This is a genomic window from Streptomyces ovatisporus (assembly GCF_042653885.1).
Classification (GTDB): domain Bacteria; phylum Actinomycetota; class Actinomycetes; order Streptomycetales; family Streptomycetaceae; genus Streptomyces; species Streptomyces ovatisporus.
Genome location: NZ_JBHSFH010000010.1, coordinates 123,839 through 237,931 on the forward strand (window position 1 = coordinate 123,839; position 114,093 = coordinate 237,931).

The following is a 114,093-nucleotide window of genomic DNA, read 5'->3' on the forward strand; positions in this document are numbered from 1 at the left end:
CCGCGGACGAACGGGTCGGGGTGGGCCAGCCGGGCCGAGAGGTGGGCATGGTCCCGGCCGGCGCAGGCGGCGATCACCGCCAGCCGTCGGCCGTACATCCCGTGCTGCTCCAACCCGTCGAGGAGACCCGCCAGTTCGTCGCTCTCGGCGGCTTCGCGGGCGCGGGCGGAGAGCAGGCGTATGCGCTCCCGGTGAGCGAGCGGTTCGAGAGCGTCGAGGAGTTCGGTGGCGGCGGCACGGGACATGGCGGGGATTCTGCCCGCTGACCCGCTCGCGCGGGAGGGTTCTCCCCAGGGCTTAGCACTACGTGCGCGTATTTGGTACGCGCAGTGGCCGGCGGCAGGCGGTCAGGGGCCGGAAAGGGGAGCCTCGGCTCCGGGCTCCGGACGGCGCCGGGTGACTCCTCGTGAGGCGGCCGGCCACGTTGTCGCCCCCGGGTTCCGCCGTGGACGACGCACACCGGTCGGCCTGGCCCGGGTCGGGCCCGGCCGCCGTCTTGATCATTCCCCCGGGGGTTCTTAACGTCGCTGCATGGACGACGTGATCGTGGTGGGCGCAGGCGTCATCGGACTCACGACGGCGGTGATGCTGGCCGAGCGGGACGTGAACGTACGGGTCTGGAGCCGCGGGGGGCCGGCGCCGACGGCTTCGGAGGTCTCCGGCGGCCTGTGCTGGCCGTACCGCATCGAGCCGCAGGAGCGGGCCGTCGAATGGGCGGTGCGCTCCTTCCGCAACTTCGCCTGGCTGGCCGAGCAGCCAGCCCGCACGGGGGTGCGCCTGGTGCGCGGCACTCTGGAGGACGACGCCGGCGGCTCCGTTCCGGGTGAGTGGCTCTCGCTCATCGGGTCGCCGCCGCGAACTCCCCTTGTCGACATGCAGACCTATCTCCCGTATCTGCAGGGGAGGTTGGCCGCGGCGGGTGGCCGCCGGGAGCAGCGCGAGATCTCCTCGGTCGCCGAAGCGGCCGCCGAGGCACCCGTGGTCATCAACTGCAGCGGCCTGGGCGCCCGGGAGCTGGCCGGGGACGCACGGATGCAGCCCGTACGGGGCCAGATCGTCGTCGTGGAGAACCCCGGGATCGACGAGTGGTTCCTCGCCTCACGCTCCGACTCCGGGGAGACGCAGACCACTTACCTCCTCCCGCAGCCGTACGGCCTGCTGCTGGGCGGCACGGCCGAGGAGGACAACGAGGATCTGACGCCCGACCCGGCCACCACCGAAGCGATCGTGCGGCGCTGCGCCCGCTTCCGTCCGGCGGTGGCGGACGCCCGGATCATCGAGGAACGGGTGGGGCTGCGTCCGTACCGGCCGCGGGTCCGGCTGGAGACGCAGGAGCTGCCCGGCGGGACGCTGTGCGTCCACAACTACGGGCACGGCGGAGCCGGCGTCACGGTCTCCTGGGGATGCGCCCTCGACGTGCTGCGGCTGCTCGACGCCGTCTGAGACGCGGCGGCCCCTTGCGGGCGGCCCGCTCCCGGGCGGTACGCGCCCGAACGGCCTGGCCGGGACGCCGTCCCCTCCGTCGTGCGGCTGTGCGTTCCGAGGCCGGATCTCTCGCGTACGGCATTCATGTGGCGATGGGCAGGAAAAGGCCTGCCGGGCGCCGCCGCAGTACATACCCTTCACCTCAGCTCGGTTCAGCCCGGTCAAGGTGCCTTTCGCCCGTTGCGGCAAGGGAGTTGGAGGACTTGTGCGTCACAGACTCATAGTTCCGGGTGCGGTGTTCGCCGCCCTCATGATGACGGTTCCGGCCTCGGCGGCCGAACCCTCACCGGGGGCGCCCGGAGCCGGGGACGCGTACTACCCCGCGTACGGCAACGGCGGCTACGACGTCTCCCACTACGACCTGCGGCTGAAGTACCAGCCGAAGAGCGACCAACTGGCGGGCACAGCAACGCTCCTGGCCGAGTCCACCCAGGAACTGAGCCGCTTCAACCTGGACTTCGCCCTCGATGTGAGCGCGGTGCACGTCGACGGACGCAAGGCGTCCTTCGAGGTCTCCGGGGACCACGAGCTGGAGGTCACTCCCGCCCGACCGGTCGCCGAGGGCGAGGACTTCACCGTCGTCGTGCGCTACTCGGGTGTCCCCTCCGAGGTCGAGGTGAGCGGGTTCACCTCCTGGCACCGCACCCCCGACGGCGCGGTCGCCGCCAACGAGCCCGAGTCTGCCTGGTGGTGGTACCCCAGCAACGACCACCCCAGCGACAAGGCCACCTTCGACGTCAGCGTCGCCGTCCCCGAGGGCTACCAGAGCCTGAGCAACGGCAGGCTCGTGTCGGAGAAGGAGTCGGCCGGCTGGGTCCGCACCGACTGGCGCTCCAACAAGCCGCAGGCCACGTACCTCGCGACGCTCGCCGTGGGCAAGTTCGACCTGACGAGGAGCAGCACGGAGAGCGGCATCCCGGTCGTCAACGCCTACAGCAAGAGCCTCGGCGACGAGGACGGCTCCGCCCGTGCGAGCGTCGAGCGCACCGCCGAGATCACCGACTGGCTCGAGGGCGTGTTCGGGACCTACCCCTTCGACACCGTCGGCGGCTACGTGCCCGACACGGGCAAGAGCTTCGCTCTCGAGACCCAGACCATGGCGTTCTACGGCAACGAACGCTTCAAGGACGGCACCGATGTCTCCGTGGTGGTCCACGAGTTGGCGCACCAGTGGTACGGGGACAGCGTGTCCCTGCGGGAGTGGAAGGACATCTGGCTGAACGAGGGCTTCGCGAGCTACGCCTCCTGGCTGTGGTCGGAGGAGCAGGGCGAGGGCACCGCGCAGGAGCTGGCCGAGTACGCCTACTCGTCGTACCCCGCCGACGACGAGTTCTGGAAGGTGAAGCCCGGCGACCCCGGCCCCGAGAACCAGTTCCACGGCGCGGTCTACGAGCGCGGCGCGATGGCGCTCCAGGCGCTGCGCAACGAGATCGGGGACAAGGACTTCTTCGCCGTCCTCAAGGGCTGGCCGTCGGAGCGTTCGTACGGCAACGCCCGCCTGAAGGACTTCGTGAAGTACGCGGAGAAGGTCTCCGGCGAACCGCTCGGTGACCTCTTCGACACCTGGCTCCACACCGCGTCCAAGCCCGCGAAGTCGGCGCTGGGGGGCGAGAGGGGCGAACGCGGCGGGAAGCCCGCGCGGCCGGAGTCGTGGAAGGAGATCAAGGCGGTCGACGGCGCACACCGCCACTGACCGCCGACCACTGACCACTGATCGCTGACGGGCGCCGCAGACCGCGCGCCGACGAAAGGCCCCCGGAGCCGAGTTGGGCTCCGGGGGCCGGTGCGTGCCGGTCGTCCCGGCCGGGCCCCGGGACCGGACGTGAGGCGTGTGGCGCGTCCGTCCGTCACTCCGTCAGGCCGTCCGCCGTCCGCCGTCCGTCAGGCGTTGCCCGGCGGCACGGGCCTGATGAGGGCGAACGTGGCGCCCTGCGGGTCCTGCACGACCGCCATCCGGCCCGCCATCATGTCGAAAGGCGGCACGAGCACGGAGCCGTCCGCCCGGATGAGCGCGTCGACGGTGCTGTCGGGGTCGTCGATCGCGAAGTACGTCATCCAGTGCGGGGGCGTACCCGGAGGCGAGTTCTCCAGCCCCTGCATGCCGCCGACGGCGCGGCCGGCCACGTTGAGCGCGTAGTAGCCGGGGGCGCCCTCCATCGTCGAGGTGTGGATGCCCAGGTGCCGGTAGAAGGAACCGGCGCCTTCGAGGTCGGACGTGTTGAGTTCGCTCCAGACCACGGCGCCGTGCTCGTTGACGATCTGCGAGCCGGTGAATTCCTTGGCCTGCCACAGCCCGAACACCGCGCCGGCCGGATCGGCGGCGACGGCCATCCGGCCCAGGTCCATCACGTCCATGCCGGGCACCATCACGGTGCCGCCGTTGTCCATGACGGCCTGCGTGCCGGCCTCCACGTCCTCGGAAGCCAGGTACATGGTCCACGCGGGCGGGGGCGTGGGCCCGCCCTCGGGGGACATCGCGGCCATGATGCCCGCGACGGGTCTGCCGTGCAGGGTGCAGACCGAGTAGCCGCCGGTCTCCGGAGGGCCGATCTCGCCCTGCCATCCGAAGAGATCGCGGTAGAAGTCGAGGGCCGCCTGCTGATCGGGGACCATCAGGTCGACCCAGCAAGGGACACCGGGCTCGTAACGGGTAGTTACCTCGGGCATCGCAGCTCCTTCCGGGCAACGGTTCCCGGTCACTGTGCCGAGGGAGCAGTCCGCGCCCGCCCCCGCCACGCCGCCCCGGGACGGGGCGGCGGTGAATTCACCCGCATCCCTCCGGCCGTCCCCGGTCGGCCGGGAGGCGTCCGTCGTCCGGCATCCGTCCGCCATCCGTCCGCCGCCTCCGCGAGCGGCTGCGCTGCCGGTCGCGGTACTCCTTCCGCGCCGCGTGGGCGAGCGGAAGGTACCGCAGGCGCTCCGGCAGCAGCGGCACCACCGCGCGCACCACGCGCCCCAGCCGCCGCAGCCGCCGCTCCTGCCGCTGCGTCCAGGGCAGACCGATGGCGGCGCGGGCGTCCGGCGGCATCATGCCGATGGTGAGGAAGCGCCGGAAGCGGGCGAACCCGGGCCCGAGAACCGGCCACGCCAGGCCCAGGAAGGCACGGACGGCGCGGGGACCACGGTCGGGCGCCGGGAGGGGCGGGTCCGTGGCGATCAGTTCCTCGACGACGGCCGTCCTCTCCAGTTCCTCGGAGAGGACCCGCCTGTAGTACGGCCAGAACTCCTCGACCGTCTGCGGCATGTCACGGTCCTTGATGCCCAGGACCCGTCCGACCTGGAGCCACTCCGCGTACAGCCGGCGCTCCTCGTCCTCGGTGTACGGGCGGCCGCCGAGGTAGCGCCGGGTGTGCCGGTAGACGGGGAAGCCGGTGGCGTGCACCCACGCGTAGTAGGCGGGGGTGAGGGCGTGGTACTCACGGCCGTGGGCGTCGACCCCCTGGATCCCCTGGTGCAGCCTGCGCAGCCGGCGGCCCTCCTCGGCGGCCTTCGGCCCGCCGTAGACCCACAGTTGGACGCTCGTCAGGGAACGCTCGCCGCGCCCCCAGGGGTCGGTGCGGAAGACCGAGTGCTCGTCGACGCCGGCGCCGACGACCGGGTGCGCGACCTGCATCGTCAACGCGGCGGGCAGGGTCAGCAGCATTCTGACCTCGCCCGCTAGGTCCCACAGCATGCCGCCCGGCGGGGGCGGCACGGGCTCCTCGGCGGCCCGGCGACCGCTCCCGCCGTCCTCGCCGGCCCGGCTGCTCGTCTCGCTGCTCACCCTTTTCATGATGCCCCCGGCGGGCTCCGGGTGCCCGGCCGGTGGTCGCGGCCGGGTGGGCACCGGGGCGGTGCACGGGCCGTACCGGCGGAGTGCCCCGCGGAGCGGTTCCGGCTTCCGCCGCTCCGGCGGGGCTCGCAGCCGCCCCGGTCCACCGCTGCGGAACGCTGCCCTCCGCAGCCGTGGCGGTACGCGCGAGATGCCCGGCTTCTGGCATACGGCACTGCGCAGCGGGCCATAAGGACCCTCACAAGCTCTTCCCTAGAGGCGCTTCCATGGCCAGACTGAGTTTCGAAGGAACTGGCCGAGCACGCCCCCGGTAAGGCATGCACATGATGGGCGGATACGGCTATGCGACGACCGAACAGGACATGGAACGGCATTTGCGTACGGCAGTGGTCTGCGGGGTTCACGGCGGTACGAGTGCGATCCAACGGGACATCATCGGCGGGGGTTTCGCTCTTTGACGCCGTCACGGGGAACGCAGCCGATCCCAACAGGTGGATACAGGTGATCGATTGATCAATTGTTTTCGGCCTGCGGCTTTAAATGATCGCCCGCTCCCCTATATTGGTGCGGCGCTGACCGGCCTGTGCGGCTCACCCCCCTCCCTGCCCGGACCTGTCCACAAGGACCCTGATTGATGACCCCCGAGACCTCCCCACCGTCAAAACAGTCCCGCCACGGGGCCACGGCCCGTGGCGCCGGACGTTCGCCGAAAACGGGGACGGGTACAGCTCTCGCCTTTCTGATAGCCGTGCTCGTCACGGGTCCCGCGTGCCTGTACGCCGTTTACGCGTCGCCGCTTTCCATACGCCCGATCGTCGCCTGGTCCAGCGGAACCGCCGCCGTCGTCCTCAGCTTCGCGGTCGCGCTCGCCACTCGCGGCGTGCTGGTCGGCCGCCATCTGCGGTCGGTCGTCAAGCAGAAGGACGACGAAGCCGACGCCGAGCGGGCCGTGGCCGCCCACTTCGCGGACGTCGTCGTACCGATCCTGGTCGAGCGGCTGCGCTCGGGGGCCTCCGCCCAGACGGCGCTCGCGACGGTGCCGACCGTCGCCAACAACGCCTACCAGCGCGTGCTGCACCTCCTGGCGAACGAGGTGCACCGCGGGGAGGGCATGCGCGCCGCCGCGATGGCGGCCTGCGCCAACGCCGCCGGCCGCGTCCAGGCCCTCGCGACGAGCATGGCGGCGGACCTGCGGGAGCTGGAGCACAAGTACTCGGACGAGGAGGTCCTGGGCGACCTGCTGCACCTGGACCACCGCACTGCCCAGACCGGCCGCCTGGCCGACTCCATCGCCGTGCTGACAGGCGCCCGTACCGGACGGCGCTGGGCCAAGCCCATCGTCATGGAGAGCATCCTGCGCGGTGCGATGGGCCGAATCAGCGGGTACCAGCGGGTGCGGCTGCACTCCTCGTGCGAACTCGCCGTCGCAGGGCACGCGGCGGAGGGCGTGATGCACGCGCTCGCCGAACTCATGGACAACGCGGCCAACTTCTCCCCGCCCACCTCCGAAGTGCACGTGTACGTGGAGGAGGCGTCGGCCGGAGTCATCGTCACCGTCGAGGACGGCGGCCTCGTCATGGGCGACGTCGCGCTGCAGCGCGCGCAGCAGGCCGTGTCCGCGGAGTCCCTGGACCTGACCAACCTCTCCGGGACCAGGCTCGGTCTCGCCGTGGTCGGACGCCTGGCCCACAAGCACAATCTGTCCGTGTCCTTCCGTCCCTCGGCGCACGGCGGGACCGGGGTGCTGCTGATGATTCCGCAGACGCTCATCACCCAGCCCAAGAGAGAAAGCCAGGCCATGACGCGAGAGTCCGGCGCCCAGCCTCGCTTCCAGGGCGGGATCGGCCGTACGGAGCGCACGGAACTCCCCCCGCGTGCCGAGCCGCCGCGCCCCGCCGCTGTCGGCGAACGCAGCGCGGACATCCCGCTGCCGCGCACGGCGAGGAACGAGCCGCTGAGCGGGCTGCCGAAACGGCAGCGGCCGACGGGCGAACCGGCGGTGTCCGCCGCGGCCTCGCACCTGGCGCGCGAGCCTGAGCCCTCCCCCGAGCACGCATCCGCCGACCACGTCCCCGCAGAGCACGCTTCCGTCGAGGAGACCGGCGGCGGGCTGCCCAAGCGGCGCCGCGGACAGACGCTGGCAGCCGCTCAGCAGCGCACCGCATCATCCGACGCCGACCGGGTAGCGGAGCCCGTGAGATCGGCGGAGCAGTCAGGCTCCCGGTTCGGCGCCTTCCGCCGTGCCGTACAGGGCGGTTCGTCGTCCCCCGACCTGAAACCCGACGACGCAGCCTCACCCTCACCCTCACCCTCCTCGTCCCGCCCGGAGGACCACACCGAATGATCACCGACGGCAAGCTCGACTGGCTGCTGGAGAGTCTGTTGCGACGGACGCCGGGCACGCGGCACGCCCTCGTCCTCTCACGGGACGGACTCAAGCTGTGCAGTTCCTCCGATCTCAGTGCCGACCAGGCAGACCAACTGGCCGCCATCTCCGCAGGTATCCAGAGCCTCTCCCACGGCGCGTCCGTGGAGTTCGGCAACGGCAGTGGCGGCGTACGTCAGGCGATGGCCGAGTTCTACGGCGGCATCCTCTTCGTCGTGGAAGCCGGCTCGGGGGCCCACCTCGCTGTCGTGGCGACCGAGGACTCCGACGTGGGCCTCATCGGCCACAACATGAACGAACTCGTCGAGCAGCTCAGCGAGTACCTCACCACGCCTCCGCGGCAGCAGGACGAGAGCAGAGACCCGGCATGAAACGGCCGGGCCGGGACGAGGACCCGGACCGGCTGTACACCGTGACGGGTGGGCGCAGTCGGTCCGACTCCGACGCGTTCGACCTCGTGACGCTGGTGGTCAGCGAGAGTCAGCCCACCCCCGGAATGCAGTCGGAGCACGCCTCCATCCTGCGGATCTGCAATGCGCCGACGGCCGTCGTGGAGATCGCGTCGGACCTCGGGCTGCCGGTGAGCATCGTGCGGATCCTGCTGGGCGATCTGCATGCCACAGGCCGGATCACCGCACGACATCCGCGCACGACAGCCACCGCCGCGGATCGACTTCCCGATCCCGAAATCCTGAAGCAGGTGCTCGTTGGACTCCGCAACCTCTGATCTCACCGGAACCCGCCCGCCGTTGCGCAGTACCGCCGACAACGGGCTGAAGATCGTCATCGTCGGCGGGTTCGGTGTCGGCAAGACCACGATGGTGCGTTCCGTCAGCGACATCCGCCCGCTCAACACCGAGGAGACGATGACGAGGGCGGGGGAGGGCGTCGACGACATCACGAATGTCGAGAGCAAGACGACGACCACCATCGCGTTCGACTTCGGACGGATCAGCCTCAACGACACGACAGTGCTGTACCTCTTCGGGGCGCCGGGCCAGGAGCGGTTCTGGTTCCTCTGGGACCGCCTCTTCACGGGCACGCTCGGCGCCGTCGTCCTCGTGGACACCCGCAGACTCGTCGACTCCTGGTACGCCATCGACCGTCTCGAACAGCACGGCATGCCCTTCATCGTGGCCCGCAACGACTTCGGCGGACCGCACTACTCGGCCGAGGAAGTACGCGAAGCCCTCGACCTGTCCGAGGACGTGCCGCTCGTCGAATGCGACGCCCGCTCGCGCGAATCCAGCAAGGAGGTGCTGATCACTCTTGTGAACCACCTCTACCGACTCTCCTCCTCCGCCCGGGAGAACGCACCATGACAACTCCCCCGTCGCAGCCCACCGCCGGCGACCCCGTCGGATGGCGGGCCGCAGCAGCCACGGGCTGTCCGGCCGAGCCCGGCGCCGTAGCGATGTTCGGTCCCCGCTTCATCAACGAGGACCGGAGCCGGCTCTACCGCGACATGCGCAGACAGCACGGGGCCATCGCACCGGTGACGCTGCCGGGGGACATACCGGCGTGGCTCGTCCTGGGCTACAAGGAACTCCACCAGATCGCGGAGAACCCGGCGCTGTTCACCCGTGATTCGTCGGTGTGGAACATGTGGGACAGCATTCCGCCGGACTGGCCGCTGATGCCGATGGTGGGCCGTCAGCCGTCGATCCTCTACGAGGACGGGGAACGGCACGCCCGCCGCTCCGCGCTGGTCAGCGATGCGCTCAGTGAGGTCGACCCCTTCGAGCTGCGCAATCACGCGGAGCAGAACGCCGACGCGCTGATCGACTCCTTCTGCAGACTGGCCGAGGCCGATCTGATCGCCCAGTACGCCAAGAAGCTGCCCGCCCTCGTCCTCGCCAAGCTCTACGGCTTCACCGACGAGGAGGGCGCGGCCCTGGTCCCGAGCATCAACGCGGTGGTGAACGGCGCGGCCGACGCGCTGGAGGGCAGGCAGCACCTCCAGAGCTCGATGGGGGCGCTGCTGCGCTCCCGTGCGATCTCGCCCGCGGCCGACGTCTCCACGCGCATGCAGACGCACTTCAACGCGGGTGAGTTCTCCTCCGAGGAGATCCTCGAGGACATGATGGTCAACATCGTCGCGGGCCATGAGCCCACTGCCGACTGGATCGGCAACTCCATGCGGCTGATGCTGACGGACGACCGCTTCTCCGCCTCGCTGAGCGGAGGGCGCAACAGTGTCGCCGAGGCGATGAACGAGGTGCTGTGGGAGGAGACCCCTTCCCAGAACATCGCCGGCCGGTGGACGACGCGCGACACGCACCTGGCGGGCAAGCGCATCAGAAGCGGGGACCTGCTCATTCTCAGCTTCGCCGGCGCCAACGCCGACCCGCAGATCCGCCCGGACCGGAGCACGTTCACGGGCGGCAACAGCGCCTTCCTCTCCTTCGGGCACGGCGCGCACCGGTGCCCCTATCCGGCCCAGGAGATCGCCGAGGGCATCGCGCGTACGGGCATCGAGGTGCTGCTGGACAGGCTTCCCGACGTCGATCTCGCCGTGCTGCCCGAGTCGTTGGTGTGGCGGCCGTCGCCGTTCCTGCGGGGTCTCGAATCCCTGCCGGTCACCTTCACGCCGACCACGGCGCTGGGGGCCGGCCGATGACCTCGTGCCCGGTGACGGGAGGTGCGGGGGCCGGAGAGTCGTCGAAGACGCCCGGCGACGCGGCCGGCGAGGCGGGGCCGTGCCCCGCCGGCGGCCGGATCGTCCTCGATCCGCTGGTGCGGGATCTGGCCGGGGAAGGTGCGCGGCTGCGTGCCGCCGGCCCGCTCGCCGAGGTGGAGCTGCCGGGGGGTGTGCCGGTGTGGGCGGTGACCCACCACGCCGAGGCGCGCAGACTGCTCACCGATGCGCGTCTGGTGAAGGACATCGGCCGGTGGGGCGCGTGGCAGCGGGGGGAGATCCCGGAGACCTGGTCGATGATCGGGCTGGCCGATCCCGGTCCGAGCATGCTCACCTTCGACGGAGCCGAGCACCGCAGGCTGCGCACACTCGCCGCGCAGGCGCTCACCCCGCGCCGCGTGGAGGAGATGCGTCCGCGCATCGAGGCCGTCGCGGCGGAGCTGCTGGACGAGCTGGAGGCGGCCGCGGACGCCCGCGGACGGGTCGACCTCAAGGCTCACTTCGCCTACCGGCTGCCCATGAACGTCGTCAGTGAACTCATGGGCATCGACGCCGCCGAGCATCCGCGGCTGCGCAGCCTCTACGACGCCTTCTTCTCCAGCGTGACGCCTCCGGAGCAGGTGCAGGCCGTCATCGAGGAACTGAACGGGCTCTTCAGCGGCGTCGTCGAGGAGAAGAAACGATCCCCCGGTGACGACCTCACCAGTGCCCTCCTCCAGGCCGGCGACGGCGGCGACCGCCTGAGCGACGAGGAGGTCCTCGCCACGCTCCAGCTGATGATCGCGGCGGGGCACGAGACGACCATCAGCCTCATCGTCAACGCCGTCGCCGCACTGCTCACCCACCCGGACCAGTTCGCGAAGCTGCGGGCGGGCGAGGCGAGTTGGGAGGGCGTCATCGAGGAGACGCTGCGCTGGAACGCGCCGACCACGCACGTCCTCATCCGCTTCGCGACCGAGGACGTGCCGGTGGGCGACCGTGTCATCGGCGAGGGCGAGGCGCTCGTCGTCGCCTACGGCGCCATCGGCCGCGACGAGGCCCAGCACGGCCCGACGGCCGGCGACTTCGATGTGACGCGCTCCCCCAACCGGCACCTGTCCTTCGGCCACGGGCCGCACGTGTGCCCCGGTGCTCCGCTCTCCCGGCTGGAGGCGAAGATCGCGCTGCCCGCGCTCTTCGAGCGCTTCCCCGCCCTGTCCCTGGCCGTCCCCGCGGAGGAGTTGCGCAACAAGCCGGCGGTCACGCAGAACGAGCTGTACGAACTCCCGGTGCTTCTGGGCGGTTGACCCGGCCGCTGAACTGGGCCGTCGGCCTGGGCAGTTGAACTCGGCCGCTGAACTGGGCGGTTGGCCCGGCCGTCGAACTGGGACGTCCGTCCCGGGCAGTCGGCGACCGGAGCCCGGGGATCGCTCGTCCCGGCTCCGCGGCGCCCGGGCGGTTACGGTCCACGGCGCCCGGGCGGTTGGGGCGCCGCTGCCGGTCCCTCGCGGGTCAGGTGACGGACGTCCGTCCCCCGGGCGCGTACAACTCCTCGATGAGGGTCCCGTACTTCTCCCGCAGGACGCTTCGGCGCATCTTCAGCGAGGGCGTCAACTCGCCGCTCTGCGGGCCCCATTCGTCGCTGAGCAGGTGGTGGCGCCTGACCTGCTCCGCCCGGTTGAGGCGGGCGTTGGCCGCCGCGACGGCGGCGTCCGCCTCGGCGAGCACCGACGGGTGGGCTGCCAGATCCGCCAGGGACGCCTCGATGCCGTTGGCCGCCGCCCACACCGGTGCCGTCCCGCCGTCCAGCACCAGGAGCGCGACCAGGTAGGACTTCCCGTCCCCGTGCACGAACGCCTGGCCGATCAGGGGGTGGGCCTTGAGCGCGTTCTCGACCCGCGCGGGTGAGAAGTTCCGGCCCGTGGAGGTCACGATCATCTCCTTCTTGCGGTCCGTGAGCCAGAGAAAGCCGTCCTCGTCGATGCGCCCGATGTCGCCGGTCGCGAACCAGCCTTCGGCGTCCGTGGCCGGCTCCACTGAACCGTCGTGACGCAGATAGCCCTCGAAGACCGTGGGGCCGCGGACCTCGATCTCGCCGTCCCCCGCCGTACGCACCTCCACGCCCGCGAGCGGCTTGCCGACCGACCCGAGCCGGAACGAGGCGGGACCGTTGGTGGTGGCCACTCCCGTCGTCTCCGTCAGGCCCCACGCGTCCATGATCACAATGCCGAACCCGGCCCAGAACCGGACCACTTCCTGCGGCATGGGCGCCGCCGCGCTCGCCGTCCAGACCAGCCTCTCGAAGCCCGCCCGCGCCAGGATCGGACCGAGCACGTCACGCTTGGCACGTTCGTAGGCGGCGGTGAGCTCAGCGGATGGCTGCTCTCCCCGCTCACGGCAGGCGACGTGCTCGCGCGCCACCTCGGCGGCCTTCTCCACCGACTGACGCTGCGCGTCGGGGAGTTGCGTGAGCGTGGCTCGTACGGCGGCCGTCAGCTTCTCCCACACCCGCGGTACGCCGAAGAACTGCGCCGGGTGCAACTCCCGTGCCATCTCCGCTACTTGCGCGGGGTCGGCGCACAGGTGGACGTGTGAGGCGCGGAAGACGGGCAGATAGATGCCGAGCATGCGCTCTGCGATGTGCGCGAAGGGCAGGTAGCAGATCTGCTCGGCGTGGGCAGGCAGGTCGACGACCCCTTCCACCGCCAGGCAGTTGAGGACGACGTTCCGGTGGGAGATCACGACGCCTTTCGGGTCGCCGGTCGTGCCGGAGGTGTAGACGACGGTCAACGGGTCGGTCGCCCGTACCGCCCGCCAGGTCTCCTCGAATGCCTCCCGGTCGTAGGCCCGGCCCAGCTCTGCGTACGGCACGTGGCCGTCGGCGGCCTCGGCCTCCACGACCACGAGACGCTCCAGCAGCGGTGCGCAGAGGGCGACTTGGCCGGCTCCCTCGACGACCGCCAGACGGGCGCGGCTGTTGCGGGCGACGTGGGCGACGTACTCGGGGGCCGCGGTGCCGTACACGGAGACCGGCACGGCGCCGAGGTGGACGAGCGCGAGGTCGGTCAGCCAGTGCTCGGGACGGTTGCCCATCATCATCAGGACGTGGTCGCCGCGCTGGACGCCGTGGGCCGTCAGGCCCGCGGCGAGCCGGGCGACACGGTCGCGCACCTGCGACCACGTCAGGGTGGAACGGCGGGTCTCCCCGTCCTCGCGCTCCCGCCAGGAGAGCGCCGGCAGGTCTCCGTGGTCCTCCGCGTTGCGCAACAGCAGGCCGGGCACGGTGAGTTCGGCCGGTTCGGCTCCGGGGAGACGCAGGACGGCGCTGATGACGGCCTCCACGGCGTAGTGCGGCTGTGCCGGGAACACGCCCCGTGGGCGGGCTCACGGGTGCGGGGGATTCCCCTGGGGGCATTGCAGTACAAGACTGGTGAGACAGCAATACTGTTGAAGAGAGTGATCCGATGGACGTTGGCAGGGAGAGGCGCGGATGGTGCAGCAGCAGCGAGCCGGTCAGGGCGACGCGGACAGCCTGACCGTCGACCAGCTCGCCGCACGGGCCGGCGTCACCGTCCGCACGATCCGCTTCTACAGCACCCGCGGTCTGCTGCCCCCTCCCGCGATCGGCCCGCGCAGGGTGGGCCGCTACGGCCTGGATCACCTCTCGCGGCTGGCACTGATCGAGGAGCTGCAGAACCAGGGCATGACGCTCTCCGCGATCGAACGCTATCTTCAGCGCCTCCCGGAGGACATGGACCCGCACGACCTCGCGATCCACCGCGCCATGGTCGCCTCCTGGATGCCCGACACCGTCGACGAGGCGACGCGTGAAGAGCTGGAGCGCCGGGTGGGCCGGGAGCTGACCGACGACGACCTGGAACGGCTGAGGGCGATGAGCGTCCTGGAGAGCACGGACGACCCCGCCCTCTTCCACGTCGACCCCGCGCTGCTGCACCTGGGCGTACGGCTGCTGGACATGCCCATGTCGCAGGAGACGATCCTCGCTGCGCGCGAGGCGATGCTGGAACACGCCCGGCTCGCGGCCCGGGAGCTCAGCCGCCTCTTCAAGGACGAGGTCTGGGAGCCCTACAGGGCGCGTGAGGCCGACCCGGAGCAGGTGGAGCGGATGAAGTCGCTCTCCGCCCACATGCAGCCGATGGTGGTGCAGGCGCTGATGACGGCGTTCCAGCGGTCGCTGAAGGAGGAACTGCGGGCGGCCTTCCCGAAGGACGGCCCCCCGCAGTAACCGTACGGCGGCGTCAGTCCTTGAAGATCTCGCCCTTGGACGCCTTCTCCGCGAGCAGGTCCGGTACGGCGAAGCGGTCTCCGTAGCGCTCCCGCAGCTGGCCGGCCCGTGCCACGAATCCGGCCGGGCCGCCCTCGTAGCCGTTGATGTACTGGATGACGCCGCCCGTCCACGGCGGGAACCCGATGCCCATGATCGAGCCGATGTTGGCGTCGGCGACAGAGGTGAGGACGCCCTCCTCGAAGAGCCGGACGGTGTCCAGCGCCTCGGAGAAGAGCATCCGCTCCTGCATGTCCTTCAGGGGGATGCCGGGGTCGGCGTCCTTTCCGAAGTGCTCGCGCAGTCCCGGCCAGAGCTTGCCGCGCTTGCCGTTCTCGTCGTAGTCGTAGAAGCCCGCTCCGCCGCTGCGGCCCGTGCGTCCGAACTCGTCGACCATCCTGTCGATGACGGCGTCGGCCGGGTGGGCCCTCCACTCGACGCCCTCGGCCTCCAGGCCGCGCCTGGTCTCCTCGCGGATCTTGCGCGGCAGGGTGAGGGTCAGCTCGTCCATCAGGGAGAGCACCTTGGCCGGGTAACCGGCCTGGGCCGCGGCCTGCTCGACGGTGGCGGGCTCCACACCCTCACCGACCAGGGCGACGCCCTCGTTGATGAAGTGGCCGATGACGCGAGAGGTGAAGAAGCCGCGGGAGTCGTTGACGACGATCGGCGTCTTCTTGATCTGCTGCACCAGGTCGAAGGCGCGGGCCAGCGCCTCCTCCCCCGTGCTGCCGCCCTTGATGATCTCCACCAGCGGCATCTTGTCCACGGGCGAGAAGAAGTGCAGTCCGATGAAGTCGCTCCGCCGCTCGACGCCCTCGGCGAGAGTGGTGATCGGCAGGGTGGAGGTGTTGGAGCACAGCAGGGCGTCGGGCTCGACGATGTCCTGGATCTCCTGGAAGACCTTGTGCTTGAGCGCCGGGTCCTCGAAGACCGCCTCGATGACGGCGTCGCAGCCCGCCACGTCCCGCGGGTCGGCGGCGGGGGTGATGCGGGCCAGCAGTTCGTCCCGCTTCGCCTCGGTCGTACGCCCGCGCTCGAGCGCCTTCTCCAGCAGGCCCGCGGAGTAGCTCTTGCCCTTCTCCGCGGCCTCCAGGGACACGTCCTTGAGGACGACCTCGATCCCGGCCTTCGCACACGAGTAGGCGATGCCGGCGCCCATCATGCCCGCACCGAGGACGGCGACCTTGCGCACCTTGCGCGGCTCGACGCCCTGGGGGCGGCTGCGTCCGGCGTTGACGGCCTGCATGTCGAAGAAGAACGCCTGGATCATGTTCTTCGAGATTCGGCCGGTGACGAGTTCGACGAAGTAGCGGGCCTCGATGACCTGCGCCTGCTCGAAGCCGACCTGGGAGCCCTCGACGGCCGCGGCCAGGATGTTGCGCTGCGCCGGATAGGGGGCGCCGTTGGTCTGCTTCTTCAGGTTCGCCGGGAAAGCGGGCAGGTTGGCGGCGAACTTCGGGTGGGACGGGGTGCCGCCGGGGATCTTGTAGCCCGGGAGGTCCCAGGGCTGGTGCGACTCCGGGTTCGCGTCGATGAAGGCGCGCGCCGCGGCCAGCATGGCTTCCTCGCTGTCCACGACCTCGTGCACCAGGCCCTTCTCCTTGGCCTTGGCGGGGAAGTACTGCTGCCCCTGGAGCAGCACGTTGAGCAGTGCGTCGGTGACACCCATGAGCCGCACGGTGCGGGTGACGCCGCCGCCCGCCGGCAGCAGCCCGAGCGTGGACTCGGGGCAGCCGATCTTGGAGCCCTTGGCGTCGAGGGCGACGCGGTGGTGGCAGGCCAGTGCGATCTCGAAACCGCCGCCGAGCGCCGCTCCGTTGATGGCCGCCACGACGGGCTTGCCCAGGGTCTCGATGCGGCGCAGGTCCCGCTTGATCTGCATGCTCGCCTCGAAGACCTCCTCGGCGTCCTCGGGGCGGGCCCGGACGAGGTCGTTGAGGTCTCCGCCCGCGAAGAACGTCTTCTTGGCGGAGGTGACGACGACGCCGCGGACGTTGCCCGCCGCGTTCTCGCTCTCCAGGCGGTCGGCGACGGCGCTCAGTGACGCCTTGAAGGCCGCGTTCATGGTGTTGGCGGACTGGTCGGGGTCGTCCAGTACGAGGGTGACGACGCCGGTCTCGTCCTGTTGCCAGCGGATGGTCGTGGACGTCGTGGGCTCAGACATGGTGAGTGCTTCTCCGTACGTGAGGGCGGGCCGTGTCGGGACGGTGGCGGGACCGGGGGTCAGAGCCGTTCGATGACGGTTGCGCTGCCCATGCCGCCGCCGACGCAGAGCGTCGCCAGGCCGTAGCGCTGGTCGCGGCGCTCCAGTTCGTCGAGGAGGGTCCCCAGCAGCATCGCGCCGGTGGCGCCCAGCGGGTGGCCCATGGCGATCGCTCCGCCGTTGACGTTGACCTTCTCCAGCGGCAGTTCCATGTCCCTGGCGAAGCGCAGCACGACGGCGGCGAACGCCTCGTTCATCTCGACCAGGTCCATGTCGGCCGCCGTGAGGCCCGCCTTGGCGAGCGCCTTGCGGGAGGCGGGCGCCGGGCCCGTGAGCATGATCGTCGGGTCGGCTCCGGAGACGGCGGCCGAGAGGATGCGGGCGCGCGGCCGCAGGCCGTAGCGCTCGCCGACCTCGGCGCTGCCGATGACGGTCAGCGCGCTCCCGTCCACGATGCCGGAGGAGTTGCCCGCGTGGTGGACGTGGTCGATCTCCTCCACCCAGTGGTACTTCTGCAGCGCGACGGCGTCGAACCCGCCCAGCTCGCCGATGTCGGCGAAGGAGGGCTTCAGCCCGGCGAGGGAGTCGGCGGTGGTCCCGGGACGGATGTGCTCGTCACGGTCGAGGACCGTCAGGCCGTTGCGGTCGGTGACGGGGACGACCGAGTTGTCGAAGCGGCCGTCCTTCCACGCCTGGGCGGCCAGCTCCTGCGAGCGGGCCGCGTACTCGTCGACGTCGCGCCGGGAGTAGCCCTCGATGGTCGCGATGAGGTCGGCGCCGATGCCCTGCGGCACGAAGCCCGTCTCGAAGCTGGTCATGGGGTCCATCGCCCAGGCTCCTCCGTCGGAGCCCATCGCCACCCGGGACATCGACTCGACGCCGCCCGCGAGGACGAGGTCCTCCCAGCCGGAACGCACCTTCGCCGCAGCGAGGTTGACCGCCTCGAGGCCCGAGGCACAGAACCGGTTCTCCTGTACGCCCGCGACCGTGTCGGGCAGTCCGGCGGCGATCGCCGCCGTCTTGGCGATGTCGGAACCCTGGTCGCCCAGGGGACTGACGACTCCGAGCACGACGTCGTCGATCGCGGAGGGGTCGAGGTCCGGGTGTCGGCGGCGCAGTTCACGGATGAGCCCGACGACGAGGTCGATCGGCTTCGTGCCGTGCAGTGCGCCGTTGGCCTTCCCGCGACCGCGCGGGGTGCGGATGGCGTCGTAGATGTACGCTTCGGTGCTCAAGATCAGCAGCCTTTCGGGGCGGGTCGGTCAGTCGAGGAGGGAACGGCCGACGATCTCTTTCATGATCTCGGTCGTACCGCCGTAGATGGTCTGGATACGTCCGTCGGTGAAGGCGCGGGCCACGGGGAACTCGTTCATGTAGCCGTATCCGCCGTGCAGTTGGAGGCAGCGGTCGGTGACGCGCTTCTGCAGTTCCGTCGCCCACCACTTGGCCATCGAGGCGTGCGCGGCGTCCAGTTCGCCCTTCGCGTGGTCCTCGATGCAGCGGTCGAGGAAGGCCCGGGTCACCGCGCACTCCGTGGCCATCTCGGCGATCTCGAAGCGGACGTGCTGGAGCTTGGCGAGCGGCTTGTTGAACGCCTTGCGCTCCTTCACGTACGTGGTGGTCTGCGCCAGAACCTCCTCGGCTCCGGCGATGGCGCCCACGGCGATCGTCAGCCGTTCCTGCGCGAGGTTGTTCATCAGGTGGATGAAGGCGCCGTCCAGCCGGCCGAGCAGGTTCTCCTTCGGCACCCGCACGTCGTTGAAGAAGAGTTCGGCGGTGTCCTGCGACTTCTGGCCGATCTTGTCCAGGTTGCGGCCGCGCTCGAAGCCTTCCATGCCCCTCTCGACGACGAGCAGGCTGAGGCCCTTCGCGCCGCCTTCGGGTTTCGTGCGGGCCACGACGATCACCAGGTCGGCGAGGATGCCGTTGGAGATGAACGTCTTGGAACCGTTCAGCAGCCAGTGGTCGCCCTCGTCCGCCGCGGTGGTGACGATGCCCTGCAGGTCGGAGCCGGCGCCCGGCTCCGTCATCGCGATGGCGGTGACGATCTCACCCGAGCAGAAGCCGGGCAGCCAGCGGCGCTTCTGCCCGTCGGTGGCGAGAGAGGTCAGATAGGGCCCGATGACGTCGTTGTGCAGGCCGACGGCGAGTCCCGCGGCCCCCTTCCGGGTGAACTCCTCGGCGAGCACCGCCGCGTAGCGGAAGTCCTCGACGCCTCCCCCGCCGTACTGCTCGGGGACGGCGAGCCCCAGCAGGCCCTGCCGGCCGGCGGCGAGCCACGCGTCACGGGAGACGATCCCGTCCTTCTCCCACTGCTCGTAGTGCGGCTCGACCTCCTTGGCGAGGAAGGTCCGCACGGTCTGCCGGAACGCTTCGTGGTCCTCGTTGAAGATCTGGCGCTTCATCGGTGCTGCTCCCCTTCGAGCCTCTGCGTCTCGCCTGATTCGCGTCTGCGCTTCCCGGCCGTGCGCTGCGGTCCGTGGCTCACAGCCAGTTCTTGACCTGTTCGATCAGCCTGGCCGGGTCGGGGCCGACGGGGACGACGTTGAGCATGGTCACACCGGCCTCGCGGAATGCCTCGATACGTTCGCGGACGTAGCCCTCGGGGCCGCAGAGGGAGACCAGCTCGCAGAACTCGGCCGGAACAGCCGCTTCCGCCTCCCTCTTCTTCCCCGCGAGGTAGAGGTCCTGGACCTTCTCGGCGGCCTCCTCATAACCGTACGCTCGCGCCACGTCGTTGTAGAAGTTGCGGCCCTTGGCCCCCATTCCTCCGATGTAGAGGGCGATCAGGGGTCGTACCGACTCGCGTACCTGCGCCGCCTCCTCGCCCACCGCCAGCAGCGTCCCCGCCGAGATCTCCAGCGGACCGCGCTCCGGCGCACGCAGCGCCGCGCCCTCCGCGAGCGCCGTGCCCCACACCTGCTGCGCCTTCTCGGGGACGAACAGGTGCGGCAGCCAGCCGTCCGCGATCTCGGCGGTCATCTTCACGTTGGCCGGTCCGAGGGCCGCCACGTAGAGCGGGATGTCCGCCCGCTCGGGACGGTTGAGGAACTTCAGCGGCTTGCCGAGCTTCCCGCCCTTCTCCGCGGGCAGCGGCATGTCGGTGATGCCGTGGTGGTCGATGATCTCGCGCCGCCAGATGCGCCGGCACAGTTCGACGGTCTCGCGGGTGCGGCCGAGCGGCTTGTCGTACGGCTTGCCGTGCCAGCCCTCGACGACCTGCGGGCCCGAGGCTCCGAGCCCCAGGATGGCGCGGCCCTCGGACAGGACGTCGAGGCCCGCGCCGGTCTGGGCGATCAGCGCCGGGGTGCGGGAGTAGACGTTGATGATGCCCGCGCCGATCTGCAGGCGTTCGGTGCGGGCCGCGAGGTATCCCATGACGGTGGGCGAGTCGAAGCCGTACGCCTCCGCGACCCAGACCGCGTCGAGGCCCGCGGCCTCCAGCTTCACGATCTCCTCGGCGGCGGTGCGGGGGTTCTCGGCGTACTGGAGGGGAGTGGCGATCTTCATGCGTCGGCGTCCTCGGCGGGGTCGGTGTCGTCGGTGGTGTGGTCTGCGGGGTGGTCTGCGGTGCGGGCGCTGGTGTGGTCTGCGGTACTGGTCCGGGCAGCGGCGTCGCCGATCCGGGCGGTGTCCGGAGCGGAGCCCGCGGACCGGGGGTGGTCCGGGTCGAGGACGGGAAGCCGCCAGTCGCGCGCCACCTCGGCCGCGTCCGCGCCGGGCACGGCGGGCGGGCGGCTGACGCCCGTGGGCGTCGCAGAGAAGCGGGGTGCCGGAGCCGGCTGGGTGATCCCGCCGTACTCGACGAAGGTGCCGCGAGCGGCGAGGTGCGGATGGGCAGGGGCCTCGCGGAGGGAGAGCACCGGCGCCACGCACGCGTCGGAGCCCTCGAAGACGGCGGTCCACTCCTGCCTCGTACGTTCCTTGAAGCGGGTGGCGACCGCGGCGCGCAACTCGCCCCAGGCGCCGGGGTCCGCGCGGTCCGGCACGTCGTCCTCGATGCCGAGCAGCCGCACGAACTCGCCGTAGAACTGCGGTTCCAGCGCGCCGACGGCCATGAAGCCGCCGTCGGCGGTCTCGTAGGTGCCGTAGAACGGAGCACCGCCGTCCAGCAGGTTCGACCCCCGGCGGTCCTGCCAGGCGCCGGCGGCCATCATTCCGTGGATCATGGCGGACAGGTGGCTCGTACCGTCGACGATCGCCGCGTCCACGACCTGTCCCTCGCCGCCTTCCGCGCGGGCGTGCTGGAGAGCGGCGAGAACGCCGATGACGAGATAGAGCGAACCTCCCGCGTAGTCGCCGAGCAGGTTCGCCGCCGCGTAAGGAGGACCTCCGGCCGGGCCTGTCATGCCGAGGACGCCTGTGAGGGCGATGTAGCCGATGTCGTGCCCCGCGCGCTGCGCCAGCGGGCCGTCCTGTCCCCAGCCCGTCATCCGCCCGTAGACGAGCCGGGGGTTGCGGGCGAGGCACGCCTCGGGGCCGACGCCGAGACGTTCGGCGACGCCCGGGCGGTTGCCCTCGATGAGCACGTCGGCCCGCGAGACGAGGTCGAGCACCGCGGCGACGCCGTCCTCGCTCTTCAGATCGACGGTGACGCTGCGCTTGTTGCGGTTGGTGACGTCACTCCGGGGGTCGATGCCCAGCACCGCTCCGCCGGGTCTCTCCACCCGTACGACATCGGCGCCGAGGTCGGCGAGCACCATCGCGGCGAAGGGACCGGGACCGATTCCGGCCAGCTCCACGACACGCACACCGCGAAGCGGACCGTCCCCGCACTCCGCTGCTGTCGTCATCGAGTCCCCAATGTGACACAACTGATGTAACACCAACGATGCTATGAATGCGCCGCGCTTTCCACAACCCCGGACGTCCGGGCGGCGAGCCACGGAGGAGTGGCGTGCACCACACGCCGCCCGTCGCTGCGAGCCCGTCGCCCGCGCATCCCGTCTGGCCACCCTTCCGAGTGATGACACGGGGGGCACGCTGCGCAATACTGAGCGGAACAGCGCCTTATCGAGCACTTTCATGCAGTCGTTTTCGTGCAGCTGTCCGCCGTTGAAGGGGGCGGCGCTACGGCGGGACGGCGTCGGCTCGGGGCGATCGAAGCCGATGGGAAGCCGTACGAAGAGGGGTGGGGCTGTGAGCGGAACCGCGCACATGGAGCGGGAGTTGACGAGCCAGCCGGAGACCTGGCGGAGCGCCGCGGAGCTGGCGGCCGCCGGGGTTCCGTTGCCGGGTGCGGGCCGGCGGGTCGCCGTCGTGGGGTGCGGCACCTCGTGGTTCATGGCCCAGTCCTACGCCGCTCTGCGGGAGAAGGCCGGGCTCGGGGTGACGGACGCCTTCGCCGCGTCGGAGGCGCTGCTCGGAGCGGACCGGGAGTACGACGCGGTGGTGGCCATCACCCGCTCCGGCACCACCACGGAGGTGCTGCGGCTGCTCCGAGCCGTCCGGGGCCGCGTCCCCACGGTGACGGTGCTCGGTGCCCCCGGCACCCCTGCCGCGGAGATCTCGGACGACACGGTGCAGCTGCCTTTCGCCGACGAACTCTCCGTCGTCCAGACCCGGTTCGCCACGAGTGCGCTCGCGCTGCTGCGTGCACACCTGGGCGAGGACCTCTCGGCGGCGGTGCGGGACGCCGAGGAGGCGCTGACGGCTCCGGTGCGCCAGGAGTGGGTGGATGCCGAGCAGTTCACCTTCCTGGGGACGGGCTGGACGGTCGGGCTCGCCCACGAAGCCGCGCTGAAGATGCGCGAGGCGTCGCAGTCGTGGACGGAGTCCTATCCGGCGATGGAGTACAGGCACGGGCCGATAGCCATCGCCGCCCCCGGCCGCGTGACCTGGCTTCTCGGCGCCTCGCCCGACGGCCTGGAGGCCGAAGTGATGCGCACGGGCGCCCGGTTCGTACACCACGGACAGCGCGATCCGCTGGCCGAACTGGTGCTGGTGCAGCGCGTGGCACTGGAACGTGCCCGTGCCCGCGGGCTCGATCCCGACGCCCCGCGCAGCCTGACCCGTTCGGTGATGCTGGACGACGCCTCCTGACCGTCACCCGGGGCGCAGTCCGCCGCGCGACGGCGGGGGTCCGGCTGCCTCCTCGGCCGGTTCGTGACCGGCCGCCAGCGGGCCGTCTCCTCCCCGGTCGCCTCCTGTCCGTCTCCTCCCCGGTCGCCTCCTGTCCGCCCCTGTCCACCCCTCCCCCAGCCAAGGAAGCCGGAGCATGCCCCTCGTCAGCACCGCGTCCATCGTCGACGCAGCCCGCGCGTCGGGGGTCGGCGCGCCGGCCTTCAACGTCCTTCATCTGGAGACCGCGGAAGCCCTCGTCGCCGCGTCCGAGCGCGCCGGTGTGCCCCTCATCCTCCAGATCAGTGAGAACTGCGTGCGGTATCACGGCGGTCTGCTGCCGCTGCTGCGCGCCACTCAGGCACTCGCCGAGCAGTCCCGGACGGGCATCTCCGTCCACCTGGACCACATCACCGGCGGCGGCCTGGTGCGGGAGGGAGTCGAGGCGGGCGTGCGCTCCGTGATGATCGACGCCTCGGCTCTGCCGTACGAGGAGAACGTGGCGGCCACCGCCGAACTCACCGCCTGGTGTCACAGCCGGCAGGTCTACGTGGAGGCCGAGCTGGGAGAGGTGGGCGGCAAGGACGGCGTGCACGCTCCCGGCGCCCGTACGGACCCGGAGGAGGCGTGCGCGTTCGTCGGTGCGACGGAAGTGGACGCCCTCGCCGTCGCGGTCGGCTCCTCGCACGCGATGCGCGAGCGTACAGCCGTGCTGGACAAGGAGTTGATCCGGGAACTGCGGGAGCGGCTCCCCGTCCCGCTGGTGCTGCACGGCTCGTCCGGGGTACCCGACGAGGAGCTGCGCGCGGCGGTCGCCGCCGGCATGACGAAGATCAATATCTCGACGCATCTCGTGTCGGTCTTCACCGGCGAGGTGCGGCGGATACTCGGGGAACGGCCGGAACTCGTCGACTCGCGGAAGTACGCCGGTCCCGCGCGGGAGGCCGTGTCGAGGGAAGCGGAGCGGCTGCTGGGTGTGCTGGGGACGGCGTCCCCGTGAAGCGTCCCGAGCGGATGAACGCCCTGCTGGAGCTGCTGGGCGAGCGTGGCCGGCTCGACGTGGACGAGGCCGCGACAGCCCTCGAGGTGTCGGCGGCGACCATGCGCCGCGACATGGACGCCCTCGCGGAACAGCAGTTGCTGAAACGCACCCGCGGCGGCGCGGTCCTCAGCTCCGTGGCCTACGACCTTCCGATCCGCTACAAGGGCGGCCACCACGCTGTGCAGAAGCAGGCCGTCGCGGAAGCCGCGGCGCGCATGGTGGGGCGAGGTGACGTCGTCGGGCTCAGCGGCGGCACGACGACCACCGAGGTCGCCCGCGTGCTGGCCACCCGCCCGGACTTCGCGGAGCCCGGGCCCCACGCCCACCTGACGATCGTCACCAACTCCCTCAACATCGCGAACGAGTTGGCGGTCCGGCCGCAGATCAAGATCGTGCTGACGGGTGGAGTGGCCCACTCCCGGTCCTTCGAACTCTCCGGGCCGTTCAGCGAGCTCGTGCTGAGGCAGCTGACGCTGGACGTCGCCTTCATCGGGGTGAACGGCATCGACCCGCGGTGGGGTGCCACCGTCCACGACGAGGCGGAGGCGACGACGAACCGGCTGATGGCACAGCGGTCGGCCAGGGCCGTCGCGGTCGCGGACTCCTCGAAGCTGGGCAGGCGCTGCTTCGCCCATGTCGGGGGCCCCGACGTCTTCGGCATGTTCATCACCGACGACGGCATGGACGAGGCGTCGCGGGCGGATTTCACGGACAGCGGCTGGAAGGTGCTGAGAGCCTCCCCCCGCGAGGACGACTGACCCCCCGCCGCAGCCCCGCCCCCGCCCCCGCTTCGCCGGACATTCCCCAGGCGTGCCGCCGGCCCTACGCACGCGCCAAGTGGCCGCTGCCGCTTCCCTGTTGGGGTGCAGCCGACCGAGACGACGTGCCCTACGTCAGTGCGGCTGCCGCTGCCGGGGGGTCTCAGCCAGGTGATCCTCCTGGTGGTCGCGGTCGACGAGCCTGTTGAGACGGTTGGGGACGTTGCAGCCGACGAGGACGATCACGACCGCAGTCAGCCCGAAGGTGAGGACCGCGAGTGACTGGGCGAGCGTCATGCCCTCCGCGAGACGCGCGCCCAGGACCGGCGCGACAGCACCACCGAGGGCGCCGACGTTGTAGACGAAGCCGAGCGACGCCGCCCGCGTCTCCACGGGGAAGTGCCCCGCGATGTACTTCGGCAGGATGCCGGAGATGCCCTGGCTGAGCGCCAGCAGAGCGAAGAGCAGCATGCCGAGTCCCACGAGACTGTCCTGTACGGCGAAGACGGGGAAGACGAAGGCGAGGGAGGCCGTGAGGGAGAGGGCGTACGCGCGCCGCGTTCCGAACCGGTCCCCCACGAAGCCCGCCAGCCAGCAGCCGCACATGGTGCCGAAGCCCGCGTAGTACATGACGTCGGTGACCTGGCCCGCCCCGTAGCCGAGTTCCGTCTTGAGGTAGGTCGGCAGCAGCGACTGGATGGGCCACGAGTAGAGGAACGCGCAGAAGACCGTCACCATCAGCGACAGGTACAGCAGCCAATTGCGGCGCCCGCCCATCTGGACGGCGAAGGCAGCCAGAGCCCCCGTCGCGGCCAGAGCGAGAGGCAAGGTCAGTCCGCCTCCGAGCGGAGTGAAGACGAGAAAGAGCGCCACGGTCGCGACCGCCGCGAGGAGGCAGTTGACCGCCGAGCGGACGGCACCCGTGAAGAGAGGCCGGAACGGGTTCGGCCGCGCTTCCCGCCCCCTCCCGGTCACACCGTCCCGTCCGCTGCCGGCGCCGCTTCCCCCGCCGGTCCGGGGCTCCCCCACCTCGGCCTGCCAGTCCCCGGCCTCGGGCAGTGCCTTGCGTACCCACAGTGCGACGAGTACGGGCAGCACCCCTAACCAGAACATCCATCGCCAGCCCAGCGACGGCACCACCCATCCGTAGACCTCGGCGGCGAGCACCGATCCGGCGGCGTATCCCGAGATGAGGAAGCCCGACGCCCGGTTGCGTACGCGCACGGGCCAGCTCTCCAGCACATACGTCGCACTGGCGCTGTACTCGCCCGCCATGCCCATGCCCACTGCGAGCCGGGCGGCGAAGAGGCTGTGGTAGTTCCAGGCGAACCCGCACGCGAAGGTTCCCAGCGAGTAGAGCAGGATGCTCGCGATCATGGCGGGCTTCCTGCCGTAGCGGTCCCCCATCGCCCCCAGCAGCGCACCGCCCAGCCACCGCGTGATGAACGCACCCGAGACCAGGCCGGCCGCCTGGACGGTGCTGAGCCCGAACTCGTCGGCTATCTCCGTCAGTACGAGCGTGATGAGGACGAAGTCGAATCCGTCGAGGAGATAGCCGAGCCAGGCGGCCGCCAGCGACTTCCACTGCGTGCCCGAGACTTCGCGGTACCACGGACGGCTGTCCGGACCACCCGGACCGCCGGGACCACCCCGACCACCCGGACCGCCGGGACCACCCCGACCGCCGGGACCACCGGGAGCGCCCGCTGCTCCGCCCGGTGCCCTCACTTCAGCCCCGCCCGCTCCAGCAGCGCCCGGACACGCTGCACGGCAGCCGCGTCCAGCGGTGTCTGCGGTGCCGCCGTGGCAGGGCAGTCGATGACGCCGAGGAGGTGCAGGGCGGCCTTGAAGGCCCCGATGGCCGAGGAGTTGCGCCCCATCGTCTCCTCCGGCCCGGCGTCGGTGATCGAGAAGAGCGCGGCCAGACGGTCCTGCTCCGCCGCGGCCTCCGTCCAGCGTCCTGCCCGGGCGTGCTCGTACAGCCGCAGATAGCCCTCCGGATCGACGTTGCCCAGCCCCGGTACGACGCCGTGGACACCGGCCAGCAGAGCGCCGTCGACGGTCAGTTCGGAACCGGTGAGCACGGAGAACCGGTCCAGCAGTCCCCGGCCGCGCAGTTCCGCGAGCAGCCGTCGCAGGGACGCCTCGTCACCGCTGCTGTCCTTCAGCCCCGCCAGCGTGCCGTCCTCCGCCAGCTCGAGCACCGTCGCGGCGGCCAGCTTGGTGTGCACGGCCACGGGAATGTCGTACGCGAACACCGGAAGCGGCACACCCTCCCGCACCCGGCGGAAGTGACGGGCGATCTCGGCCGGATGGGTCCGGGTGTAGAAGGGCGCGGTGACGACGAGAGCGTCCACCCCCGCTTCGGCCGCGGCACGGGCGTGGTCCAGGACGCGGGCCGTGGTCATGTCGATGGCCCCGGCCAGTACCGGCACCCTGCCGTCGACGTCCTCGGTGACGACCCGCACGACCGTCCGGCGCTGCGCGTCGCTGAGGTAGGCGGCCTCGCCCGACGAACCCAGCACGAACAGCGCGTGCACTCCCGCGTTCAGCAGGCGCCGGACGAGGGCCCGCAGTGCAGCGGAGTCGACTCCCCCCTCCGGGGTCAGCGGCGTGCACAGCGGCGGTACGACACCTGTGAGGGGCACGGGAAGGGTGCCGTCAGGGGCCTTGCGAGCCGTACGCGGATCGGGACGCGGCATGGCGGCTCCAGGGCGGGGAGAGCACGTGTGCCGTGGGGTTCCATGGCACACGCACGAGTCTCCCGGGCAGCATGAACGCTCTCAAGACTGCTTTCCGCCGTACGCCGCGTCTCCCCGCACCTCCCCCTGCACCGCCTCCCGCAGCGCCGCCCTGCACAGCGCGTCCGCGCACCGCGTCGTCTCCGGCAGCCGGTAGCGCCGGGCGAGGCTCAGCGTGTGCGCGCGGGCGGCCTGGAGGCTCACGCGGTGGCCGGACGAGACGTAGACGGGTTTCACGCCGTCCTGGGTGCGCAGAGCGCTGCCGACCTCTTCCGTACCGTCCAGGAGGGGAGCCGAATCGCCGCGGCGCGGCCCCGGCTCCGCGCTCGTGAAGACGAACGGGTTCTTGGCGACGCCGATCGACGGAACCCCGGTGAGCACCCCCAGATGGCTGGCCAGCCCGAACCGGCGCGGATGCGCCCGCCCGTACCCGTCGCAGACCAGCAGGCCCGGTTCGCGGCCCGACTTCTCCCGCAGGGAGTCGAGCGCCTCCAGCAGTGCCGGGATCTCGCGGAAGGCGAGGAGCCCGGGAACGTAGGGGAAGGCGACACGGCCGAACGCGGTCGCCCGGGCGAGGACGTCGAGGGAGTGCGCGTCCAGTGCGACGGCTGCCGCGGCGACCATGTCGCGTTCGTCGTCGTAGGCGACGTCGAGGCCGACGACCACTGTGCCGGACGCGCCCGGCTCGGGGCTGTGGTCCGTCCCGTCCACGCGGAGGCGCAATTCGTCCTGCACGGCGAGCGCCTCGGCCTCGGTACGCGGCCATCCTGCGGGGCGCGAAGGGGTGTTCATGGGGGCGTCACGCTACAGCAGCGCCGTCCCGCGGCTGCCGGCTGTCCGCCGCCGTCGCCGTCTCCGCCGGGGCGACGCGACGAGTGGTTCTTCCCCTTCCGCTAACGCCCTACTTCACACGTGGAGTGCCAGAATGCGCGTCATGGAGCGATCTTCACCAGCAGCGACGGGCGGCGCGGCATGCCAGGCGGACCCGGGCGGCACGGGCGGTCCGGCCGGGGACGCGCGTACGGCCGGGACGGGCGGCGCCACCGGCACCGGGGCCGGGGCCGGGGCCGTCCAGGCGGTCTGTTCCGCGTCCGAGCTGCCCGGCATGGAGCATGCGTGGACCGCGCTGGGCGGTGACACCGGCCTCCTCGAACGGGTCTCCTGCCACCTGCGCCCCCAGCTGCTGCCCGCCCGGCTGCCCGTCCTGGAACTGGCCCGGGCGACGGTGGCGGTTTGCTCCCTCTCCGCTGCCGAACTCTCGGCCCTTCGCGCGGGAACCGCCTCCTCCGGAGCTGCCGCCGTTTCCCGCGTCCCGTCCGTACAGGTGGACGACGGCGCTGTGGCGACCGCCTTCACCAGCGAACGCCACCTGCGGACGGACGGCCGCTCCTCCGTGAACTTCGCGCCGCTCTCCCGCTTCTGGCGCACCGCGGACGGCTGGCTGCGCACCCATGCCAACTATCCCCATCACCGTGCCCGGCTGCTCTCCGCCCTCGGCGTCCACGAAGGGCACCGCGACGAGAACGCGCTCGCCGAAGCGGTCGCCGCCGAACTGGCGCAGCGCTCCGCCGCCGAGACCGAGGAGCACGTGCACGCTGCCGGCGGCCTGGCCGTCGCAGCCCGTTCGGCCAAGGAATGGGCGGAGCATCCGCAGGGTGCGGAGGCAGCCCGGCGTCCGCTGGTGAGCACGGCGCGCGTGGACCAGGCTCCGCCGCTCCCCCTGCCGGGGGCGTTCGGGCACAGGCCGCTGCACTCGGTGCGCGTACTCGACCTCACCCGCGTCATCGCCGGGCCGGTCGCCACCCGGACGCTGGCCCTGCTCGGCGCCGACGTGCTCCGCATCGACGCACCGCAGCTGCCCGAGCACCCGGACACCCACGCCGACACCGGCATGGGCAAGCGCTCCGCGCTCCTGGACCTGTCCACCCGCGCGGGACAGGCCGACTTCGAGGAGCTGCTGAAGAAGGCCCACGTAGTCGTCACGGGCTACCGTCCGGGCGTCCTGGACCGCTTCGGTCTCGCACCCGAGTCACTCGCCGACAGGCGGCCGGGCATCGTCGTCGGGCAGCTGAGTGCCTGGGGCGCGTACGGGCCGTGGCGCAGGCGGCGGGGCTTCGACAGCCTCGTGCAGACGGCGAGCGGCATCGCGTTCGAAGAGCGGCTGCCCGGCCCCGATGACGGAACGGCCCCCGGCGTGCTGCCCGCTCAGGCGCTGGACCACGGCACCGGCTATCTGCTGGCCGCGGCCGTGCTGCGGTCGCTCACGGAGCAGCGGCGCGGCCGCTGCGGTTCGGGGGTCGTACGGGTGGCGCTCGCGCAGACCGCGGACTGGCTGCTCAACGGGCTGAGCCCGCAGCAGGGCCCCCCACGGCTCGCCCCGAAGTCCGCCGACGCCTTCGACGGAACGCCTCACGACCCGGCGCCCTGGCTGAACGAGACCCGCAGTCCGCTGGGGCGGCTGCGGTACGCGCTGCCGCCCGTCGCCTACGACGGCGGCCCGGCCGACTGGTCCCGTCCGCCGGGGGCTCCCGGCACCGATCCCGTCGCCTGGTGGTGAGCGGGAGCGAGCGGAGCGGCGGACGGCGGGTGACGGGCGCGCCGGCCCGGTCGGCCGCCGGCCACAGGGACTCGCCCCGGCTGACAGGGACCCGCCCCGGCCTACAGGGACTTGCCCCCGTCGCCGTGGTGCCGCTCGCCGTGGGAGCCGTGGGTACCGGTGCCGCCGTGCAGCCCGCCGTGGCCCCCGCCGCGCGGCTCGTCGTACGACCCGTCGATCTCGCGCCGTCGTCCGCGCTCCTCGTCGCGGAGGCGGCGCTCCAGCTCGCGCTGCTCACGCCGCTCCTCGCGGAGCTGCTGCTTCTCCTCGCGCTGGAGCTTGCGGACGACGCCGACACCGCCCATGACGGTGAAGCCCGTGATCACCACGCGAGGAGCGTCGGGGTCGCCCGCCACCGATCCGGACGTGTCGAAGCCGCCCATGATGCCGATGCCGCGCACCTCGACGCCGAGTCCCGGCGGGACGGTGACGCTCATCCCGCCCATCAGCGCGAAGCAGCGGATGACCACCTCGCGCTCCTCGAAGCGGGCGTCGCGCAGGTCGAGTTCGCCGCCGCCCATGATGCCGAGACCGGTGAAGACGCGCGGCACCGTCCACTGTCCCTTGCGGCCGAAGCCGCCCATGATGCCCACGCCCCAGCGGGACGTGGCCGTGCCGCCGATCCGCTCCGCCCAGCGGCGCCGCCTGCCCGGCGACGGGGCCGGCCCGGAGTCCCCGTCCGCGAGCCCGCTGTCGGCGCCGCCGTCGGGCGAGGGCTGCGGCAGGTCCCGTACGAGCGGGACCAACTCGCCCCGTGTACGGGCCGCGTAGGCGCCGTCGAGCCGCTCCTGGAACTCCTCGAGCCCGAGCCGTCCCTCGGCCAGCGCATCGCGCAGCACCTCGGCGATGCGCTCTCTCTCCGCATCCGAGGCGCGCATCTCCGGCAGGTCGTCGGTCATGCGGTCACCCTAGTACGCGGCCCGGTCACTGGACGGAGGCGAGCAGCCACTCGGCCAGTGCCACGGCGCCGAAACCCAGCACGAGCACTCCGCCGGCGACCCGGGTCCTGCCGCGACGGCTGAGCCCGATGGCCGTGCCGGAGAGGATCAGCGCGATTCCGTAGAAGCCCACGGTCAGCACGGAGGGAGCGCTGACCAGCCGCACGAAGAGCGCCACCGCCACGGCGACCATGACGACGCCGGAGACGACGACGCGGACCCTGCGGGCCTGCCGGGGTGTCAGTCCCGGACGGGGCCGGCCGTCCTCCGAGTCCACGGTGTCCTCGGTGGCCTCACCGGCCGCCCCGGCCGCCGGATCGTCACCCAGCGCCACCTCCGCGGTACCCGGCTCCTCCGCGGGGGCCGCCTCCTCCTGCGGTGCGGCCTCCGGGGCCGCGCCGTCCGGTTCGGTCCTCCCGCCGTCGGCGGCACCGCCGGCGGGTTCCGGGGCGGGCGGCTTCTCGTCGGTCGTCGGGCTTATGTTGGCTTCCGGCATGTCGGGAGGTTACCGGCACGGGGTACCGGCTGTCGCCGCAGGTCCCCAACCGTACGGCGTACAGGGGCGGTTGCCGTACGGGCGGAGGCGGTACCGGCGTGGGAGGGCTACTTGCGCGTCCAGTCGCGCAGCTCCGAGCGGCTGTCGAATTTGGCGAGGTTGGTGTCGATGGGGTCGTCGGTGTACTGGTGGAACCGCCAGGGGTGCTCGATACCCGGCTTGCCCGGCTTGCCGTTGTAGTGGGCTATCCACAGGCCGTCCCCCGCGAACGACGTGGTGTCGTGGTTGAGCCAGAAGTTGGTGTTGCAGTACAGCAGCACCCGGGTGTTGGGGCGTTCCTTCTGGACGTACTCGATCCAGGAGTCCTTCTCGGAGTTGCTGACGGCCGAGTCCTCCCAGTCCAGGACGAGCATGTCGCCGCGTACCAGGTTGATCTTCGACATGAAGTAGTCGGCCTGCGCCTTCATGCTGCCGGAGCGGGCGAAGTGGTAGAAGCCCGTGACGAGGTCGGCGTCGCGCGCGGTCTGCCGCTGGTCCACCCACTTCGGATTGGTGTACGACGTGCCCTCCGTGATCTTGATGAAGACGAAATCGAGGCCTTTCGTGCTGTAGTCGGAAGGTTGGTACGACGAGACATCGACACCCTTGATCACTGTGGACTCCTTCTGCCGCCATGAGGCGTTCGATTACTCCCTGTGCCTCCCGTACCCGTAGCACGCCGTCCCGTATCCCGAACAGACCGTAATGCGCCGGGGATGCGCGGCCGGAACGGGATGCGCGGGACACTGGGAATGCGCCCGCACGCCCCGGGATGCGCCGCGCGTGGAAAACGGTTCGCCCGCAGGGGCACCGGCGCGTCGTCGCGGGCTCCTCACCGGGCGGGGGCGGAGGATCTGCGCGGAAGGGGTACGCGGCAGCGGACGCCCCGGCCCAACGGGAACCCACCGGACGACAGGAGACAGCATCATGGCGACGACACGTACCGCGAACACCGTGTGGAACGGAGACCTCAAGAGGGGCTCGGGCGAGATCACCTTCGACTCGTCCGGCATCGGCAAGCAGGCCGTCTCGTGGGCGGCCCGCGCGGAGGAGCCCGACGGGAGGACGAGCCCGGAGGAGCTGATCGCGGCCGCACACTCCAGCTGCTTCTCGATGGCGCTCTCCAACGGGCTTGCCTCCGCAGGCACCCCGCCCACCCGGCTGACGACGAAGGCCGACGTGACCTTCCAGCCGGGCACCGGCATCACCGGCATCCACCTGACCGTACGGGGCGAGGTCGCCGGGATCGACGAGGCCGCCTTCACCGCCGCCGCCGAGGAGGCCAAGGCCAACTGCCCGGTCTCCCAAGCCCTTTCGGGCACCACGATCACTCTGACCGCCAACCTGGCCTGAGCGGAGGAGACATGCCGGAACTGCCCGAGGTCGAAGCCCTGCGCGACTTCCTGCACGAGCGCCTGACGGGACGCGGCGTGCGGCGCGTCATGCCGCTTGCGGTGAGCGTGCTGAAGACGTACGACCCCGGGCCGGACGCGCTGGAGGGCCGTACCTTCACGGAGGTCGGACGGCACGGCAAGTTCCTCGACCTGGACGCCGGCGGGCTGCATCTGGTCGTCCACCTCGCACGGGCGGGCTGGCTGCGCTGGCGGGACGCTCTGCCGCCGCAGCCGCCCCGCCCCGGCAAGGGTCCCCTGGCCCTGAGGCTCTGGCTGACGGCGGACCCCGGAGCCGACCGTGACGAGAGCGAGGGATCGGAGGGCTTCGACCTCACGGAGGCGGGCACGCGCAAGCGGCTCGCCGTGTACTGCGTGCACGATCCCGCCGACGTCCCGGGCATCGCACGGCTCGGGCCCGACCCGCTCGCCGACGAGTTCACCCCCGAGGTCTTCGCGGATCTCCTGCGCGGCGGGCGCCACCGCGTCAAAGGGCTGCTGCGCGACCAGAGCGTCGTCGCCGGGATCGGCAACGCATATTCGGACGAGATCCTGCACGCCGCCCGGATGTCGCCGTTCAAGATCGCCGCGGAGATGTCCGAGGAGGAGGTCGCCGCGCTCTACGAGGCACTGCGCGTGACTCTCGGTGACGCGGTGGAACGGTCCCGTGGCCTGGCCGCGGGCGAGCTGAAGTCGGAGAAGAAGACCGGCCTGCGGGTGCACGGCCGCAAGGGCGAGCCGTGCCCGGTGTGCGGTGACACGATCCGCGAGGTCTCCTTCAGCGACAGCGCACTGCAGTACTGCCCCAGCTGCCAGACGGGCGGCAAACCCCTCGCCGACCGGCGGATGTCCCGGCTGCTGAAGTAACGCACAGGCCGGGCGCCGACCGTTCCGAGGTGCGTATAGCGTGTCGGGGACATTGCAGGAGGACCGGCACCGAGGGGCAGGAATGACCGGCGAGGAAGTCGAGGAGTACGCCAAGAACCTGGCGCACATGGCTCGTGATCTGCTCGCGCAGGACTCCGTTCAGAAGACCCTGGACCGGATCGTCGAGCACGCCGTGTCCCTGGTGGACGGCTGCGAGGCCGCGGGGATCATGGCCGTCCAGGAGAACCGGGTCCAGACGCTGGCCACCACCAGCGACGTGGTCCGCGCCTCGGACCGCATGCAGGAGGAAGTGGGTGAAGGCCCCTGCTTCGACGCGGCGCGCGTGCCCCACGAGGTCTACCGGATCGCGGACATGACCGAGACGGTGACCCGGTGGCCCCGATACGCAGCAGAGGCACGGCAGTTGGGAATCGGCAGCATGATGGGGTTCCTGCTGTACACCGAGGACGACAACCTCGGCGCCCTCGACATCTACTCCTCCCGGCCCAACGCCTTCACCTTGGCCTCGGAGAACATCGGCTGGATGCTCGCCTCCCACGCCGCCGTCGCGTTCTCCAGCGCCCGTACGCACGCGCAGCTGCATGCGGCCATGGAGTCGCGCCACAACATCGGCGAAGCGATAGGCATCGTCATGGAGCGCTACAAGCTGGACGAGGACCAGGCGTTCGCCGTGCTGAGGAAGAGCTCGCAGGACAAGAACGTCAAGCTGCGCGAGATCGTACGGACGATCACCGAGACCGGCGAGATCCCCGGGGCACGCTGAGCCCGGGGCCTCCCCGGCGCGTCAGTCCCTCCTGGTGCGGGAGCGGTTGCGGCTGCGCTTGGACGAGGTGGTCCGGTATCCGAAGGGGCCCGGGAGGTCCATCGACGTCGTGCGGCGTCCTGTCGAACTGACCGTGTGGCGGGGGCCCTTGCTGCCGCCGGTCGTGACGGACCACGACTTGCGGTTGATGTTCAGACGTACGCCGGGCAGGATCCGGAAGCTCTTCCGGAATGTCAGCCCCATCTCGGCTCCTCAAGTCGCTGCGGAAACAACCTCGTCGACCCACGGGTACCCGCGCGGCTCGGCGGAACTCATCCGGCGTCCGGGTTCCGGTCCGGGGCCGGAGCTGGCCCCCGCGCACCGTGCCTCCGCCCGCGGCCGCGCCGGCGTCCCTACCAGGCCCCGCCGCCCTCCGGCTCGTCCTCCGTGCGGAAGACCAGCCGGTCGTCCTCGACATCGACCAACAGCTCGGTGTGCGGCTTGAGTTCACCGCTGAGCAGCATGCGCGAGAGCTGGTTGTCCACCTCGCGCTGAATGGTGCGGCGCAGCGGACGCGCTCCGTACTCGGGCTGGTAGCCGCGCCTGACGAGCCAGTCGACGGACGCGGGCGAGAACTCGACAGCCAGGTCCTGCGCGTGGACGCGGTGCCGGGTCTCGTCGAGCATCATGTCAGTGATCTTGCGCAGCTCCTCGTCGGAGAGCTTCCGGAAGATGACGATCTCGTCGATGCGGTTGAGGAACTCCGGACGGAAGTGCTCCCGCAGCGGGCGCAGCACCCGCTCCCTGCCGGCCTCCTCCTCTTCCTCCTCGTCGCCGGTGCCGAAGCCCAGCACCGTGCCGCGGCCCGACAAGGCCTCCGAACCGAGGTTGCTGGTCATCACGATGACGGTGTTGGTGAAGTCGACCGTGCGTCCCTGCGAGTCCGTCAGCCGGCCGTCGTCGAGCACCTGGAGCAGGATGTTGAAGACGTCCGGATGCGCCTTCTCGATCTCGTCCAGGAGCAGCAGGGAGTACGGGTTGCGGCGCACGGTCTCCGTCAGCTGCCCGGCGTCCTCGTGCCCGACGTAGCCGGGCGGGGCTCCGACGAGGCGGCTCACGGTGTGCCGCTCCTGGTACTCGCTCATGTCGAGCCGCACCATCCGGTCGTCGGTGCCGAACAGCGACTCGGCCAGTGCGCGGGCGAGTTCGGTCTTGCCCACCCCGGTCGGGCCGAGGAAGAGGAAGCTGCCGATGGGACGTGCCGGACTCGCCAGGCCCGCCCGGGACCGCAGCACCGCGTCGGCGACGGCGGCGACCGCCTCGTCCTGGCCGATGACGCGCTCACGCAGCCGCTCCTCCATGCCCAGCAGCCGCTCCCGCTCCTCCTGGGTGAGGTTGCTGACGGGGATGCCGGTCTGCCGGGAGACGATGTCGGCGATGTCCTCGACTGTGACCTCGGCGATGCGGCCGTTGGGCTGGTGCTTGCGCTCGTCCTGGTCGATCCGGGCCTTGAGTTCGGTGAGCCGGTCGCGCAGCTCCTGGGCACGCTCGTAGTCCTCCGCGGCGACGGCCTGGTCCTTGTCGCGGGCGACCTGCTCGGCCTCCCGTTCGAGCGCACGGACGTCTGTCCCGCGGGTCGCCGTGCGCAGCCGCACCCTCGCACCGGCCTGGTCGAGGAGGTCGATGGCCTTGTCCGGCAGAAAGCGGCCGGTCAGGTAGCGGTCCGACAGCTCGACGGCGGCGATCAGCGCCTCCCCGGTGTAGCGGACCTGGTGGTGCGCCTCGTAGCGGTCGCGGAGGCCGCGCAGGATCTCCACCGCGTCGCTCTCGCCGGGTTCCGGGACGAGGACGGGCTGGAAGCGGCGGGCGAGCGCCGCGTCCTTCTCGATGTGACGCCGGTGCTCCTCCAGCGTCGTGGCACCGATGACGTGCAGCTCCCCGCGGGCCAGCGGCGGTTTCAGCATCTGGCCGGCGTCCATGGAGCCGCCCTCCGTACCGCCGCCGCCGGCTCCGACGACGGTGTGCAGCTCGTCGATGAAGACGAGCAACTCCCCGGAACGGGAGCGGATTTCGTCGATGATGCCGGTGAGCCGCTCCTCGAAGTCGCCCCGGTAACGGGTGCCGGCGACGAGGCCGGAGATGTCGAGCTGGACCACGCGCCGCCCCAGCAGGTTGTCCGGCACGTCGCCGTCGACGATGCGCTGGGCGAGCCCTTCGACGATCGCGGTCTTGCCGACGCCCGCCTCGCCGATGAGGACGGGGTTGTTCTTGCCGCGCCGGGCGAGGATCTCGATCGTCTGCTCGATCTCGTCGTCCCTGCCGATGACGGGGTCTATCCGCCCGTCGCGGGCCGTCTCCGTCAGGTCGGTGCCGTACTTGTCGAGGTTGGGGGTGTCGCTGCGCCCCTGGCCCGGCATGCCGCGGGCGGGCTGACCCTCCGGACCGGCGCCCGGAGCGCCGGGGTAACCGCCGGGGCCCTGGGACCCGGAGCCGGGGAACGTACCGCCCGAGGAGGCCGAACGGGGGTCGAAGTGCGCGGCGTTGAGGATCTGCCCGGCCGTCGAGTCCCGGTTGGCGGCCAGCGCGATGAGGACGTGCTCGCTGCCGATGTAGGAGGCGCCGCGCGCGCGGGCGATGTCGTGGGCGTCCAGCAGCGCGCGCTTGACGGCCGGACTCACGGAGATCGACTTGCGCGGGGACCCTTCACCGACGTTCCTGTCGATCTCCTCGGTGAGCGCTTCCGCGTCCGCGCCGGCCCGGGAGATCATCGTGCGGGTCGGCTCGGTGGTGAGGGCCGCACGCAGCAGATGTTCGGTGTCCAGGTCGCTGCTGCCGTGCTGTGCCGCGTACGAAGCCGCTTCGGAGACGAGCTGCCGGGCCGGTTCGCTCATCAGCCGCAGGAAGTCGTAGTAGCGGGGGTCCCGCCTCCCGCCGCCGCCCGCGGAGGCGGCGCTGCCCAGGAAGCGCGCGATGAACTCTCCGAACGGGTCCCTGCCGAAGTCCTCGGGACCCATGTACCCGCCGGTCATAGGTATCCGTCCCGCTGACCCGGGCTTCACCGGGCCACGCTTTGTCGGCTGCATGACGCTTCCGGGCCGGAGTTCCCCGGTACGGCGCTGCGACACGTACCTGCGGGAGCGGGAGCCCGCCGTAACGCGCCGGCGAGCTGGGCCCGCGGCCGCCGGCGGGGAAAATCACTCGCAGCCGACGCCGCGGTCGTGCTGAATGTTAGATGGGGGTACTCGAGGTTCTACAGCGCTGACCGCCAGGAGGAAGGCACACGCTCATGCGAGGCTCTCCGTTACCCGCCCGGCGAGATGACCTGCGCCGGGACCGGGCAGGAAGACAGCGTGACCCTCCCTCGGCCCGCGGCCCGCCGGCACCGAGACGCAGTGAGAGTCCGGAACGAAGCAAGCACGCCGATGTGTTCGAGTCAGGGAGTACGACATGGCGGACAGCAAGGACGAGCAGACCTCCGACATGAAGCAGAAGTTCCGCGAGGCGCTCGAGCGCAAGAACCAGCGCGCCAAGAAGGGCGTACCGCACGAGGACTTCACGATGAACGTGCACGATTCGCGGCCTGACGGCCGCAAGCGCCAGTTCCGCCGCAAGACCGGCTGACCCCGGCGATATCAGGTCGCCGCCGCTTCCCTCGTCTCGTCGGAAGCGGCGGCTTCGTCCTGCCTGCGCGGGCGCGCTATCCGCGGGTGCCCCGCGTCCCCGTCAGCGCGGCGGCGTGGCTGCGGATCTTCGCCACGACGGCCTGCGGCTGACCGCCGAGGTAGAAGTGGCCACCCGGGAAGACCTCCAACTCGAAGGCGGCGCTGGTGTGTTCGGCCCAGGCGCGGACGTCCTCCAGGGGCGCCTTGCGGTCGCTGTCCCCCACCATGGCGACGACGGGGCACTTCAGGGGCGCCCCGGGAACGTAGCGGTAGGTCTCGGCCGCCTTGTAGTCCTTGCGGAGCGCGGGGAGCACCATGCGGCGTATCTCGGGGTCGTCGAGGAGAGAAGCGTCCGTCCCGTCGAGCGCCCGGATCTCGGCCAGGAAATCCTCGTCGTCCTTGAGGTGGATCTGCTCGTCCCGGTGCCGCGAGGGGGCCCGCCGCCCCGAGACGAACAGCGCGGCCGGGACGAGCCCCTTGTCCTCCATGCGCCGTGCCACTTCGAAGGCGACGGAGGCGCCCATGCTGTGGCCGAAGAGCACCATGGGGAGGTCGGTGAGCGGCCACAGCGAGGAGAAGACCCGGTCGGCCATCTCGCGGATGTCCTCGAGGCACTTCTCCCGCAGCCTGTCCTGCCGTCCCGGATACTGCACCGCGACGACGTCGGCGTCCGGTGACAGTGCCTGCGAGACGGGGTGGAAGTAGCTCGCCGAGCCGCCCGCGTGCGGCAGGCAGACCAGCCGGAACGGAGCGGCCGGCGCCGGGTGGTAGCGCCGTATCCAGGGGTCTGCCGGACCTGCGGCAGTGGTCATGGCCGGTTCCTCTCTGACTGCGGGTGGTGCGGGTGCTGCGGGTGCTGGCCCTGGGTGTACGGCTCGGCGGCGTCCGCTGCGGCAGCCGGGCCGTGGGCGGGGCGCTCACGTCCGTGTGCGCCGGGCCGGTGGGTGCACTCCGCTGCACGCCGGGGGCTTCATCGCGGGAAGACCGGCGCGGCGTGTGGCCGCCGGCGGGCCCGCACGTCCGGTCCGCGTCCCGGTACGGGTGAGCTGCCGGCCCGACACTGGTGGATGCCGGGGACGAAAGCAAGACGGCCGCGGCGGCTCGGCGGCCCCCTCCCGGCGTGGCCGGCGGGCGGCGCGGGCCCTGTCGCCGCTCGGCCACGCGCCGCCCCCGTCCTGTGACGCTCAGTCCCGGCGAGGCTGCCGGCGCGACGAGCGCGACGGCACCACCGTCCGTCCGCCGGACAGGGCGACATACCGGGAGCAATGAAACAATGGAGGTGTTATGGACGTACTGCGCAGGAACAACGTGGTGGTCGAGGGCCGCGCGGGCGGCCCGGTGATCATGCTGGCCAACGGCTTCGGCTGCGATCAGCACATGTGGCGGCTGACGGCCCCCGCACTCGCCGAGGACTTCAAGGTCGTGCGGTTCGACCATGTGGGCACGGGGGGTTCCGAGAAGTCCGCATGGAGTGAGGAGCGCTACTCCTCGCTGGACGGCTACGCCAGGGACGTGCTGGAGATCTGCCACGAACTCGGCCTGGGTCCGGTGGTGTTCGTCGGCCACTCCGTCAGCTCCGTCTTCGGCGTCCTGGCCGCCGGCTGGGAGCCCGAGGCGTTCGAGAAGCTGGTGCTGCTGACGCCCTCCCCGCGCTACATCGACGACTCCGGCTACCGTGGCGGCTTCAGCGCCGAGGACATCGACGAGCTGCTGGAGTCGCTGGACAGCAACTACCTCGGCTGGTCGGCCTCGTTGGCCCCCGTCGTCATGGGAAATCCCGAACGGCCGGACCTGACGGAGGAGTTGACGAACAGCTTCTGCCAGGTCGACCCGGTCGTCGCGCGTGTCTTCGCCCGTGCCACGTTCCTCTCCGACAACCGGGCCGACCTCGCCCGCGTGACGGTGCCGACGAGGGTGATCGAGTGTGCACAGGACGTGATCGCCCCCAGGGAGGTCGGTGCCTTCGTGCACGACGCGATTCCCGGCAGCGAACTCGTCACCCTCGACGCGGTCGGCCACTGCCCGCAGCTGAGCGCCCCTGAACAGACGGCTGAGGCCATCGCCTCTTTCGCAGCCCGTGCCGATGATGAGCGGTGAAGGACAGGGACACGGCGACGACGCCCGCTCCCGAACGGCGCATCTGGCATTCGCCTCGCTGCTGGAGAACAACGCCGAGGATCTTTTCGAGAGGGCGCCCTGCGGATACCTCTTCACGCTGATGGACGGCCAGATCGTGAAGGCCAACCGCACACTGCTGGAGTGGCTGGCCCGTTCACGCGAAGAGGTGGTGGGCCGCATGCGGTTCGCCGACCTGCTCACCGTGGGCGGCAAGCTCTACCACGAGACGCACTACGCGCCTCTGCTCCGCCTGCAGGGTGAAGTGAACGGCATCGCACTGGAGTTGAAAGCAGCGGACGGGACGCGGCTGCCCGTCCTGGTCACCTCGACCGTCATGACCGACAACGAGGAGCACCCCCTGATGGTGCGCACCACGGTCACCGACGCCCGCGACCGCCGCGCCTACGAGACCGAACTGCTGCGTGCCCGCGAAGAGGCCGAGCACGAACGGGAACGCATCCAGCGGCTCGCCACCACGCTGCAGCGCACCCTCGTCCCGCCGCACCTCTCGGCCCCGCCCGGCCTCGACGTCGCCGCGCATTACCACATCGCCTCCCACGACGAAGTCAGCGGCGACTTCTACGACTTGTTCCCGCTCACCGTCGGCGGAACGTGGGGCCTCTTCCTCGGCGACGTGTGCGGCAAGGGCGCCGGCGCCGCAGCCCTGACCTCGCTCGCGCGCTACACCCTGCGTGCCGCGTCGGTCTACGACCCGGACCCCGTCGCGGTCCTGAAGAACCTCAACACCGTGCTGAACACGGAGGATTACGAGAAGGACCCCAGGTTCGCCACCGTCCTCTTCGGCACGCTCACCCCGCAACCGGGCGGATACAGCGCGACGCTGGCCAGTGGAGGCCACCCCAACGCCCTGCTGCTGCGTGCCGACGGGACGGCGGAGTTCGTACCCACGCCCGGGGGCCAGCTCATCGGAGTGCTCGCCGAGCCCGAGATCGCCACGACCACCGTGCAACTGAGCGCCGGAGACACCCTGTTGCTGTACACGGACGGCCTCACCGAGGCGCACACCTCCGCCGGCAGCCGGGACCGCTACGGCGACGAGGCCCTTCTGGACTTCGCCAACGTGCTGGCCCCGTCCACCGCCGAGGACACCGTCACCGCCCTCGCCGAGCTGCTGGACGTCTTCGGGGAGGGCCTCGACGACGACACCGCCCTCATGACCCTGGGCGTGCCTCCGGGGAAGGGCGGAGCGCCGGCCTGAACGTGCCGCCCGACGCTGCGGTCCCGCACAGGACTTCACTCAGCCGGAGGACCGGCCCGCTCGATCCTGCCGAGGTCACGGCCCGCCTGATCGAGCAGCCGGCGCACGGCGCTCTCCGCCGCACCGCTGTCCCCCGCCCGAACCGCCTCAAGAACGGCCTCGTGCGTGGGTACCGGGTCCTGGGGGTCGTGGCCGGAGGCGTGGACGAGTCTGTCGCGGTACGCAAGCCCTGTGGCGATGACCATCTCCATGCGTTCCAGCATCTCGTTGTGCGACGCCCGCAGCAGCGCACGGTGGAAGGCGAGGTCGGCCTCGACTGCCTCCGCGCCGCCTCCCGTCGCCCGTCTCATCGCCTCCAGCGCCGCGTCGAGGGCTGCGAGGTCCTCGTCGTCGCGGCGCTCCGCGGCGAGCCGTGCCGCGGCGGGCTCGACGATGTCCCGGACCTCCCCGAGGTCCCTCAGCAAAGGGTTCCCGGAGCCTGACGCCGGGCCCTCGGCCGCCTCGAACTGCCAGCGCAGCACGTCCGCGTCGAGCAGGTGCCAGTCGGTCCGCGGACGCACGAACGTGCCGCGTTTCTGCCGGGCGTCGACCATGCCCTTGGCAGCGAGCACCTTCAGGGATTCCCGCAACGCCGTGAGGCTGACGCCGAGTTCGGCCTGAAGGGCCCCGAGGTCGAGGGTGTCTCCCTCGCCGACGCGGCCGCTGAGCACCCGGTGTGCGATGGCCTCCACGGTCTGCCCGTGGACCCCGCGCCCCGCGTAACCGGACATGCCTGACCGCCTTCCTCCCGTTGCGGAACGCCCCGTCGCTCCCCGGACCGCGTTCACGCCGAGTACCTCACGACGCGGGCTTCATGAGCGGCCGGCTGCGGCGCTGGGCGGGACGGTCATCGGGATCGTTCCTTCACCGAGGGGCGGCCGATGTGCTCGGCCGCGGTGTCGCGCCGGGGTGGGTGACCGGAGGGTTGACCCCCGCCCGAGCTGCTTCTACGTTAATTCATAATTAATGGATTGAACACGGCTCGGCGTGCGGCAGGAACCGACGACACGAAGGTGCACGGCCACATGAGCGCTGACAGGAAGATCCACTACGGCGGCGACTACAACCCCGAGCAGTGGCCCGAAGAGGTATGGGCCGAGGACACCCGGCTGATGAAGGAAGCCGGCGTCACCATGGTCACGGCGGGGATCTTCTCCTGGGCACGCGTCGAACCCCGCCCGGGTGACTACGACTTCGGCTGGTTCGACCGCGTCATGGACCGCCTCGGCGAGTCCGGGATCCGTGTCTGCCTCGCCACCATGACCGCCTCCCCGCCCCCATGGCTCTCCGCGCTGCATCCCGAGGTGCTGCCGGAGACCGGGGACGGCCGCCGCAGATGGCCCGGCGGCCGCCAGCACTACTGCCCCTCCAGCCCGGTCTACCGCACGTACGCGACCCGCCTCGTGGAGCGCCTCGCGACCCGCTACGCACAGCACCCGGCGCTGGAGATGTGGCACATCGGCAACGAGTTCGGCTGCCACACCCGCCAGTGCCACTGCGACGTCTCCGCCGCCGATTTCCGCCGCTGGCTGCGCACTCGCTACGGCGTCGTCGAGGCCCTCAACGACGCCTGGTCCACGGCGTTCTGGTCACAGCGCTACGACACCTTCGACGAAGTGCTGCCACCCCGGCTCGCTCCGACCTTCGCCAACCCGGCCCAGCAGCTGGACTACTGGCGTTTCAGCGACGACGCGCTGCTCCAGTGCTGCCTGGCCGAGCGTGAGGTGCTGCGCCGCGTCACTCCGGACGTCCCCCTCACGACGAACCTGATGCCGCACCACAAGCCGGTGAACGCCTTCGAGTGGGCGCGGCACCAGGACGTGATGTCGCTGGACTTCTACCAGGACCCCTACGACCCCGGGACGCACCTCACCGCCGCCTTCAACTTCGACCTGATGCGCTCGGCACGGGAGGGGCAGCCCTGGATGCTGCTGGAGCAGGCGCCCGGCGCCGTCAACTGGCGGGCACGCAACAGCCCCAAGCCACCCGGCGCGATGCGGCTCTGGAGCTGGCAGGCCGTCGCCCAGGGCGCCGACGCGGTGCTGTTCTTCCAGTGGCGGCAGTCCCGCGGCGGTGCGGAGAAGTTTCACTCGGCGATGGTGCCGCACGGCGGGACCGACACCCGCATCCACCGCGAAGTCTCGGCACTGGGGCGGGAGTTGGCGTCCGTCCCGGAGATCGCCGGTACGCGCTCCCGTGCGGATGCGGCGCTGCTGACCGACTGGAACAGCTGGTGGGCCCTCGAACTGGACTCCCATCCCTCCGACGCGCTCGACCAGACCCTGATCAACCGCGCGCACCACCGGCCTCTCCTCGAGGCGGGCGTCGCCTGCGACATCATCCCGCCCGGCCGGGCGTTCGGCGGCTACAAGCTCCTGGTCGTACCCAACCTCTACCTGCTGAGCGAGGAGAACGCGGAGCGTCTCGCGGCCTACGTGCACGGCGGCGGACAGCTCCTCGTGTCCTTCTTCTCCGGCATCGTCGACGACTGCGACCGCGTGCACCTCGGCGGGTATCCGGCGCCGCTCAGAGAACTGCTGGGCCTGCGCGTGGAGGAGTTCTGGCCGCTGGACGAGGGCGTGCGCGTGCCGGTGGACGGCCTGCCGGCGGCGGAGCGGTCCGGGACGACGCCGTCTGCCGCGTACGGCGGCGCCGCGGAGGCCGACCTGTGGTCCGAGGCCGTCGAGTTGGAGGGCGCGGAGGCCGTCGCGGTGTTCAGGGGCGGCGAGTTGGCCGGTCGTCCCGCCGTCACCCGGCACAGCTACGGGGCCGGCACCGCCTGGTACGTCGCCACGCGGCTCGAACCCGCCGCTCTGCGCGGCCTGATGGACCACGTGCGGGACGCGGCGGGCGTGTGCCCCGTGCTCGCCGGGCTGCCCGCACGCGTGCAGGCCACAGTCCGCGAGGACGAGGAGCACCGCTTCCTCTTCCTGCTCAACCACGGTGCGGAGGCGGCCGTCGTCGAGCTGCCCGAGCCGATGCGCGACCGGCTGCGGGGGGACGACGCCGGACCCGTCAGCGCGGTGACCCTGCAACCGCGCGGTGTCGCCGTCATGGAGCGCTGACCGCGCGCACCGCCGTCGCGGAGCGCGAGCAGCTGTCCGACAGGCCTGACAAGGAGGTCAGATGCCCGTCCGTAGAAAGGTCCTCACCTGGGGCGCCGCCGCTGCCGCGGCTCCCGCGCTCGCCGCGTGCGGCGAGTCGGCCGGCGCGGCCCGGCTCACCCGGCAGACCAGGCGCAAACCCGGTGAGAAGGCCAGGCTGGTCTTCTGGACGTGGGTGCCGTTGCAGAAGGCCGTCGCCCTGTGGAACAGCAAGCACCCCGACATCCACGTCCAGGTGCAGATCGTGCCCGCCAACACCCAGGGCGGGTACCAGAAGATGCACTCCTCGCTGAAGGCCGGTTCTCCCCCGGACCTCGCTCAGGTCGAGTACTACGCGCTGCCGGAGTTCATGCTCGTCAACGGCCTGACGAATCTCAGCAAGTACGGCGCGGACAGGCTCAAGGGCGGCTACGTCGACTGGCAGTGGAATCAGGGGGTCTTCGACGGCGAGCTGTACGCGATGCCGCAGGGGTCCGGTCCGATGGGCTACTACTACCGCAAGGACCTCTTCGAGCGCTGGGACGTCGAAGCCCCGCGCACCTGGGACGAGTTCCGGCAGGCAGCCGTCAGGATCAAGAAGCGCAGCGGCGGCTCCCGCATCACCTCCTTCCCGCCGAGGAACGCCATGTGGTACGCGGCATTCCCCTGGCAGCGCGGTGCTCGGTGGATCCGGACCGAGGGCGACACCTGGCTCGTCGACATCAACAGCAAGGTCTCGCTCGAAGTGGCCGACTACTGGGACGGCTTGATACGGGACGGCCTGGTCGAGGTCATGCCCGACACCCAGAGCGGCTGGTACCGGGCCATGCAGACCGGCCGGCTGGCGAGCTGGCCGGGCGCCCAGTGGGGCGACGCGCTGCTGCGCGGCAACGCGCCCGGCACGAAGGGGAAATGGCGTGTGACGACGCTCCCCCAGTGGGAGGCGGGCGAGACCGCCTCCGCGAACTGGGGCGGGTCCTCCACCGCCGTCCTCCAGGGCACCCGGTACCCCGCCGAGGCCATCGAGTTCGCGCACTGGCTCAACACCGACCCCGAGAGCATCGATCTGCTCGTCGCCGCCGGGTACGGCTGGCCGGCGGCCCGCATCGACCTGGAGGAGTCCGCGCTGGGCAAGCGCGACCCCTTCTTCGGCGGCCAGCGCTACAACGAGGTCTTCCAGGAGTCGGACAGCCACGTCGACACCTCCTGGAAGTGGGCGCCGACGACCATCCAGTCCTTCGAGCACATCAAGGACGCCTTCGGCCGCGTCACCGCCGGTCACGGCACGCTCGTGGACGCCCTCAACGACGTACAGGGCCGCGTCCTGGACGACTTGCAGGCCAAGGGACTCAAGGCGAGGAGCGCATGATGGCGACACCCTCCGGCCCTGCCGCGGCAGCCGCCTCCACGCCGGGCGCCGGTACCGCGGGCCCGAAGGCGAGTCCGGCCGCGGGCACCGCCCCGCCGCGCACCCGCCCCTCCCCCCGGCCCGACCGCGCCGCGTGGTTCTTCCTCGGCCCCTTCCTCGCCCTCTTCGTCTTCGCCGTCGTGCTGCCGATCGGGTACGCGGTCTATCAGAGCCTGCTGACGGTCGAGCGGCACGGACCACTGGGCCTCGGCGAACCCACGGTCGGCTTCGCGGGCCTGGAGAACTACTCCCTCGCCCTCCAGCAGGCCGACTTCGTGGAGAGCTTCGGCCGCGTGCTGCTCTTCGGCGTCGTCCAAGTGCCGGTGATGCTGCTGCTGGCGCTGGTGCTCGCGCTGCTGCTGGACCGGCTCTCCGACCGCTGGGCAGGTCTGCTGCGCGCCTCGTACTTCCTGCCGTACGGAATCCCGGGCGTCATCGCCACCATCCTGTGGGGGTTCCTCTACGTGCCGGGGATCAGCCCGATCACCGAGGCGCTCGGCACGGCGTCGCCGGACTTCCTCGGCTACGACAACGTGCTGTGGTCGATCGCGAACATCGTCGTCTGGGAGTTCGCCGGCTACAACATGCTGATCATCGTCGCCCAGTTGAAGTCGATCCCGCAGGAGCTGTACGAGGCGGCGAAGATCGACGGTGCCGGGCCCTGGCAGACCGCGCTGAGGATCAAGATTCCCCTGGTCCGCCCGGCGCTGGTCCTCACCTGTGTCTTCTCCATCATCGGCACGATGCAGCTGTTCGCGGAGCCGCTCGTCATCCAGGTGCTCTCCCCCGCGGTGTCCAGCAGCTTCACCCCGAATCTCAGTGCGTACAACGACGCCTTCGCCAACGCCAACGTCCATCTGGCCGCCGCGAAGGCCGTCCTTCTGGCGCTGGTGGCGTGCGCCTTGTCGTTCGGGTTCCTCAGCCTGGTCACCCGCAGGGAAAGGAGCGAGCGGTGAGCCTCACCACGAGCACGACCGGCCCCGAGGAGGCCCGCGCCCCCTCCGCCGCGAAGACCGCCGTGCCGGCCGGGCCCCGCCGGATGCCGGGCCCGGGCCGCATCCTGCTCATCGCCGCGCTGGCCGTCGCCACCGGCTACTTCCTGCTGCCCGTCTACTGGCTGGTCGTCGCCGCCACCAAGTCCACGGGGAAGCTGTACGGCAGCAACGGGCTGTGGTTCGACAGTCCTCAACTGCTGGACAACCTCGGCAAGATCCTCACCTACGACGACCACGTCTATCCGCAGTGGGTGCTCAACTCGCTGCTGTACGCGGGCGTCGGCGCCCTGCTGGCCACGGTGCTGGCGGCAGCGGCGGGCTTCGCGCTCGCCAAGTACCGCTTCCGCGGGCGGGAGGCCGCGTTCAAAGCCGTGCTCGCCGGCGTGCTGCTCCCGCACACCGCCCTGGCTCTTCCGCTCTACCTGCTGTTCAACGAGATCGGCCTGACGAACACCTACTGGTCCGTGCTGATCCCCGGCGTCGTCAGCCCGTTCGGCGTCTATCTGTGCCGCATCTACGCGGAGTCGGCCGTCGAGGACACGCTGCTGGAGGCGGCGCGGGTGGACGGCGCCAACGAGGGGCGGATCTTCTTCGGGCTCGTGCTGCGCATCATGTCGCCGGCCCTGGTGACCGTCTTCCTCTTCCAGTTCGTAGGCATCTGGAACAACTACTTCCTGCCCCTGGTCATGCTCTCCGACGACCGCAAGTACCCCGTCACCCTGGGCCTGACCACCTGGCAGACCGCCGCGGACCGGCTGCCCGAGCTGGTGCAGTACACCATCGGCGGCGCCTTCCTGTCCGTGATCCCCCTGGCGGTCGCCATGCTCGTCCTCCAGCGTTACTGGAGGACGGGTCTGACCGAAGGCAGCATCAAGGGGTGAGGGGAGCCTTCCGCAGTCCCGCCGCCCCCGCACCGTCTGGAGCACCACGTGAAGATCACCCGAGTCGAGACGTTCGCCGTGCCGCCGCGCTGGCTCTTCTGCCGCATCGAGACGGACGACGGTCCGGTCGGCTGGGGCGAACCCGTCGTGGAGGGACGTGCGGAGACCGTACGGGCCGCCGTGCACGAGCTCGCCGAGCAGTTCCTCGTCGGCGCCGACCCCTCACGCATCGAGGACCTGTGGCAGCTGATGAGCAAGGGCTCCTTCTACCGCGGCGGGCCCGTGCTCTCCAGCGCGGTCGCCGGCATCGACCAGGCACTGTGGGACATCGCCGGCAAGTCGCTCGGCGCACCCGTGCACCAGCTGCTCGGCGGCCCCGTACGGGAGCGGGCACGCGCCTACTGCTGGGTGGGCGGTGACGAACCGGCCCAGGTGCGCGACCAGGTCGCAGCGCAGGTGGACGCCGGATTCACCGCGGTGAAGATGAACGCCTCCGGCCGCATGAACCCGCTGCCGAATCTCGCAGAGCTGGACGAGGTCGCGGCGAGGGCGGAGGCCGCACGTGAAGTCCTCGGCCCCGAGGGGGACTTCGCGGTCGATTTCCACGGACGGTTCTCGACCGCCGGTGCCGTCAGGGCAGCAGGCGTGCTGGAGCCGTACGCCCCGATGTTCGTCGAGGAGCCCGTGCTGCCCGAGTACACGCATCTCATCCGGCGGGTGACGGACTCGACGCGGCTGCCGGTGGCCACCGGCGAGCGGCTCTTCTCCCGCACCGAGGCCCTTCCGGCGCTGCAGGCCGGGATCGCCGTGCTGCAGCCCGACCTGTCCCACGCGGGAGGCATCTCGGAGTGCCGGCGCATCGCCTCGCTGGCCGAGACCTTCGACGTGACCGTCGCGCCGCACTGCCCGCTGGGTCCCCTCGCCCTGGCAGCGTCCCTCCAACTCGCTTTCTGCACACCGAACTTCCTCATCCAGGAGCAGTCGATCGGCATCCACTACAACAAGGGCGCCGAGCTTCTCGACTACGTCGCCGACCGCTCCGTCTTCCGCTTCCACGACGGCCATCTGCCGCGGCCCACAGGGCACGGGCTGGGTGTCGAGATCGACGAGAAGGCAGTACGGAAGGCGGACGGCTCGGCGAAGAGCTGGCACAACCCGGTCTGGCGCCACCGCGACGGCTCGTTCGCGGAGTGGTGAGCCGTCGCCCCACCCTGGGCGCGGCACTCCGGCGCGTCACCGGTGAGCCGCCTCCAGGGTGAGCACGGCGTCCTCGTCCGCCGTGACCCGGACGCCGAAGTCACGGCTGATGTCCCCGAGTACGGCACGCAGCCATTCGACGTCCGCCGCGGGAGCGTGGTGCAGCCGCAGCCGGCTCGCCCGGAAGGGCGCCGCGCGCAGCCGTGCCAGCCGGCCCGTCTCCGCCTCGACCGTGGCGAGGTACAGCAGCCGCAGGTCGTCCCGGTACTGCTCGAAGCCCGAGATGCCCTCGTAGTCGTCGATGAAGTCGCCGCAGCCGTAGAGCACGAGCTTGCCCCGGTAGACCTCGACGGGACGGGGGTGGTGCGAGGAGTGGCCGTGCACGACGTCCACACCGCCGCCGTCGATGAGCGCGTGCGCGAACCGGGTCTGCTCGTGGGGCACTTCGTAACCCCAGTTGGAGCCCCAGTGCACAGAGACGACCACGACGTCGCCGGGACGCCTCAACCTCCGTACGCGGCGCGACACTTCGGCGGCCGAGCTGTCCGACAGGACGGCCACGAGGTCGACGCCCGGCCGGTCCTCCGTCGCCGCCCAGGAGCCGGGGACTCCGCTCGACGGGGTGCCCATCGCGAAGGTCAGCACCCGGCGCCGCCGTCCGCCGCCTGCGAGCGGCACCACGGCGGGACTCCGCGCCTGCTCCAGGTCCCGTCCCGCCCCCGCCGTTCGCAGCCCGGCACCGGCGAGGACGTCGAGCGTCTCCTCCAGACCGGGTACGCCGAAGTCCATCACGTGGTTGTTGGCCAGCACGCACACGTCCGGACGGGCGGCCGCGAGGCAGGGCACGTTGGCAGGGGCCATCCGGTAGTGGATGCCCTTGCCGGGGGCGAACGCCTCGCTGGACGTCACGCTGGTCTCCAGGTTCACCACCCGGACGTCGGGACAGAACGCGTCCAGCGTCTGCAAGGCGTCCCCCCAGGGCCAGAGGAAGCCGGCCGGAGCGGGGACCGGGCCGCTGCGCGCCTCCGCGAGGCGGACGTAGTCGCCCGCGTGCCGGGTGTGGCCCTCCCGCAGCTCGGGACGCCCGGGGTGGGGCAGGATCTGGTCGACGCCGCGGCCGAGCATCACGTCACCGCACAGGGACAAAGTCACCGATTCACCACTCATCGCCGCAATATATGCGGCCGGTGGTCACCTTCGGGGTTCCAGGCGGCCGGTGCCCGAACAGGATTTCCCGGCAGTTCCACGGCCCGGCGCAGGCCCGTGGGGGTGTCCCGTGCACGGATGCCGGAGGCGAAGGCGGACGCGGACCCGTGCCCCGCCGCGTCAGGAGGCAGCGGCCTGCGCCGGGCCGTCCTCCGAGCGGCGCAGCTCGTCGTTGACGCGGTGGGCCTCCTCGAGCTGGTCCTCCAGGGCGATGATGCGGCAGGCCGCCTCGATCGGGGTGCCGTTGTCGACGAGTTCCCGGGCACGGGCGGCGAGCCGCAGCTGATGGCGGGAGTACCGGCGGTGGCCGCCCTCGGAACGCAGGGGGACGACCAGACGGGCGTCGCCGAGGGCGCGGAGGAAGGCGGGGGTGGCCCCGATCATCTCCGCGGCACGGCCCATGGTGTAGGCGGGATAGTCGTCGTCATCGAGACGGTCGGTGAACTGCGAGGGATTCTCTGCGGGCACTTGCACCTCTTCCTGGACGCGTCGAGGGGCCCCGGTGCCGAACGGCACCGGGGCCCCGAGGGGTTTCAACACCATCTGCCGGCTGTGCGAGCCGGCTCTTGAGTTACCGCATACAGGCCGGACGGCCGGAATGCGGGGATCGCGGTTGCTGGACCGAGGACCACCTTCCAATCCGGGGTCTGCGGTACCCGGGCGCTCAGCGAACTTTCCCGGGCGATCCCGATGGCGTCTGACTCCTCTCTCCTTTGTTGATCTTCTTCGAACGGGTACTGCTCGGACAACAGGGATGCACGGCAGCCTCTCCAGGCCGCCCAGTGCGGCAACCAACGGCGGAGCCCCGGGGGATCTCGTGCCGGCTCCGTCGTTCCACTGCCGCACCGTTCACTGCTCGTGGCAGTTCGTCCTCTGCCACGCTCTCTGACTCCTTCGACGACAGCAGGAACTCTACCCCTGCGGTGCGGCAATGTCTATCTTCGCCGCTGTAGATTTCCGCCTCCGTGCGGGGGAGGTAAGTCCGTGGCCGCTGACCTGGCGCGGCGCCGCACCGCGGCCGCCCCTTTCGGCGGCCGGGGACGCGGGTGCGGGAGGGGCGGAGCCGTCACGGGATTGCTCAGCCGCTGCTAAAACCCCACCGCCGCCGGCCGCGGCAACCTAGCGTGAGGACCCCGACTCACCCACCGAGGGACCAGATGATGCGTGCCGCTCGAACTCGTGCCGTCCTCACCGCCCTGCTCCTCACGGGCACCCTCGCCGTGACCGGCTGCGGCTCGGGGGACGACGGCCCCGCCCCGGCGGACAAGGCGAAGCCGGAGAAGCCGGCCGAGGAGACCGACGCCGGAGCGCCGGAGAAGGACGCGCCGGAGGGCGTCGCACCGGGAGAGAAGGCGCCCGACGGCGCCCCGGCCACTCTCCAGTTCGCCGGATCGACCGTCGACGGGAAGTCCTTCAAGGGCAAGACGCTCGCCGGCAAGCCGGCCGTGCTGTGGTTCTGGGCGCCCTGGTGCGGTACGTGCAAGGGCCAGGCCGCGCAGACGGCGAAGCTCGCCGACAAGTACAAGGGCAAGGTGAACTTCGTCGGCATCGCCGGGCTGGACAAGACCGAGCCCATCCGCGGCTTCGTCAGCTCCCAGAAGGTCGGCAACTTCCCGCACCTGAACGACCAGAAGGGCAGCGTCTGGAAGAAGTTCGGAATCGCGCAGCAGAGTTCGTACGTCATGCTCGACGAGAAGGGCAAGAAGGTGCACGCCGGCGCCCCCACGGGACCCAGTGAACTGGACAAGCTCGTCTCCGGCCTCGCCGGCTGACGCCGCCGGCCGCCGATGACCGATCTCCCCCTCGCCCTCGCGCTGACCGCGGGCATGCTCGCGGCGGTGAATCCCTGCGGCTTCGCGCTCCTGCCGGCGTACCTCTCACTCCTCGTACTGGGTGAGGACTCCCCCACCAGGGGGGCGGCCCTCGGCAGGGCGGTGGCGGCGACCGTCGCCATGACCCTGGGGTTCGCCGGTGTCTTCGGCGTCTTCGGACTCGTGGTGGCACCTGTGGCGAGCCAGGTGCAGCAGCATCTGCCGTGGTTCACCGTCTTCTTCGGGCTCGTCCTCGCGGGCGCCGGGGCCTGGCTCCTCGCGGGGCGTGAACTGCCGTCGCTCGCACCCAAGTTGCGCCGCGCCCCCGGTGTGAGCCGCTCACTTCCGTCCATGGCGCTGTTCGGCGGGGCATACGCCGTCGCCTCGCTCGGCTGCACCATCGCACCGTTCCTCGCGATCGTGGTCTCCGCGTTCCGCAGCGGGTCCACCGGTCAAGGGCTGCTGCTCTTCGGTGCGTACGCGGCCGGGATGGGCGCGATCGTCGGCGCCGCGGCAGTGGCCGTGGCGCTGACGCGCACCGCCACGGTGGGCCGGCTGCGCGGGCTGGGGGCGGTCGCCTCCCGGCTCGGCGGCGGCCTGCTGCTCCTCGTCGGCGCGTACACCGCCTACTACGGCTGGTACGAGATCCGCGTGTTCGGCGGAGGAGACACCGCCGACCCGGTGGTCGACACCGCCGGGACCCTCCAGAGGTCGCTCGCGAACGGCCTGGAACAGCTCGGAATGCCGGTGATCGGGGTGGTGTTCGTCGTTCTGCTGGGCGCGGCCGTGCTCGTGCTGAGGTACCGGCCGCGGCGCTCGGGCCGGTGACACCCGCATCCGGTGGGCCTCAGCGCTCCCCGCGCTTCGCCGCGCCACGCCGGAGCCGGGCCCGTACGGCGCGCTGGGCGACCGGGCCCAGCTCCTCCAGGACCTCGGCCAGGCCGGCCAGTTGCTCCAGCGCGTCCAGAGCCCCGGCCGCGCCCCGCGGGTCCACGCCTTCGTAGAGCTCCAGCCCGACGAAGGCCGACGCGAGCGCGCGGGCGAGCCCGGCGGCGTCCGTGAACTCGGCGACGGGTGACCCCGCGAGTACGCGTGTGAGCACCCGCTCGATCTCTTCGATCCACAGGGCGAGTCCGGCGGCCGTCGCCGGAGCGAGCCGTGGATGGGTCTGGGCGCCGGCCAGCAGCTGGGCGAGGACGGCCACGTGACCGCCGGCGCGCTCCTGCGCGTGCAACTCCCGGCCGAGTTCCAGGAGTTCGGCCAGACTGCCCACCGCGGCGAATCGCTTGCGGTAGAGCGCGACCCGCTGCTCCGCGCCGAACCGGCAAGCTGCGGCGAGGAGTTCGTCGACACTGCCGAAGTGGTAGAAGACCAGGGCCTGGTTCACCCCGGCCGCGGCCGCGATGGTGCGTGCGGAGGTCTTGGCGATCCCCTGCTCGACGACCGTGCGCAGCGCCCCCGCGAGCAGTTTCCCGCGCGTCTCCTCGCTCACGCCCGCGCCTCCTCGCGCAGGGGCCGCAGCCCGGCGCGGACGCCCCGCTCAGTGACGTCCGCGTACTCGGCCGCGAACGAGCCCTCGTAGCCGAAGAGCGGGCCGAACCGGCGGTTGCCGACGTGCACTTGGATACGGAACCGGCCGGCCTTCTCGTCGTAGGACTCGCGCACCACGGCATCGCCCGCGAGGAGTTCCGGTACGCGGACGTCCACGGGCCCCTCCCGGAAGCGGTGTTCGCCGGAGCGGATGACGAGGGCGCCGGCACCGTCCACTTCGAGGTGCAGGTCCGTGGCCAGGTGCTGGTGGGTGCCGAGGTAGTCGACGATGCAGCCGCGCTCCGCGCTGTGGACCATGGTGGCGTCGAAACGGCGTGCGCGGCGCGGGAATTCGAAGGTCCGCACGAAGGTGACGGTCTCGCGCCCGTAGGAGTCCCGGTAGGGGAAGTTCTCGATGGTGAAGGGGATGTCCCGGCCGGCCTCCGGCACCAGGATGTTGCGGCTGCCGCCCAGCGCCAGGAACGGGCGGACGAAGCCACGTCCGTGCCAGATGCGGTCCATCCTGCCCCGGCCGATGCACGCCCTGCCGCTGCCGAGACCGACGGAGAAGCGCCGCCGGATCTCGGGGTGGAGACGCGCGAAGTCGGCGGCGCCGAGAGCCTGTTGGAAGATGCTGGTCATGGCTTCTCCAGTGCCGTGAGGAGGGCGGTGGGGGCGGCTGTGCTCGCTCGGTCCGCCGTGCCCGCGGAGCGCGCCGGCGGGCGGCGCAGGCAGCGGCGAGCGGCAGGAGTGCGGCGCGACGGCGGCAGCAGCGACGCGAGCGCGACGGCGGCGAGCACGGCCGGAACGGCGTGTGCCGCCGCCGGTCCGGGCAGGGTGCCGGTGAAGGCGAGGGACGTCGTGCCGAGGACGGCGGCGAGGCGTACGGACACCTCCGCGAGGGCGTACCGCATCGACCGCTCGGGCGTGATTCCGTGTTCGCACCACAGGCGCAGCCGGTCGAAGGACCAGGCCGTCGCCCAGCCCATGAGCGGCCGGAGGACGAGCCGGTCGGCGACCCGGCCGAAGCGCCCCCAGCGTGGCCGGTAGTCGTAGCCGGTCAGGAAACGGAGCGCGTCGCCGTCGGGGACGTACCGCCAGTAGCCACGGCCCTCCTCGATGAACGAGAGCGGGTGGGCGGACGCGAAGCGGAGGGCGGAGGTGCGGGTGCCGCCCGGCCGGTTCTGCTCCCCGGCCGAGATGCCGGTGCCGGAGACGGTGAGTCCCGGCAGGACGCGTGTGGCGTAGCGGAAGCGCCGCGGCGCACCCGGCTCGCCCGGAAGCAGCTCGATCTCCCCGAACCGCAGGTCCCAGCGCTGGTGCAGTTCCGGGGACTGGCTGCGGTCCCACACCGTTCCGGTACCGGCCCGGATGCGCGCCTCGACGTACAGCCGCATCGGAGCCCCCTTCCCATCGATTTGAGCGTCTGCTCAAACTACACGGGAATTGAGCACTCGCTCAAGACCGGGCGCACGGCGGGCGTCAGTCGCAGAGCGTGAGAGAAAAGGGGAGGGGCCGCCGACGGCCCGTCCCCCCACGGGGTTCCGGTGCGGCCGGCGGCTCCTGCCGCGGTGCGGCGCCGGGCGGTGCGGTGCGGCGCGGTGCGGAATTCGCCCGGCCCGGCCGTCAGTTCTCGGGGCGGTTCCCCTTCGCCGGTGCGGCGAGGACGGAGTGGCGCCGCCCGTAGAAGAAGTAGATCGCCAGGCCCAGGGCCAGCCACACCGCGAAGCGCAGCCAGGTGAAGACGTCGAGGTTCGACATCAGGTAGAGGCAGGCGAGGGCGGTGACGACCGGCAGCCACGGCGACAGCGGAACCCGGAAGGGCCGCTCCAGCTCGGGCCTCCTGCGGCGCAGCAGCGGCACGGCCAGAGCGACGATCAGGAAGCCCGAGAGGGCACCGATGCTGACCATGTCGGCGAGTTCGGAGATCGGCACGAACCCGGCAAACACCATGATCAGGACAGCGATCGCGATCGTCATGCGGTGCGGAGTGCCCCAGCGGGGGTGGACCTCGGAGAACCGGCGCGGCAGCAGACCGTCGCGGCTCATCGCGAAGCCGATACGGCCGAGAGTGACGAGTTCGACCATCATCACGGACGTCAGTCCGCTGATGGCGCCCAGTCCGACGAGCACACCCACCCAGGGGGCGCCTGCCGACTGGAACGCCGCCGAGATGGGCGCGCCCTCGTCGATCTCCCGGTAGTCGACCATCGCGTTGAGCACGAAGGAGACGGCGACGTACAGGACGGTGCAGACGGCGAGGCTGCCGATCAGACCGCGCGGCAGGTCGCGCTTCGGGTTCTTCGTCTCCTCGCCGAGGTTGGCCAGCGCCTCGAATCCGGTGTAGGCGAAGAAGACGACGGCTGCCGCGGTGAGTACACCGCCGATGCCGAAGACCGACTGCTCCAGTCCCGCGACGGCCTGGATCAGGGGCTGGTCGACGATGCTCGCACTGGACTCCGCGGGCCTGGCAGGCGGGACGAAGGGGTCGAGGTTGGCGCCGCGTACGAAGAAGAGCCCCGCGACGACGATCAGCACGCACACCGAGACCTTGACGACGACGAGCGCGTTGGTGACGCGCGAGGACCCGCGGATGCCCGTGACCGCGACCACGGTGAGCACGGCGATGATGACGACCGCCCCGATGTTGACCGTGGCCTGCTCACCGAACCATTCCGCGGGCAGGTTGAGGAGGTTGGCGACGTAGCCGGACCAGCTGCGGGAGACGACCGCGGCCCCGAGCGCGAATTCCAGCAGCAGGTCCCAGCCGATGATCCAGGCGAAGAGTTCCCCGAGTGTGGCGAACGCGTAGGTGTAGGCGCTGCCCGCCGTGGGGACGGCGGAGGCGAGTTCGGCGTAGCACAGCGCCGCCAGGGCTGCGACGGCACCGGCGATGACGAAGGAGACGACGACCGCCGGACCGGCGTGCTGCTTCGCCTCCACGCCGACCAGAGTGAAGATTCCGGTTCCGATGATCACTCCGACGCCGAAACCTGCCAGCGCCGTCGCCGACAGGGTGCGTTTCAGAGTGTTCTGTCGGCTCCGGTCGAGTACGTCGTCGACCGGCATCCTGCGCAGTACGTCCATCGGCCTTTCTCGTTCTGCCCGGGGTCCCGGCGCTGTCGGAGTCACGCTGAGCGTGCCGGCGCGGACGCCGCCGGGACGCCCGTCACGCCGCTCGGTTCCCGTTCAGCTCCCGCTCAGTTCCACGGAACGGCTGCGTTGCGGCCGCACGGGCGTCGATCACGCTGCCGCACGCCCGTCTGCCCGGGAGCAGCGGGATGATGCCCGTGACTTCGGTCGCACCATGCGGCGATCCCCCGTCAGGGTGTGTGCGCCCGGGGCCGTGCCCGGTGCCTCACTCCCGTACGAGGCGGGCCCGCTGGAGCGTCGCGACCGCGACTCCGGCCCGGCGGGCCCGCTGCACCGCGAACAGCGCGGCGCCGCCCGCGAAGACGGCCAGCAGGGGCTCCACCAGCAGCAGGCCCGTACCGACCAGGAGGCAGGCCCCGGCGAGCACCTTCCACTGCCCTCTCGAGGTGCGGTAGCCGTCCAGGGAGCGGTCGGCCTCCGCTGCTTCGACACCGAGGGCGGCGGACTGCGGGGCTGCCGCGTCCGGCGGGCCGGCCGACGCGGCTCGCCCGGCGGCGGTCCTCGCCTCGTGCACGGCCAGCCATGCGTTGACGGCGGCGGCGGCGAGGAAGACCACCCCCCAGACGGTCGCGCCCTGCGCCGTCCGTACGGCGGCGAGCCCGAGGAAGCCCGCGCCGAGGACGGCGTAACGCCAGTGCACCTGCCCGGTCACGAGATGACCTCCGCGTAGGAGAGCATCGCGATCACTCCGCACACGGTGAGGAAGACCGAGCCGGCGGCGACCAAGGCGCGCAGCAGCGTCGACATCCGGTACTCCTGCGGCATGTTGACCTTGTCGACGTAGAGGAGTCCCGCGCCGTAGATGCCGCAGGCGAAGACGCCGCCGACGATGGAGGCGGGGGTGATCAGGTCGACGAAGCTGGCACCGGAGGCGATCATCAGCAGCGCGCCGATGCCGGTCCACGCGTAGACGAAGGGCCGGATGCCCCGCTGGCCGCGGGTGCGGACCTTCTTCGACACGGCCGCCAGGCTCTCGTACGTGGTCCACGAGTACGCCTCCCACACCGCGTAGATGGTGCCGAAGAGGACCATCACGATGGCGACGGCGTAGAAGTACTCGAACATCGGGGCGACCGAGGCGAGGAACTGCGACTGGTGGGTCAGCACGTCGTTGCCCTCGGGCACCTGCTGCTTCTCACCGAGTATCGCCGCGCCGTTGATCATGAATGCCGCGGCGATGATGCCGAGGGCGAGGAAGGCGGCCAGCATGTCGAACAGCGGGGCGCGGCTCCAGGCTCGGGCCTTCGCCACTTCCCCGGGTTCCGTGGAGAGCGGTATGCGGTCGCGGGCCTCCATCGCGGCGAGCCGGTCGCCTATCGCGTCGATCTCGCGGTGGCCGAGCATGCCCCACTTCTTCTCGCGCAGCATGCCGGTGTAGCCGATGTAGTCGTACATGCCGCCGCCGAGGCCGCCCATGAAGACGACCAGTTCGACCCAGACCGAAGTCGAGACGATGTCGGGGTACTTGTCGGCCACGAACGGGGCGTAGTCGAAGTCGCCCGGCACCAGGCCGCCGAGTACGCCGAGCCAGTCGGGCTGTGCGACGAAGACGGCGATCAGCACGAGCACCACCATCAGACCGGCGATGGCGACCTGCACCTTCTCCAGCACGGTGTACCCGCCGACCCACGACAGGAGCGCACCGAAGAGCAGCAGACCGGCCGCGAAGAAGGTCCCGTCGCCCGCTCCCATCGACTCCAGGAAGTCGCCGAGCGCGACGGCGACGCCGCTCGCCCAGCCCGGGAACGACATCAGGCAGATCAGCGCGAGCAGCACGGGGAACCAGCCCCGTGGGCCCGGCAGCACCTTGGCGAATCTCGCCATGGGGTGCTCGCCGGTCAGGGTGATGTGCCGGTTGGACGCGTAGACGAGGGCGCCCTTGGCGACCGAACCGACCAACACGGCCCACAGCACGGCGTAGCCGAAGACGGCGCCCTCGCGGGAGGCGAGGATCGATTCGCCGCTGCCGATGGTCAGGGAGGCGATGATCGCGCCGGGGCCGAAGAACTTCAGCGCCGTGACGAGAGTGACTCGCCGTTGTCGCAGCCCTGTCGGCGGCTCCGGCAGCCGCAGAGCGGCGTCCTCGATACGGCCGGATTCTTCAGTGCTCATGTCATTCCCGCATATCCTATAGGATACTTCCGGTAGGCCGTACGCATAGTCGAGCGCATGAGCTCGCACGTCAAGAGGCTGGACAGTCCTCGTTTTCGGCATCAGGAGTTGCAGGGGGAGCCATGGACCGGCCGCAGACGGACGCCGCGAACGTCACCGCATCGCCAACTCCCTTGCCACGGCGCCCGATGCTGGCCGACGACGTCCACGAGGCGATCAAGACGCTGATCATGGACCACGCCATCGAGCCCGGCGCCCGCGTCTCCATCGACGGCCTCGCCCGCCAGCTGGGCGTCTCCCCCACGCCCGTACGCGAAGCGCTCGCCCGGCTGGAGTCGGCGGCGCTGGTGGTGAAGGAACCCCTGCGCGGCTACCGCACGACGCCGCTGCTCGACCGTGAACAGCTCGCCGACCTCTACCAGTTCCGGCTGCTCATCGAACCGTGGGCGGCGGCGCGTGCGGCCGAGCGCGCGGACGAGGCGGGCCGGGCGCTGCTGCGGGCGGAGATGGAGTCCTGTGCCACGCCCCGCGACGCGACGTACGACGCCTACAAGGCACTGACCGCGCACGACACCCGATTCCACGTGCTGGTCGCCGAGTTGGCGGGCAGCGCACAGGTGCGCCTCGCGTTCGAGCGCACGCACTGCCACCTGCACATCTTCCGGCTCTACTACGACCGCGGCATCGGGCAGCAGACGCTGGAGGAGCACCGGGCGATCACGGACGCCGTCCTCAGATCCGACTCCGGGGCGGCGGAGGCGGCGATGCGCCACCATCTGGAGACGGCCTACTACGGCCGGCTGCGGGGAGTCTCGGAGGAGCCCCGCAGCTGAGCCGGCTTGTCCCGGGCCACTCCGAGCCGGACGGCTCGGGGCGGCCCGGGGCCCCGGCGAGCGGCTGGCTGCCCGCAGCGACGCATCCGCGGGCGCGCACTCGCGCTCGGGTTCGAGCCCGCGCTCGTACGTCCGAACGTCGTCATCCGGGCTGGCTGTTGTCCTTCAGGGAGCCCCAGCCGTGCCACCGGTCGATCTCGATCCAGGCGCTGAAGCGACGGCGGTCGCGCTGCGGATACTGCTTCCCGAGGTACTGGCGCGCCAGCCGGTCGATGTCGGCCAGGTTCTCGTCGTCCCGGATCTCGGTCACACGGCCGACGATGCTGATGTGCGTGTACCAGTTCGCCTCGTCGAGGACCGTGAGCGTCACGCGGGGGTCGTCCCGCATGTGCCGCAGCCGCTTGCGGCCCTCGTCCATGTTGACCAGGATCCGTCCGTCCTCCCACAGGTACCAGGTGGCCGTCGACACCGGACGGCCGTCGGAACGCAGTGTGGTGACGACCGCCGGGTTGGCCTTCTTCAGCATGGCGACTGCGTCGTCGGGAAGCGGTGGTTTCGACATCCGGCGCTCCTCTGCCTGTTGCTCTGTGCCTGTCTCTCCGGGCCCGCTCTCCGGACCCGTCTCTCCGGGCCCGCTCTCCGGGCCTGCCGGGCGTTTCCGGCAGGTCCTGGCGGACCACGCGCCACGCGTACCCTGCGGCGGCCCGTTCAGGCGGGAGGGCACGGGCACGGACCGTGACTACCCCCTTTGGAGTCACGGTCCGTGGGCTTCCGGTGAGCTGTCCCGTCCGGCTATTCGCGAACGGGCACGCTCTCCGCGCTCTCCGCGATTCCGTCCTTCAGCCGCTGTGGAGCCGCCCCGCCGGTGTTCCTCACCTTGATCCAGCCGCCGAGCAGGAAGACGGCCCAGACGGCCCCGACGTAGAGGGAGATCCGCGCCTCCGAGTCGTATGCGATCAGGCCCGTCACCATGAACAGGAAGAGCAGGGCGACTGCGCTCGCCACGGCACCGCCCGGCGCCGGGAACGGGGAGCGCGGCAGGCGGCCCGCGTTCAGCGCGATGCGATACCGGATGTGGCTGCAGAGAATCATCATCCAGGTCCAGATACCTGCCGCTGTCGCCACGGAAGTGACATAGCCGAACGCCTTCTCCGGCACCAGGTAGTTGAGGACGACGCCGATGCCCATCAGGGCGGCCGAAGCCGTGATGCCGACGGCGGGCGACTTGCGGGAGTTGAGCCGTCCGAAGACCTTCGGCGCCTGCTTGTTCGACGCCAGGTCACGCAGCATGCGGCCCGTCGAGTACATGCCGGAGTTGCAGGACGACAGGGCCGCCGTCAGCACGACGAAGTTGACGATGCCCGCGGCGAGCGGAATGCCCATCTCGGAGAAAGCCCGCACGAAAGGGCTCTCGCCCTCGGAGAATTCCGTCCACTTCACCACCGCGAGGATCACGGTCAGCGCACCCACGTAGAAGAAGATGATCCGCCAGGGAAGGGTGTTGATGGCCTTGGGGAGGGTCTTCTCCGGATTCTCGGACTCCCCCGCCGTCACGCCGACGAGTTCGACGGCGAGATAGGCGAACATCACGCCCTGAAGCGTCATCAGACTGGAGCCGATTCCGTTCGGGAAGAAGCCGTCGTGGGCGTAGAGATTCGTTGCCGACGCACTGTCGCCGACCTCCGAGAAACCAAGAGTGAGAACTCCCAGCCCGATCACGATCATACCGATGATGGCCGTCACCTTGACCATCGAGAACCAGAACTCGACCTCGCCGAATATCTTCACCGAGATGAGGTTGACCCCGAAAAGCACCACCAGGAACGCCAGGGCGCTGATCCACTGCGGTATCGCGGGGAACCAGAAATGGATGTAGATGGCCGCCGCGGTCAGCTCGGCCATCCCCGTGACGACCCAGAGGAGCCAGTACGTCCAGCCGGTCGCGAACCCGAAGAACGGGCCGAGGAATTCGCGGGCGTACTCCGCGAAGCTGCCGGTCACGGGCCGGTAGAGGAGGAGTTCGCCGAGGGCGCGCATGATGAGGAAGACGACGACGCCCGCCGTCGCGTACATGAGGATGATGCTGGGGCCCGCCTTGGCGATGTTCGCCCCCGCCCCCATGAACAGACCGACCCCGATGGCGCCGCCGATCGCGATCATCTGGACCTGACGCGGGCCGAGCCCGCGCTCGTATTCCTCGTCGGGTCCGTTTCCTGCGGGACCGCCGACGTCGTCGGGCTGCCTGGTTTCCACCGAGACCATTTACGTCCGTGCCTTTCTCCACGTCCGGCCGTGCCTTTACGGTCGGGCCGGATCCGGTACTCCCGGGAATGAATGGAGGTACTGGTTGGCAATCCGCCAGCACTGGGACTCCTGCACGGCAGGAGGGGAGCCGTGCAGGAGATCGTGAAGATTTATCACGACGCCGGGAGGCGGATACACCGGGGGGATGTGACCGGCTTCACGTATAGAGCGGCCCAAACTCGGCACAGAGGTTCAATATCCCCTCCGCCCATGAGCCGCCCATTACCGCGATTTGAGGGTGGATTAAGGAAGCCGTTGAGAACTTGAGCCGCTGTTGAGGTTCGAGTTGAGGAACATTTGAGGGACCGCCGGACGGCACCGCGCCATGCTTCACGAGGATTCGGGCGACGCCTGAGGGAAAGCATTACGCACGGTATTTCCGCAAACACCGTCGGTCCACGGCGCCCCCGGGGCCGGGGAAGGCAGGCGGCCCGGGCCCGTCCCGCTGCGGACGGATTCCTGCCGGTGAGGTGATCTCCTGATTCCCCCGCATCACGATGCTCACGCAGGCTTTCCTTCCCGTTCACAGACGCCGGGCTGCCGCTGCTGCTGTGCACCATGAACCGCTGCCGTGATCACGGAACGAGACGGACGACGCCGAAGAGATCCGCTACCGGCCGCTGAACGATTCCCGCCGGCAGGCCGCCGGCCTCGGGCGGAAAACCCGCAGACCCGCAGTCAGTTGCCCCTTCGGCGCTGCTCGTCGAATCGACGCAGCACCCGTACCAGGCGCCACAATCCGGCAGCCGCTCCGAGCAGTGCACCTGCCACCGACACGCCCTTGTCCGCTGAACCGGACACGCCGAGCGCCCATGTGAGAGCCAGAACGGCGCCGAAGACCACTGCGGCCAGGACGGCGGCGGTCACCAGGGCGAAAACGATCTCTACCGTCATCGCGTCCTTGTCCCACCGCGACTCACGCCCCATGTCCATGCTGCAAGTCTCACACCACGGTCAAGACAGGGGCGCCCGAGCCGAACGTCAAGTGGCCGGTGTCCGAGGAGAAGGGCTCACGCCCACGGAACGGGGCCGGCCCGGGTCACAAGGCCGGTCCGCCGAGCCGCCGAACGCGTCGCAAGCTCCCTGCTCCCGCACGTGATCCGAAGTTCACCGACGCCCTGATGCCGTGTCACCTGTGGGCTTACAGTGACCCGCATGCCCGACACCTCGTTCCCCGCCGACGCCGATGTGGCGGGGATCGGCCCGCGGATGCTGCGGCTGCGCGTACAACGGGGGCTGACGCAGACGGAGTTGGCGGGTGACCGTTTCACGAGGGCGTACGTGTCCTCGATCGAGGGCGGCAAGCGCACCCCTTCGCCGGCCGCGGCCGCGTATTTCGCGACCCGGCTCGGCACGGACCTCGAAGACCTCTGCTTCGGCTATCCCCCCGGTCGGCGCCGCGCCTTGCTGGCCGAGGCCGCGGAGGCACGCGTCGCCCTGTCCGACGGCGATACGGAGCGGGCCTCCACCGTCTACGAGGCGCTGTCCGAGGAGGCGGAGGAACATCAGGACCGGACGCTGCGGGCGCTCGGCCGGTACGGACTGGGCCTCGTGGCCCGCCACAGGGGAGACCCCGGCGCCGGCGGCGTCCTGTTCGAGGAGGCCGACGCGCTGCTGCGGGACAGGCCGCTGGCCGAACGGCTCCCCGCGTTGATGGGCCGGGTCTGGGCGCTGTTCGCCGGTGGATCCATCGACGACGCGCTCGCCGTCGTCGAGGAACACCTGCGCGAGGCGGTCCGGACGTCCCAGCCGACGGCGGAGTTCGCGCTGCTCGCCGCGTGCGGCCTCCCCCATGTGGAGCGAGGAGACCTGGGCCGGGCCGGAGCCGTCGCCGACGCGGCACTGGAGCGGGCCCCGGAGGTGAGCGCCGCCGATGTACTCGCCCAGGGCTACTACCACATCAACCGGGTTCTCGTGGCGCAGGGACGGTACGACGAGGCGGAGCAGACGATCGTGCGCGCCACAGCCCTGTACGAGCATCTCCGGCTGCGCACGGAAGTGGGCATGTGCCGCTTCGCCCACGGCTTCCTCACCGCGCGCCGTGGCCGACTCGCCGAGGCCGAGGACCAGTTGCGCGAGGCCCGGGACATCCTGAGTGAGACCGGCGCCGTTCAGCGCCGGATCAACGCGACCGCCGAACTGGCCGAAGTGGTACGCAAGTTGGGGCGTGCCGCGGAGGCCGTCGACCTCGTCGGCGAATGCCGGGACGTCGCTTCCGGCCGCCAGGACCCCGAGCAGGCCGCCGAACTGGACCGCATCGAGGCGCGGATCGCCGTCGACCGGGGTGACGCCGCTGCCGCCGAGACCCTGTTCCGCTCGGCCATCGAGCGCTATCTGCTGGTCGGTGCGACGCTCGAGGCCATCGGGACCTGCCGCCTCCTGGGCGACCAGCTGCTGCGAACGGGGCGCACAGAGGAGGCCGCGGCGGTCTACCGGCGCGGACTGGCCGCGCTCGAAGGCGTGTAGCGACAGCCCGCAGGCACTCGGGGTGTACCCGCGCCGCCCATCGCCGTCTCCGTCACATCCCGCCAGATCCCGCCAGATCCCGTCAAATCCCTTGCCGCACAAGGCTCTTGACGGAGTCCGCGGCGCCACGCACACTTCTCAGCAGCAGGGTAACAGCTTCCATAACTCCTGTTGACAAGTTCGGCGCGCCCCCCACCAGCCCGGTGTTCCCGATCCCCACCCAAGAGGAACAACGGAGCCCAGCTCTACGGCGGGCCGGACCAACTCGGCCGGGAGCATTTCCAGTTGCCCCGTGTACCACCTGACCCAGTCGCACATCTGCGTGCCCCACCGCGCCCTGCGCGGGTGAGGCATGCAGCAGCCCGGTCCGTACGCGTCCGAGATCCGGTCCAGGAAAGGTCTGGTGCACTACATGAGATCTGTCAAGCGCCGTCTGAGCGCTCTCGTCCCCGCTGTGCTGCTGCTGACAGGCATGCAGCTGGCGGGCTCCCCCGCGCACAGCGCGGCTCCCCCCTCCGCCGACGTCCGGCTGGCCCCGGCCGGGACAGCGATCCCGGACAGCTGGATCGTCACCCTCAAGGACGGCACCGAATCGCCCCGTTCCGTCGCGGGTGATCTCACCCGGCGCAGCGGCGCCGATGTCTCACATGTCTACCGGGAGGCGCTGAACGGCTTCTCCGCGAAGATGACGAAGGGCGAGGCGCGCAAGCTGGCCGCCGACCCCCGGGTCGCCCTGGTGGAGCAGGATTCGAAGGTCTCGCTCAGCGAGACCCAGGCCGACGCCACGTGGGGACTCGACCGGATCGACCAGCGGGACCTGCCGCTGGACAATTCGTACACCTACAACACCACGGCGTCCGGCGTGCACATCTACGTCGTCGACACCGGAGTGCGCGTCTCGCACAGCGAGTTCGGCGGCCGGGCATCGGTCGGCACGGACACCGTCGGCGACGGCCAGAACGGCAACGACTGCAACGGTCACGGGACTCACGTCGCGGGCACCGCGGCCGGGTCCACATACGGCGTGGCCAAGGCTGCCTCGGTCGTCGGCGTCCGCGTCCTCAGCTGCAGCGGCTCCGGCAGCGTCGCCGGCGTGATCGCGGGCGTCGACTGGGTCACCGCCAACGCCGTCAAGCCCGCCGTGGCCAACATGAGCCTCGGCGGCGGCGCCAGCGACACACTCGACGCCGCCGTGCGCAACTCCATCTCCTCCGGCGTCGGTTACGCCCTCGCCGCCGGCAACGGCGACTTCCTCGGCTTCCCCCAGGACGCCTGCACCGCCAGCCCCGCCCGCGTGACCGAGGCCATCACCGTCGGTGCCACGGACAACGCGGACGCACGTGCGTCCTTCTCCAACTTCGGAACCTGTGTCGACCTGTTCGCCCCCGGCGTGGACGTCACGTCCGCCTGGAGCACCGACGACTCCGCCACCAACACGATCAGCGGCACCTCCATGGCCTCCCCGCACGCCGCCGGTGTAGCGGCCCTGTATCTGGCCGACCACCCCGACGCCACACCCGCCCAGGTCCGCGACGCCCTCGTGGACAACGCCACGAACGACAAGGTCCAGGACCCGATGGCCGGGTCCCCGAACAAGCTCCTCCACAGCCTGTTCTGATCCGACGGCCGGTGGGTGAGGAGCGCGCCGCTCCCCTCGCACCGGACGGTCCCGGCCCGGTGGGCGCAGCCTCGGCTGTGCCTGCCGGGCCGGGACGACGCACGACACCTCGCACAGCCAGACCCGAGGACGCGGGCCCCATCCGCGCACCCCGGGGACCCCCCTGCTCCCGAGTCAGGAGTTGCCATGCGACTTCGTACCCACCGAAAACGAACCACCGCCTTCGCCGCCCTGCTGACGCTGGCACTCGCGGCCCCGCTCGCCGCCAGCACGAACGCCACCGCCTCTCCCCCGGAACGGCCGTCCACCGCGACCGCCGACGAGGACGTCCGGCAGTACGAGATCCACGGACCCTCCACCCCCGCCGACCGCACCGCACTCGCATCCACCGGGGTGTCGCTGGACGAGGTCCACGATCACTCGGTGGTCGTCAGCGCCGACCCGTCACAGGCCCGCGAGCTGCGCAAGCTCGGCCACACGCTGAAGAAGCTGGCCGCGCCCCCCGCCCGCACCGGCGGGAAGGCCCGCAAGGCCGGCGACTTCCCGCCCTCCGACTCCGGCTACCACAACTACGCCGAGGCGATGGAGGAGATCGACCAGCGCGTCGCGGCGAACCCGTCGATCATGAGCAAGCAGGTCATCGGCAAGTCCCACGAGGGCCGGGACATCATCGCCGTCAAGGTCAGCGACAACGTCGCGACGGACGAGGACGAGCCCGAGGTCCTCTTCACCCACCACCAGCACGCCCGCGAGCACCTCACCGTCGAGATGGCGCTCTACCTGCTGCGCGAGTTCGGCGAGGACTACGCGACGGACTCCCGGATAGCGGACGCCGTGAACGGCCGCGAGATATGGATCGTCCCCGACCTCAACCCGGACGGCGGCGAGTACGACATCGAGTCCGGCTCCTACCGCAGTTGGCGCAAGAACCGGCAGCCCAACGAAGGCACCGGCGACGTCGGTACGGACCTGAACCGCAACTGGGACTACAAGTGGGGCTGCTGCGGCGGCTCTTCCGGCAGCACGGGCTCCGAGACCTACCGGGGTGCGGCTGCGGAGTCCGGACCGGAGGTGAAGGTCGTCGCCGACTTCGTACGCTCCCGGGTCGTCGGAGGCAAGCAGCAGATCAAGGCGGCCATCGACTTCCACACCTACAGCGAACTGGTGCTCTGGCCCTACGGATGGACCACCGACGACACCGCTGAGGGCCTCACGCAGGACGACCGCGACGCCTTCGCCGCCGTGGGCGAGAAGATGGCCGCCAGCAACGGCTACACCCCCGAGCAGTCCAGCGATCTGTACATCACCGACGGATCGATCGACGACTGGCTGTGGGGCGACCAGAAGATCTTCGGCTACACCTACGAGATGTATCCGACGAGCATCCTCGAAGGCGGCTTCTACCCGCCCGACGACGTCATCGAGCGGGAGACCGACCGCAACCGCGACGCCGTTCTCCAGCTGATCGAGAACGCCGACTGCATGTACCGCTCCATCGGCAAGGAAGCGGAGTACTGCACCGGCGCCTGAGCCCGGCGCCCGAGGCGGGCGGGAGGCGGGACGGGCAGCAGTCGGCGAACTGCCCTCCGCCTCCCGCCCGTTCGCACCGCGACTGCCGGTCCGGGCCGGCCGGGGCACGAACCCTCACGTGCCCCGGCCCGCCGCCCGGCCGAGGGCACGTCGGCTCCGGACGGGATCAGTCGAGCCGCTCGACGGCCATCGCGAGGAACCCCGCCCATGCCTCGGGTCCGACGGTGAGGGCCGGACCGGCGGCCGTCTTCGAGTCCCGTACGTGCACCGCGCCGCCGGCTGCCGCGACCTCCACGCACTCGCCGCCCTCACCACCGCTGTAGCTGCTCTTGAACCAGGCCGACTCCGGTACAGCCGCCCCAAGTGTCTTGATATTCATCCCACTCCCAGCAGATCCTCGACGAAGGCCAGGGACTCACACGGAGTGAGCGCCTGTGACCGCAAGATGCTATAGCGCGACTCCAGTTTGTGGACCATTCGGTGGCCTGTGTGCATCCGACTGTCCCCCTGCACCTCGGTGTAGGCAATCCGTTGGCCCTCAGCGGTCTCGATCAGGGTGAACGGCCCGTCCAGCGCGGCGTGATCCTCACGGCCGGTGGGCATCACCTGGATCTCCACATTGCGGTTCTGCGCCGCCAGCAGAATCTGCTCCAACTGTCCTCGGAGCACGCCTCGCCCGCCGACCGGTTTCCGGAGCACCACTTCCTCGATGACGAAGCTCAGCAGTGGGGCGGGCCTGCGGGTGAAGATCTCCTGACGGGCCATCCGCGCGGCCAGCCGCTGCTCGATGACCTCGTCCTCCAGCAACGGCCGTTGCATCCGGAAGACCGATCCGGCGTACTCGGCAGTCTGAAGGAGCCCCGGAACCGCATGGTTCGCGTACACGGAGAGTCCGATCGCTCGGGCCTCCAACCGGGCCATGTCCCGGAAGAACGCCGGGTATTGAGCCCGCGCGACCTCCTCCTTGAGGGCCTTCAGCACACCCCCGGCCCCCAGCGCCTCGTCGGCCGAGTCGATGAAGCGCGCGGGCGGAATCCGCCGTCCCTGCTCGAAGGAGGCGATCGACTGCGGCGCGTAGCCCGTCCGTTTGCCGAACTCCGGCCGGTCCATTCCCGCTTGTGCGCGCAGCAGCTTCAACTGCCGTCCGAAAGCGACCAGTACGCCTGTGCCGGGGTCGTCCTCCGGCCTGACCCCGGCGTCCGCTCCGGGCTCGCGCTCACCTTGCGTCATCTGTGCTTCTGCCCCCATCGGCGACCACTCCCCGCGCCCAACGCCGTCCCGCCACAAGGGTCACGCCGCGCGTCACGTACAACGGCGGCGTCAACGCGTACAACCGACTCCTCGCAGCGCGTCACCTCTGGTCACGCTACGCCACCGGAGGAAGCGTTGCGGGCATGACGAACGAGACGGTTGAACCGATTCGCGCCACCGAGATCCCCGCCCGTGTGGGCCGCTTCGCGATGCGGTTCAGCTCCACACCGCGCGGCGCACGCCTGGCCCGCCGTCTGACCGCGAACCGGCTGGAGACATGGGACATCCCGTACGACAGCACCGCGCACGACGACATCACCCTGATCGTCGCCGAGCTCGCGGCGAACGCGGTCCGGCACGGCCGGGTCCCCGGCCGCGACTTCCGTCTGACACTGACCGCGGTCGGCCCGTCCGTGCGCGTGGAGGTCACCGACACCCGGTCGGAGGGCGAGCCCGCCGCTCACGCGCCGTCCGGCGGCGGCGACTCCGGCCGCGGTCTTCTGCTCGTCGCGGCGCTCTCCGCCCGCTGGGGCTGGCAGCCGCGTGGCGACGGGCCGGGCAAGACGGTCTGGGCGGAGTATCAACTCCCGTGCCGCGTCTGAACCTTGCGCTACGGGCCGATGCGGTGCTCAACCCCGTAGAGTGCTCGACTTCCTTGCGGTGTCCGGCTCCCTCACGGTGTCCGGCTCCCGTACCACCCGAAGCGGTCGGCGATGACGGGCAGCCGGTCCGCCACGATGGCGTGAGCTGCGGCGCGCGGGCTCGTTCCGTCGGCCTCGGCACGTGCCAGCGTCAGCTCGACCAGCGCGCGCATCGAGCGCCGGATGTGCGCGAACGCCTCGTCCGCGTCCGCTCCGATGTCGCCGAAGAGGGTCCACCACCACCACGCGTTGGTGCAGGAGTTGACGACGACGTCCGGCAGGACGGTGATCCCGCGTGCGGCGAGCAGCTCCTCCGCCTCCGGCAGCACGGGCATGTTGGCCGCCTCGACCACCCAACGGGCTGTTATCTGCTCCTGGTTGACGGTGTCCACCGCGTAGGAAACGGCTGCGGGGACGAGGACCTCGGCCTCTGTGGACAGCCATGCGCCGCCCGGGAGCCGGACATCGCCGGGACGCAGGGCCGAGCGGTCCACGCGGCCGTACTCGTCACGTGCGGCGAGCAGCGTCTCCACGTCGAGTCCCGCCGGATTGGCGATGGTTCCCCCGGCGTCGGCGACCGCGACGATCCTCAGTCCGGCACGGGCGAGGAACCGGGCGGCGGAACCGCCCATGGTGCCGAAGCCCTGCAGCGCGACCCGCGTCTCCCCGTACGCCGCTCCCGTCCTGTCGAGGCCCGCGAGCACCGCTTCCGCGACGCCGCAGCCGCCCGCCAGTTCGTCGAGTCCGATGCCGTCCACGTCGACGGCGAAGGCGTCGTCCAGCCGCTGCCGCGCCGCCTGTTCGTCGTCGAGCAGCGGATAGACGGCCTGGACGGTGGAGCGCAGTCCGGCCTCGGCTGCCGCCGCGTCGACGGTCGCCTGGGTGAGGCCCAGGTCCTCGCCCGTGGTCCAGAAGTTCTCGATGTGCGGGCGCATGGCCCGCAGATAGCGCACGAGGACGCCGTACGCCTCGGGGTCCTGCGGGTCGCAGTCGATGCCGCCCTTGGCGCCGCCGAGGGGGATGTAGCGGCTCCGCGGGTCGTAATGGAGGGCTTCCTTCATCGTCATGCCGCGTGCGAGGCCGGTCACTTCGTCCAGGGTGCAGCCCTTGCGCACGCGCAGTCCGCCGCTGGAGACGCCGCGCACGAGGCGGTCGATGACCAAGTGGCCCTGGTAGCCGGTGACATGGTCGGTCCAGGTGAGCGAGACCAGCGGAACGCGAGCGGGGAACGTGCTCAAGGGCATCGACGGGGCTCCTCAAGATCGGTGACGACGATGGGGGCGTGCGGTGGCGCCCCCTCTCGGCGTCGAGGACAGCCCATGGGCCACTTGTACACCGGACGTCCGCGAGACGGGCCGGGGCCCCTCCCGCTGTGCTGCGGCGCAAGGCTCAGCGCTTCAGGCCCAGAATGTGCTGCTCAGACGCGGAGAAGCGGCGCCGCCAGACATGTACTACCCTGTACTACATGGAGACCACGGCTCGGGAATTCAACCAGAACTCTTCGCGAATCCTTGCCGCAGCAGAAGCCGGTGAGACCATCACGGTCACCAAGAACGGTCGTCCAGTCGCGATAGTGCGCCCGTTCGAGGCGACCGAAGTTTCGCCCTACCCCGTCGGCCCGATGGGAGACATCGAAATCCCCTCCCTGGACCTGCCGGATGTGAGCAACGACGAGATCGAGGACACCCTGCGAGGCATGGGCTCGTGACCGATGTCGTCATCGCAGACACGAACGCTCTGTACCGCCTCCTCGACCCGCACCTCGCAGGGCACGAAGAACACAAGAAAGCACTGGGAATCATTCGGCACCTTGTGATCTCCCCGCTGGTGCTGGGAGAACTCGATTACCTCATCTCGACGAGGGCCGGGGCCCACAAGGCGATCACCGCCCTGCGCTTCATCGAGCGCTACGTCGCCACCCGTCGATTCGAAGTAGCAGAGATCGCACCGCACATGGGTACCGCCCTCGCCGTCCTTGAGGGCTACCGGGACGCGGATCAGGGCAAGGGGGTCGGCCTTGCGGACGCGATGAATGTTGCGTTGGCCGCCGCATACCGTACGGACTCGATCTTCACCACGGACCGGCATTTCCGCCTGATGATCCCGCTCACCGGCCATCCGGCATTCCAGTTGCTGCCGGAGGACGTGTAGGAGGACGGGCAGCCGCAGTGCCCACCCACGCGGACGCGTGGGGCCGGACCGCCCGTGAAGAGCGGCCCGGCCCCGCGCGCTACGGCCGACCAGCGAGTCTCCCCGTGACCGGTTGCCCTCAGGTCCCCGCGCCCGCCGGCTGCCGCCCCGCGCCGGAGCCGGCGGCCGGTGCCGAGTCGCCCAGCGCGCGGAGGATGGCCTCCACGCTCTGCTTCGCGTCGCCGAACAGCATGCTGCTGTTCTCGCGGAAGAACAGCGGGTTCTGAACTCCCGCGTACCCGGAGGCCATCGAGCGCTTGAAGATGACGACCTGCTCCGCCTCCCAGGCCCGCAGCACCGGCATGCCGGCGATCGGGCTGGTGGGGTCGTCGGTCGCCGCCGGGTTGACGGTGTCGTTGGCGCCGATCACGAGGACCACCGATGTGCTCTCGAAGTCGTCGTTGATCTCGTCCATTTCGAGCACGATGTCGTAGGGCACCTTCGCCTCGGCCAGCAGGACGTTCATGTGCCCGGGCAGCCGCCCGGCGACCGGGTGCACTCCGAACCGGACCTCGACGCCCCGTTCACGCAGGGCGCGGGTCAGCTCCGCCACGGGGTGCTGCGCCTGGGCGACGGCCATGCCGTATCCGGGGGTGATGATCACCGAGGTCGCCCCGCCGAGGAGTTCCGCGGTCTCCTCGGCCGTGGTCTCGCGGTGCTCGCCCTGTTCGGCGTCGCCGCTCGCCTGGGCCTCGATCCCGAAGCCACCGGCGATCACCGAGATGAACGACCGGTTCATGCCCTTGCACATGATGTACGACAGGTAGGCACCGGAGGAGCCGACCAGTGCTCCGGTGATGATGAGGAGGTTGTTGTCGAGGAGGAATCCCGCTGCCGCGGCGGCCCATCCCGAGTAGCTGTTGAGCATCGAGACCACGACGGGCATGTCGCCGCCGCCGATGGAGGCGACCAGGTGCACGCCGAGCGCGAGCGCGAGAACGGTGACCGCGATCATCAGGCCCAGGCTCGGTGTGATCGAGAACCAGACCGTCAGGGCGACGAAGGCGGCCAGCGCGCCGAGGTTCAGCGCGTTCTTGCCCGGCAGGACGAGCGGCTGCGACTTGATCCGTGCGGACAGCTTCAGGTAGGCGATGACCGAACCGGTGAACGTGACCGCGCCGATGAAGATCCCGATGAACACCTCGGCATGGTGGATCCGCAGGAGCTCCGCGGCCACGTGCGTCTGTCCGGCTCCCTTCGCCTCGACCTGGAAGTAGCTGTTCCAGCCGACGAGCACCGCGGCAACGCCGACGAAGCTGTGCAGGATCGCGATGAGTTCCGGCATCTCAGTCATCGCCACGAGACGGGCCCGCCACAGGCCCGCGGCGGCGCCGACCGCCATGGCGACGAGGATCAGCACGGTGGCGGTGACGGAGATGTCCACAGCGGCGACGGCGACCGTCGCGACCAGGGCGAGCGCCATCCCGCAGATCCCGAAGGCCACTCCGGCACGCGAAGTCCGGTGCCGGGAGAGCCCGGCCAGGCTCAGGATGAACAGAAGTGCCGCGACGAGCTCGGCGGCGGAAGTGGTGGCGTCCATGGGGCCTCAGCCTTTCGAGAACATGCCGAGCATGCGGCGGGTGACGGAGAAGCCTCCGAAGATGTTGATGCTGGTCAGCAGGATCGCCACGAAGGACAGGACGGTGACGGTCGTCCCCTCGTGCCCGATCTGCAGCAGCGCCCCGACGACGACGATCCCGGAGATCGCGTTCGTCACCGACATCAACGGGGTGTGCAGGGCGTGGTGCACCTTTCCGATGACGTAGTAGCCGATGACCACGGCGAGTGCGAAGACCGTGAAGTTCCTCTGCAGTTGCGCCGGTGAGACGGCGATCAGCGCGAACAGCGCGGCCATGCCCGCACCGGTGAGGGTGTGCTTGGCGGCGGACGACAGACCGGGCTTCTCCTCCGCCGCCGGAGCGGCGGCCTTCGCCTCCGGCGCCTGCGTCGGCGCGGCCGACACCTGCACGGGCGGGGGCGGCCAGGTCTTCTCACCGTCCCGGACCACGGTGACGGAGCGCTGGACGACGTCGTCGAAGTCCAGCCGCAGCTGCCCGTCCTTCTCCGGGGTGAGCAGCTTCAGCAGGTTGACGAGGTTGGTTCCGTAGAGCTGGGACGCCTGCGCGGGCAGCCGTCCCGGGAGGTCGGTGTAACCCACGATCGTCACGCCGTTGTCCGTGACCACGGCCTTCCCCGGGACCGTTCCCTCGACGTTGCCGCCTTGTGCGGCAGCCATGTCGACGATGACGCTGCCGGACTTCATGGACGCGACGTCCGCCGCGGTGATCAGCCGGGGAGCCGGTTTGCCGGGGATGAGCGCCGTGGTGACGATGATGTCGACGTCGGCCGCCTGTTCGCTGTAGATCTCCGCGGCACGGCGGTTGTACTCCTCGGAGGTCTGCTTGGCGTATCCGTCGGTGGAGGCCTCCTGCTCGACCTCGACCGCGAGGTACTCCCCGCCGAGCGAGCGGACCTGGTCGGCCACCTCCGGCCGCGGGTCGGTCGCCCGTACGACCGCGCCCAGGCTGCTGGCCGCGCCGATCGCGGCGAGACCGGCGACTCCCGCGCCCGCCACCAGGACCTTGGCCGGCGGCACCTTGCCCGCCGCGGTGACCTGACCGGTGAAGAACCGCCCGAAGACGTGGGCCGCTTCGACCACCGCGCGGTACCCGGCGATGTTGGCCATCGAGCTCAGCACGTCCAGCGACTGGGCACGCGAGATCCGCGGCACCGCGTCCATGGAGAGCACCGTGATCGGGTGCTGCGCGAGTTCGTCCAGGAGGCCGGGGTTCAGCCCCGGACCGATCATCCCGATGAGCGTCGCGCCTTCGCGGAGCCGCGCGGTCTCCTCCCGCGACGGTTCGTTGATCTTCAGGACGACGTCCGACTCCCATGCGTCGCCGATCCTCGCGCCCGCCTCGGTGTACTTGTCGTCAGTGAAGCCCGAGGCTTCGCCGGCTCCGGACTCGACGACGACCTCGTAACCGAGCTTGAGGATCTGACGGATGGTGTCGGGGGTGGCCGCCACCCGGGTTTCCCCGGCTCTCGACTCGGCGGCGACGCCTACGTGGAGCGGCTGTGAATCTGACATCGGTCTCCCTTTGCGCGTATGGGCGCTGGGTGGTCCGTGGGGCCGGACGGCCAGCTGGACGGGATCTGCTCAGGGGTTCTTCTCGTAGTGTCTGCGTGCCTGTCGCGGAGTGCGAGGACTCTCCTGCAACGGCTGGCTGTTGTCGAGGTTCGAGGTGTCCCGGCGTCCTGCGGAACGAGCCCTTGCGTGGGGGTGGTGCCGACGAGCCGCACGGAGTGCGGGCGGAGCCGGCTCAGCGGCTGCGCGCGACTGTGCGGAGGAACGGCGGCTGTCCGTCGGACAAGCCCATCGGGGAGAAGCGGGGACGGAGTCCGCTGAGACTGAGAGGGACCCGCTGGTGCCGATCGGGAGCCGACCGGCACCGCCGCAATGAGAGTGTCCGAGGGGGGACTTGAACCCCCACGCCCTGTAAAGGGCACTAGCACCTCAAGCTAGCGCGTCTGCCATTCCGCCACCCGGACAAGGTGTATCGCCCCGGCTCTGCCGTGGCGACGGGAACAACCATACCAAGCTTTCGGATCGCTCTTCACCTCCGTAATTGCCATGTGAGGGGGCACCCCGGCACAGGGTCGCCGGGCTGCCCTCGGCGGTCGGTCAGGCCACCGCCTGCGGGGATCCGGCGGCCTCCCCGGAGGCGGCCTCCGGCCGGGGGCCGCCTGCGGGGAGGCCGCCGGGCGGCCGTTCGCCGGACGGGCCGTCGGTGACGGCCCGCACGAGGAGTTCACCGCCGACGAACGCGCCCTGCCAGGAAGCACCGGAACCGCCGAAGAGTTCGTCGTGGCCGCCTCGCGAACGGGGTCTGTTGCGGCCGGTCCTGGCAGCACGGATCTGCGGCGCGAGCCGGTCGAACAGCTCCTGGTCGTCTGTGGAGAGGGTCGCGACCAGGGCGCCGTCGCCGGCGTTCATCTCGGCGAGCAGCTCCGCCTCGGTATCGGCCAGGACGATGCTGTCGACCGGGCCGAAGGGCTCCGCACGGTGCAGCGCCGAGGACGGCGGCGGTGAGAGCAGCGCCGTGGGAGGAAGGTAGGCGGAGGTGTCCTGTCCGGGCAGGAAGCGGCCGTCCGCCAGGGAACCCCGGTAGAGGGGTACCGCTCCGCGGTCGACGGCTTCGCGGGTCCGGTCGGCCAGTTCCGCGGCCCCGGCGGCGCTGACCATAGGACCGAAGTCCAGCTCGGGGAGGTAGTCCTCGGGGTGGGCCACGGCCAGTGGATGCCCGAAGCGCACAGAACGGACGGCGGACAGGTACGCGTCGAGGAAGCCCGCGAAGAGCGTGCGCTGCACGACGAACCGGGGGTAGGCGGTGGGGCGCTGCTTGGCATCGTCGAACGTGCTGCGGATGAGCCGGGTGAGGGTCTCCCAGTCCGAATAGTCCCAGACGCCCCAGCAGTTGAGCCCTTTTTGTTCGGCGATGTGCCGCTTGCCGAGATCGGCCGGCGCGGACGCGCCGCGCCCGCCCGCGAACGAGACGCAGCCGATCTCCGGGGCCCGCATCAGATGTTCGGACAGCGCCGGGTCGTCGCCGCCGACCAGGGTCAGCGGCAGCCCTTCGCGTACCGCGAGTGCGCAGGCCAGCGTCAGACAGGCGGGTCCGCCGTCGGCCGGAGTCCTGGCGATCACCGCGTTGCCGGCGAGCGCCTGGACCAGCATGGCGCGGACCAGCACGCTCATCGGATGGTTCCACCCGGCGAGGTTGCTGACGGGGCCGGGCAGCGGCGTACGTCCGTCGAGCATCGTGTCGATGCCGTCGACGTACCAGCGCACGCCGTCGACGGCTCTGTCGACGTCGGCGCGGGCGAGCCTCCAGGGTTTGCCGAGCTCCCACACCAGCAGCAGCGCGAGGAGTTCACGGTGTTCGGCGAGGGCGTCGAGCGTCGCGGCGACCCGGGCCCGGCGTTCGGGCAGCGCCACGTGGCGCCAGGCGCGGTGCTGGTCGAGGGAGGCGGAGACAGCCTGACGGGCGGTGCCGGCGTCGAGCATCGACGGGCCGCAGATCCCGCTGCCGTCCACGGGGCTCGTGACCGGCCGTGGTTCGCCGTCGGCCTGCCAGCCGCCGCCCCAGAGGGCGAGCACACGGCCGTCACCGGCGAAGGCTTCCGGCGCCAGGTCGCGGCAGCGGCGCCAGGCGTCGCTCCAGGCGGTGCCGGGCTTGAGGGCGAGGGTGGGCGGGGTGACGGGTGCGGATGAGGGTGGGTGGCCCATCGTGTTCTCCGCTCTCGTTGCACTACGGGGCGGGCTGTGGGGGTTTTGTGCGTGGACGTCCACGACTGCGCGGGGAACGCCCGGAGTTATTACTGGACAGTAGCGAGATGTGGGCACCAGGTCACCGGTCTTCGCACCGGTATGCGGAACGTCACGTCGGCCGGGGCGCCGGTCGGGCCGACGCCCCGGCGTGGGGGACGGGAATGCCCGGGCCGGAGGGCCCCGGGTGTCAGGCGAGCCGGTCGAGTACCAGCCGTGCCGTGCCGGTGGGCGTCTCGCCGACCCGTACGCCTGCGGCTTCGAGCGCCTCCTTCTTGGCCTGCGCCGTGCCCGACGAACCGGAGACGATCGCCCCGGCATGCCCCATCGTCTTGCCCTCGGGCGCCGTGAAGCCGGCGACGTAACCGATGACGGGCTTGGTCACGTTCTCCTTGATGAAGGCGGCCGCGCGCTCCTCCGCGTCGCCGCCGATCTCGCCGATCATCACGATCAGGTCGGTCTCGGGGTCGGCCTCGAACGCTTCGAGGCAGTCGATGTGCGTGGTGCCGATGACGGGGTCGCCGCCGATGCCGACACAGGAGGAGAAGCCGATCTCCCGCAGCTCGTACATGAGTTGGTAGGTGAGGGTGCCGGATTTCGAGACGAGCCCGATGCGGCCCGGCTCGGGGGCGATGTCGGCCGGAATGATTCCGGCGTTGGAGAGGCCGGGGCTGATGAGCCCCGGACAGTTGGGGCCGATGATGCGGGTGCCGCGTTCCCGCGCGTAGGCACGGAAGGCGACGGCGTCGTGCACGGGGATGCCCTCGGTGATGACGACGGCGAGTCCGATGCCCGCGTCGACGGCCTCGTGCACCGCCGCTTTGGAGAAGGCGGGCGGGACGAAGAGCACCGAGACGTCGGCGTCCGTCACCTCCCGGGCCTCCGCGACCGAGCCGAAGACGGGAACCGGGCGCCCGTCGACGTCGACTTCCTGGCCGGCCTTGCGCGGGTTGACGCCGCCCACGATGTCGGTGCCCGCCGCCAGCATCCGGCGCGTGTGCTTCATGCCCTCCGCGCCGGTCATGCCCTGGACGATGACCTTGCTCTCCTTGCTGAGGAAGATCGCCATTGGTCTCCCGCCTCCCTACGCGGCCGCAGCCGCGGCCGTGGCCAGTTCGGCGGCCCGCTGGGCGGCGCCGTCCATGGTGGTCCGCTGCTCCAGCAGCGGGTGGGGGTTCGCGTCGAGGATCTCGCGTCCGCGGGCGGCGTTGTTGCCGTCGAGGCGTACGACGAGCGGCTTCGTCAGCCGGACCTGGCCCAGGGCCCGGGTGATGCCCTCGGCGACGGCGTCGCAGGCGGTGATGCCGCCGAAGACGTTGACCAGCAGGGACTTCACGTCCGGGTCGCCCAGGACGAGCGCGAGTCCGTCGGCCATAACCTGGGCCGAGGCTCCGCCGCCGATGTCGAGGAAGTTGGCCGGCTTCGCGCCGCAGCCCGCCACGACGTCGAGGGTGGACATCACCAGCCCGGCGCCGTTGCCGATGACGCCGACCTCGCCGTCCAGCTTGACGTAGTTGAGCCCCTTCGCCGCGGCTTCGGCCTCCAGCCGTCCGCCCTCGTCGCTGGGTGACGTCTCGGCACTCTCGCCCCAACGGGCCTGGCGGAAGCGGGCGTTGTCGTCGAGGGTGACCTTCCCGTCGAGAGCGACGATCGCGCCGTCGCCGGTACGGACGAGAGGGTTGACCTCGACGAGCAGCGCGTCCTCCGACGTCAGTACGGTCCACAGCTTGCGCAGTACGGGAGCGACTTCCGCGGGGAGTCCCGCCTCGGAGACGATCCGGTCGGCGACTTCGGGCGTCACGCCGTGTGCGGGGTCGACCGGGATGCGTGCGACGGCTTCGGGGCGTGCCGCCGCCACCTCCTCGATCTCCATCCCGCCCTCGGCGGAGGCGATGGCGATGAAACCGCCCGCCGCGCGGTCGAGGACGTAGGAGACGTAGAACTCCCGCTCCACGTCCACCGGGCCGGCGAGCATCACGCTGTGCACGGTGTGGCCCTTGATGTCCATGCCCAGGATCTGACGCGCGGTGATCTCGGCAGCCGCCGCATCGGCCGCCATCTTCACCCCGCCGGCCTTGCCCCTGCCTCCTGTCTTCACCTGTGCCTTGACCACGACGCCGTGCCGGTCGGCACCGAGCCTTCCGGCCGCTTCCCGTGCAGCTCGCGCGGTGTCTGCGACCTCGGCTTCCGGTACCGGGACGCCGTGGCGATCGAACAGTTCCCTCGCCTGGTGCTCGTAAAGGTCCACATGTGCTCCCTGGTCGATCTTCCAAACGATCGGTGCACGCCCCCTGGACATCACTCAGTCGATGCGGGATAACAAGGTTCATACAGTATTCGTCGACTGTATGCAATCTGCTCTGACCGTGCTCCACACCCGACGAAGGGACTCGATACGCCATGCCCGACGACAGCCAGGACAGCCGGGAAAGCCAGGAACTGATATCCGGCGGACACCTGGTCGCCAAGGCACTCAAGGCGGAGGGCGTGGAGGTCATCTACACGCTCTGCGGCGGCCACATCATCGACATCTACGACGGCTGCGTCGACGAAGGGATCGACGTCGTCGACGTACGCCACGAACAGGTAGCGGCGCACGCCGCGGACGGCTACGCCCGGCTCACCGGCAAACCCGGCTGCGCCGTCGTCACCGCGGGACCGGGCACGACCGACGCCGTCACCGGCGTCGCCAACGCGTTCCGCGCGGAGTCGCCCATGCTGCTCATCGGCGGCCAGGGAGCCCACACGCAGCACAAGATGGGCTCACTGCAGGACCTCCCGCACGTCGACATGATGGGGCCGATCACCAAGTTCGCCTCCACCGTGCCCGACACGGCCCGCGCCGCGGACATGGTCTCGATGGCCTTCCGCGAGTGCTACCACGGCGCACCGGGACCCTCCTTCCTGGAGATCCCGCGCGACGTGCTCGACGCGAAGGTCCCCGTCGAGAAGGCGAGGGTGCCCAAGGCCGGCAACTACCGTGCCTCCACACGCCAGTCCGGCGACCCGGAGTCCGTCCAGAAGCTCGCCGACCTGCTGGTGCAGGCCGAGCGTCCCGCGATCCTGCTCGGCAGCCAGACCTGGACGTGCCGTGCGACGGACGCCGCGACGGAGCTCGTGCGGACGCTGAACGTACCCGCGTACATGAACGGCGCGGGCCGCGGCACCCTGCCGCCCGGCGACCCGCACCACTTCCAGCTCTCGCGGCGCTACGCCTTCTCCAACGCCGACCTCATCGTCATCGTCGGCACGCCCTTCGACTTCCGGATGGGCTACGGGAAGCGCCTCTCCCCCGACGCGACCGTCGTGCAGATCGACCTCGACTACCGCACCGTGGGCAAGAACCGCGACATCGACCTCGGCATCGTCGGCTCCGCCGACCTGGTGCTCTCGGCCGTCACGCAGGCCGCTTCCGGGCGCGTCAACGGCGGCGCCGAGAAGCGGAAGGCGTGGCTGGAGGAGCTCCGCAGCGCCGAGCAGACCGCGCTGGAGAAGCGGCTGCCGCAGCTGCGTTCGGACGCCTCTCCCATCCACCCGTACCGGCTGGTCAGCGAGATCAACGACTTCCTCACCGAGGACTCGCTCTACATCGGGGACGGCGGCGACATCGTCACGTTCTCCGGCCAGGTGGTGCAGCCCAAGGCGCCCGGCAACTGGATGGACCCGGGACCGCTGGGGACGCTCGGCGTCGGCGTGCCGTTCGTGCTGGCCGCCAAGCAGGCCCGTCCGGACAAGGAGGTCGTCGCGCTCTTCGGCGACGGCGCGTTCTCCCTGACCGGCTGGGACTTCGAGACGCTCGTCCGCTACGACCTGCCCTTCGTGGGCATCGTCGGCAACAACTCCTCGATGAACCAGATCCGTTACGGCCAGAAGGCCAAGTACGGAGAGGCACGGGAGCGCGTCGGCAACACCCTCGGCGACGTGCCCTACGACCAGTTCGCGCGGATGCTCGGCGGCCACGGCGAAGAGGTCCGTGAACCCTCCGAGATCAGGCCCGCGTTGGAGCGGGCCCGCGCATCCGGCAAGCCGTCCCTGGTCAACGTGTGGATCGACCCGGACGCGTACGCCCCCGGAACCATGAACCAGACGATGTACAAGTGAGGTGACTGCTGTGACCGACGTGACGGATACGACCGGCGGCACGACGACAGTGACCGAGAAGGCACTCGACGGAATTCGCGTCCTGGACATGACCCATGTCCAGTCGGGCCCCTCCGCGACGCAGCTCCTCGCCTGGCTCGGTGCGGACGTGATCAAGCTGGAGGCGACCTCCGGGGACATCACCCGCAAACAGCTGCGGGACCTCCCCGACGTGGACTCCCTCTACTTCACGATGCTCAACTGCAACAAGCGCAGCATCACCCTCAACACCAAGTCCGACCGCGGCAAGGAGCTGCTGACGGAACTGATCCGCCGCAGCGACGTCCTGGTGGAGAACTTCGGCCCCGGAGCGGTGGACCGGATGGGCTTCACCTGGGACCGCATCAAGCAGATCAACCCGAAGCTGATCTACGCGTCCATCAAGGGCTTCGGCGAAGGCCCGTACACCAGCTTCAAGGCGTACGAGGTCGTCGCGCAGGCCATGGGCGGGTCGATGTCGACGACCGGCTTCGAGGAGGGCCCACCGCTGGCGACCGGGGCGCAGATCGGTGACTCGGGCACCGGCGTGCACACCGTCGCCGCGATCCTCGCCGCGCTGCTCCAGCGTGAGCGCTCCGGACGCGGTCAGCGCGTCAACGTGGCCATGCAGCACTCGGTGCTCAACCTGTGCCGGGTGAAGCTGCGGGACCAGCAGCGGCTGGCGCACGGCCCGCTCGGGGAGTACCCGAACGAGGACTTCGGCGACGAGGTGCCGCGTTCGGGCAACGCCTCCGGCGGCGGCCAGCCCGGCTGGGCGGTCAAGTGCGCGCCGGGCGGTCCCAACGACTACGTCTACGTGATCGTGCAGCCCGTGGGCTGGGAGCCGCTGACGAAGCTCATCGGCCGTCCCGAACTCGCGGACGACCCGGACTGGAACACGCCCGAGGCGCGGCTGCCGAAGCTCAACAAGATGTTCCAGCTCATCGAGGAGTGGTCCTCCACGATGCCCAAATGGGAGGTGCTGGGCGCGCTGAACGCCCACAACATCCCCTGCGGGCCGATCCTTTCGACGAAGGAGATCGTCGAGGACGAGTCCCTGGCCGCCAACGGGATGATCGTCGAGGTCGATCACCCCGAGCGCGGTTCCTTCACCACCGTCGGCTCCCCGATGAAGCTCTCCGACTCCCCCGTGGAGATCACCTCCTCGCCGCTGCTGGGCGAGCACAACGAGGAGGTCTACATAGGCGAGCTGGGCCTCGGCGAGGAAGAACTGGCGCTGCTCAAGACGAACGGAGTGATCTGACCGATGGCGCAGCACAACGACAGCGCCGGCACGCCGGACAAGGACGCGGTACGGGCGGTGCTGGACGCCGCCCGCGCCGAGGGACGCACGGCGCTGACCGCCCCCGAGGGCAAGCGGGTGGCCGACGCGTACGGCATCCCGGTACCGGACGAGGGCCTCGCCGAATCCGCCGACGAGGCGGTCCAGTTGGCGGACAGGCTCGGCTTCCCCGTCGTGATGAAGATCGTCTCGCCGGACATCCTGCACAAGACCGATGCCGGCGGTGTACGCGTGGGCGTCTCCTCCTCCGCGGAGGTGCGCAGCGCGTACCGCGAGATCGTCGGCAACGCCCGCAAGTACGACGCCGAGGCGAACGTACTGGGCGTACAGGTGCAGCAGATGGCCAAGCCGGGCCAGGAGGTGCTGGTGGGCACCGTCACCGACCCCACCTTCGGCAAGGTCGTCGCCTTCGGCCTGGGCGGCGTGCTGGTGGAGGTCCTCAAGGACGTCACCTTCCGGCTCGCTCCGGCCACGACGGAGGACGCCATGTCGATGCTGGACGGCATCGGGGCGGCGGAGATCCTCAAGGGCGTACGCGGTGGCGACCCGGTCGACCGTGACGCGCTGGCGCGGGTGATCGTGTCGGTCTCACAGCTCACGCACGACTTCCCGGAGCTGGCCGAGGTCGACCTCAACCCGGTCTTCGCGTCGCCGGACGGCGCGACGGCCGCCGACATCCGCATCCTGCTCACCGAAGGTGAGCCCGTGGAGCGCCGCCGCTACACGCCGGAGGAGATCCGCGTCTCGATGAAGCGGCTGATGCAGCCGAACTCGGTCGCGGTGATCGGTGCCTCCAACGAGCAGGGCAAGATCGGCAACTCGGTCATGCGCAACCTCGTCGACGGCGGCTTCCCCGGGGAGATCCACCCGGTGAACCCCAAGGCCGACGAGATCCTGGGGCGCAAGGCGTACAAGTCGGTCGCCGACATCCCGGGCGAGGTGGACGTGGCGGTCTTCGCCGTACCGGCGAAGTTCGTGCCGGACACGCTGGAGGCGGTCGGCGCGAAGGGCATCCCGAACGCCGTCCTCATCCCCTCGGGTTTCGCCGAGACCGGTGAGGTGGAGCTCCAGGACAAGATCGTGGCCATCGGCGAGAAGCACGGCGTGCGTCTCCTCGGCCCGAACATCTACGGCTACTACTCGACGTGGCAGGACCTGTGTGCCACGTTCTGCACGCCGTACGACGTCAAGGGCGGTGTGGCGCTCACCTCCCAGTCGGGCGGCATCGGCATGGCCATCCTCGGCTTCGCCCGCAGCACCAACACCGGTGTCTCGGCGATCGTCGGACTCGGCAACAAGTCCGACCTCGACGAGGACGACCTGCTCACCTACTTCGCGGACGACCCGAACACCGAGTGCATCGCGATGCACCTGGAGGACCTCAAGGACGGGCGGGCGTTCGTGGACGCGGCGCGGCAGACCGTGCCGAAGAAGCCCGTCGTCGTGCTCAAGGCGGGCCGCACCAGCGCGGGCGCCAAGGCCGCCGGTTCGCACACGGGCGCGCTGGCGGGCGACGACGCCGTCTACGACGACGTCCTGAGGCAGGCCGGCGTCATCCGGGCGCCCGGCCTGAACGAGATGCTGGAGTACGCGCGGGCGCTGCCCGTGCTGCCCACCCCGAAGGGCGACAACACCGTCATCATCACCGGCGCGGGCGGTTCGGGCGTACTGCTCTCGGACGCCATCGTCGACAACGGAATGTCTCTCATGGAGATTCCGCCGGACCTGGACGAGGCGTTCCGCGCCTTCATCCCGCCGTTCGGCGCCGCGGGCAATCCGGTGGACATCACCGGGGGCGAGCCGCCTTCCACGTACGAGGCCACGATCCGGCTCGGCCTGGAGGACCCGCGTATCCACTCATTGGTTCTCGGCTACTGGCACACGATCGTCACTCCGCCCATGGTCTTCGCGGAGCTGACGGCCCGGGTCGTCGCCGAGGCACGGGAGAAGGGAATCGAAAAACCCGTGGTGGCCTCCCTTGCTGGCGACGTGGAGGTCGAGGAAGCATGCGCGTACCTCTTCGAGCGAGGAGTGGTCGCGTACCCGTACACGACAGAGAAGCCCGTGGCCGTACTGGGAGCCAAGTACCAGTGGGCGCGGGCGGCCGGGCTCCTGTAGGGCCCGTGCTGCGGCGCTGGTCCGCGGTGGTGGGGAGCTGCTCCCCGCCGCCGCGGCAGGGCCCGGGGCCGGTCAGGCGGACTCCGCAATCCGCCCGGCCGCTCTCCGCACGCACCTGACGCGGCACCGCGACATCGCACCAAGCAAGAGATCCGGACAGGGGGCGCTGGCCAGACTCTCTCCACGCAAGGGGTGCAGAACATGACAACAACAGAAGCACCAACGGCCCTCCCCTACAGGGAGGTGACCGACAAGAACGGTCGGACCTACCGGATAGGCGAGACCGACATCGACATCATGGGACGCCATCGCCGCTGGATGGTCATCCTGCCGTGGGTCGGCATGATGGGCATCTCCTCGGCGGAGTACGCGTTCGCTTCCGCCGAGTCGACGCTCCATACCGCGCACGGCTGGAACAGTGCACACATCTTCTGGATGATGGGCATCTGGGTCCTCTTCCAGGGAGGCGTGGCCTTCCCCGTCGGCAAGCTGCGTGAGAACGGACGGTTCCCCGCACGGCAGGCGATGATGTGGGGCGCGCTGGGCACGTTCATCGGCTATCTCGCGCTCGCGTACTCGCCGAACGTCGTCCTCGCCTACATCGGCTTCAGTGTCTTCAGCGGCATGGGCGCCGGAGCGGTGTACGCGACCTGCGTGAACATGGTCGGAAAGTGGTATCCGGAGCGCCGGGGCGGCAAGACCGGCTTCGTCAACGGCGGTTTCGCCTACGGCTCGGTGCCGTTCGTGTTCATCTTCACCGGCTTCATGGACGTCAGCAACTTCCGCTGGGTCCTGATCAGTGTCGGTGTGTTCCTGGCAGCGGTGGTCGCCTTCGCCGGCTCGTTCTTCAAGGACCCGCCGAAGAACTGGTGGCCCGAGCACGTCGACCCGCTGAAGGAGCCGGACGACCCGCGCGCACGCCGCGCACTGCAGAAGAACCCGCCGGCGGTCAAGCAGTACTCCGCCAAGGAGGCGTTCCAGACGGGACGGGTGCCGCTGATGTGGTTCTGTCTGCTGTGCACGTCCGGTGTGAACATCTTCGGCATCGCCTTCCAGGTGCCCTTCGGCGACGACATGGGTTTCGCGGGCGGCATCGTCGCCACCGCCATGTCGCTGAAGGCCATCGTCAACGGCACCGGCCGGGGCGTGATCGGCTGGCTCTCCGACCGCTACGGCCGCAAGCAGTGCCTGCTCTTCGTCTGTCTCGTCCTGGGGCTCTCGCAGTTCGGCATCCTGCTGTCCGGTGAGGCCGGGTCGATGCCGCTGTTCCTGCTCTGCTCGATGATCTCCGGCTTCGGCGGAGGCGCGATCTTCCCGATGTTCGCGGCGCTGACCGCCGACTACTTCGGTGAGAACAACAACGCCACCAACTACGGGATGGTCTACAGCTCCAAGCTGCTGTCCGGCATCGCGGGCGCGGGTCTGGGATCGATGGTCGTCAGCGCGTGGGGCTACGGCGGCGCCTTCTGGCTCGCCGGCGGTACGTCGCTCCTCGCGGGCGTCGTCGCGCTCTTCCTGCACCAGCCGGGACGTCCGCGCAAGTCCTCGATCAAGCCCAATCCCCAGCCCATCAGCAGGGAAGTGATCTGAAGGGACGAGAGAGCTGACAGCTGCCGGGCCACCCGCTCCCCAGAGTGGCCCGGCAGTCGTCTGTCCGCACCCCTCCGGCTCCGCGCCGGAGGGGTGCGGGCATGTTCCGCGCCGGAGGGTGCGGGCATGCCGGCTCCGTCCCTTCCGGCTCTCCTGTACATGCCCGGCGCCTGCCGATAGCCTGGAACGTTCTCCACTTCCGTGCAGAACGTGTGCTCAACTGCCGTGCACCGGACGCCGGTCGGCGTCGTCGCCCGGGGTGCGCACACCGGGAGGCACCCGCGCACGACGGGTGCCGCAGACGAGGAGGAAGAGGGTGTCGCCCGTGAAATTCCGAACCTGGCCGCCCGCCCGGAGAGTCCGGGAGCCCGGGCGGCGGTTCCGGAAGGAACACGATGTCCCGTACGGACAAGACGAAACCGTTGCGGGTGCGCCACGCGGAGCACGACCCACGGCCGGTCCACGACCACCGCTTCGGCGCATGCGATCTGCCTCCTGACCCGCTGACGCAGGACGCGGAGACGCGCTGCCGCTGGGAGGGCCCCGCCGCCCACCTGTTCTCGGGCGCCAACTGCTGTGCGGGGTGCAAGGTGCGCTCCCACATCAGGGAGAGGCAGGAGTGGAAGAAGGCGGGCAACCGCAGGGAACGCTACGCGGGCCGGCGCGAAGCTCGCCGCTCCGCCGCCGAGGAGGACAGCGACTGACGCCTGTCCGGTGGCAGGGTACGACGGGGCGGGGAGCGGCGGTTCGGCCGGTCCCCGCCCTGCCGTCGGGGCAGCGGGCGGTCCCGCCCGCCCCTGATCCGAAGGGCGGGAGGGGCCGGAACGTACCCGAGCACTAGCCTCTGGGCTTCCTCAGTGAGCGCAGATGGGCGGCGGACCGGCGGGCCGTCCTGAAGGAGTCGGCCGGATTGTCGTGCTCCACCTGCCAGTTGTGCTTGCGGCCCCCGCGTGCGCGGGTGACCTTCGCGATGAACCGCTGGTAGTCGATGTCCCCGTCGCCGACGTCCACCATGCGGTAGCCGTCCTCGGCGGTCTCGTCGTGTTCACCGTCCTTGACGTGGAAGAGGGGGTAGCGCTCCGGCTGCGCCAGCACGTAGTCGACGGGCTCGAAGGGTGCCGGGGTCCCGTCGGGGCGGACGCTGAAGCGGTACTGGCCCGCGTACGCCCAGTAGATGTCCATCTCCAGATACACGAGATCCGGGTCGGTCTCCGCGAGGAGCACGTCGTAGAGGCGTACGTCCGGACGGTCCTCGGCGAAGCCGAACTCCATCTGGTGGTTGTGCTGGTAGAACTTCAGGCCGCGCTTCCTGGCCGCGGCGCCGTAGGTGTTGAAGTCCTCCGCGGCGCGCTTCCACGCGTCGACGGTCCTGCCGTAGCGGTCCGGGCCGGCGGCGGTGCCCACGTGCGGCAGGCCCAGGGCGGCGGCGTCGTCGAGCACCCTCTCCAGCTGGGTGTCGAAGGTGTAGTCGTCGGGGTCGGCGGAGTGGTAGCCGACGTGGCTTCCGATGCCGCGCAGCCCGTTCTCCCGCAGCAGCCTGCGCAGTCGGGCCAGCGAGATGTCCCCGGTGCCCTGGGTGTAGCCGGCGAACTCGACCTGTTCGTAGCTGTGGCGGGACAGCTCCTCGAAGACGGCGGCGAAGCCGAGGGAGGCGACCTTGTCGCGGAGCGTGTAGAGCTGGATGCCGAGGCGGCCCTCGGGCAGCAGGGGGCCGCAGTGCTCAGCACCCGTGGCCGCCGGCGTGGCGGCCTGCGCGGTGCCCGCACCGGCGCCGACGAGGGAGGCGGCGGCACCTGCGGCGACGCCCAGGAAGCCCCGGCGGCGCAGGCGGTGTGTGAGTTCGGGGTCGGGGGATGTGCGTCTCATGTCGGCTCTCCCAGAGCGAGGTTGACGAGCAGGGTTTTGATCTCGGTTGCGGCGAGCGGGCCTTCGGCGGTGCCGGGGCGCGAGCAGATGAACACCGGTCCCTCGTCGGTGCTTTCGGGGAGCCGGCCGTGACTGCCGCGTACCGGTGAGGGGTCGAGCGGTACGACCGCCATGCGGTAGCGCAGGCCGGTCTTCTTCCGTGCGAGCGCGGTCGCGGCGCGCAGCCGCACGTACGGGTCGCGGGGGTCCATGAACAGTTCGGCCGGGTCGTAGCCCGGTTTGCGGTGGATCTCGACCAGCCGGGCGAAGTCCGGCGCACGGGCGTCGTCGAGCCAGTAGTAGTAGGTGAACCAGGCGTCGGGTCCGGCGACGGCGACGAGTTCGCCCGAGCGCGGATGGTCCAGGTCGTGGGCCTTCTTGCCGCGTTCGTCGAGGAGCCGGTCGATGCCCTCAAGCCCTTCGAGGGCGTCGCGGACGGCCGGCAGATCGGCGGGGTCGCGTACGTAGACGTGTGCGATCTGGTGGTCGACGACGGCGAAGGCACGGGACGTGGTGGGGTCCAGGTACTCCATGCCGTCCTGGGTGTGCACCTCCAGCAGCCCCGCCCGGCGCAGGGCGCGGTTGATGTCGACGGGTCGCTCCACACGGGTGATGCCGTACTCGGAGAGCACGACGACGGTACGGCCCTCGGCCCGGGCCTCGGCCAGCAACGGGGCGAGTACGGCGTCGAGTTCGGCCGCGGCTCCGTGTGAGCGGGGGTCGTCGGGCCCGTATCGCTGAAGGGCGTAGTCGAGGTGGGGGACGTAGGTGAGGGCGAGATCCGGGCGGCGGGTGCGCAGCAGGTGCCGCGTGGCGTCGACGATCCACTCGGAGGACACGATGCCGGCGCCGGGGCCCCAGAACTGGAAGAGGGGGAACGTGCCCAGAGCTCCGGTGAGTTCGCCGTGCAGCTCCGGGGGGCGGGTGTAGCAGTCGGGTTCCTTGCGGCCGTCCGCGTAGTAGACGGGGCGGGGGGTGACGGTCCAGTCGGTGCCGGCTCCCATGGCGTACCACCAGCAGACGTTGGCGACGGTGTAGCCGGGGTGCCGGGCGCGGGCGGCGTCCCAGAGCTTCTCGCCGCCGACGAGCGCGTTGTGCTGGCGCCACAGCAGCACCTCGCCCAGCTCGCGGAAGTACCAGCCGTTGCCGACGATGCCGTGCTCGGCGGGGGTGAGGCCCGTGAGGAACGTGGACTGGGCCGCGCACGTGACGGCGGGCAGCACGGTACCGAGCGGCACGTACGTGCCTTCGCCGGCGAGGGCGGTCAACGCCGGCATGTGGCTGAGGAGTCGGGGCGTGAGGCCGACGACGTCGAGGACGAGCAGCGGCTGCGGCTCCTGCATCACGGCAGCTCCTTGAGGCCGAGGTCGATGAGCATTTCGCGGGCGACGTCCAGTTCCGCGGCGATGCCGTCGGCCAACTGGGCGCGGGTTCGCGGACGTTGTCCTTCGGGTAGGGCCTGCCAGGTGTATGTCTCCACCTCGAGGTGGCGCGTCAGCGGTACGGGCCCGCCGACGAGCCGGCCCAGGGCCGCGCGCAGCACGTCGAGCGTCGCGCTCAGCGGTGCCGGGGGCGGTGCGTGCAGGGGCATGTGGAAGTGGGACCGCCAGGGGACGCCGAGGGGCAGGGCTCCGGGCCGGAGTGCCGCACCGAGGTCGTCCGCCGTGAGTACGCCCGCGTCCGTGCGGGCGCGGGTCTGGTGCAGGAAGCGGGGTTCGGCGAAGTCGGACAGCGCCTCCAACGTGCCTGTCCCGCCGGGGTGTTCGGCGTGCAGCGCGGCGGACAGCTGGCTCTTGACGACGGGTATGTGCGCGGCGGTGAGGGCGGCGAGTGCCCCCTCGGGTTCCTCGAACTGCGTCGCCAGGTGGCAGGTGTCGACGCACACCCCGATCCGGTGCGCGGGCGGCGCGCCGGGGCCGGTGAGCGCTTCGACGGCGTCTGCCGTGGTCTCGACCGTGCACCCCGGCTCGGGTTCGAGTCCGACGCGGATGCTGCGGCCCGTCAGCTCCTCCAGCGCGTCGAGCCGTCCGGCGAGGGTGCCGAGCGCGTCGAGGGCCGTGCGGCGGCGGTCGGAGGTGAAGCCCGTGCGCCACGCCAGCGGCAGGGTGGAGACGGTGCCTTCGACCGCGTCCTCGGGCAGCAGCGCCGTCAGCAGCCGCGCCAGGTCGGTGGTGTGCTCCAGCCTCGCCGGTTCGGTCCAGTCGGGCCTGTAGACGCGGTACTTGACGTGCTGGTCGCCGAAGCCCCGGTAGGGGAAGCCGTTGAGGGTGACCACCTCGAGGCCGCGCCTGTCGAGTTCGCCCCGCAGCGAACGCAGGGCCGCGGGGTCGGCGGTGAGCGCACGGGCCGCGTCCCGGGCGAGCCACAGGCCGATGCCGAGCCGGTCGCGGTGGAGCCTGCGGCGCACGGGCTCCGCGTGCTCACGCAACTGGCTGCGCACGCCGTCGAGGTCTTCGGCGGCGTGGACGTTGGTGCAGTAGGCGAGGTGGACGGTCGAACCGTCGGGGTGGCGGAAACGCACGATGCCCTGCCTCCCTCATTCTCCGCCGCGCAGGATGGAGTTGCCCTCGTGGGTGGTGGGCGGTGCCCCGGACTCCGGTGCGGCGAGGTCGAGTTCGAGCCGGCCGCTCTGCCCGTAGAAGGCCACGGGGTTGCGCCACAGCACCTGGTCGGTCTCGTCGTCGGTGAAGCCCGCGTCGAGCATGGCGTCGCCGACGGCCCTGGTCTTCAGCGGGTCGCTGCGGCCCCAGTCGGCGGCGGAGTTGACCAGTACGCGAGCCGTGCCGTGCAGGCGCAGCAGCCGTACCATGCGGTGCTCGTCCATCTTGGTGTCGGGGTAGATCGAGAAGCCGAGCCAGCAGCCCGAGTCGGCGGCTTCGTCGACGGTGGCCTCGTTGAGGTGGTCCAGTACGACACGTTCGGGCGGCAGCCCCGATTCGCGCAGTACGTCGAGGGTGCGGGTGAGGCCCGCGGCCTTGTCCCGGTGCGGTGTGTGGACGAGGGCGGGAAGGCCGTGATCGGCCGCGAGTTGGAGCTGGGCGGCGAGAGCGGCGTCCTCGGCGGGCGTCATCGAGTCGTAGCCGATCTCGCCCACCGCCACGACGCCGTCCTTGGCCAGGTAGCGGGGCAGCTCCTCCAGTACGGGCAGACAGCGCGGGTCGCCGGCCTCCTTCGGGTTGAGCGCGATCGTGCAGTGGTGCGCGATGCCGTGCTGGGCCGCGCGGAAGGGTTCCCAGCCCAGCAGGGAGTCGAAGTAGTCGTAGAAGGAGCCGGGGGAGGTGCGCGGCTGGCCCAGCCAGAACGACGGCTCCACCACGGCGCGTACACCCGCTTCGTACATGGCGGCGTAGTCGTCGGTGGTCCGTGAAGTCATGTGGATGTGCGGGTCGAAGATGCGCATCAGAACTCCTCGGGCGGGTCCTCGGGCGGGTGCGGAGCGGCGCCGGACGGGGCGTCGCCTCTGACGCCGGACGGTGGTTCTGCCGGTGCTTCGGACGGTGCTTCGGCCAGGGCCAGGACGAGGTGCAGGTCTCCGGGTACGGAGCGCCCCGCGGCGGTGCGTTCGTGTGCGAAGTCGCGGAGCATGCGGGCCAGGTCGGCGTCACCGCGGGCACGGTCGCCCAGTCCGGCGACGGCGGCGAGCGGTACGCCCGTGAACAGGCACTTCAGTACGGCGTGCCGCCAGCCGTGCGGGTCGAGGTGTGCCGCGGCGTACGGGCCGACGGCGGCGGCGACGAGGCCGGTGTCGTTGGCGCGCAGCGCGTCCTCCACGAGGCGGACGCACTCGTCTGCGCCTCCCGCGGGCAGATGGGGCAACGCGCATAGCACGGCGGTCCGTTCGGCAGTGGTGCCCTGCTGGTAGAGGCGGGTGAGCGTCGGGGTGTCCGCGCGGGCGGCGTGCAGCAGCAGCACGCGGACGTCGCAGGCGGCCCTGCGTCCGCAGTGCCGCCCGGCCGCGGCGAAGTGCCCTTCCCACGCGGCGGGTCCGGCGTCCGCGTCCCTCGGCGCCGCGGAGGCGGCCGCGTCGGCCAGCGCCCGGCCGAGCCAGGCGAGGGCGGCGTCGTCGAGCCGCGTCTCCACGCGTGCCCGGATCTCCGCGGGCGACAAGGGGTCACGGCCCTGTTCGGCGGGGCTCAGCATGGGGCGGCTCCCTCGTCGGGGCGGAACGCGCCGCCGGGCTGCGTACGGGCGGTCCGTTCCGCCTCCTTCAGGAAGCGCAGCGACTGGCAGGCGCGGTCGGGCCCGGCGTGGGAGTCGCGCGGAAGCTCCACGGTCACCAGCCCGGCGTAGCCGCTCGCGTGGAGTGCCGCGAGCACCGGCGGCACGTCCAGTTCCCCTTCGCCGAAAGGCAGATGCTCGTGCACGCCGCGCCGCATGTCCTCGATCTGCACGTGCCGCAGCCAGGGTGCGGCCGACCGTACGCAGTCCGGCGGAGAGGCGTCCTCCAGGCAGAGGCAGTGCCCGATGTCCAGGGTCAGTCCGAGACCGTCGGGCTCGCCGAGGGTCGCGCGCAGCCGGTGGAAGGCACCCAAGTCGCCCAGGAGATGGCCGGGTTCGGGTTCGACCGCGAGCGGCACGCCGGTGGCCTGGGCGGCGCTGAGCAGGGCGCTGACCCCGTCCGCGAAGCGTGGCCAGGCGGTGTGCGGATCGGCGCCCCCGGGCAGCACCCCGCTGAAGAAGTGCGTGGCGTGCGCGCCCAGATCGGCTGCGACGCGTACGGCCTTCAGCAGCATCTCCAGGCGTGCGCCGCGGGCTTCGGGATCCGGGTCGAGCAGGGTGGGACCGTGCTTCCGCCGGGGGTCGAGCACGTAGCGGGCACCGGTCTCGACGGTGACGGTGAGTCCGTACCGGTCGAGTGCCCTCGCCACGGCGGCCGTCCGCTGCGGAAGGTCCCGGGCGAGCGGGTCCAGGTGCATGTGGTCGAGGGTGAGGCCCACCCCGTCGTATCCGAGGTCGGCGAGCAGCCCCAGAGCGTCCCCGAGCCGCAGGTCGGCGAGGCCGTTGGTGCCGTATGCGTAGCGCAGCTGCGCGGAGCCGGTCATGTGGGGCTGACCTTCCGTGAGAGCCGCCGCGCCAGCGGCAGCAGCGCCAGCAGCGCTGCGGCGGAGCCGGGGCGGGCGGCGCGGGCGGCGAGCGCCGCCTGGAGCGGAATGGTGGCCCGTATGCCGCCGCCGACGGCGCGCTGCAGAAGCTGCGGCGAGGGGTTCAGTGCGGCGTGGGCGAGGGGCCGGGCTGCCGCGGCGGCGTAGGCGGCGGCGAAGACGGCCGGGATGCGGCCCGTCCGCCCCGTCGCGCAGGCGACGGCGGTCGTCGCTCCGAGTGCCGCCAGCGGCACGGTGGTCGGAGCGCCGAGCGTCTCGTGGCGCGACACGGCCGTGACGGCGAAGGTGTGCGCGCCGAGCAGGCCCGCGCTGCTCGCGACAGTCCCGGCACACCGCCCCGCGCCCGCTCCCCGGGCGTTGCCTGCTGTGGCCGCCGCGCCCAGCACCAGGTCGAGAGCGCGGGCGGCGGCCATTCCCGCCGGGCCGAACGCGGTGTGCTTGAGCCGCAGGTCGTACGCCCACACCGTGCCCGCGAGCGCCGTCGCCGTCAGCAGCGCCGGGCGGCCCGCCGCCGCCGCGAGCCGCAGACCGGCGGCCGTCAGCACCACGGAGGCGGTCAGCGCGGCGGCCGGAGCGATCCTCCCGGAGGGCAGGGGCCTGCCGGGACGTTCGACGGCGTCGATCTCCCGGTCGGAGTAGTCGTTGAGGGCCATGCCCGCCTCGTACAGGCACAGGGACGCCCCCGCGGCGAGCAGCGTCCCCCGGTTGGGACGGTGTCCGGAGGCCGCCGCGCCTGCGAGCGCGTCGCCCGGCACGCTGGCGGTGGCCGAGACGCGCAGGAGCCGTGCCCAGTCGGCTGCGCGGCCGAACGGCCGCGTACCCCTCATGCGCACGCCCGCAGGCGGCCGGCGAGTCCGAGCAGCGCACGCCACTGCTCGGGCAGCGCGCTCGGACCGCTGTCGGGGTCCTTGAAGTAGAAGCCGAGCCCGTCGACGGGGCCGCTCATGCCGGCCTGGTGGGCGCCGGCGAGGAGGCGGGCGAGGTCGAGCACGAGCGGGGCGGCCAGCGCCGAGTCGCAGCCCTGCCAGATCGTCTGGAGCACCATGCGGGAGCCGAGGAAGCCGTCGAAGGCGACGTGGTCCCAGGCGGTCTTCCAGTCGCCCAGCGCCGGAACATCGTCGATGTGCAGCTCCCCTTCGGGGAGTTCGCCGAGGCTGTCGGCCAGGACGCGTTCCTTGCCGGCGTTTTTCGCGGCGGCCGCTCCGGGGTCGGCGAGGGCGGCGCCGTCGCCTCCGCCGAGGAGGTTGGTGCCCGACCAGGCGCGTACGGGCAGCGCTCGCTGCGCGAACATCGGGGCCAGCACGGAACGCAGCAGCGTCTGCCCGGTCTTGCCGTCCCGGCCGGCGTGGGGCAGGCCCGAGGCGTGTGCCTCGTCGGCGAGCGCCGGATGGTGAAGCCCGGTGGACGGCGTGAAGTTGACGTACGGGCACCCCGCCCGCAGGGCGGCGGCCGCGTAGCGGGAGCTGGGCGGCAGCGCCGGGTCGCCCGCGGCCGGGGGGCCTTCGGTGGAGGCGACGTTGACGACGACGGTACGGACGAGGCCGTTGTCGCGGGTGAAGGCGGCGATGTCGGCGGCGAGGGAGGCGATGAGTTCGTCCTCCTCGCGGGGGTCTGCGGCGGCAGCCGGCACGCCGGGACGTATGCAGGCGTCCGCCGCGGTCAGTTCGGCGCGTACGGCCGCGGGCAGCCCGTGCGGGAGCACGCCCGCCGCGACGAGCTGTTCGGCGCGCTTCGGCAGCGGGCACGACGCCGTGTCGTGGCCACCGAAGACGAGACGCTCCAGCGGCGGCAGGCCGCAGCCGGTGAAGGGGGCGGTCTCGGTGACCATGCCGGTGGGCGGGTGCATGCCGGCCGCCACGGCCGCGCAGCCGGCGGTCACGGTGGTGGCGACGGAGCCGCGGGCGCCGACGAGCCAGACACCGGTGCGGGCGCCGTCCGGGGCCGGGGGCTGCTGGATGGGTCGCTCTGTGGTCACGGCCTGCCTCCGTGGTGAGGGGGTGAGGGGGTGAGGGGGTGAGGGGGCAACGTTGTCGGGGGGCGGCGGGGAGGAGTCGGCGTTCTCCTCACCCGCCGCCTGCCCGGTGTCCCCGGCCCCCCTCGGGCCGCTGGACACCGGGCGGGCGAACCGCTGGCTGCGGCTCGTCATCCGGCGTGCGCCGGACGGTTGTCACGTTCAGGGGACCCCTGCGTCAGGAACCCGTACCGCCGCCTCCTCTCCCGCCGGGTGCCGCGGGCGCCAGTTCCCTCAACCGCACGTCGCGGAAGGCCACTTCGTCCTCGTCGCCGTGGTTCTGCAGGCCGATGTGGCCGTCCGTGAGGCTGCGGACGGGGTCGGTGTTGGTGAAGTCGTTGATCCGGACGCCGTTGAGCCAGACCTGGAGACGTTCACCCTCGACACGGATCTCATAGGTGTTCCACTCCCCCGGCGGGTTGAGTGCGCGGTCGCGCGCTTCGAGGTCCGCCGACTGGAAGCCGTAGACGGAGCCGGTCGTCTTCTCCGGCACGTCGCTGGCGTCGATCTGGATCTCGTAGCCCTGGTCGACCGCCGTCCACGGATCGTCGGAGGCGGGAAAGCCGACGAAGACCCCGGAGTTGTCGTCCCCGGACATTCGCCAGTCGAACTTCAGCGAGTAGCTGCTGAGTTGCTCGGTCCCGTACCACAGCAGGCCCATGCCGCCGACCGTGGTGAGCGTGCCGTCCTCGGCCTGCTCGAAGTGGCCGGGGCCGGCCTGCTTCCAGCCCTCCAGTCCCGTACCGCTGTCGTAGACCGGGGTGTAGCCGTTCTCGGGACGGCAGTCGGCCTGTGCCGCTCCCGACGCCCAGCGGATTCCGCCGAGCAGGTGCGTACGGAAGGCCTCGTCCGCGTAGGACTCCTTGGTGTGCCCGTTGCCCGTGTAGAAGGACCTGCCGCCCTCGTACTCACGGCACCAGGCGATGGGGTGGTCCTCCCCCATGTTCCCGCCGAGGTACGAGCTTTCGTCGAGCGCGGCGAGGACACGGACGTTCTCCCGCGGGCTGGAGCGGTAGTTGTACCACTCGTCCGTGCGGTTCCACTCCTCGCCCAGATGCGAAGTCGCCGGGTGCGCACGGTCCTCGACCTCGACGGTGGCGGGCTGGATCAGCGGATGGGAGTCGAACCAGGCTCCCACCAGCCCGCCGTACCACGGCCAGTCGTACTCGGTGTCGGCCGCGGCGTGCACTCCGGCGTATCCGCCTCCTTTCTCGATGTAGTCCTCGAATGCCGCCTGTTGCGGGTCGTCGAGCACGTCACCGGTCGTCGAGAGGAAGACCACCGCGTCGTACGCGGCGAGCTTCTCCGGTGTGAAGACGGCGGCGTCCTCCGTCGCGTCGACGGTGAAGCCGTTCTCCGCGCCCAGTTCCCGGATGGCGGCGATGCCGTCGGGGATGGAGTCGTGCCGGAATCCCGCCGTCTTGGAGAAGACCAGGACGTGTTCACCGTCGCGGGGGTGGTCGGGCGGTGTCGCGGCGGAGCCCGGCGCGGCGGCGGAGAGAGTCAGCAGCACCGCCGACGCCGCCGCGATGAGCACCGACCTGCCTGCGCGGCGGGCGCGTTGAACCGGCCTCCGCACGAGCGACCGGCTCTGCGGCTTTCCTGATGTCGTATCAGGCGTACGTCTCATCCGCTCTCCCCCTCTCATTCCGTCTTCACCGTGAAGCTGTCCACATCGAAGAGGTCGCCGAGACCGCCGGTGAAGACCAGGTACAGCTCACCGGTGCCCTCCGGAGCGTTCTCGATCGGTGTGGTCACCTCGCTCCAGCCGTCGCCGGCCGTCACGTCGGCCTTGCCCAGCAGGGTGCCGTCCGGTGCTCCCGCACGTACCTCGACGGCACCGCCGCCGAGACCGCCTGCCTTGACGCGTGCCGACAACTCCGTGACGTCCGCGGTGACATAGGGCTTGAAGGCGACCCACTGGCCGTTGTCCACCCCGGTCACCGCCTTGCCGCCCTCTGCGCCCTCGGCATCCGCGACCGTGATTCCGTCGGCCGAGTCGGTGAAGTGCTCGGCCTGCCGGTGCTCGGGTTGCAGGATGCTCTGCGCATGGCCGGTCAGCGGGTCCTGTCCGCCGCCGCCGTTGTCGGTGTACTCGGCGTCGAAGACGCCGAAGATGTCGGCGTTCGGGTCGTGTTCGCCGTCCGCCGGGGTCTTCAGCGTGCCCGAGCAGCCCTTGGCCGAGGTGATCGGGTGGCCGTGGCTGTCATGGCCGAGGATGTAACTGACCTCCACCTTGGAGCAGTCGATCTCCCCGTCCTCCGGGTCGGTCACCTTCACCTCGAAGGGCACCTCGTCCCCGAACGCGAACGGTCGGCCGTCGGCGGGCAGTTGCATCTCCACCTTCGGAGCGGTGTTGCCGACCGTCACGATCACGCTCGCGTTGCCGCTGCGCCCGCCGGGGTCGGAGACGGTGACCGTAGCCGAGTACGTGCCGTTCTCGGTGTACGTGTGCGTGGGGTTGGCCTCGTCCGACTTCGCTCCGTCGCCGAAGTCCCAGCTGTAGCTCAGCTCGTCGCCGTCCGCGTCACTGCTTCCCTCGGAGGAGAAGGCCACCTCCAGCGGAGTCTGTCCGCTGGTCTTGTCGGACTTCGCCTCGGCGACGGGGCTGTGGCCGTCGGTGGCGTTCTCGATGCGGTAGACGGCGGAGTTCTCGTCCCCGTTGAAGTAGCCGGTGCCGTAGTCGAGTACGTAGAGCGCGCCGTCCGGCCCGAACTCCATGTCCATCACCTGGGTCCCGCTCCAGGGGAAGGAGTTGATCGACGTCACGCCGCCGTTCTCGTCCTGGTCGACGCGCTTGATCCAGCGGCGGCCGAACTCCCCGGCGAAGAAGTCGCCGTCGTACTCCTGGGGGAACTTCACGTCGGAGTCGAGGTCTTCGTCGTAGCGGTAGACCGGGCCGCCCATCGGCGACTCGGAGCCGTCGCCGAACTCCGGTACGGACGCGCCGTCGTAAGGAATCCACGCCGCCTGCGCCGGGGGCAGATCGGTGAGGCCCGTGTTGTGCGGCGAGTCGTTCTTCGGTGCCGCGCAGTCGAACTTCTCCCCCGACTCCTCGCTGCCGAAGTCGTAGTCCGTGTAGGCGTCGTTGTCGCCGGTGCAGTACGGCCAGCCGTAGTTGCCTGCCTCGGTGACGCGGGCGAACTCGACCTGCCCCGCGGGCCCGCGAGCCGGATCGGCCGCGCCAGCGTCGGGGCCGTAGTCCCCGACGTAGACGGTGCCGGTGGGCTTGTCGACCGTCATGCGGAACGGGTTGCGGAAGCCCATCGCGTAGATCTCCGGACGGGTCTTCTCCGTGCCCGGCTCGAAGAGGTTGCCCTCGGGGATGTCGTAGGAGCCGTCCGCCTTGACCTTGATGCGCAGGATCTTGCCGCGCAGGTCGTCGGTGTTGCCGGAGCTGCGCTGCGCGTCGAACGCCGGGTTGCGGTCGGCCCGTTCGTCGATCGGCGTGAAGCCGTCCGACTGGAACGGGTTGGTGTCGTCGCCGGTGGACAGCAGCAGGTTGCCGTCCGCGTCGAAGGCGATGTCACCACCGACGTGGCAGCACAGTCCGCGGTCGGCGGCGACCTCGAGAATCGTCTTCTCGGAGTCCATGTCGAGGGTGCCGTCTTCCGAAAGCACGAAGCGGGAGAGGCGGTTGACGCCCTCGAAGGGTTTCCAGTCGTCGGGGTTGCCCGTCTCGGGGGCGTCACCCTCGGGGGTGTTCATGGGCGGCGCGTAGTAGAGGTAGACGAAACGGTTCTCCGTGAAGTCCGGGTCCACGCCGACGCCTTGGAGACCTTCCTCGTCGTGACTGTAGACGGGAAGCTCACCGGCGACCTTCGTGGCGCCGCCCGCGTCGGTCAGACGCAGGGTGCCCTCGCGGGCGGTGTGCAGCACGCCGCCGTCGGGCAGCACGGCGAGCGTCATGGGTTCGCCGGTCTCGGCGACTCCCTTGGCGAGAGTCACCTGCTGGAAGTCGGCCGCGGCGGGCTGGGAGCCGTCGTCGGGGGCTGCGGCCTGGCTCGGGGGTGCGCCGCCGAGACTGAGGGCGCCCCCGAGGAGCAGCGCCGAGACGAGTACGGCGGTACGGGAACGGATCGCGGCGCGCAGCCGGCGCCGTCGGGCGTATCTGGTCGATGCGGAAGGTGACTTGGCTGGAGAGCGGGTGATCCTGTGCACGCGACTCCTCCTGAGAGGGAGAAACGGTGGTTGACGCAGGTGTCGTTGACCGTCGTGTTCGCACAGGCGCGCGCCGTCGCGCCGACTTGATCGCCGGTGTGGGGCCCGGGATCACCGGATTGCGGGAGGTACGAGTTGCGACGTACCGGTCGGGCGGAGATCGAGGGGGAAAACGGCTCATGTCCGGTACACCACAAGGACGTTAGCCATCTTCGTCCCATTCGGGAACCCCTTTGGCAGAGGTCAAGTTGGCTTCTTCCACTATGTGGACAAAGTGTGAGCGTGAGTGCGTGCGGCGAGAGCCGCCCTGAGCCGCCGCGCATCCGGACAGAGGGCCCGCCCGGCATCAAGGGTGATCCCTACCCGCGCACATCTCGGGCTGCACCCCGGCCGCAGAGCAGCCGAAGGCGTGAACGCACGTACGGTCACGCCGAGTTGGGAACCGAACCGCTCCTGCCCCTCGTTCAAGCCGGGGCTCGGGCGCGGCTGTCCGCCAGGTCACCAACTCGTACGCGGTATCCGCGTACGAGTCGAAGCGGTGGACAACTCCGGTCACCGTCCGTGACCATGCGTGAGTTCAGGGTGTGCAGGGGCGAACGCGCAAGGGGGCGACCGGAGATGGCGGACGCTGTGGGTGGGGACTCGGACGCCGACAGGATCGGCGTCACAGCAGGCGGCGGCTGCCCGAGCAGCGGCGCCGAACCGGAGTCATCGGACAGCCTCAAGGCGTTCGGAGAGGTCCTCAAAGCCTTCCGGAAACGGGCGAGACTGACGCAGGAGGAGTTCGCACCGCTGGTGCGCTACTCGCAGCCGACGGTGGGCTCGATCGAGCAGGGACGGCGCTTCCCGCAGCCCGAGTTCGTGGAGCGCGCCGAAGAGGTGCTCGACGCGTTCGGGGCGCTACGAGGCGCGGCCCGGCACCTCTCGCGGCAACCCGGCCTGGCGAGCTGGTTCCGCCAGTGGGCACGCCTGGAGGCGGAGGCGATCACGCTCAACACGTACGAATGCCGCCTGATTCCGGGCCTGTTGCAGACGGAAGCGTACGCGCGGACGCTCTTCGTCAACCAGCTCCCGCCCCTGGACGACGCGCAGATCGAGGCCCAGTGGGAGGCGCGAGCTCAGCGGAAGCAGCTGCTCACCGAGCGCCCGACCACGGCCTACAGCTTCATCCTGGAGGAGCACCTGTTCCTGCGGCGCATGGGCGGAGTGGAGGTGACCCGTGGACTGATCGACCACGTGTTGGCCGTGGCGGAGCAACGGAACGTGGAGATCCAGGTCATGCCGGTGGTTAGGGAGAGCCATGCGGGGTTGCACGGCCCAATCCGGCTTCTGGAGACGCGTGCTCACCGCTGGTTCGGATACAACGAGGGGCAGGAGCACGGACAGTTCATCTCCGATCCGAAGACGGTGAGTACCCATCAGATGAGGTATGCCAGGATGCGCTCACAGGCTCTCCCCCTCGAAGACTCCCTGAGCCTGCTGCGGCGGATGCGAGGAACGCTATGAGCACCACTGAACTGTTCTGGTTCAAGAGCAGCTACAGCAGCAGCGGCGACGGCGACTGCGTCGAGATCGCCCTCTCCTGGCACAAGTCGAGCCACAGCAGCGGTTCGGGTGACGACTGCGTGGAGGTCGCCGCCTGCCCCGATGCCGTCCACGTCCGTGACTCCAAGAACGAGCAGGGCCCTCAGCTCGCCCTCTCCCCCGCCGCGTGGAGCAGCTTCATCTCGTACGCGTCCGGGACTTGAGCCACCCGCCAACTCGGTGACCGGCCACGACGTACGTCATGGCCGGCGCGCGGCCCGTGCGAACAGTCCCTCCGGGTCGTAGGCGGCGCGGATGCGCTCGAGCCGCTCCTCGTGCGAGCCGAAGGCCGCGCCCCGCAACTCACTCGCGTCCTCACCGAGTCCGGCGAAGTTGATGTATGTCCCGCCGCTCGAGAACGGCTTCGTCGCGTCCCAGGCCGAGCGCGCCCACCCGATGGCCTCCTCGTCCATCGCCGGGTCCCGCCAGCCCGCGTCGATGCTCAGGTTGTAGCGCGCGGACCGGTACGCGAACGCGCTGTCGTCACCGCCGACGCGCGCCACGGCGCCGCCCAGCGTCCGGATGACGATCAGGCTCTCGGGGGTCGGCCGCCGGGAGTCCCAGTCCACCAGGGTCCTGATCGCCTCGTCGCTCAACTCGTCCATGAAGTGCGACTTCATGAAGTAGCGCTCCCCGTCCGGGAATCGCCAGGTGTTCGCGCTCTGCAGCGTGACGTAGGGCATCGTTCCGCTCAGATCCATGAGCGGCGGGCCCAGATCGCGCAGCGGCGCCAGGGCCGCGGTGGCGCTCTCACCCGGCGGGCCTCCGTACACGCCGCCGACCATGACGCATTTCGCTCTGTGCAGCTCCTCCGGGATCGGCGGTTCGGCGGGGACGCTCCAGAGCAGGATCTCGGGCGTCACCGTCTCCGGCGCGGTGAGCGTCGCGTCCCGCCAGGCCCGCAGAACTGCCTCGGCGTTCTCGTACGGGTGGAGGACCAGCGCTCCGGCCACCTCCGGGCCGAACGGATGGAGGTCGAACTCGAAGGACGTGACGACTCCGACGCCCCGGCCCCCGCCACGTACCGCCCAGAACAGATCGGGCTCCTCCTCCCGGCTCACTGTCCGCACCTCGCCGTCCGCGGTGACGATCTCGACCGAGCGGAGGTTGTCGCAGCTCAGGCCGAACGTCCGCATCACGAAGCCGAGGCCGCCGCCGAGCGTGAGACCCGCGATCCCCGTCGCCGAGATCTCCCCGCCCGGCGTGAACAGCCCGTGCAGCTGGGTCTCGCGGTCCAGCTCTCCCCAGGTCACGCCCGCCTGGGCGCGTGCCGTCCGGGCCGCGGGGTCGACATGGATGCCCTTCATCGCCGAGAGGTCGATCACCAGCCCGTCGTCGCAGACCCCGCTGCCCGCCACCTGGTGCCCGCCACCGCGGATACTGACGACAGGACGGTGCTTGCGCGCGACCTGTAGCGCCTCGACGACGTCCGCCGTGCCCGAGCAACGGGCTATGACAGCGGGACGGCGGTCGATCAGGCCGTTCCACACGGCGCGGGCCTCGTCGTAGCCGGGATGCCCGCGGTCGATCACCTCACCCTGGAACGAGGAGCGAAGCTGATCGGCGATCGCCTGCTCCCCAGCGGCTGTCGATGTGGCTGTCTGGTCGTCCGACATCGGCGTCACCTCCCCGGTGCGCGCACTGCTGGCCGCTGTCCGTTCTTCCACGGTACGGCCGGCGGCGCGGTTCAGCTGATCGAGCGAAGGTGACTTACCAGTTCCCAGAAGGAACTACCGGCGCCATGCTCGGGCACACCCGACGCAAGGCAGTCTTGAATTCATTCGCCAGGCTCGTAAAGAGCGTCAAGACCTCGCACCGGGGCACCAGTTCAACTCCCGGAATCGCCTTCCAACTGGTACGCGAATAACAATGAATCGTCACGAAATCACCGCACGGAACGAAGGTGAGACTTCACTGGCCCCCCCTTTTTTAGATGCAGCTGTGCTGCCGGCGACACGATGGAGACTCGCGACATCACCTCAAATTCCGCGTATGCCACCGGGAGAGCCTGGCAGCCAATCCCAGTGGCCAGGACACTGCCGCAGTCGCGTGACTCCCTGCAGGAGACACTCCCTTAGAGTCGCAGCTTCCGTCCGTATATGCGCTCGGCCTCCCAACCCGGGCCCGGACAGCACGAGAGTCCGGGGACTACCGCATTCCCGCATCCTCTCATCATCAACCTTAAGGATCACCGTTACGCCTGCCCGGCCGAGCCTCTCCATCAATTGCTCGACATCCACCTCGAATGCGCTCCTGTCAATACCGTTCAAAACCGCTCGACTTCACCTGCAACGCTCCTCATCATCGACTATGTCGACGAGTCCACACTCTGACCTTCACAAAGACGACCCATTACAGAGAATCAAGGTCGAGCTGATACTTATTCAGGTGTTCTGGACAGACTCGCGGAACAGACGCACCCGGGACATGCTCGTCACCCACTCGGAAACGCGATTCCCGTCCTCGTCGACCGAGCAGCGCGGCTGCACGTACCGCCAGGGCTCTTGCGGATCGAACGCTTCATCAAGTTCGTCCAGGAAGATGATCGAATTCTGCACATAGACCGCATCCACTTCCCGGTACATTGGCCAACACGAAATAAAGTTGCTGTGCACTGGGTCAGTAATGGAGGAGATAAGACAGGAAGTCGTCGTCTCGGCTTGTTCGAGTGCAGTCAGCGCCCGCCGCCAGCTCCTACGGTATTCATTCACTGACCAAAAGCTCAGTTCCATTAGAAAGGTCTCCATGAAGCCGCCGACCTTAATCCTGCCGACAGCCTGAGAGCGCGACGCAAGCTGATTCTCTGAAGCAAGCTCGTCGAGCACCTCGATCGAGAAGTCATTATTCTTTGACATAGTTGAGATCACTGTCATAGGTTCCGATCCGTTGTCCCCTGCGGTTGAACATCTTCCAGCCTTCCGAAACATTATGCCCGTCGACATCTGGCGTGATGTAGTTCCTGCCGTTATGAAATACAACCTGTCCGTGGGAGTTGAACGGCGCTCTGTGTGCGGGAATTCTTCTGTCATATCCGAGCTCCGCCGCCCGATCGGCCACGGTCGGTCCGTACGTTTCTCGATTTTGTCGACTGCGCTCAGCCACCGAGTCGGGGTGGTAGGGGTCGCCCTTGAGTGCTGGGGAAGGTGTATACCCCTCAGGAAGATCAGTGTTGCCACTGCCAGCCGGCTCACACTTAAGCCCCAGTGGGTCCGCCCACGTGTGGGGGTTGTGGACGTACGTGACCGGGTTCGGGGCAGGGTCGAGGCCGAGGGGGTCCTGGGAGAGGTAGCGGGCCGTCGTGGGGTCGTAGTGGCGGTGGAAGTTGTAGTGCAGGCCCGTCTCCGGGTCCGCGTACTGGCCGGGGAAACGCAGCGGCGTATACGCCGTCGCGTCCGCGTTCCACGTCGTCGTCCCCCACAGGGTGCTGCGGGTGCGCCAGGCGATACCGCCGCTCTCGTCCAGCAACTCCGTCGGCGCACCCACCAGGTCCGTGGCGATCGCGAAGAAACGTGAGTCGATCTCCGCCTGCGTCGTCTCGTCCGTGATCCGCTCGGTCTGCGTCAACGGCCGCAACCCGTCGTGATCCCACGTCAACGTCACCGGGTCCGGCAGGTTCGGAGCGCTCGTCGTCTGCTCGATCAGCGTCGGACCGTCCCAGGTGAAGTCCACCTGCTCCAGGACCTGTTGACCGTCCTCGCCGAGCCGCTGCTTGGCGATCCGCCGCCCCAGCGGGTCGTACAGATACCGCCAGCGCACCCCGTCCGGCGTCACCACCGACGTCAGACGGTCCTCACCGTCCCAGACGTACCGCCACGTGTCCGGCTTCTTCGACAGCCGCGACTTCTGCCGCAGCACCGCACGACCCGCGTCGTCGTACTCGTAGCGGATCGACCCGGCCGTCAGCAGCTTCGTCCCGCTGTAACTCCGCTCGCCGCGGGCGTCCGAACCGGCATGCTGCGCGGGCCAGTCGGCGGACGTCTGGTTGCCGGCCTCGTCGTACGCGTACGTCTCCGACCAGTTCTCGGCGCGGACAGCGGTGACACGTCCTGCGCGGTCCAGGTCGTAGAGCTGGGAGCCGTTCAACTGGTCCTCGACGCCGACCAGATGGCTGTCCGCGCGGTAGCGGTACGTCCGCCGCTGCACCGTGCCCGCCGACGGACCGGCGATGGTCTGGGACGCCAGGCGTCCCGCCGGGTCCCAGAGGCTGGTGAAGGTGAGGTCGGCCTCGCCGAAGCTGCGGCTTGTCTCGCGTCCGGACTCGTCGTGGCCGAAGGTGAGCGTGTGGCCGTTCGTGGTGAGTGAGGTGCGGTTGCCGGCCGCGTCGTACGTGTACGTGGTGACGGTTCCGGCGGGGGTGACGCGTCGGGTGCGGCGGCCGAGCGGGTCGTAATCGTGGGTCAGGACACGGCCGTTGACGGCTTCGTCCTTGACGCGTCCGAGCTTGTCCCGGCGGCAGAGCAGGTCCGCGTCGGGCCCGTGGGCGGATATCAGACGCCCGGCCGCGTCGTAGGTGTAGTCGGTCGCGTCGCCGTCGGCGTTCTTCCTCGTGACGCGGCCCATGGCGTCACGGGTGAAGCTGATCGTCTGGCCCGCCGGATTGGTGCGGAAGGCGAGTCCGCCGGCGGCGTCGTGGCCGTACTGCAGGGTGCGGTCGTCGAAGTCGGTCTCGGATATCAGCCGGCCCGCGGGGTCGTACGTGTAACTCCAGGTCAGCCCCTGGGGGTTGGCGACCTGCACCAGCCGCAGCTCTGTGTCGTAGGCGAAGGTGTGGCGGACGCCGTCGGGTCCGGTCTGGGCCGTCCGCAGGTCGAAGTGCGTGTACTCGTAGCGGGTTTCGCCTCCGGCAGCGTCGGTGTGGGTGAGGCAGTTGCCCTCACCGTCGTAGGTCCAGGTGTGCACTTCGCCGCCCGGGTCGACGCGGCGTACGAGACGGCCCTCCGGAGTCCACTCCAGCCGTGTGACGGCGCCCGACGGGTCGGTGACCGTGACGGGACGGCCGAAGGCGTCGCGGACGTACGCCGTGGTGCCGCCGAGCGGGTCGGTGACAGCCAGCGGCAGCCCGGCCCTGTCGCAGCGGACGGCACTGGTCGCACCCAACGGGTCCATGACGGAAGCGAGATGGCCGCGCGCGTCGTAGCCGTACGCCGTCGTCGAACCGGCCGGGTCGGTGACGGCGGTGAGGAGGCCGCGCTCGTCGCGGGCGTACCGCCACTCGGCGCCGTCCACGGCCGTCCTGCGGACCGGACGGCCGTCCTCGTCGTACTCGACGGCGACCTCGCCGCCGTCCGGCAGCACGACGCGCAGCGGGCGCCCCGCGTCGTCGTAGGTGTACCGGACGGTGCCGCCGAGATGGTCGGTGACTGTGAGCGGGCGGTGCTGGACGTCGTAAGTGGTGTGCGTGGTGTGCCCGTTGGCGTCCGTCTCCGCGACGATCCTCAGCTTGCTGTCGACCAGATAGCGCTTGGTGTGGCCGAGGGAGTCGGTGACGCGGGTGAGGGTGTGGCCGGGAGTCTCGGAAGGCAGGCCGTACTCGAAGGTCGTGCGGAGATGACCCGCCTCGCCCGTGTGGAAGACGCAGCGGTCCTCGTCGTCGTAGGTGTAGGAGAAGGAACGGTCGTTGCTGTCGGTCCAGGAGACGATGCGGCCGCGTTCGTCGACGCCGTACCGGAGCGTCGCCCCTGTGGAGTCGGTGACGGCGGTGAGGTGACCCGCCTCGTCGTAGCCGTACGACTTCAGCGGCTGGTCCGTGCCGTCCGGCGCCCCGCCCGCCAGGGACAGGGCCCGCACCCGACCGCCCTGGCACTCGAACTTCAGCTCGTAGCCGCCGGAGTGGCTGACGGACAGCGGCGCACCGGTCTCGTCGTCCCACTCGAACGACGCCCATCCGCCGGTCTCTTCGCCGAGCGCGGCGATGCGTGCGACGCCGTCCCCGCCGGGCGGTGCGTCTTCGGGGGCGGCGAAGGTGCGCGTGAGGCCGCCGACCGGATCGGTGAGGGTGTACGAGCCGTCGGTCCGGCGGTCCAGCGGCCAGGGCAGGCCCTCCTCGGGGAGGACGGGAACGCCGGGGGCGGGGTGCGGGTAGGGACGGACGCTGCCGTCGGCGGTGACGTAGACGACGCCCTCGGCATCGACCTCCAGCCGCTCGTCGAGCGTCGAGGCCCAGGCGGGACCGAACCAGCCGCCGAGGCGGTAGGCGGATTCGAAGGTGCGGGCAAGAGCGAGCGGGAAGGAACCGGGCAGCGCGACGTCGGTCTCCTGGAGAACCATGCGTCCCGTGGCCATGTCCACCGGTTCGTTGCGCAGGACCTTGCATTTCAAGTCACGGGCCAGATCGCCCAGTCGCTCCTTGACCGTCTTCCGCGCGCCCTGCTCCGCGCCCTCCTTGACGCCGTGCTTCAGCGCACCCTTGAGTCCGCCCTTGGCGGCTCCGCCCGCGCCCTTTCCGCCGGCGAGGTCGACGAGGAGCTTCCCGAAAGCCTCGCCGGGGTCGCGCCAGTTCTGGTTCTTCACGATGCCGACGAGGCGTTCGGGATGGGCAACGGTGGAGGCCAGGCCGGTGACGACGCCGTTCATGTTCTGCGCGTACTGGCCCGGATGCGTCATGTTGTACGGGTCGGTCGGATTCAACATCCGTGCGAGGCCGACCAGTTCACCGACGCCCTTCAGCGCACCGCCCGCGATGTGCATGCTGTTCAGGGCCATGCCCTCGAACATGTCCCGGCCGGCCATCTTCACGGTCTCCCAGGCCCCGGGCAGTTCCGGAGCCTGCTCCACCAGCCCCCGCATGGTGTCCTTCGCACGGCGTGCGGCGTCGTCGCGCTGGCTGCGCGCCTCGCGGACCATGTGCTGCGCCCGCTCCAGCCCGGCCTTGCCCGGGTCCTGGAAAGGTGGCGGCTTCGGACCCGGGTCACCTCCGGACTCGTTCTTCCGGTTCCAGTCGTCGGCCTTCGCGTTGTAGTCGTCGACCGCCTTGTCGGAGGCGGCCTTCGACTTCTTGTACAGGGCGACGGCCTCCTTGGCCTCCCCCTGTGCCCACTCCACGGTGGACGCGTACTGGACGATCTGCTTCGCGGCGGACTCGCAGGCGTCCGCCGCCTGGATCCAGAACTTCGGCTGCGGCTCGAACTCGGACCGGAACGCCTCCCCGGCCTCGCCCTCCCACCCGTGCACGTCCAGGCGCTTCAGCCCGGAGCCGAGCTTGTCGAACGCCTTGAAGAAGTCCCGCAGATGCTCGGCCCGTTCGGTCAGCTTCTCCACGTCGCCGTGGATGATCTCCTTCGGGTCCTCCGTCTCGCCCAGCTGCCGTTCGGCGACGTCGGCACCGAGCTTGTCCGCCGTCCACTCGCCCGCGTCCCGTACGCCCTCGGCGGCGCCTTCCAGACCGATCTCGTCGAGGCCGTCGGCGGCCTTGCCGCCCGCCCACTCGACTCCGTCGCCGACCTTCTCCAGGCCGTCCTGCACCGCGCCGATCGGGTTGTCGAACGCCTCCCCCAGTCCCACGGTCAGTTCCCCCCGTCGCCCCTGTCGTTCCCCTGACCGCCCTGCCCCTGCTCAGGCGGCCCGTCCCACTGCCAGTCCGAGTCGTCCCACCGGTCCGGACCGGCCACGTCCTGCCACGGGGAGTTGCCGAAGTCGTCGCCCACCTGGCCCCACTGGTCGCCCATCTCGCCCAGATCCGGCGTGGAGGCGTCGAACTCCGGTGCGCGCGGCTTCACATCGCCCCACACCTCGCCCCAGGACTTCTCCCCCGCCTTGTCCCCCTCCGCGACGCCCTGCTGCGGGTTGTACGAACTGGACGTGACGACGACCTCCTTGAGGGTGTCGTTCACGTACTGCTCCTGCTGGTGGTAAAGCCCCGCCGACAGCCCGAGCCGCTCCGCGATGTCGTTCAGGTCCTGCATCTTCCCGTTGATCGCCATCCCCCACCGGCCGCAGAACTGCCCGAAGACGGAGGCGAGTTCACCGTTGCCCATCTCCATGCCGGACATCTGCAGGAACTGGAACCCCTGCCCCTGCTGCGCGTTGATCGAGAAGAAGCCGGTGTCCTCCAGCTCCGCCGTCGCCGCCCTCAGACCCTGCTCGACCTGCTTCGCCGCCTGCGGGTCGAACTTGTAACCACCGCTCATGCCGTCTCCCCCTCCGGCTCCTCGTCCACGGCCACCTCGTCCGGCACGATCCCCTTCACCGGCGGCAGCAGGAACGCCTCTTCACTGCCCACGTCGACCGCGATCCCGCACGGCACGCCGACCTCCGCCAGGGTCTCGTCCAGCAGCCGGGCCCCGTAGACCTGCCGGAACTCCCACTCGCCGCCTTCACCCCGGCCCCGCGCGAAAGCCGTCAGCGTGTCCGTGCCCGTGAACGCGTAGATCCACCGCAGACCGCCCTGGTCACCGGTGAGGACGCCGCCGTACCGGATCGGCACGAGCAGCAGGGATCTGCGGAACTCCCCCAGCGTGGCGGACACGTGCTCCCGTGCCGCATCGAGGTCCGCGAAGCCTTCCGTCAGCATGACACCCCCGTCCGATCCGCCGTTCCGACCGCAGGGGACGCGACGCGCCCCGCGACAGATCCGTCCCGGCCACCCGCTCCTGCGGACGTCAACTCGCCGACGGGCCTCGGCACCAGGGCCGGGCGTCGGCGGAACTCCCCGAATTTCGCCGCCACTTGGTGCAGCTCTGTGCGACCGTCCGCGGACGCTGCCGCTTCCCCCGACATTCGTGCAACTCCCCGTCCCCCGACGTCTCGACAGTCCCCATCACCGTACACACGGGGACCGACGCCTCCTGGGGACGGAGGTCCGATGAGGCCATGATCACGTCTGGGCCCCGGGCGGGCGACCGCCGCCGGAGTGCTGGTCCACGACCAGAGTGGAATTCCCCCGTGGCGAGCCATTCGGGGTCGATGAAGCACGAGACCTCGACGAAGGTGCACGACGTCACCAGCGAGGCCCCCGCAGCCCTGAGCGCGGCCTCAGCGACGGCAGGCACCTGACGGTCCGGGCGTGCACGTCCCCCGCCCCACGGGGGTCTCGTCGTCGCCGAGGGGGCGGTACCGGCGACCGCGACGTACGGTCCTCCGCGCACGGCACGCGAGGCAGCGTGCGGGTTCGCGCGGCGGAACGGACACGGAAGGGTCCCTCAGGTCCGGCCGCCGCTGTGGTGGGATGCCGTTCCATGACCTCTCGTGTCCTGTACCTGTTCGGCTCCGCCGCCCCGCCCGTGCTCGACATCGCGGACGTCGTCCGCCGTGCGCAGGCCGACGGCTGGAGCGTGTGCGTCGGGCTGACGCGCACAGCGGCCGAGTGGCTGGAGGACGAGCTGCCGGCACTGGAGCGGCAGACCGGCCACCCCGTGCGCAGCGCCGCGCGGACGCCTTCGGACGTCGCGGTGTGGCCCCGGGCCGACGTGGCGGTCCTCGCGCCCGCGACCTTGAACACCGTCAACGCTGCCGCGCTCGGGCTCACTTCGGACTTCGTCACCGGCTACATCGTGGAGGCCGTCGGGAAGCGGTGGCCGCTGGTGATGATGCCGAGCGTCAACAGTGCCTACGCCACACATCCCCAGTTCGGGCGCAGCATCCGTACCCTGCGGGGCGCGGGCGTCCGGGTGCTGTACGGGGAGGGCGGCTTCCAGCCGCTCCCACCGGGCCAGGGCGACCCCAAGGCGTATCCCTGGCACCTCGCCCTGGAGGCCGCAGCCGCGATGGTGTGACGACGGGTGGCGAGGATCAAGACACTCCTCCTTCAGATTCTGCTGCGAGCAGTTCCCGGACCCGTGACTCCCTGGGGAGTCACTTCGTCCGTATCGCCTTCGCACGCTGCTGACGCAACTCGACTCGCACTCTCTCTTTCGCGTCGGCATAGCGCTTCCTGAGACAGGTCTCGTCTGGATGCACTTGTGCGAGAAGTCTCGCCAGCCGTTCGTGCGATGCGTAAAGACCTCTGAGACGGGCCTCAGCTCGTTTTGCCCTGAGCTGGGCCCGACGCTCGTCCTTGACGCCATGCTTGTCCTCAACGGCGGGCTCGTCCTTGACCGCGAGGTCGTCCTGCACCACATGTTGGTCCTCAACAGGGGGGCGGGAAGACTGCTCGCTGCGGCTTAGGCCCCCTGCGCCCGAAGGGAGCCGACGCTCCCGGTCCGCCCTGTCCCAAGCGCGGCCCCATTCCTCAAGTTCCCCGCCCTGTACGTCGAAAGCCTGAGCGAAGTCCAGTACTTGCTCACGGGTGGGGACGGCATTTCGTTGCAGGATTCGCCAAAGCGTGGTGTGAGGGAGTTTTCCGTTCGGAATGCGACTTTCGATCACTGCGTAAGGTCGAGCTCCGTCTCTCCGGTGCAGATCCAGCATCGCCGAGTGCAAGCTGGCGAAGTCCGAGACATACGGAATGAGGACCGGCATCCGCTTCTCGCTCGCCCGTGCTTCGGCATACCGGGCTCTGACCCAGAGGCTCTCCGCCTTCTTGCAATCCGCTTCGCACCCCTTGGCGAAGGCCATGACGACCCGCAGCTTGGGCACACTCCTGCCGGACGCGGCCCGGGCGAGTGTGTCGGCGCTGGGGTCTGTGCGTTCGGCCAGCTGCTCGTAGGTCAGCCCAGCGCCCTGGCGCTGGGCACGCAGCCACAGCGCCAAGGCCTCTAGGCTTTTCCCGCACGCCGCCACTGGCTTTTCACGGCGGCCCACCGATTCAGCCGAGCGGCTCCGCAGCCGGTGTGGCGCATCCCTGTTGAGTGATCCTCCTTACGAGATAGAAGAGCTCCACCAGGAGCCCCGCGCCCGACAGAGCTGCAGCACCGGCATCGTCCGTCTCGATCACCGCGATGATCAGTACGACGACGAGCACGACCTCCGCAGCGGTGAACTTGCGCCGCCTGGGCGTCGCGCATGAAGCTGGGAAACGGAAATATTTCGTCACGGCCCTGTTGTCCCTTCGCACCGTGTGGGCTCCAACTGTCCAGTGCTGGAAGGTGATTGCCGTCACCTCCCGCACATTCCCCGATACTCACAGCTCGACTTGGTGCGCTCAACCCGCTCCAGGACTTCCCGGCCGCATTTCCGCATCCTTATCCCGGCCCGGTCGTTGCAGACCTGACTCCACCCGCCCCACGAATTCCCTGGTCACGACGTCGCACGACGTCGCACGACGTTGTTTCGCGCGTCTCCGTCCCACTTTTCCAACCAGCAGCTCAGATGGCATCATTGAGGCACCGGACTGATGAATCCGGGTCCCTTCGACTGCGGGCTCCAACCCAGACCCAAGGGAAAGTGGGCAAGACGTTGCCGCGTGCTGCTCACCGCCGGTGCCACGGCCGATGTGCGCGTGGCACCGGCATTCGCTCTTCGGATCCGTCCCCGCCGCGGTCGAGCCGGTCCGTCCCCGCCGCGGCGGCCGTCAGGAGCTGAAGGCCGCGTCGAAGGACGACGCCGGCGGGTCGTAGTCGAACGCCTTCAGCCGTCGCAGCGCCTCCGGCGCACCCGCCAGGCGGTCCATGCCCGCGTCCTCCCACTCCACGGAGACCGGCCCGTCGTAGCCGATGGAGTGGAGCATGCGGAAGACGTCCTCCCAGGCCACGTCGCCGTGTCCGGCCGAGACGAAGTCCCAGCCGCGCCGCGGATCGCCCCACGGCAGGTGGGAGCCGAGACGCCCGTTGCGGCCGTCCAGCCGGGTGCGGGCCTCCTTGCAGTCGACGTGGTAGATGCGGTCGCGGTAGTCGTAGAGGAACCCGGTGGGGTCGAGGTCCTGCCAGACGAAGTGGCTGGGGTCGAAGTTGAGGCCGAAGGCCGGGCGGTGGCCGATGGCCTCCAGCGCCCGGTGCGTCGTCCAGTAGTCGTACGCGATCTCGCTGGGGTGCACTTCGTGGGCGAACCGGACGCCCTCCGCGTCGAACACGTCCAGGACGGGGTTCCAGCGTTCGGCGAAGTCCTCGTAGCCGCGGTCGACCATGTGCGGCGGCACCGGCGGGAACATCGCGACCAGGTGCCAGATGGACGAGCCCGTGAAGCCGACGACGGTCCGCACCCCCAGCGCCGCGGCAGCACGGGCCGTGTCCTTCATCTCCGCGGCCGCGCGCTGCCGTACGCCCTCGGGTTCGCCGTCGCCCCAGATCCGGGCGGGCAGGATGCCCCGGTGCCGCTCGTCGATGGGGTTGTCGCAGACGGCCTGACCCACCAGATGGTTGGAGATCGCCCAGCACTTCAGGCCGTACTTCTCCAGCAGGGCGTGCCTGCCTTCCACGTAGCCGCTCTCGTTCAGAGCGCGGTCCACCTCGAAGTGGTCGCCCCAGCAGGCGAGTTCGAGACCGTCGTAACCGAAGTCGCGGGCGAGTGCGCAGACTTCCTCCAGCGGCAGGTCCGCCCACTGGCCGGTGAAGAGCGTGAACTGACGTGGCATGTTCGGGGCCTCCTGGTCTCTCGCCGGCGTCGGACCGGCTGACTGGCGGTGACAGGCCGGGACTTCAGCCGGCGACGGCGGTGTACGCGCTGTTCTTCGACGCGCTCTCCTCGACGGCTGCCAGCACCCGCTGCACCTGGAGGCCGTCGGCGAAGGAGGGTTCGGGGTCGGTGCCCGTGGCGACGGCGTAAAGGAGGTCGCGGGCCTGGTGGACGAAGGTGTGCTCGTAGCCCAGTCCGTGCCCCGGCGGCCACCACGCCTCCAGGTAGGGGTGGCCGGGCTCGGTGACCAGGATGCGGCGGAAGCCGGACTCCTGGGCCGCGTCGGTGTGGTCGTGGAAGTGCAGTTCGTTGAGGCGTTCCAGGTCGAAGACCAGGGAGCCGCGTGTGCCGTTGAGTTCGACGCGCAGTGCGTTCTTGCGGCCGGCGGCGACCCGGCTGACCTCGAACGAGGCCAGCGCGCCCGACGCGAGGCGCCCGTTGAAGACGGCCGCGTCGTCGACGGTGACGGGGCCCCGTTCGCCGTCCGGAGCCTCGCCGGGCAGCGGGCGCTCCGTCACGAAGGTCTCCGTCTGCGCGGACACACCCGCGAGCGGGGAACCGGCGAGGTGCTGTGCGATGTCGACGGCGTGCGCCCCCAGGTCGCCGAGCGCACCCGAACCGGCCGCCTCCCGGCGCAGCCGCCACGCCAGCGGGAAGGCCGGGTCGACGAGCCAGTCCTGGAGGTAGGAGACCCGTACGTGCCGCAGCTCCCCCAGCCGTCCCCCGTCCACCATGCGCTTGGCGTGCGCGAGGGCGGGC

General features: G+C 70.5%; 99 protein-coding genes and 1 tRNA gene (2 of these 100 only partly in view). 42 read left to right on the top strand and 58 right to left on the bottom strand.

All coding sequences use genetic code 11. From position 1 onward, the window contains the following. Positions 1-245: the start of a hypothetical protein gene (locus ACFPA8_RS18275; RefSeq protein WP_386449784.1), read on the bottom strand. 3,286 nt of this gene lie to the left of the window's left edge; only the first 245 of its 3,531 coding nucleotides appear in the window; its start codon is at positions 243-245; the stop codon falls past the left edge of the window. A gap of 286 nt (positions 246-531) precedes the next feature. On the opposite strand from ACFPA8_RS18275, the gene ACFPA8_RS18280 reads away from it, so the two are divergent. Both ACFPA8_RS18280 and ACFPA8_RS18285 read left to right on the top strand, forming a co-directional pair. After that, positions 532-1,443, top strand: a complete 912-nt coding sequence (locus ACFPA8_RS18280; RefSeq protein WP_386449785.1) for an FAD-dependent oxidoreductase — start codon at positions 532-534, stop codon at positions 1,441-1,443. Positions 1,444-1,690: 247 nt separating this feature from the next. Beyond that, on the top strand, positions 1,691-3,178 hold the full coding sequence (locus ACFPA8_RS18285; protein WP_386449786.1) for a M1 family metallopeptidase: 1,488 nt from the start codon (positions 1,691-1,693) through the stop codon (positions 3,176-3,178). A 188-nt stretch (positions 3,179-3,366) separates the two neighbouring features. Here ACFPA8_RS18285 and ACFPA8_RS18290 read toward each other — a convergent pair whose 3' ends face one another. After that, complete coding sequence (locus tag ACFPA8_RS18290) at positions 3,367-4,152, bottom strand: VOC family protein (protein ID WP_386449788.1); 786 nt, start codon at positions 4,150-4,152, stop codon at positions 3,367-3,369. Between the two features lie 97 nt (positions 4,153-4,249). Further along, positions 4,250-5,158 (bottom strand): oxygenase MpaB family protein, encoded by a 909-nt coding sequence (locus tag ACFPA8_RS18295; protein ID WP_386450442.1) that lies wholly within the window; start codon positions 5,156-5,158, stop codon positions 4,250-4,252. Between the two features lie 425 nt (positions 5,159-5,583). On the opposite strand from ACFPA8_RS18295, the gene ACFPA8_RS18300 reads away from it, so the two are divergent. From ACFPA8_RS18300 to ACFPA8_RS18330, 7 genes are all read left to right on the top strand, one after another. Beyond that, positions 5,584-5,715: an acyl-CoA dehydrogenase family protein gene (locus ACFPA8_RS18300; protein ID WP_386450444.1), complete on the top strand. Its 132-nt coding sequence runs from the start codon at positions 5,584-5,586 to the stop codon at positions 5,713-5,715. 290 nt (positions 5,716-6,005) lie between these two features. Further along, positions 6,006-7,601 carry a sensor histidine kinase gene (locus ACFPA8_RS18305; RefSeq protein ID WP_386449790.1) on the top strand — a complete coding sequence of 532 codons (1,596 nt, stop codon included), beginning with the start codon at positions 6,006-6,008 and terminating at the stop codon, positions 7,599-7,601. After that, positions 7,598-8,014, top strand: a complete 417-nt coding sequence (locus tag ACFPA8_RS18310; protein WP_386449792.1) for a roadblock/LC7 domain-containing protein — start codon at positions 7,598-7,600, stop codon at positions 8,012-8,014. Before ACFPA8_RS18305 ends, ACFPA8_RS18310 begins: the two co-directional genes overlap by 4 nt. Continuing rightward, on the top strand, positions 8,011-8,370 hold the full coding sequence (locus ACFPA8_RS18315; protein ID WP_386449794.1) for a DUF742 domain-containing protein: 360 nt from the start codon (positions 8,011-8,013) through the stop codon (positions 8,368-8,370). The genes ACFPA8_RS18310 and ACFPA8_RS18315 overlap by 4 nt, the downstream gene beginning before the upstream one ends. Further along, a complete protein-coding gene (locus tag ACFPA8_RS18320) occupies positions 8,351-8,965 on the top strand; it encodes a GTP-binding protein (RefSeq protein ID WP_386449796.1) in 615 nt (204 codons plus the stop codon). The genes ACFPA8_RS18315 and ACFPA8_RS18320 overlap by 20 nt, the downstream gene beginning before the upstream one ends. Next, entirely contained in the window at positions 8,962-10,263 is a 1,302-nt protein-coding gene (locus tag ACFPA8_RS18325; protein ID WP_386449798.1) for a cytochrome P450, read from the top strand. The genes ACFPA8_RS18320 and ACFPA8_RS18325 overlap by 4 nt, the downstream gene beginning before the upstream one ends. Continuing rightward, positions 10,260-11,567, top strand: a complete 1,308-nt coding sequence (locus ACFPA8_RS18330) for a cytochrome P450 family protein (RefSeq protein WP_386449800.1) — start codon at positions 10,260-10,262, stop codon at positions 11,565-11,567. Before ACFPA8_RS18325 ends, ACFPA8_RS18330 begins: the two co-directional genes overlap by 4 nt. Before the next feature lie 205 nt (positions 11,568-11,772). Here the strand turns inward: ACFPA8_RS18330 and ACFPA8_RS18335 are convergent, their stop codons facing one another. Further along, a complete protein-coding gene (locus tag ACFPA8_RS18335; protein WP_386450446.1) occupies positions 11,773-13,590 on the bottom strand; it encodes an AMP-dependent synthetase/ligase in 1,818 nt (605 codons plus the stop codon). A 160-nt stretch (positions 13,591-13,750) separates the two neighbouring features. Between ACFPA8_RS18335 and ACFPA8_RS18340 the strand changes: the two genes are divergently transcribed. Then, the gene (locus ACFPA8_RS18340) at positions 13,751-14,506 is read left to right on the top strand and encodes a MerR family transcriptional regulator (protein WP_386449801.1); all 756 of its coding nucleotides are present in this window, start codon (positions 13,751-13,753) and stop codon (positions 14,504-14,506) included. 13 nt (positions 14,507-14,519) lie between these two features. On the opposite strand, the gene ACFPA8_RS18345 is transcribed toward ACFPA8_RS18340, so the two are convergent. The 5 genes from ACFPA8_RS18345 to ACFPA8_RS18365 all read right to left on the bottom strand — a co-directional run bounded on the left by ACFPA8_RS18345 (position 14,520) and on the right by ACFPA8_RS18365 (position 21,541). Continuing rightward, complete coding sequence (locus ACFPA8_RS18345; protein ID WP_386449803.1) at positions 14,520-16,709, bottom strand: 3-hydroxyacyl-CoA dehydrogenase NAD-binding domain-containing protein; 2,190 nt, start codon at positions 16,707-16,709, stop codon at positions 14,520-14,522. A 59-nt stretch (positions 16,710-16,768) separates the two neighbouring features. Continuing rightward, complete coding sequence (locus tag ACFPA8_RS18350; RefSeq protein ID WP_386449804.1) at positions 16,769-17,983, bottom strand: acetyl-CoA C-acetyltransferase; 1,215 nt, start codon at positions 17,981-17,983, stop codon at positions 16,769-16,771. A gap of 27 nt (positions 17,984-18,010) precedes the next feature. Then, complete coding sequence (locus ACFPA8_RS18355; RefSeq protein ID WP_386449806.1) at positions 18,011-19,153, bottom strand: acyl-CoA dehydrogenase family protein; 1,143 nt, start codon at positions 19,151-19,153, stop codon at positions 18,011-18,013. Positions 19,154-19,232: 79 nt separating this feature from the next. Beyond that, the gene (locus ACFPA8_RS18360; RefSeq protein WP_386449808.1) at positions 19,233-20,258 is read right to left on the bottom strand and encodes an LLM class F420-dependent oxidoreductase; all 1,026 of its coding nucleotides are present in this window, start codon (positions 20,256-20,258) and stop codon (positions 19,233-19,235) included. After that, complete coding sequence (locus tag ACFPA8_RS18365) at positions 20,255-21,541, bottom strand: CaiB/BaiF CoA transferase family protein (RefSeq protein WP_386449810.1); 1,287 nt, start codon at positions 21,539-21,541, stop codon at positions 20,255-20,257. The genes ACFPA8_RS18360 and ACFPA8_RS18365 overlap by 4 nt, the downstream gene beginning before the upstream one ends. Before the next feature lie 346 nt (positions 21,542-21,887). Between ACFPA8_RS18365 and ACFPA8_RS18370 the strand changes: the two genes are divergently transcribed. The 3 genes from ACFPA8_RS18370 to ACFPA8_RS18380 all read left to right on the top strand — a co-directional run bounded on the left by ACFPA8_RS18370 (position 21,888) and on the right by ACFPA8_RS18380 (position 24,608). Further along, positions 21,888-22,790: an SIS domain-containing protein gene (locus ACFPA8_RS18370; protein ID WP_386449812.1), complete on the top strand. Its 903-nt coding sequence runs from the start codon at positions 21,888-21,890 to the stop codon at positions 22,788-22,790. A 175-nt stretch (positions 22,791-22,965) separates the two neighbouring features. Next, positions 22,966-23,808, top strand: coding sequence for a class II fructose-bisphosphate aldolase (locus tag ACFPA8_RS18375; RefSeq protein WP_386449814.1), 843 nt, complete (start codon positions 22,966-22,968; stop codon positions 23,806-23,808). Then, a complete protein-coding gene (locus ACFPA8_RS18380) occupies positions 23,805-24,608 on the top strand; it encodes a DeoR/GlpR family DNA-binding transcription regulator (protein WP_386449816.1) in 804 nt (267 codons plus the stop codon). Before ACFPA8_RS18375 ends, ACFPA8_RS18380 begins: the two co-directional genes overlap by 4 nt. A 135-nt stretch (positions 24,609-24,743) precedes the next feature. Here the strand turns inward: ACFPA8_RS18380 and ACFPA8_RS18385 are convergent, their stop codons facing one another. From ACFPA8_RS18385 to ACFPA8_RS18395, 3 genes are all read right to left on the bottom strand, one after another. Further along, the gene (locus ACFPA8_RS18385; protein WP_386450448.1) at positions 24,744-26,183 is read right to left on the bottom strand and encodes a sialate:H+ symport family MFS transporter; all 1,440 of its coding nucleotides are present in this window, start codon (positions 26,181-26,183) and stop codon (positions 24,744-24,746) included. A gap of 149 nt (positions 26,184-26,332) precedes the next feature. Continuing rightward, positions 26,333-27,310 carry a dihydrodipicolinate synthase family protein gene (locus ACFPA8_RS18390; RefSeq protein WP_386449818.1) on the bottom strand — a complete coding sequence of 326 codons (978 nt, stop codon included), beginning with the start codon at positions 27,308-27,310 and terminating at the stop codon, positions 26,333-26,335. A gap of 81 nt (positions 27,311-27,391) precedes the next feature. Continuing rightward, a complete protein-coding gene (locus ACFPA8_RS18395) occupies positions 27,392-28,141 on the bottom strand; it encodes an endonuclease V (RefSeq protein WP_386449820.1) in 750 nt (249 codons plus the stop codon). A 142-nt stretch (positions 28,142-28,283) separates the two neighbouring features. Between ACFPA8_RS18395 and ACFPA8_RS18400 the strand changes: the two genes are divergently transcribed. After that, a complete protein-coding gene (locus ACFPA8_RS18400) occupies positions 28,284-29,906 on the top strand; it encodes a CoA transferase (protein WP_386449822.1) in 1,623 nt (540 codons plus the stop codon). 101 nt (positions 29,907-30,007) lie between these two features. Here the strand turns inward: ACFPA8_RS18400 and ACFPA8_RS18405 are convergent, their stop codons facing one another. The 3 genes from ACFPA8_RS18405 to ACFPA8_RS18415 all read right to left on the bottom strand — a co-directional run bounded on the left by ACFPA8_RS18405 (position 30,008) and on the right by ACFPA8_RS18415 (position 32,032). Continuing rightward, positions 30,008-30,844, bottom strand: coding sequence for a DUF1707 SHOCT-like domain-containing protein (locus ACFPA8_RS18405; RefSeq protein WP_386449824.1), 837 nt, complete (start codon positions 30,842-30,844; stop codon positions 30,008-30,010). Positions 30,845-30,869: 25 nt separating this feature from the next. After that, positions 30,870-31,379: a hypothetical protein gene (locus ACFPA8_RS18410; protein WP_386449826.1), complete on the bottom strand. Its 510-nt coding sequence runs from the start codon at positions 31,377-31,379 to the stop codon at positions 30,870-30,872. 107 nt (positions 31,380-31,486) lie between these two features. Beyond that, positions 31,487-32,032 (bottom strand): glycoside hydrolase family 25 protein, encoded by a 546-nt coding sequence (locus tag ACFPA8_RS18415; protein WP_386449828.1) that lies wholly within the window; start codon positions 32,030-32,032, stop codon positions 31,487-31,489. A gap of 313 nt (positions 32,033-32,345) precedes the next feature. On the opposite strand from ACFPA8_RS18415, the gene ACFPA8_RS18420 reads away from it, so the two are divergent. The 3 genes from ACFPA8_RS18420 (at position 32,346) to ACFPA8_RS18430 (ending at position 34,460) form a co-directional block, all read left to right on the top strand. After that, positions 32,346-32,771, top strand: a complete 426-nt coding sequence (locus tag ACFPA8_RS18420) for an OsmC family peroxiredoxin (RefSeq protein ID WP_386449830.1) — start codon at positions 32,346-32,348, stop codon at positions 32,769-32,771. An 11-nt stretch (positions 32,772-32,782) separates the two neighbouring features. Next, complete coding sequence (locus ACFPA8_RS18425) at positions 32,783-33,676, top strand: Fpg/Nei family DNA glycosylase (RefSeq protein WP_386449832.1); 894 nt, start codon at positions 32,783-32,785, stop codon at positions 33,674-33,676. A gap of 82 nt (positions 33,677-33,758) precedes the next feature. Further along, entirely contained in the window at positions 33,759-34,460 is a 702-nt protein-coding gene (locus ACFPA8_RS18430) for a GAF and ANTAR domain-containing protein (protein ID WP_386449834.1), read from the top strand. Positions 34,461-34,481: 21 nt separating this feature from the next. On the opposite strand, the gene ACFPA8_RS18435 is transcribed toward ACFPA8_RS18430, so the two are convergent. Continuing rightward, the gene (locus ACFPA8_RS18435; protein ID WP_386449836.1) at positions 34,482-34,703 is read right to left on the bottom strand and encodes a DUF4236 domain-containing protein; all 222 of its coding nucleotides are present in this window, start codon (positions 34,701-34,703) and stop codon (positions 34,482-34,484) included. A 149-nt stretch (positions 34,704-34,852) separates the two neighbouring features. Further along, on the bottom strand, positions 34,853-37,468 hold the full coding sequence (locus tag ACFPA8_RS18440; protein WP_386449838.1) for an ATP-dependent Clp protease ATP-binding subunit: 2,616 nt from the start codon (positions 37,466-37,468) through the stop codon (positions 34,853-34,855). 418 nt (positions 37,469-37,886) lie between these two features. On the opposite strand from ACFPA8_RS18440, the gene ACFPA8_RS18445 reads away from it, so the two are divergent. Then, positions 37,887-38,060, top strand: a complete 174-nt coding sequence (locus ACFPA8_RS18445; RefSeq protein WP_386449840.1) for a DUF5302 domain-containing protein — start codon at positions 37,887-37,889, stop codon at positions 38,058-38,060. A 76-nt stretch (positions 38,061-38,136) separates the two neighbouring features. Here the strand turns inward: ACFPA8_RS18445 and ACFPA8_RS18450 are convergent, their stop codons facing one another. After that, on the bottom strand, positions 38,137-38,913 hold the full coding sequence (locus ACFPA8_RS18450; protein ID WP_386449842.1) for a thioesterase II family protein: 777 nt from the start codon (positions 38,911-38,913) through the stop codon (positions 38,137-38,139). A 472-nt stretch (positions 38,914-39,385) separates the two neighbouring features. On the opposite strand from ACFPA8_RS18450, the gene ACFPA8_RS18455 reads away from it, so the two are divergent. Together ACFPA8_RS18455 and ACFPA8_RS18460 are read left to right on the top strand one after the other, a co-directional pair. After that, positions 39,386-40,198 (top strand): alpha/beta fold hydrolase, encoded by an 813-nt coding sequence (locus ACFPA8_RS18455; RefSeq protein WP_386449844.1) that lies wholly within the window; start codon positions 39,386-39,388, stop codon positions 40,196-40,198. Next, positions 40,188-41,438 (top strand): PP2C family protein-serine/threonine phosphatase, encoded by a 1,251-nt coding sequence (locus ACFPA8_RS18460; RefSeq protein WP_386449846.1) that lies wholly within the window; start codon positions 40,188-40,190, stop codon positions 41,436-41,438. Before ACFPA8_RS18455 ends, ACFPA8_RS18460 begins: the two co-directional genes overlap by 11 nt. Before the next feature lie 35 nt (positions 41,439-41,473). Here the strand turns inward: ACFPA8_RS18460 and ACFPA8_RS18465 are convergent, their stop codons facing one another. Beyond that, positions 41,474-42,208: a FadR/GntR family transcriptional regulator gene (locus ACFPA8_RS18465; protein ID WP_386449848.1), complete on the bottom strand. Its 735-nt coding sequence runs from the start codon at positions 42,206-42,208 to the stop codon at positions 41,474-41,476. A 294-nt stretch (positions 42,209-42,502) separates the two neighbouring features. On the opposite strand from ACFPA8_RS18465, the gene ACFPA8_RS18470 reads away from it, so the two are divergent. The 5 genes from ACFPA8_RS18470 (at position 42,503) to dgoD (ending at position 49,041) form a co-directional block, all read left to right on the top strand. Continuing rightward, positions 42,503-44,542, top strand: a complete 2,040-nt coding sequence (locus ACFPA8_RS18470; RefSeq protein ID WP_386449850.1) for a beta-galactosidase — start codon at positions 42,503-42,505, stop codon at positions 44,540-44,542. 61 nt (positions 44,543-44,603) lie between these two features. Continuing rightward, positions 44,604-45,929, top strand: coding sequence for an ABC transporter substrate-binding protein (locus tag ACFPA8_RS18475; RefSeq protein WP_386449852.1), 1,326 nt, complete (start codon positions 44,604-44,606; stop codon positions 45,927-45,929). Further along, complete coding sequence (locus ACFPA8_RS18480; protein WP_386449854.1) at positions 45,929-46,924, top strand: carbohydrate ABC transporter permease; 996 nt, start codon at positions 45,929-45,931, stop codon at positions 46,922-46,924. Before ACFPA8_RS18475 ends, ACFPA8_RS18480 begins: the two co-directional genes overlap by 1 nt. Continuing rightward, complete coding sequence (locus ACFPA8_RS18485) at positions 46,921-47,844, top strand: carbohydrate ABC transporter permease (RefSeq protein ID WP_386449856.1); 924 nt, start codon at positions 46,921-46,923, stop codon at positions 47,842-47,844. Before ACFPA8_RS18480 ends, ACFPA8_RS18485 begins: the two co-directional genes overlap by 4 nt. Positions 47,845-47,892: 48 nt before the next feature. Then, positions 47,893-49,041 (top strand): galactonate dehydratase, encoded by a 1,149-nt coding sequence (gene dgoD, locus ACFPA8_RS18490; protein WP_386449858.1) that lies wholly within the window; start codon positions 47,893-47,895, stop codon positions 49,039-49,041. A 36-nt stretch (positions 49,042-49,077) separates the two neighbouring features. Here dgoD and ACFPA8_RS18495 read toward each other — a convergent pair whose 3' ends face one another. After that, complete coding sequence (locus ACFPA8_RS18495; protein ID WP_386449860.1) at positions 49,078-50,208, bottom strand: CapA family protein; 1,131 nt, start codon at positions 50,206-50,208, stop codon at positions 49,078-49,080. A 159-nt stretch (positions 50,209-50,367) separates the two neighbouring features. After that, a complete protein-coding gene (locus ACFPA8_RS18500) occupies positions 50,368-50,715 on the bottom strand; it encodes a MerR family transcriptional regulator (RefSeq protein ID WP_386449862.1) in 348 nt (115 codons plus the stop codon). Positions 50,716-51,407: 692 nt separating this feature from the next. Here ACFPA8_RS18500 and ACFPA8_RS18505 point away from each other — a divergent pair. Both ACFPA8_RS18505 and ACFPA8_RS18510 read left to right on the top strand, forming a co-directional pair. After that, the gene (locus ACFPA8_RS18505; protein ID WP_386449864.1) at positions 51,408-52,019 is read left to right on the top strand and encodes a redoxin family protein; all 612 of its coding nucleotides are present in this window, start codon (positions 51,408-51,410) and stop codon (positions 52,017-52,019) included. Between the two features lie 15 nt (positions 52,020-52,034). Continuing rightward, positions 52,035-52,886: a cytochrome c biogenesis CcdA family protein gene (locus tag ACFPA8_RS18510; RefSeq protein WP_386449865.1), complete on the top strand. Its 852-nt coding sequence runs from the start codon at positions 52,035-52,037 to the stop codon at positions 52,884-52,886. Positions 52,887-52,905: 19 nt separating this feature from the next. Here ACFPA8_RS18510 and ACFPA8_RS18515 read toward each other — a convergent pair whose 3' ends face one another. The 6 genes from ACFPA8_RS18515 to ACFPA8_RS18540 form a co-directional block, all read right to left on the bottom strand. Further along, positions 52,906-53,550 carry a TetR/AcrR family transcriptional regulator gene (locus ACFPA8_RS18515; protein WP_386449867.1) on the bottom strand — a complete coding sequence of 215 codons (645 nt, stop codon included), beginning with the start codon at positions 53,548-53,550 and terminating at the stop codon, positions 52,906-52,908. After that, positions 53,547-54,230 (bottom strand): DUF4166 domain-containing protein, encoded by a 684-nt coding sequence (locus ACFPA8_RS18520; protein ID WP_386449869.1) that lies wholly within the window; start codon positions 54,228-54,230, stop codon positions 53,547-53,549. The genes ACFPA8_RS18515 and ACFPA8_RS18520 overlap by 4 nt, the downstream gene beginning before the upstream one ends. Beyond that, positions 54,227-54,985 carry a hypothetical protein gene (locus ACFPA8_RS18525; protein WP_386449871.1) on the bottom strand — a complete coding sequence of 253 codons (759 nt, stop codon included), beginning with the start codon at positions 54,983-54,985 and terminating at the stop codon, positions 54,227-54,229. The genes ACFPA8_RS18520 and ACFPA8_RS18525 overlap by 4 nt, the downstream gene beginning before the upstream one ends. A 229-nt stretch (positions 54,986-55,214) precedes the next feature. Next, positions 55,215-56,675 (bottom strand): amino acid permease, encoded by a 1,461-nt coding sequence (locus ACFPA8_RS18530; RefSeq protein ID WP_386449873.1) that lies wholly within the window; start codon positions 56,673-56,675, stop codon positions 55,215-55,217. A gap of 271 nt (positions 56,676-56,946) precedes the next feature. Beyond that, a complete protein-coding gene (locus tag ACFPA8_RS18535; RefSeq protein ID WP_386449875.1) occupies positions 56,947-57,393 on the bottom strand; it encodes a hypothetical protein in 447 nt (148 codons plus the stop codon). Beyond that, a complete protein-coding gene (locus ACFPA8_RS18540) occupies positions 57,390-58,853 on the bottom strand; it encodes an Nramp family divalent metal transporter (protein ID WP_386449876.1) in 1,464 nt (487 codons plus the stop codon). Before ACFPA8_RS18540 ends, ACFPA8_RS18535 begins: the two co-directional genes overlap by 4 nt. A gap of 122 nt (positions 58,854-58,975) precedes the next feature. Between ACFPA8_RS18540 and ACFPA8_RS18545 the strand changes: the two genes are divergently transcribed. Further along, entirely contained in the window at positions 58,976-59,686 is a 711-nt protein-coding gene (locus tag ACFPA8_RS18545) for a GntR family transcriptional regulator (protein ID WP_386449878.1), read from the top strand. Between the two features lie 142 nt (positions 59,687-59,828). Here ACFPA8_RS18545 and ACFPA8_RS18550 read toward each other — a convergent pair whose 3' ends face one another. From ACFPA8_RS18550 to ACFPA8_RS18560, 3 genes are all read right to left on the bottom strand, one after another. Then, a complete protein-coding gene (locus ACFPA8_RS18550; protein WP_386449880.1) occupies positions 59,829-60,248 on the bottom strand; it encodes a PPOX class F420-dependent oxidoreductase in 420 nt (139 codons plus the stop codon). A 230-nt stretch (positions 60,249-60,478) separates the two neighbouring features. Further along, positions 60,479-61,948: an amino acid permease gene (locus ACFPA8_RS18555; RefSeq protein ID WP_386449882.1), complete on the bottom strand. Its 1,470-nt coding sequence runs from the start codon at positions 61,946-61,948 to the stop codon at positions 60,479-60,481. A gap of 720 nt (positions 61,949-62,668) precedes the next feature. Beyond that, complete coding sequence (locus ACFPA8_RS18560) at positions 62,669-62,923, bottom strand: DUF6332 family protein (protein WP_386449884.1); 255 nt, start codon at positions 62,921-62,923, stop codon at positions 62,669-62,671. Between the two features lie 222 nt (positions 62,924-63,145). Here ACFPA8_RS18560 and ACFPA8_RS18565 point away from each other — a divergent pair, with 222 nt between their 5' ends. From ACFPA8_RS18565 to ACFPA8_RS18575, 3 genes are all read left to right on the top strand, one after another. Continuing rightward, complete coding sequence (locus ACFPA8_RS18565) at positions 63,146-64,456, top strand: tetratricopeptide repeat protein (RefSeq protein WP_386449886.1); 1,311 nt, start codon at positions 63,146-63,148, stop codon at positions 64,454-64,456. Positions 64,457-64,859: 403 nt separating this feature from the next. Further along, complete coding sequence (locus ACFPA8_RS18570; RefSeq protein ID WP_386449888.1) at positions 64,860-66,074, top strand: S8 family peptidase; 1,215 nt, start codon at positions 64,860-64,862, stop codon at positions 66,072-66,074. A gap of 186 nt (positions 66,075-66,260) precedes the next feature. Beyond that, entirely contained in the window at positions 66,261-67,604 is a 1,344-nt protein-coding gene (locus ACFPA8_RS18575) for a M14 family metallopeptidase (protein WP_386449890.1), read from the top strand. A 166-nt stretch (positions 67,605-67,770) separates the two neighbouring features. On the opposite strand, the gene ACFPA8_RS18580 is transcribed toward ACFPA8_RS18575, so the two are convergent. Together ACFPA8_RS18580 and ACFPA8_RS18585 are read right to left on the bottom strand one after the other, a co-directional pair. Further along, positions 67,771-67,983 carry a DUF397 domain-containing protein gene (locus ACFPA8_RS18580; RefSeq protein WP_386449892.1) on the bottom strand — a complete coding sequence of 71 codons (213 nt, stop codon included), beginning with the start codon at positions 67,981-67,983 and terminating at the stop codon, positions 67,771-67,773. After that, positions 67,980-68,852 (bottom strand): helix-turn-helix domain-containing protein, encoded by an 873-nt coding sequence (locus tag ACFPA8_RS18585; RefSeq protein WP_386449894.1) that lies wholly within the window; start codon positions 68,850-68,852, stop codon positions 67,980-67,982. The genes ACFPA8_RS18580 and ACFPA8_RS18585 overlap by 4 nt, the downstream gene beginning before the upstream one ends. A gap of 146 nt (positions 68,853-68,998) precedes the next feature. Between ACFPA8_RS18585 and ACFPA8_RS18590 the strand changes: the two genes are divergently transcribed. Beyond that, positions 68,999-69,457 carry an ATP-binding protein gene (locus ACFPA8_RS18590; protein WP_386449896.1) on the top strand — a complete coding sequence of 153 codons (459 nt, stop codon included), beginning with the start codon at positions 68,999-69,001 and terminating at the stop codon, positions 69,455-69,457. A 71-nt stretch (positions 69,458-69,528) separates the two neighbouring features. Here ACFPA8_RS18590 and ACFPA8_RS18595 read toward each other — a convergent pair whose 3' ends face one another. Beyond that, positions 69,529-70,740 (bottom strand): Glu/Leu/Phe/Val dehydrogenase dimerization domain-containing protein, encoded by a 1,212-nt coding sequence (locus ACFPA8_RS18595; protein ID WP_386449898.1) that lies wholly within the window; start codon positions 70,738-70,740, stop codon positions 69,529-69,531. 221 nt (positions 70,741-70,961) lie between these two features. Here ACFPA8_RS18595 and ACFPA8_RS18600 point away from each other — a divergent pair, with 221 nt between their 5' ends. Together ACFPA8_RS18600 and ACFPA8_RS18605 are read left to right on the top strand one after the other, a co-directional pair. Beyond that, positions 70,962-71,204 carry a type II toxin-antitoxin system Phd/YefM family antitoxin gene (locus ACFPA8_RS18600; RefSeq protein WP_386449900.1) on the top strand — a complete coding sequence of 81 codons (243 nt, stop codon included), beginning with the start codon at positions 70,962-70,964 and terminating at the stop codon, positions 71,202-71,204. Further along, entirely contained in the window at positions 71,201-71,647 is a 447-nt protein-coding gene (locus ACFPA8_RS18605; RefSeq protein ID WP_386449902.1) for a PIN domain-containing protein, read from the top strand. Before ACFPA8_RS18600 ends, ACFPA8_RS18605 begins: the two co-directional genes overlap by 4 nt. 118 nt (positions 71,648-71,765) lie before the next feature. Here the strand turns inward: ACFPA8_RS18605 and pntB are convergent, their stop codons facing one another. The 6 genes from pntB to sucC form a co-directional block, all read right to left on the bottom strand. Further along, positions 71,766-73,226: a Re/Si-specific NAD(P)(+) transhydrogenase subunit beta gene (gene pntB, locus ACFPA8_RS18610; protein ID WP_386449904.1), complete on the bottom strand. Its 1,461-nt coding sequence runs from the start codon at positions 73,224-73,226 to the stop codon at positions 71,766-71,768. 6 nt (positions 73,227-73,232) lie between these two features. Beyond that, on the bottom strand, positions 73,233-74,777 hold the full coding sequence (locus ACFPA8_RS18615) for a Re/Si-specific NAD(P)(+) transhydrogenase subunit alpha (RefSeq protein ID WP_386449906.1): 1,545 nt from the start codon (positions 74,775-74,777) through the stop codon (positions 73,233-73,235). A 376-nt stretch (positions 74,778-75,153) separates the two neighbouring features. Further along, positions 75,154-75,238, bottom strand: a tRNA-Leu gene (locus ACFPA8_RS18620). 133 nt (positions 75,239-75,371) lie between these two features. Beyond that, complete coding sequence (locus tag ACFPA8_RS18625; protein WP_386449908.1) at positions 75,372-76,976, bottom strand: aldehyde dehydrogenase family protein; 1,605 nt, start codon at positions 76,974-76,976, stop codon at positions 75,372-75,374. A 229-nt stretch (positions 76,977-77,205) separates the two neighbouring features. Continuing rightward, on the bottom strand, positions 77,206-78,084 hold the full coding sequence (sucD, locus tag ACFPA8_RS18630) for a succinate--CoA ligase subunit alpha (RefSeq protein ID WP_386449910.1): 879 nt from the start codon (positions 78,082-78,084) through the stop codon (positions 77,206-77,208). 15 nt (positions 78,085-78,099) lie between these two features. Then, entirely contained in the window at positions 78,100-79,263 is a 1,164-nt protein-coding gene (gene sucC, locus ACFPA8_RS18635; RefSeq protein ID WP_386449912.1) for an ADP-forming succinate--CoA ligase subunit beta, read from the bottom strand. A 152-nt stretch (positions 79,264-79,415) separates the two neighbouring features. Here sucC and ACFPA8_RS18640 point away from each other — a divergent pair, with 152 nt between their 5' ends. From ACFPA8_RS18640 to ACFPA8_RS18660, 5 genes are all read left to right on the top strand, one after another. Further along, positions 79,416-81,116: a thiamine pyrophosphate-binding protein gene (locus ACFPA8_RS18640; protein ID WP_386449914.1), complete on the top strand. Its 1,701-nt coding sequence runs from the start codon at positions 79,416-79,418 to the stop codon at positions 81,114-81,116. Positions 81,117-81,165: 49 nt separating this feature from the next. Next, positions 81,166-82,398, top strand: coding sequence for a formyl-CoA transferase (frc, locus tag ACFPA8_RS18645; RefSeq protein WP_386450450.1), 1,233 nt, complete (start codon positions 81,166-81,168; stop codon positions 82,396-82,398). Between the two features lie 3 nt (positions 82,399-82,401). After that, on the top strand, positions 82,402-84,555 hold the full coding sequence (locus ACFPA8_RS18650) for an acetate--CoA ligase family protein (RefSeq protein ID WP_386449916.1): 2,154 nt from the start codon (positions 82,402-82,404) through the stop codon (positions 84,553-84,555). Between the two features lie 201 nt (positions 84,556-84,756). Next, complete coding sequence (locus tag ACFPA8_RS18655) at positions 84,757-86,145, top strand: OFA family MFS transporter (RefSeq protein WP_386449918.1); 1,389 nt, start codon at positions 84,757-84,759, stop codon at positions 86,143-86,145. A 395-nt stretch (positions 86,146-86,540) separates the two neighbouring features. Beyond that, positions 86,541-86,849: a hypothetical protein gene (locus tag ACFPA8_RS18660; protein ID WP_386449920.1), complete on the top strand. Its 309-nt coding sequence runs from the start codon at positions 86,541-86,543 to the stop codon at positions 86,847-86,849. A 133-nt stretch (positions 86,850-86,982) separates the two neighbouring features. Here ACFPA8_RS18660 and ACFPA8_RS18665 read toward each other — a convergent pair whose 3' ends face one another. The 10 genes from ACFPA8_RS18665 to ACFPA8_RS18710 form a co-directional block, all read right to left on the bottom strand. Beyond that, the gene (locus ACFPA8_RS18665; RefSeq protein ID WP_386449922.1) at positions 86,983-88,011 is read right to left on the bottom strand and encodes a sugar phosphate isomerase/epimerase family protein; all 1,029 of its coding nucleotides are present in this window, start codon (positions 88,009-88,011) and stop codon (positions 86,983-86,985) included. After that, a complete protein-coding gene (locus ACFPA8_RS18670) occupies positions 88,008-89,393 on the bottom strand; it encodes an alkaline phosphatase family protein (RefSeq protein WP_386449924.1) in 1,386 nt (461 codons plus the stop codon). Before ACFPA8_RS18670 ends, ACFPA8_RS18665 begins: the two co-directional genes overlap by 4 nt. Continuing rightward, positions 89,393-90,571 carry a metabolite traffic protein EboE gene (eboE, locus tag ACFPA8_RS18675; protein WP_386449926.1) on the bottom strand — a complete coding sequence of 393 codons (1,179 nt, stop codon included), beginning with the start codon at positions 90,569-90,571 and terminating at the stop codon, positions 89,393-89,395. The genes ACFPA8_RS18670 and eboE overlap by 1 nt, the downstream gene beginning before the upstream one ends. 15 nt (positions 90,572-90,586) lie before the next feature. Beyond that, positions 90,587-91,450, bottom strand: coding sequence for a TatD family hydrolase (locus ACFPA8_RS18680; RefSeq protein ID WP_386449928.1), 864 nt, complete (start codon positions 91,448-91,450; stop codon positions 90,587-90,589). Continuing rightward, the gene (locus tag ACFPA8_RS18685) at positions 91,450-92,190 is read right to left on the bottom strand and encodes an EboA domain-containing protein (RefSeq protein WP_386449930.1); all 741 of its coding nucleotides are present in this window, start codon (positions 92,188-92,190) and stop codon (positions 91,450-91,452) included. Before ACFPA8_RS18685 ends, ACFPA8_RS18680 begins: the two co-directional genes overlap by 1 nt. Continuing rightward, on the bottom strand, positions 92,184-93,092 hold the full coding sequence (locus ACFPA8_RS18690) for a sugar phosphate isomerase/epimerase family protein (protein WP_386449932.1): 909 nt from the start codon (positions 93,090-93,092) through the stop codon (positions 92,184-92,186). The genes ACFPA8_RS18685 and ACFPA8_RS18690 overlap by 7 nt, the downstream gene beginning before the upstream one ends. After that, entirely contained in the window at positions 93,089-93,979 is an 891-nt protein-coding gene (locus ACFPA8_RS18695) for an SCO3242 family prenyltransferase (protein ID WP_386449934.1), read from the bottom strand. Before ACFPA8_RS18695 ends, ACFPA8_RS18690 begins: the two co-directional genes overlap by 4 nt. Beyond that, a complete protein-coding gene (locus ACFPA8_RS18700; protein ID WP_386449936.1) occupies positions 93,976-95,127 on the bottom strand; it encodes an inositol-3-phosphate synthase in 1,152 nt (383 codons plus the stop codon). Before ACFPA8_RS18700 ends, ACFPA8_RS18695 begins: the two co-directional genes overlap by 4 nt. A gap of 214 nt (positions 95,128-95,341) precedes the next feature. Then, positions 95,342-96,793, bottom strand: coding sequence for a ThuA domain-containing protein (locus tag ACFPA8_RS18705; RefSeq protein ID WP_386449938.1), 1,452 nt, complete (start codon positions 96,791-96,793; stop codon positions 95,342-95,344). Positions 96,794-96,807: 14 nt separating this feature from the next. Further along, entirely contained in the window at positions 96,808-99,324 is a 2,517-nt protein-coding gene (locus tag ACFPA8_RS18710) for a PQQ-dependent sugar dehydrogenase (RefSeq protein WP_386449939.1), read from the bottom strand. Between the two features lie 618 nt (positions 99,325-99,942). Between ACFPA8_RS18710 and ACFPA8_RS18715 the strand changes: the two genes are divergently transcribed. Beyond that, positions 99,943-100,830, top strand: coding sequence for a helix-turn-helix domain-containing protein (locus ACFPA8_RS18715; protein ID WP_386449941.1), 888 nt, complete (start codon positions 99,943-99,945; stop codon positions 100,828-100,830). After that, positions 100,827-101,072: a DUF397 domain-containing protein gene (locus ACFPA8_RS18720; protein ID WP_386449943.1), complete on the top strand. Its 246-nt coding sequence runs from the start codon at positions 100,827-100,829 to the stop codon at positions 101,070-101,072. The genes ACFPA8_RS18715 and ACFPA8_RS18720 overlap by 4 nt, the downstream gene beginning before the upstream one ends. Positions 101,073-101,108: 36 nt before the next feature. Here the strand turns inward: ACFPA8_RS18720 and ACFPA8_RS18725 are convergent, their stop codons facing one another. The 5 genes from ACFPA8_RS18725 to ACFPA8_RS18745 form a co-directional block, all read right to left on the bottom strand. Further along, a complete protein-coding gene (locus ACFPA8_RS18725) occupies positions 101,109-102,524 on the bottom strand; it encodes an FAD-binding oxidoreductase (protein WP_386449945.1) in 1,416 nt (471 codons plus the stop codon). A 768-nt stretch (positions 102,525-103,292) separates the two neighbouring features. Next, positions 103,293-103,781 (bottom strand): hypothetical protein, encoded by a 489-nt coding sequence (locus ACFPA8_RS18730; protein WP_386449947.1) that lies wholly within the window; start codon positions 103,779-103,781, stop codon positions 103,293-103,295. Then, positions 103,750-108,408: a putative T7SS-secreted protein gene (locus ACFPA8_RS18735; protein ID WP_386449949.1), complete on the bottom strand. Its 4,659-nt coding sequence runs from the start codon at positions 108,406-108,408 to the stop codon at positions 103,750-103,752. Before ACFPA8_RS18735 ends, ACFPA8_RS18730 begins: the two co-directional genes overlap by 32 nt. Before the next feature lie 2 nt (positions 108,409-108,410). Next, positions 108,411-109,034: a hypothetical protein gene (locus tag ACFPA8_RS18740; RefSeq protein WP_386449951.1), complete on the bottom strand. Its 624-nt coding sequence runs from the start codon at positions 109,032-109,034 to the stop codon at positions 108,411-108,413. After that, positions 109,031-109,417 (bottom strand): SseB family protein, encoded by a 387-nt coding sequence (locus ACFPA8_RS18745; protein ID WP_386449953.1) that lies wholly within the window; start codon positions 109,415-109,417, stop codon positions 109,031-109,033. Before ACFPA8_RS18745 ends, ACFPA8_RS18740 begins: the two co-directional genes overlap by 4 nt. Positions 109,418-110,081: 664 nt before the next feature. On the opposite strand from ACFPA8_RS18745, the gene ACFPA8_RS18750 reads away from it, so the two are divergent. Then, positions 110,082-110,618 carry a flavoprotein gene (locus tag ACFPA8_RS18750; protein ID WP_386449955.1) on the top strand — a complete coding sequence of 179 codons (537 nt, stop codon included), beginning with the start codon at positions 110,082-110,084 and terminating at the stop codon, positions 110,616-110,618. 79 nt (positions 110,619-110,697) lie between these two features. Here the strand turns inward: ACFPA8_RS18750 and ACFPA8_RS18755 are convergent, their stop codons facing one another. From ACFPA8_RS18755 to ACFPA8_RS18770, 4 genes are all read right to left on the bottom strand, one after another. After that, positions 110,698-111,534 carry a helix-turn-helix domain-containing protein gene (locus ACFPA8_RS18755; RefSeq protein ID WP_386449957.1) on the bottom strand — a complete coding sequence of 279 codons (837 nt, stop codon included), beginning with the start codon at positions 111,532-111,534 and terminating at the stop codon, positions 110,698-110,700. Between the two features lie 55 nt (positions 111,535-111,589). After that, entirely contained in the window at positions 111,590-111,817 is a 228-nt protein-coding gene (locus ACFPA8_RS18760) for a hypothetical protein (protein WP_386449959.1), read from the bottom strand. 477 nt (positions 111,818-112,294) lie between these two features. Continuing rightward, positions 112,295-113,293, bottom strand: a complete 999-nt coding sequence (locus ACFPA8_RS18765; protein WP_386449961.1) for a sugar phosphate isomerase/epimerase family protein — start codon at positions 113,291-113,293, stop codon at positions 112,295-112,297. Between the two features lie 64 nt (positions 113,294-113,357). Next, positions 113,358-114,093 carry the 3' portion of a Gfo/Idh/MocA family protein gene (locus tag ACFPA8_RS18770; protein WP_386449962.1) on the bottom strand. Its footprint extends 470 nt past the window's final position, so 736 of the gene's 1,206 nt are visible here — the last part of the coding sequence; its start codon lies beyond the right edge, outside the window; it ends in the stop codon at positions 113,358-113,360.

Coding starts and splice junctions, on each gene's coding strand:
- ACFPA8_RS18510 (WP_386449865.1), top strand. CDS start 52,035: ATGACCGATCTCCCCCTCGCCCTCGCGCTGACCGCGGGCATGCTCGCG.
- ACFPA8_RS18495 (WP_386449860.1), bottom strand. CDS start 50,208: ATGAGTGGTGAATCGGTGACTTTGTCCCTGTGCGGTGACGTGATGCTC.
- ACFPA8_RS18560 (WP_386449884.1), bottom strand. CDS start 62,923: ATGGACATGGGGCGTGAGTCGCGGTGGGACAAGGACGCGATGACGGTA.
- ACFPA8_RS18720 (WP_386449943.1), top strand. CDS start 100,827: ATGAGCACCACTGAACTGTTCTGGTTCAAGAGCAGCTACAGCAGCAGC.
- ACFPA8_RS18765 (WP_386449961.1), bottom strand. CDS start 113,293: ATGCCACGTCAGTTCACGCTCTTCACCGGCCAGTGGGCGGACCTGCCG.
- ACFPA8_RS18575 (WP_386449890.1), top strand. CDS start 66,261: ATGCGACTTCGTACCCACCGAAAACGAACCACCGCCTTCGCCGCCCTG.
- ACFPA8_RS18615 (WP_386449906.1), bottom strand. CDS start 74,777: ATGTCAGATTCACAGCCGCTCCACGTAGGCGTCGCCGCCGAGTCGAGA.
- ACFPA8_RS18310 (WP_386449792.1), top strand. CDS start 7,598: ATGATCACCGACGGCAAGCTCGACTGGCTGCTGGAGAGTCTGTTGCGA.
- ACFPA8_RS18565 (WP_386449886.1), top strand. CDS start 63,146: ATGCCCGACACCTCGTTCCCCGCCGACGCCGATGTGGCGGGGATCGGC.
- ACFPA8_RS18505 (WP_386449864.1), top strand. CDS start 51,408: ATGCGTGCCGCTCGAACTCGTGCCGTCCTCACCGCCCTGCTCCTCACG.
- ACFPA8_RS18440 (WP_386449838.1), bottom strand. CDS start 37,468: ATGACCGGCGGGTACATGGGTCCCGAGGACTTCGGCAGGGACCCGTTC.
- ACFPA8_RS18435 (WP_386449836.1), bottom strand. CDS start 34,703: ATGGGGCTGACATTCCGGAAGAGCTTCCGGATCCTGCCCGGCGTACGT.
- pntB (WP_386449904.1), bottom strand. CDS start 73,226: ATGGACGCCACCACTTCCGCCGCCGAGCTCGTCGCGGCACTTCTGTTC.
- ACFPA8_RS18290 (WP_386449788.1), bottom strand. CDS start 4,152: ATGCCCGAGGTAACTACCCGTTACGAGCCCGGTGTCCCTTGCTGGGTC.
- ACFPA8_RS18640 (WP_386449914.1), top strand. CDS start 79,416: ATGCCCGACGACAGCCAGGACAGCCGGGAAAGCCAGGAACTGATATCC.
- ACFPA8_RS18580 (WP_386449892.1), bottom strand. CDS start 67,983: ATGAATATCAAGACACTTGGGGCGGCTGTACCGGAGTCGGCCTGGTTC.
- ACFPA8_RS18395 (WP_386449820.1), bottom strand. CDS start 28,141: ATGAACACCCCTTCGCGCCCCGCAGGATGGCCGCGTACCGAGGCCGAG.
- ACFPA8_RS18655 (WP_386449918.1), top strand. CDS start 84,757: ATGACAACAACAGAAGCACCAACGGCCCTCCCCTACAGGGAGGTGACC.
- ACFPA8_RS18465 (WP_386449848.1), bottom strand. CDS start 42,208: ATGTCCGGTTACGCGGGGCGCGGGGTCCACGGGCAGACCGTGGAGGCC.
- ACFPA8_RS18340 (WP_386449801.1), top strand. CDS start 13,751: ATGGTGCAGCAGCAGCGAGCCGGTCAGGGCGACGCGGACAGCCTGACC.
- ACFPA8_RS18670 (WP_386449924.1), bottom strand. CDS start 89,393: ATGCAGGAGCCGCAGCCGCTGCTCGTCCTCGACGTCGTCGGCCTCACG.
- ACFPA8_RS18680 (WP_386449928.1), bottom strand. CDS start 91,450: ATGCGCATCTTCGACCCGCACATCCACATGACTTCACGGACCACCGAC.
- ACFPA8_RS18460 (WP_386449846.1), top strand. CDS start 40,188: ATGAGCGGTGAAGGACAGGGACACGGCGACGACGCCCGCTCCCGAACG.
- ACFPA8_RS18660 (WP_386449920.1), top strand. CDS start 86,541: ATGTCCCGTACGGACAAGACGAAACCGTTGCGGGTGCGCCACGCGGAG.
- ACFPA8_RS18525 (WP_386449871.1), bottom strand. CDS start 54,985: ATGCGGCTGTACGTCGAGGCGCGCATCCGGGCCGGTACCGGAACGGTG.
- ACFPA8_RS18325 (WP_386449798.1), top strand. CDS start 8,962: ATGACAACTCCCCCGTCGCAGCCCACCGCCGGCGACCCCGTCGGATGG.
- ACFPA8_RS18585 (WP_386449894.1), bottom strand. CDS start 68,852: ATGGGGGCAGAAGCACAGATGACGCAAGGTGAGCGCGAGCCCGGAGCG.
- sucD (WP_386449910.1), bottom strand. CDS start 78,084: ATGGCGATCTTCCTCAGCAAGGAGAGCAAGGTCATCGTCCAGGGCATG.
- ACFPA8_RS18555 (WP_386449882.1), bottom strand. CDS start 61,948: ATGGTCTCGGTGGAAACCAGGCAGCCCGACGACGTCGGCGGTCCCGCA.
- ACFPA8_RS18365 (WP_386449810.1), bottom strand. CDS start 21,541: ATGACGACAGCAGCGGAGTGCGGGGACGGTCCGCTTCGCGGTGTGCGT.
- ACFPA8_RS18375 (WP_386449814.1), top strand. CDS start 22,966: ATGCCCCTCGTCAGCACCGCGTCCATCGTCGACGCAGCCCGCGCGTCG.
- ACFPA8_RS18450 (WP_386449842.1), bottom strand. CDS start 38,913: ATGACCACTGCCGCAGGTCCGGCAGACCCCTGGATACGGCGCTACCAC.
- ACFPA8_RS18750 (WP_386449955.1), top strand. CDS start 110,082: ATGACCTCTCGTGTCCTGTACCTGTTCGGCTCCGCCGCCCCGCCCGTG.
- ACFPA8_RS18740 (WP_386449951.1), bottom strand. CDS start 109,034: ATGAGCGGTGGTTACAAGTTCGACCCGCAGGCGGCGAAGCAGGTCGAG.
- ACFPA8_RS18545 (WP_386449878.1), top strand. CDS start 58,976: ATGGACCGGCCGCAGACGGACGCCGCGAACGTCACCGCATCGCCAACT.
- ACFPA8_RS18695 (WP_386449934.1), bottom strand. CDS start 93,979: ATGAGGGGTACGCGGCCGTTCGGCCGCGCAGCCGACTGGGCACGGCTC.
- ACFPA8_RS18745 (WP_386449953.1), bottom strand. CDS start 109,417: ATGCTGACGGAAGGCTTCGCGGACCTCGATGCGGCACGGGAGCACGTG.
- ACFPA8_RS18690 (WP_386449932.1), bottom strand. CDS start 93,092: ATGACCGGCTCCGCGCAGCTGCGCTACGCATACGGCACCAACGGCCTC.
- ACFPA8_RS18360 (WP_386449808.1), bottom strand. CDS start 20,258: ATGAAGATCGCCACTCCCCTCCAGTACGCCGAGAACCCCCGCACCGCC.
- ACFPA8_RS18420 (WP_386449830.1), top strand. CDS start 32,346: ATGGCGACGACACGTACCGCGAACACCGTGTGGAACGGAGACCTCAAG.
- ACFPA8_RS18530 (WP_386449873.1), bottom strand. CDS start 56,675: ATGGACGTACTGCGCAGGATGCCGGTCGACGACGTACTCGACCGGAGC.
- ACFPA8_RS18355 (WP_386449806.1), bottom strand. CDS start 19,153: ATGAAGCGCCAGATCTTCAACGAGGACCACGAAGCGTTCCGGCAGACC.
- ACFPA8_RS18445 (WP_386449840.1), top strand. CDS start 37,887: ATGGCGGACAGCAAGGACGAGCAGACCTCCGACATGAAGCAGAAGTTC.
- ACFPA8_RS18315 (WP_386449794.1), top strand. CDS start 8,011: ATGAAACGGCCGGGCCGGGACGAGGACCCGGACCGGCTGTACACCGTG.
- ACFPA8_RS18455 (WP_386449844.1), top strand. CDS start 39,386: ATGGACGTACTGCGCAGGAACAACGTGGTGGTCGAGGGCCGCGCGGGC.
- ACFPA8_RS18685 (WP_386449930.1), bottom strand. CDS start 92,190: ATGCTGAGCCCCGCCGAACAGGGCCGTGACCCCTTGTCGCCCGCGGAG.
- ACFPA8_RS18425 (WP_386449832.1), top strand. CDS start 32,783: ATGCCGGAACTGCCCGAGGTCGAAGCCCTGCGCGACTTCCTGCACGAG.
- ACFPA8_RS18520 (WP_386449869.1), bottom strand. CDS start 54,230: ATGACCAGCATCTTCCAACAGGCTCTCGGCGCCGCCGACTTCGCGCGT.
- ACFPA8_RS18280 (WP_386449785.1), top strand. CDS start 532: ATGGACGACGTGATCGTGGTGGGCGCAGGCGTCATCGGACTCACGACG.
- ACFPA8_RS18725 (WP_386449945.1), bottom strand. CDS start 102,524: ATGTCGGACGACCAGACAGCCACATCGACAGCCGCTGGGGAGCAGGCG.
- ACFPA8_RS18300 (WP_386450444.1), top strand. CDS start 5,584: ATGGGCGGATACGGCTATGCGACGACCGAACAGGACATGGAACGGCAT.
- ACFPA8_RS18650 (WP_386449916.1), top strand. CDS start 82,402: ATGGCGCAGCACAACGACAGCGCCGGCACGCCGGACAAGGACGCGGTA.
- ACFPA8_RS18715 (WP_386449941.1), top strand. CDS start 99,943: ATGGCGGACGCTGTGGGTGGGGACTCGGACGCCGACAGGATCGGCGTC.
- ACFPA8_RS18400 (WP_386449822.1), top strand. CDS start 28,284: ATGGAGCGATCTTCACCAGCAGCGACGGGCGGCGCGGCATGCCAGGCG.
- ACFPA8_RS18625 (WP_386449908.1), bottom strand. CDS start 76,976: ATGGGCCACCCACCCTCATCCGCACCCGTCACCCCGCCCACCCTCGCC.
- ACFPA8_RS18600 (WP_386449900.1), top strand. CDS start 70,962: ATGGAGACCACGGCTCGGGAATTCAACCAGAACTCTTCGCGAATCCTT.
- ACFPA8_RS18330 (WP_386449800.1), top strand. CDS start 10,260: ATGACCTCGTGCCCGGTGACGGGAGGTGCGGGGGCCGGAGAGTCGTCG.
- ACFPA8_RS18295 (WP_386450442.1), bottom strand. CDS start 5,158: ATGCTGTGGGACCTAGCGGGCGAGGTCAGAATGCTGCTGACCCTGCCC.
- ACFPA8_RS18475 (WP_386449852.1), top strand. CDS start 44,604: ATGCCCGTCCGTAGAAAGGTCCTCACCTGGGGCGCCGCCGCTGCCGCG.
- ACFPA8_RS18410 (WP_386449826.1), bottom strand. CDS start 31,379: ATGCCGGAAGCCAACATAAGCCCGACGACCGACGAGAAGCCGCCCGCC.
- ACFPA8_RS18730 (WP_386449947.1), bottom strand. CDS start 103,781: ATGACAGTGATCTCAACTATGTCAAAGAATAATGACTTCTCGATCGAG.
- ACFPA8_RS18705 (WP_386449938.1), bottom strand. CDS start 96,793: ATGAGACGTACGCCTGATACGACATCAGGAAAGCCGCAGAGCCGGTCG.
- ACFPA8_RS18470 (WP_386449850.1), top strand. CDS start 42,503: ATGAGCGCTGACAGGAAGATCCACTACGGCGGCGACTACAACCCCGAG.
- ACFPA8_RS18550 (WP_386449880.1), bottom strand. CDS start 60,248: ATGTCGAAACCACCGCTTCCCGACGACGCAGTCGCCATGCTGAAGAAG.
- ACFPA8_RS18430 (WP_386449834.1), top strand. CDS start 33,759: ATGACCGGCGAGGAAGTCGAGGAGTACGCCAAGAACCTGGCGCACATG.
- ACFPA8_RS18480 (WP_386449854.1), top strand. CDS start 45,929: ATGGCGACACCCTCCGGCCCTGCCGCGGCAGCCGCCTCCACGCCGGGC.
- ACFPA8_RS18540 (WP_386449876.1), bottom strand. CDS start 58,853: ATGAGCACTGAAGAATCCGGCCGTATCGAGGACGCCGCTCTGCGGCTG.
- ACFPA8_RS18405 (WP_386449824.1), bottom strand. CDS start 30,844: ATGACCGACGACCTGCCGGAGATGCGCGCCTCGGATGCGGAGAGAGAG.
- ACFPA8_RS18665 (WP_386449922.1), bottom strand. CDS start 88,011: ATGAGACGCACATCCCCCGACCCCGAACTCACACACCGCCTGCGCCGC.
- ACFPA8_RS18590 (WP_386449896.1), top strand. CDS start 68,999: ATGACGAACGAGACGGTTGAACCGATTCGCGCCACCGAGATCCCCGCC.
- ACFPA8_RS18595 (WP_386449898.1), bottom strand. CDS start 70,740: ATGCCCTTGAGCACGTTCCCCGCTCGCGTTCCGCTGGTCTCGCTCACC.
- ACFPA8_RS18390 (WP_386449818.1), bottom strand. CDS start 27,310: ATGCCGCGTCCCGATCCGCGTACGGCTCGCAAGGCCCCTGACGGCACC.
- ACFPA8_RS18345 (WP_386449803.1), bottom strand. CDS start 16,709: ATGTCTGAGCCCACGACGTCCACGACCATCCGCTGGCAACAGGACGAG.